General features: G+C 58.4%; 99 protein-coding genes and 10 pseudogenes (1 of these 109 only partly in view). 29 read left to right on the top strand and 80 right to left on the bottom strand.

The genetic code is table 11. The annotated features are described in order from the left end of the window. The 3 genes from FA94_RS16150 to FA94_RS16160 form a co-directional block, all read left to right on the top strand. Positions 1–148, top strand: partial view of a hypothetical protein gene (locus FA94_RS16150; protein WP_051980600.1) — the 3' end only. Its footprint begins 830 nt before the window's first position; only the last 148 of its 978 coding nucleotides appear in the window; its start codon lies off the left edge, out of view; the stop codon is at positions 146–148. A gap of 89 nt (positions 149–237) precedes the next feature. Continuing rightward, the gene (locus tag FA94_RS16155; protein ID WP_051980601.1) at positions 238–552 is read left to right on the top strand and encodes a hypothetical protein; all 315 of its coding nucleotides are present in this window, start codon (positions 238–240) and stop codon (positions 550–552) included. A gap of 116 nt (positions 553–668) precedes the next feature. Beyond that, positions 669–965 carry a hypothetical protein gene (locus tag FA94_RS16160; protein WP_035552945.1) on the top strand — a complete coding sequence of 99 codons (297 nt, stop codon included), beginning with the start codon at positions 669–671 and terminating at the stop codon, positions 963–965. Between the two features lie 294 nt (positions 966–1,259). Here FA94_RS16160 and FA94_RS16165 read toward each other — a convergent pair whose 3' ends face one another. After that, positions 1,260–2,258 carry a DUF4238 domain-containing protein gene (locus tag FA94_RS16165; RefSeq protein ID WP_035552948.1) on the bottom strand — a complete coding sequence of 333 codons (999 nt, stop codon included), beginning with the start codon at positions 2,256–2,258 and terminating at the stop codon, positions 1,260–1,262. A 127-nt stretch (positions 2,259–2,385) separates the two neighbouring features. Here FA94_RS16165 and FA94_RS16170 point away from each other — a divergent pair, with 127 nt between their 5' ends. Further along, positions 2,386–2,766: a hypothetical protein gene (locus FA94_RS16170; RefSeq protein WP_051980602.1), complete on the top strand. Its 381-nt coding sequence runs from the start codon at positions 2,386–2,388 to the stop codon at positions 2,764–2,766. 195 nt (positions 2,767–2,961) lie between these two features. Beyond that, a complete protein-coding gene (locus FA94_RS16175) occupies positions 2,962–3,876 on the top strand; it encodes a hypothetical protein (RefSeq protein WP_156126646.1) in 915 nt (304 codons plus the stop codon). 405 nt (positions 3,877–4,281) lie between these two features. On the opposite strand, the gene FA94_RS16180 is transcribed toward FA94_RS16175, so the two are convergent. The 5 genes from FA94_RS16180 to FA94_RS16195 form a co-directional block, all read right to left on the bottom strand. Beyond that, a complete protein-coding gene (locus FA94_RS16180) occupies positions 4,282–4,545 on the bottom strand; it encodes a hypothetical protein (protein ID WP_035552953.1) in 264 nt (87 codons plus the stop codon). A gap of 34 nt (positions 4,546–4,579) precedes the next feature. Continuing rightward, positions 4,580–4,960 (bottom strand): Rap1a family protein, encoded by a 381-nt coding sequence (locus tag FA94_RS16185; RefSeq protein WP_035552955.1) that lies wholly within the window; start codon positions 4,958–4,960, stop codon positions 4,580–4,582. Positions 4,961–5,026: 66 nt separating this feature from the next. Further along, positions 5,027–6,049 carry a HEPN domain-containing protein gene (locus FA94_RS38645; RefSeq protein WP_156126647.1) on the bottom strand — a complete coding sequence of 341 codons (1,023 nt, stop codon included), beginning with the start codon at positions 6,047–6,049 and terminating at the stop codon, positions 5,027–5,029. 123 nt (positions 6,050–6,172) lie between these two features. Beyond that, entirely contained in the window at positions 6,173–6,931 is a 759-nt protein-coding gene (locus FA94_RS16190; RefSeq protein ID WP_035552958.1) for a hypothetical protein, read from the bottom strand. Positions 6,932–7,479: 548 nt separating this feature from the next. Beyond that, positions 7,480–7,812, bottom strand: coding sequence for a helix-turn-helix domain-containing protein (locus tag FA94_RS16195; protein ID WP_231584968.1), 333 nt, complete (start codon positions 7,810–7,812; stop codon positions 7,480–7,482). A 321-nt stretch (positions 7,813–8,133) separates the two neighbouring features. Here FA94_RS16195 and FA94_RS16200 point away from each other — a divergent pair, with 321 nt between their 5' ends. Next, on the top strand, positions 8,134–9,918 hold the full coding sequence (locus FA94_RS16200) for a hypothetical protein (protein WP_156126648.1): 1,785 nt from the start codon (positions 8,134–8,136) through the stop codon (positions 9,916–9,918). A 196-nt stretch (positions 9,919–10,114) separates the two neighbouring features. Next, on the top strand, positions 10,115–11,137 hold the full coding sequence (locus FA94_RS16205) for a toxin-antitoxin system YwqK family antitoxin (RefSeq protein WP_035552964.1): 1,023 nt from the start codon (positions 10,115–10,117) through the stop codon (positions 11,135–11,137). A gap of 466 nt (positions 11,138–11,603) precedes the next feature. Here the strand turns inward: FA94_RS16205 and FA94_RS16215 are convergent, their stop codons facing one another. Continuing rightward, positions 11,604–12,218 carry a TetR/AcrR family transcriptional regulator gene (locus FA94_RS16215; RefSeq protein WP_035552969.1) on the bottom strand — a complete coding sequence of 205 codons (615 nt, stop codon included), beginning with the start codon at positions 12,216–12,218 and terminating at the stop codon, positions 11,604–11,606. Between the two features lie 127 nt (positions 12,219–12,345). On the opposite strand from FA94_RS16215, the gene FA94_RS16220 reads away from it, so the two are divergent. From FA94_RS16220 to FA94_RS16235, 4 genes are read left to right on the top strand one after another with little or no spacing between them, the layout of a single operon-like run. Beyond that, on the top strand, positions 12,346–13,353 hold the full coding sequence (locus FA94_RS16220; protein WP_051980604.1) for an SDR family NAD(P)-dependent oxidoreductase: 1,008 nt from the start codon (positions 12,346–12,348) through the stop codon (positions 13,351–13,353). Positions 13,354–13,367: 14 nt separating this feature from the next. Next, positions 13,368–14,114 (top strand): SDR family oxidoreductase, encoded by a 747-nt coding sequence (locus FA94_RS16225; protein ID WP_035552971.1) that lies wholly within the window; start codon positions 13,368–13,370, stop codon positions 14,112–14,114. A 57-nt stretch (positions 14,115–14,171) separates the two neighbouring features. After that, complete coding sequence (locus tag FA94_RS16230) at positions 14,172–14,378, top strand: hypothetical protein (RefSeq protein WP_035552973.1); 207 nt, start codon at positions 14,172–14,174, stop codon at positions 14,376–14,378. 12 nt (positions 14,379–14,390) lie between these two features. Then, positions 14,391–15,137: an SDR family NAD(P)-dependent oxidoreductase gene (locus FA94_RS16235; RefSeq protein ID WP_035552975.1), complete on the top strand. Its 747-nt coding sequence runs from the start codon at positions 14,391–14,393 to the stop codon at positions 15,135–15,137. Between the two features lie 345 nt (positions 15,138–15,482). Here the strand turns inward: FA94_RS16235 and FA94_RS16240 are convergent, their stop codons facing one another. Then, positions 15,483–15,866, bottom strand: coding sequence for a hypothetical protein (locus tag FA94_RS16240; protein WP_231584969.1), 384 nt, complete (start codon positions 15,864–15,866; stop codon positions 15,483–15,485). A 305-nt stretch (positions 15,867–16,171) separates the two neighbouring features. On the opposite strand from FA94_RS16240, the pseudogene FA94_RS16245 reads away from it, so the two are divergent. From FA94_RS16245 to FA94_RS38015, 4 genes and pseudogenes are all read left to right on the top strand, one after another. After that, positions 16,172–18,637, top strand: a pseudogene (locus FA94_RS16245) (type VI secretion system Vgr family protein); the annotation flags it as partial. 98 nt (positions 18,638–18,735) lie between these two features. Beyond that, the gene (locus tag FA94_RS16250) at positions 18,736–21,642 is read left to right on the top strand and encodes an SH3 domain-containing protein (RefSeq protein ID WP_035552980.1); all 2,907 of its coding nucleotides are present in this window, start codon (positions 18,736–18,738) and stop codon (positions 21,640–21,642) included. Further along, on the top strand, positions 21,639–22,691 hold the full coding sequence (locus tag FA94_RS38650) for a hypothetical protein (RefSeq protein ID WP_156126649.1): 1,053 nt from the start codon (positions 21,639–21,641) through the stop codon (positions 22,689–22,691). The genes FA94_RS16250 and FA94_RS38650 overlap by 4 nt, the downstream gene beginning before the upstream one ends. A 129-nt stretch (positions 22,692–22,820) precedes the next feature. Further along, positions 22,821–23,108, top strand: a complete 288-nt coding sequence (locus FA94_RS38015) for a PAAR domain-containing protein (protein WP_081935954.1) — start codon at positions 22,821–22,823, stop codon at positions 23,106–23,108. Between the two features lie 1,581 nt (positions 23,109–24,689). Here FA94_RS38015 and FA94_RS16260 read toward each other — a convergent pair. The 5 genes from FA94_RS16260 to FA94_RS16275 all read right to left on the bottom strand — a co-directional run bounded on the left by FA94_RS16260 (position 24,690) and on the right by FA94_RS16275 (position 29,782). Beyond that, entirely contained in the window at positions 24,690–25,016 is a 327-nt protein-coding gene (locus tag FA94_RS16260; protein WP_051980605.1) for a hypothetical protein, read from the bottom strand. Positions 25,017–25,208: 192 nt separating this feature from the next. Next, a complete protein-coding gene (locus FA94_RS16265) occupies positions 25,209–26,465 on the bottom strand; it encodes a hypothetical protein (RefSeq protein WP_035552987.1) in 1,257 nt (418 codons plus the stop codon). Positions 26,466–27,099: 634 nt separating this feature from the next. After that, positions 27,100–27,321 carry a hypothetical protein gene (locus tag FA94_RS37310; protein WP_051980606.1) on the bottom strand — a complete coding sequence of 74 codons (222 nt, stop codon included), beginning with the start codon at positions 27,319–27,321 and terminating at the stop codon, positions 27,100–27,102. A 187-nt stretch (positions 27,322–27,508) separates the two neighbouring features. Then, entirely contained in the window at positions 27,509–28,360 is an 852-nt protein-coding gene (locus tag FA94_RS16270) for a hypothetical protein (RefSeq protein WP_156126650.1), read from the bottom strand. A gap of 63 nt (positions 28,361–28,423) precedes the next feature. Then, positions 28,424–29,782, bottom strand: a complete 1,359-nt coding sequence (locus FA94_RS16275; protein ID WP_035552993.1) for a tyrosine-type recombinase/integrase — start codon at positions 29,780–29,782, stop codon at positions 28,424–28,426. Between the two features lie 608 nt (positions 29,783–30,390). Between FA94_RS16275 and FA94_RS16280 the strand changes: the two genes are divergently transcribed. Both FA94_RS16280 and FA94_RS16285 read left to right on the top strand, forming a co-directional pair. Then, positions 30,391–31,767, top strand: a complete 1,377-nt coding sequence (locus FA94_RS16280; RefSeq protein ID WP_035552995.1) for a site-specific integrase — start codon at positions 30,391–30,393, stop codon at positions 31,765–31,767. Positions 31,768–31,922: 155 nt separating this feature from the next. Then, positions 31,923–32,171 carry a hypothetical protein gene (locus FA94_RS16285; protein WP_156126651.1) on the top strand — a complete coding sequence of 83 codons (249 nt, stop codon included), beginning with the start codon at positions 31,923–31,925 and terminating at the stop codon, positions 32,169–32,171. A 17-nt stretch (positions 32,172–32,188) separates the two neighbouring features. Here the strand turns inward: FA94_RS16285 and FA94_RS16290 are convergent, their stop codons facing one another. The 9 genes and pseudogenes from FA94_RS16290 to FA94_RS16325 all read right to left on the bottom strand — a co-directional run bounded on the left by FA94_RS16290 (position 32,189) and on the right by FA94_RS16325 (position 40,064). Continuing rightward, a complete protein-coding gene (locus tag FA94_RS16290) occupies positions 32,189–32,431 on the bottom strand; it encodes a helix-turn-helix transcriptional regulator (protein WP_231584970.1) in 243 nt (80 codons plus the stop codon). 268 nt (positions 32,432–32,699) lie between these two features. Then, entirely contained in the window at positions 32,700–33,314 is a 615-nt protein-coding gene (locus tag FA94_RS16295; RefSeq protein ID WP_035553000.1) for a hypothetical protein, read from the bottom strand. A 55-nt stretch (positions 33,315–33,369) separates the two neighbouring features. Further along, entirely contained in the window at positions 33,370–34,017 is a 648-nt protein-coding gene (locus tag FA94_RS16300; protein WP_035553002.1) for a hypothetical protein, read from the bottom strand. Positions 34,018–34,283: 266 nt separating this feature from the next. Next, positions 34,284–35,060 (bottom strand): IS21-like element helper ATPase IstB, encoded by a 777-nt coding sequence (gene istB / locus FA94_RS16305; protein WP_035546074.1) that lies wholly within the window; start codon positions 35,058–35,060, stop codon positions 34,284–34,286. Then, positions 35,050–36,567: an IS21 family transposase gene (gene istA, locus FA94_RS16310; RefSeq protein ID WP_156126484.1), complete on the bottom strand. Its 1,518-nt coding sequence runs from the start codon at positions 36,565–36,567 to the stop codon at positions 35,050–35,052. The genes istB and istA overlap by 11 nt, the downstream gene beginning before the upstream one ends. A gap of 107 nt (positions 36,568–36,674) precedes the next feature. Continuing rightward, entirely contained in the window at positions 36,675–36,890 is a 216-nt protein-coding gene (locus tag FA94_RS38655; RefSeq protein ID WP_156126652.1) for a hypothetical protein, read from the bottom strand. 54 nt (positions 36,891–36,944) lie between these two features. Beyond that, a pseudogene (locus FA94_RS16315) lies at positions 36,945–37,350 on the bottom strand (Crp/Fnr family transcriptional regulator); the annotation flags it as partial. A gap of 418 nt (positions 37,351–37,768) precedes the next feature. Beyond that, the gene (locus FA94_RS16320) at positions 37,769–38,563 is read right to left on the bottom strand and encodes an MIP/aquaporin family protein (protein ID WP_035553004.1); all 795 of its coding nucleotides are present in this window, start codon (positions 38,561–38,563) and stop codon (positions 37,769–37,771) included. 302 nt (positions 38,564–38,865) lie between these two features. Further along, positions 38,866–40,064 (bottom strand): IS3 family transposase gene (locus tag FA94_RS16325; RefSeq protein WP_156126805.1). Its coding sequence is split into 2 segments (ribosomal slippage): positions 38,866–39,749 and positions 39,749–40,064, totalling 1,200 coding nucleotides; the frame shifts between segments, so codons are not numbered across the junction. Between the two features lie 758 nt (positions 40,065–40,822). On the opposite strand from FA94_RS16325, the gene FA94_RS16335 reads away from it, so the two are divergent. Beyond that, positions 40,823–42,070 carry a cation:proton antiporter gene (locus FA94_RS16335; protein ID WP_035553010.1) on the top strand — a complete coding sequence of 416 codons (1,248 nt, stop codon included), beginning with the start codon at positions 40,823–40,825 and terminating at the stop codon, positions 42,068–42,070. Positions 42,071–42,272: 202 nt separating this feature from the next. Here FA94_RS16335 and FA94_RS38660 read toward each other — a convergent pair whose 3' ends face one another. The 25 genes from FA94_RS38660 to FA94_RS16455 form a co-directional block, all read right to left on the bottom strand. After that, positions 42,273–42,533, bottom strand: coding sequence for a hypothetical protein (locus FA94_RS38660; RefSeq protein WP_156126653.1), 261 nt, complete (start codon positions 42,531–42,533; stop codon positions 42,273–42,275). A gap of 28 nt (positions 42,534–42,561) precedes the next feature. After that, the gene (gene pgl / locus FA94_RS16340; protein WP_035553012.1) at positions 42,562–43,266 is read right to left on the bottom strand and encodes a 6-phosphogluconolactonase; all 705 of its coding nucleotides are present in this window, start codon (positions 43,264–43,266) and stop codon (positions 42,562–42,564) included. 116 nt (positions 43,267–43,382) lie between these two features. After that, positions 43,383–44,441: a hydrogenase expression/formation protein HypE gene (gene hypE / locus FA94_RS16345; RefSeq protein ID WP_035553015.1), complete on the bottom strand. Its 1,059-nt coding sequence runs from the start codon at positions 44,439–44,441 to the stop codon at positions 43,383–43,385. Positions 44,442–44,486: 45 nt separating this feature from the next. Then, entirely contained in the window at positions 44,487–45,626 is a 1,140-nt protein-coding gene (hypD, locus tag FA94_RS16350) for a hydrogenase formation protein HypD (RefSeq protein ID WP_035553017.1), read from the bottom strand. Further along, positions 45,623–45,838, bottom strand: a complete 216-nt coding sequence (locus FA94_RS16355) for a HypC/HybG/HupF family hydrogenase formation chaperone (protein WP_035553020.1) — start codon at positions 45,836–45,838, stop codon at positions 45,623–45,625. Before FA94_RS16355 ends, hypD begins: the two co-directional genes overlap by 4 nt. Position 45,839: 1 nt before the next feature. After that, a complete protein-coding gene (locus FA94_RS16360) occupies positions 45,840–46,994 on the bottom strand; it encodes a Kae1-like domain-containing protein (RefSeq protein ID WP_231584971.1) in 1,155 nt (384 codons plus the stop codon). Beyond that, positions 46,991–47,935: a hydrogenase nickel incorporation protein HypB gene (gene hypB / locus FA94_RS16365; RefSeq protein WP_081935956.1), complete on the bottom strand. Its 945-nt coding sequence runs from the start codon at positions 47,933–47,935 to the stop codon at positions 46,991–46,993. Before hypB ends, FA94_RS16360 begins: the two co-directional genes overlap by 4 nt. 18 nt (positions 47,936–47,953) lie before the next feature. Beyond that, on the bottom strand, positions 47,954–48,301 hold the full coding sequence (locus FA94_RS16370; RefSeq protein WP_035553026.1) for a hydrogenase maturation nickel metallochaperone HypA/HybF: 348 nt from the start codon (positions 48,299–48,301) through the stop codon (positions 47,954–47,956). Next, positions 48,294–48,788, bottom strand: coding sequence for a hydrogenase maturation protease (locus tag FA94_RS16375; RefSeq protein WP_035553027.1), 495 nt, complete (start codon positions 48,786–48,788; stop codon positions 48,294–48,296). Before FA94_RS16375 ends, FA94_RS16370 begins: the two co-directional genes overlap by 8 nt. After that, the gene (locus FA94_RS16380; protein ID WP_035553029.1) at positions 48,785–50,299 is read right to left on the bottom strand and encodes a Ni/Fe hydrogenase subunit alpha; all 1,515 of its coding nucleotides are present in this window, start codon (positions 50,297–50,299) and stop codon (positions 48,785–48,787) included. Before FA94_RS16380 ends, FA94_RS16375 begins: the two co-directional genes overlap by 4 nt. 20 nt (positions 50,300–50,319) lie before the next feature. Then, entirely contained in the window at positions 50,320–50,895 is a 576-nt protein-coding gene (locus FA94_RS16385; RefSeq protein WP_231584972.1) for an NADH-quinone oxidoreductase subunit B family protein, read from the bottom strand. Next, positions 50,892–51,614 (bottom strand): 2Fe-2S iron-sulfur cluster-binding protein, encoded by a 723-nt coding sequence (locus FA94_RS16390; protein WP_035553032.1) that lies wholly within the window; start codon positions 51,612–51,614, stop codon positions 50,892–50,894. The genes FA94_RS16385 and FA94_RS16390 overlap by 4 nt, the downstream gene beginning before the upstream one ends. After that, the gene (locus FA94_RS16395) at positions 51,611–53,434 is read right to left on the bottom strand and encodes an NAD(P)H-dependent oxidoreductase subunit E (protein ID WP_035553034.1); all 1,824 of its coding nucleotides are present in this window, start codon (positions 53,432–53,434) and stop codon (positions 51,611–51,613) included. The genes FA94_RS16390 and FA94_RS16395 overlap by 4 nt, the downstream gene beginning before the upstream one ends. An 11-nt stretch (positions 53,435–53,445) precedes the next feature. Further along, complete coding sequence (locus tag FA94_RS16400) at positions 53,446–54,480, bottom strand: zinc-dependent alcohol dehydrogenase (RefSeq protein ID WP_035553036.1); 1,035 nt, start codon at positions 54,478–54,480, stop codon at positions 53,446–53,448. 40 nt (positions 54,481–54,520) lie between these two features. After that, on the bottom strand, positions 54,521–55,975 hold the full coding sequence (locus FA94_RS16405) for an NAD(P)(+) transhydrogenase (Re/Si-specific) subunit beta (protein WP_035553039.1): 1,455 nt from the start codon (positions 55,973–55,975) through the stop codon (positions 54,521–54,523). Between the two features lie 10 nt (positions 55,976–55,985). After that, positions 55,986–56,348, bottom strand: a complete 363-nt coding sequence (locus FA94_RS16410) for an NAD(P) transhydrogenase subunit alpha part 2 (protein WP_035553042.1) — start codon at positions 56,346–56,348, stop codon at positions 55,986–55,988. Between the two features lie 25 nt (positions 56,349–56,373). Beyond that, complete coding sequence (locus FA94_RS16415; RefSeq protein ID WP_051980608.1) at positions 56,374–57,567, bottom strand: NAD(P) transhydrogenase subunit alpha; 1,194 nt, start codon at positions 57,565–57,567, stop codon at positions 56,374–56,376. Positions 57,568–57,588: 21 nt separating this feature from the next. Then, positions 57,589–58,971: an NAD-dependent succinate-semialdehyde dehydrogenase gene (locus FA94_RS16420; RefSeq protein WP_035553045.1), complete on the bottom strand. Its 1,383-nt coding sequence runs from the start codon at positions 58,969–58,971 to the stop codon at positions 57,589–57,591. Between the two features lie 359 nt (positions 58,972–59,330). After that, the gene (locus FA94_RS16425) at positions 59,331–60,800 is read right to left on the bottom strand and encodes an NAD(P)H-hydrate dehydratase (protein ID WP_035553047.1); all 1,470 of its coding nucleotides are present in this window, start codon (positions 60,798–60,800) and stop codon (positions 59,331–59,333) included. Then, on the bottom strand, positions 60,775–62,148 hold the full coding sequence (locus tag FA94_RS16430; RefSeq protein WP_035553049.1) for a class I SAM-dependent methyltransferase: 1,374 nt from the start codon (positions 62,146–62,148) through the stop codon (positions 60,775–60,777). Before FA94_RS16430 ends, FA94_RS16425 begins: the two co-directional genes overlap by 26 nt. Before the next feature lie 55 nt (positions 62,149–62,203). Beyond that, on the bottom strand, positions 62,204–63,082 hold the full coding sequence (locus FA94_RS16435) for a PRC-barrel domain-containing protein (protein WP_035553052.1): 879 nt from the start codon (positions 63,080–63,082) through the stop codon (positions 62,204–62,206). Between the two features lie 128 nt (positions 63,083–63,210). Continuing rightward, positions 63,211–63,564 (bottom strand): cation-transporting P-type ATPase, encoded by a 354-nt coding sequence (locus FA94_RS38020; RefSeq protein ID WP_081935958.1) that lies wholly within the window; start codon positions 63,562–63,564, stop codon positions 63,211–63,213. Further along, the gene (locus FA94_RS16445) at positions 63,561–64,538 is read right to left on the bottom strand and encodes a carbamate kinase (RefSeq protein ID WP_051980609.1); all 978 of its coding nucleotides are present in this window, start codon (positions 64,536–64,538) and stop codon (positions 63,561–63,563) included. Before FA94_RS16445 ends, FA94_RS38020 begins: the two co-directional genes overlap by 4 nt. Positions 64,539–64,549: 11 nt before the next feature. After that, positions 64,550–65,554: an ornithine carbamoyltransferase gene (locus FA94_RS16450; RefSeq protein WP_035553056.1), complete on the bottom strand. Its 1,005-nt coding sequence runs from the start codon at positions 65,552–65,554 to the stop codon at positions 64,550–64,552. Positions 65,555–65,585: 31 nt separating this feature from the next. Continuing rightward, positions 65,586–66,812: an arginine deiminase gene (locus tag FA94_RS16455; RefSeq protein WP_035553059.1), complete on the bottom strand. Its 1,227-nt coding sequence runs from the start codon at positions 66,810–66,812 to the stop codon at positions 65,586–65,588. Positions 66,813–66,814: 2 nt separating this feature from the next. Between FA94_RS16455 and FA94_RS16460 the strand changes: the two genes are divergently transcribed. After that, entirely contained in the window at positions 66,815–67,186 is a 372-nt protein-coding gene (locus tag FA94_RS16460; protein WP_035553061.1) for a hypothetical protein, read from the top strand. A 108-nt stretch (positions 67,187–67,294) separates the two neighbouring features. Here FA94_RS16460 and FA94_RS16465 read toward each other — a convergent pair whose 3' ends face one another. Beyond that, the gene (locus FA94_RS16465) at positions 67,295–67,645 is read right to left on the bottom strand and encodes a hypothetical protein (protein WP_231584973.1); all 351 of its coding nucleotides are present in this window, start codon (positions 67,643–67,645) and stop codon (positions 67,295–67,297) included. Between the two features lie 117 nt (positions 67,646–67,762). After that, entirely contained in the window at positions 67,763–68,125 is a 363-nt protein-coding gene (locus tag FA94_RS38665) for a hypothetical protein (protein ID WP_231584974.1), read from the bottom strand. Between the two features lie 680 nt (positions 68,126–68,805). Here FA94_RS38665 and FA94_RS39460 point away from each other — a divergent pair. Then, positions 68,806–69,393: pseudogene (locus FA94_RS39460) on the top strand (ABC transporter ATP-binding protein); the annotation flags it as partial. Beyond that, positions 69,394–69,795 (top strand): annotated as a pseudogene (locus FA94_RS39465) (FtsX-like permease family protein); the annotation flags it as partial. 101 nt (positions 69,796–69,896) lie between these two features. Here FA94_RS39465 and FA94_RS16485 read toward each other — a convergent pair. After that, positions 69,897–72,206: a glycoside hydrolase family 65 protein gene (locus tag FA94_RS16485; protein ID WP_035553063.1), complete on the bottom strand. Its 2,310-nt coding sequence runs from the start codon at positions 72,204–72,206 to the stop codon at positions 69,897–69,899. Further along, on the bottom strand, positions 72,193–72,945 hold the full coding sequence (locus FA94_RS16490) for an HAD family hydrolase (RefSeq protein ID WP_035553066.1): 753 nt from the start codon (positions 72,943–72,945) through the stop codon (positions 72,193–72,195). Before FA94_RS16490 ends, FA94_RS16485 begins: the two co-directional genes overlap by 14 nt. Before the next feature lie 435 nt (positions 72,946–73,380). Between FA94_RS16490 and FA94_RS16495 the strand changes: the two genes are divergently transcribed. Then, positions 73,381–74,037, top strand: coding sequence for a BON domain-containing protein (locus FA94_RS16495; protein ID WP_035553069.1), 657 nt, complete (start codon positions 73,381–73,383; stop codon positions 74,035–74,037). A 22-nt stretch (positions 74,038–74,059) separates the two neighbouring features. On the opposite strand, the gene FA94_RS39470 is transcribed toward FA94_RS16495, so the two are convergent. The 3 genes from FA94_RS39470 to FA94_RS16510 form a co-directional block, all read right to left on the bottom strand. Beyond that, positions 74,060–75,262: a L,D-transpeptidase gene (locus FA94_RS39470; protein ID WP_231584975.1), complete on the bottom strand. Its 1,203-nt coding sequence runs from the start codon at positions 75,260–75,262 to the stop codon at positions 74,060–74,062. Positions 75,263–75,732: 470 nt separating this feature from the next. After that, the gene (locus tag FA94_RS16505) at positions 75,733–76,602 is read right to left on the bottom strand and encodes a slipin family protein (RefSeq protein WP_035553071.1); all 870 of its coding nucleotides are present in this window, start codon (positions 76,600–76,602) and stop codon (positions 75,733–75,735) included. A gap of 73 nt (positions 76,603–76,675) precedes the next feature. Beyond that, entirely contained in the window at positions 76,676–77,503 is an 828-nt protein-coding gene (locus tag FA94_RS16510) for a PRC-barrel domain-containing protein (protein ID WP_035553073.1), read from the bottom strand. A 483-nt stretch (positions 77,504–77,986) separates the two neighbouring features. On the opposite strand from FA94_RS16510, the gene FA94_RS16515 reads away from it, so the two are divergent. After that, positions 77,987–78,274, top strand: a complete 288-nt coding sequence (locus FA94_RS16515; RefSeq protein ID WP_035553076.1) for a hypothetical protein — start codon at positions 77,987–77,989, stop codon at positions 78,272–78,274. 422 nt (positions 78,275–78,696) lie between these two features. Here FA94_RS16515 and gnd read toward each other — a convergent pair whose 3' ends face one another. Further along, positions 78,697–79,734 carry a phosphogluconate dehydrogenase (NAD(+)-dependent, decarboxylating) gene (gene gnd, locus FA94_RS16520; RefSeq protein ID WP_035553079.1) on the bottom strand — a complete coding sequence of 346 codons (1,038 nt, stop codon included), beginning with the start codon at positions 79,732–79,734 and terminating at the stop codon, positions 78,697–78,699. 216 nt (positions 79,735–79,950) lie between these two features. Between gnd and FA94_RS16525 the strand changes: the two are divergent. Next, positions 79,951–80,364, top strand: a pseudogene (locus FA94_RS16525) (ABC transporter permease); the annotation flags it as partial. A gap of 274 nt (positions 80,365–80,638) precedes the next feature. Here the strand turns inward: FA94_RS16525 and FA94_RS39895 are convergent. The 11 genes and pseudogenes from FA94_RS39895 to FA94_RS16575 form a co-directional block, all read right to left on the bottom strand. Beyond that, positions 80,639–80,905, bottom strand: a complete 267-nt coding sequence (locus FA94_RS39895; RefSeq protein ID WP_051980611.1) for a BON domain-containing protein — start codon at positions 80,903–80,905, stop codon at positions 80,639–80,641. Positions 80,906–81,040: 135 nt separating this feature from the next. Next, a pseudogene (locus tag FA94_RS16535) lies at positions 81,041–81,463 on the bottom strand (IS5/IS1182 family transposase); the annotation flags it as partial. Positions 81,464–81,575: 112 nt separating this feature from the next. Continuing rightward, positions 81,576–83,048 (bottom strand): group II intron reverse transcriptase/maturase, encoded by a 1,473-nt coding sequence (gene ltrA / locus FA94_RS16540; RefSeq protein ID WP_035553081.1) that lies wholly within the window; start codon positions 83,046–83,048, stop codon positions 81,576–81,578. A gap of 608 nt (positions 83,049–83,656) precedes the next feature. Further along, positions 83,657–84,191 (bottom strand): annotated as a pseudogene (locus FA94_RS16545) (IS5 family transposase); the annotation flags it as partial. A 43-nt stretch (positions 84,192–84,234) separates the two neighbouring features. Further along, positions 84,235–84,459, bottom strand: a complete 225-nt coding sequence (locus FA94_RS39900) for a BON domain-containing protein (protein WP_353611450.1) — start codon at positions 84,457–84,459, stop codon at positions 84,235–84,237. Positions 84,460–84,471: 12 nt separating this feature from the next. Then, positions 84,472–84,603, bottom strand: a pseudogene (locus FA94_RS39760) (BON domain-containing protein); the annotation flags it as partial. A gap of 242 nt (positions 84,604–84,845) precedes the next feature. Further along, positions 84,846–85,979, bottom strand: a complete 1,134-nt coding sequence (locus tag FA94_RS16555) for an alkene reductase (protein ID WP_051980613.1) — start codon at positions 85,977–85,979, stop codon at positions 84,846–84,848. Between the two features lie 189 nt (positions 85,980–86,168). After that, positions 86,169–86,411, bottom strand: coding sequence for a hypothetical protein (locus tag FA94_RS16560; RefSeq protein ID WP_035553084.1), 243 nt, complete (start codon positions 86,409–86,411; stop codon positions 86,169–86,171). A 124-nt stretch (positions 86,412–86,535) separates the two neighbouring features. Further along, on the bottom strand, positions 86,536–87,255 hold the full coding sequence (locus FA94_RS16565; protein WP_035553086.1) for a Crp/Fnr family transcriptional regulator: 720 nt from the start codon (positions 87,253–87,255) through the stop codon (positions 86,536–86,538). Positions 87,256–87,354: 99 nt separating this feature from the next. After that, positions 87,355–87,636, bottom strand: coding sequence for a hypothetical protein (locus FA94_RS16570; protein ID WP_051980614.1), 282 nt, complete (start codon positions 87,634–87,636; stop codon positions 87,355–87,357). A 57-nt stretch (positions 87,637–87,693) separates the two neighbouring features. Continuing rightward, positions 87,694–88,269, bottom strand: a complete 576-nt coding sequence (locus FA94_RS16575; protein ID WP_035562311.1) for a hemerythrin domain-containing protein — start codon at positions 88,267–88,269, stop codon at positions 87,694–87,696. A gap of 192 nt (positions 88,270–88,461) precedes the next feature. Here FA94_RS16575 and FA94_RS16580 point away from each other — a divergent pair, with 192 nt between their 5' ends. Beyond that, positions 88,462–92,895 (top strand): chemotaxis protein CheB, encoded by a 4,434-nt coding sequence (locus FA94_RS16580; protein ID WP_081935962.1) that lies wholly within the window; start codon positions 88,462–88,464, stop codon positions 92,893–92,895. An 85-nt stretch (positions 92,896–92,980) separates the two neighbouring features. Here the strand turns inward: FA94_RS16580 and FA94_RS16585 are convergent, their stop codons facing one another. The 5 genes from FA94_RS16585 to FA94_RS38030 form a co-directional block, all read right to left on the bottom strand. Next, positions 92,981–95,725: an ATP-dependent Clp protease ATP-binding subunit gene (locus FA94_RS16585; RefSeq protein ID WP_035562314.1), complete on the bottom strand. Its 2,745-nt coding sequence runs from the start codon at positions 95,723–95,725 to the stop codon at positions 92,981–92,983. Positions 95,726–96,139: 414 nt separating this feature from the next. Further along, entirely contained in the window at positions 96,140–96,988 is an 849-nt protein-coding gene (locus FA94_RS16590; protein WP_051980615.1) for a ferritin-like domain-containing protein, read from the bottom strand. A 168-nt stretch (positions 96,989–97,156) separates the two neighbouring features. Beyond that, a complete protein-coding gene (locus FA94_RS16595; protein ID WP_035553091.1) occupies positions 97,157–98,161 on the bottom strand; it encodes a tyrosine-type recombinase/integrase in 1,005 nt (334 codons plus the stop codon). Further along, entirely contained in the window at positions 98,158–99,102 is a 945-nt protein-coding gene (locus FA94_RS37580; RefSeq protein ID WP_035553093.1) for a tyrosine-type recombinase/integrase, read from the bottom strand. Before FA94_RS37580 ends, FA94_RS16595 begins: the two co-directional genes overlap by 4 nt. After that, positions 99,099–100,292 (bottom strand): site-specific integrase, encoded by a 1,194-nt coding sequence (locus FA94_RS38030; RefSeq protein ID WP_197070214.1) that lies wholly within the window; start codon positions 100,290–100,292, stop codon positions 99,099–99,101. The genes FA94_RS37580 and FA94_RS38030 overlap by 4 nt, the downstream gene beginning before the upstream one ends. A gap of 244 nt (positions 100,293–100,536) precedes the next feature. On the opposite strand from FA94_RS38030, the pseudogene FA94_RS16610 reads away from it, so the two are divergent. Continuing rightward, positions 100,537–100,737: pseudogene (locus FA94_RS16610) on the top strand (transposase domain-containing protein); the annotation flags it as partial. A 152-nt stretch (positions 100,738–100,889) separates the two neighbouring features. On the opposite strand, the gene FA94_RS16615 reads toward FA94_RS16610, so the two are convergent. From FA94_RS16615 to FA94_RS38035, 7 genes and pseudogenes are all read right to left on the bottom strand, one after another. Then, positions 100,890–101,165, bottom strand: coding sequence for an SHOCT domain-containing protein (locus tag FA94_RS16615; RefSeq protein WP_051981253.1), 276 nt, complete (start codon positions 101,163–101,165; stop codon positions 100,890–100,892). Positions 101,166–101,563: 398 nt separating this feature from the next. Further along, positions 101,564–102,412 carry a triose-phosphate isomerase gene (gene tpiA / locus FA94_RS16620; RefSeq protein ID WP_231584976.1) on the bottom strand — a complete coding sequence of 283 codons (849 nt, stop codon included), beginning with the start codon at positions 102,410–102,412 and terminating at the stop codon, positions 101,564–101,566. Positions 102,413–102,538: 126 nt separating this feature from the next. After that, positions 102,539–103,165 (bottom strand): histidine phosphatase family protein, encoded by a 627-nt coding sequence (locus FA94_RS16625; RefSeq protein ID WP_035553098.1) that lies wholly within the window; start codon positions 103,163–103,165, stop codon positions 102,539–102,541. Beyond that, positions 103,162–103,767 (bottom strand): class I fructose-bisphosphate aldolase, encoded by a 606-nt coding sequence (locus FA94_RS16630; RefSeq protein ID WP_502690847.1) that lies wholly within the window; start codon positions 103,765–103,767, stop codon positions 103,162–103,164. Before FA94_RS16630 ends, FA94_RS16625 begins: the two co-directional genes overlap by 4 nt. After that, positions 103,721–104,017: a class I fructose-bisphosphate aldolase gene (locus FA94_RS39985; RefSeq protein ID WP_502690838.1), complete on the bottom strand. Its 297-nt coding sequence runs from the start codon at positions 104,015–104,017 to the stop codon at positions 103,721–103,723. The genes FA94_RS16630 and FA94_RS39985 overlap by 47 nt, the downstream gene beginning before the upstream one ends. 215 nt (positions 104,018–104,232) lie before the next feature. Beyond that, a complete protein-coding gene (locus tag FA94_RS16635; protein WP_035553101.1) occupies positions 104,233–104,451 on the bottom strand; it encodes a hypothetical protein in 219 nt (72 codons plus the stop codon). Between the two features lie 195 nt (positions 104,452–104,646). Then, positions 104,647–104,760: pseudogene (locus tag FA94_RS38035) on the bottom strand (ornithine carbamoyltransferase); the annotation flags it as partial. 409 nt (positions 104,761–105,169) lie between these two features. On the opposite strand from FA94_RS38035, the gene speC reads away from it, so the two are divergent. The 3 genes from speC to FA94_RS16650 all read left to right on the top strand — a co-directional run bounded on the left by speC (position 105,170) and on the right by FA94_RS16650 (position 111,476). After that, the gene (gene speC / locus FA94_RS16640) at positions 105,170–107,536 is read left to right on the top strand and encodes an ornithine decarboxylase (protein WP_035553103.1); all 2,367 of its coding nucleotides are present in this window, start codon (positions 105,170–105,172) and stop codon (positions 107,534–107,536) included. A 114-nt stretch (positions 107,537–107,650) separates the two neighbouring features. Continuing rightward, entirely contained in the window at positions 107,651–109,948 is a 2,298-nt protein-coding gene (locus FA94_RS16645; protein ID WP_035553105.1) for an Orn/Lys/Arg family decarboxylase, read from the top strand. A gap of 46 nt (positions 109,949–109,994) precedes the next feature. Further along, complete coding sequence (locus tag FA94_RS16650; protein WP_035553108.1) at positions 109,995–111,476, top strand: amino acid permease; 1,482 nt, start codon at positions 109,995–109,997, stop codon at positions 111,474–111,476. A gap of 682 nt (positions 111,477–112,158) precedes the next feature. On the opposite strand, the gene ftsH is transcribed toward FA94_RS16650, so the two are convergent. Both ftsH and FA94_RS37325 read right to left on the bottom strand, forming a co-directional pair. Beyond that, the gene (ftsH, locus tag FA94_RS16655) at positions 112,159–113,889 is read right to left on the bottom strand and encodes an ATP-dependent zinc metalloprotease FtsH (RefSeq protein WP_286166008.1); all 1,731 of its coding nucleotides are present in this window, start codon (positions 113,887–113,889) and stop codon (positions 112,159–112,161) included. A gap of 494 nt (positions 113,890–114,383) precedes the next feature. Further along, complete coding sequence (locus tag FA94_RS37325) at positions 114,384–115,268, bottom strand: PRC-barrel domain-containing protein (protein WP_051980618.1); 885 nt, start codon at positions 115,266–115,268, stop codon at positions 114,384–114,386. Between the last annotated feature and the right edge of the window lie 75 nt (positions 115,269–115,343).

A 115,343-nucleotide genomic window follows, 5' to 3' on the forward strand; every position in this document is an offset into this window, starting at 1 on the left:
AGACACCGAAGTCATGAGACTGGCCCGCGATGTTGCTACCGGGAGCGTTCGCGCAACCGTATCCGACATCCGGCGCCACCTCGGCTGCTCGCAGGCCAAAGCCACCGCGTTACGTCGGCAGCTCGCGGAACACACCGCTACGTCCTGACCCGGACAACCGTCCAGATTCCCTCAATACCCTTGCATCCGATTTTCTTCGGAGGCAGGCATTCGTCCATTGCCTGGAGAAACACACTCATGCATCAGTTATCTGCAAGCGCCTTGAGACCCGCCCTATTCAGGGCGCGCCTGATATTGGGACGTCTATTAGCCAGCCCGGCCGCGCTGGAGGCCCTACGCGACGCGAACGTGTCGGTCAGCGATCTGCTCACCCGGCACCTGAACGGTGACTGGGGCGATCTCACCGAAGACGACCGCAGGCAGAACGATCTCGCTCTCGAAACCGGGTTGCGTGTCCTGTCGTCCTACGCGCTCCCGGGAAACGTAACGGTCTGGATCATCACCGAATGGGACCGCTCGGTCACGACCGTGCTGCTGCCGGACGATTACTGACCGACAGCTCCCCGCTATCCGCCCGCCTTTATCAGTTGTCGTCTTGTTCTGCACTCATCCAACATTCGCCACCATGCGCTTTCGTGGCGGCAGAGGTCAACCAAACAGGGAGTACCATGCAATCCACCAATATCCATGGCAACGCACGCTTCAACGCGGGCCGGCCAACCGTCACTGCCGCAGCCGTGGCGGCGCTCGAACTGGCGAAGGTTCCTGACATCCTTCTGCTTGCACGCCATATTCACGGCGACTGGGGCGACCTGAACGAACGAGACTGCCTCCAAAACGAGCTTGCCGTGTTACTCGACCTACGCATCCAGTCACGTTACCTGCTGCTGACCGGCTCGGTCATCTGGGTCTTGACCGAAAGTGATCGTTCAGCAACGACCATACTGCTCCAGGACGACTACTAAAAGTCCGTATTCGAAGCCTGGACCATCGATACAGCAAGTGCTGTTCAGCCTGGCGCGCTCGAGGGAGAGCCACATTCTGAATTGATTGTGGCTCTCAGCATTGCAAATGCGGTGAACCTATCCCACGGGGTGCCTGCCGGTGTCGACGACTGTCCCAGTCCGACCATTCCAGCCCATCGACACGGCACGATTGCTACGTCAGCTTTCGAAGTGAAGCAGCCACTCAAGTAGGCGCCTCGGCCGAGGCGGTCGATCGCAGATCGGTGCTTCGAAATTGCTGCTCTGTTTGGGCAGTCACACCACGATCCGGCCATGAAAAGCCTTCTGATAGCGTCGCCCGATCTGTTTTTTGTAGGGGTGAATGGCTTCCTCCGTATCGCCGATGATGTGCATCATCGCTTGGGCCGCCTGTTTCGAATTGAGTTCGACGACGGTAGTCTCGTCAACCCGATTTTTGCCCTGTGTGAACCGGTCGGAATCACAGATGATGTAAGCGATCGTCGGCGAAATCGGATAATAGAAGTCGGCATGCTCAGGTGCGGAGAATTCCGTTTCCGACACACACGAATGAACGTTGACGACGGGATGGTCGGACGTGATGAAAGGCACTGAGGTGTCATTTATCAGCAATGCATGCCTCGCCTTGTTGCGATCCGCGTACAGGCTCCATCCGAGGTTCATCCCGTACATGTAGCTCAAAAACCACCATGAGTGTGCCGTGGCGTCAGCGACTTCAATCTCAAGGGCATTGCGCCGATTTAGAATTTTGAGTACGTTATCGCGGAAAGCCTTGGTACGGCAGAATTGTTGACCGATAAACATCATAAACTGAACCATGTGCTGATTATCATGCAGCAAATCGAGCTTTTCATCAGCGAGTGCGGCCAACATTGGTAGCGCCGTCTTTTCGTGACCGGAGTGGAGATTTTCAATCAGGTTGCACTTCGCAGCGTTAAGATGAAGTTCGACTTCCTGATTCTGAGTCGCGAATTGACAGTAGACTTCTTCAGCTCGTTGGATTTTCAGGAAGTCGTGAAGATACGACATGTGTTGCTGGTGGAGAAGGCCCGGACTTTTTCGAGAATAACCTTCAATTACCTTGACATGATTGCTGGTAAGCGTGGACATCTTGTAGAAATAGTCATCGACGACAATGCCCCGCACGCTGTCATGTGCAATTTTCCCCTTTCTAGTGGTATAGAAGACATCTTCCGTGCCACGCCCCCAACGGGTGAGATAGCTCGCCCAGACGTAGTGATGCCGCTTCTTGATTTCAAGGTATTTGGGCAACATGATCGTCGATTCCGTGGTGTGTTAGGTAGTGTCGTAGCTGGTCACGATGAGAGTCGAACGAGCATTTTTTACCAGTTTACTACCACGTGTCGAATCTCAGGACAGTCCTTTCATATTGGAGCAACACATGGACTTGCGAGAGTTTGTCAAGGCGTCACTTGTTGAGGTGATCGCCGGAATTCGTGATGCTCAAGACACAGAGTTCGGCGCGTATGTCGTTCCACGGTCTGACGGTGGGCACAAATACGCGCCCAACGATCGGTTTTCAGAGAGCGCCCGACTTAAATCGACGATTGTTGATTTTGACATTGCGTTGACCGTAGAGGATTCCAGCAGCGTCGGGGCTGGTGGTGGCATTAAGGTGTGGGGCGCCGGTGCAAACGTCAAAGGCGACAAAGCGTCGAGAGACGCGGCGGTGAGCCGCATTCAGTTCGCGATTCCTTTGCTCTTACCGGAAAGCGAAAAGGAGTGGTACGTGGAACGGAAAAAAGAAACTGGTGCAGGCTAACGCTGTTGCGCTTACTCAAGAGGACAGCATCGCGGGAAGGTCGAGGCCCGTTTTTTAGGAATGTGCCCCCCCCAAATTAGCCTGTTCCAGCAGCAGAATATCGATGGTCGTCAGCTCGGACTGTGCGAATATATGAACATCGACAGTTGGACACGGACAGTCGGTAAAATTTAACTTTAATAAGAGCGAATGGCGATGAGCGAATACTTGGACGATGGTGCGATGTTTTTACGTAGAGCCAGCACCCTTATTTCCTCGGATTTGCAGCGAGAGGATGGTCTTCAGGCAATGTTTAACGTTGCGTTGGGCATTGAGAGGATACTCAAAGAGACTCTCTGGAGAGTCAATCCGCTATACATATTGATGAACCCTGATTTCAAAAATTCGATGCCGGTTTTTTACGAGGGAAAAATAATCAAAAGCTCCACCGGGCAGAGCGATTTCCCCAAGGATCCTGATCACGATGTTTTGACTTATAGAAACTCCCTGGCTCGAGCAGTGACATGCTCACGAGTATCGCTTGATAACAAAGGACTGTTATATCAGATTTCTGAATATCGAGACATCATTGCACACAACACCCTCTCTCTGATTAATACGGAGAAACTGAACCCGCTTTTGCAGCGGGATTTCTATCCATTGGCCCGCGCGTACGCGGCAGAGCTTGGAGTGAGTTCGGGGACCTTTTTAGGCGGTAATGAGGTGAGGCTCGCGGATCTTTCGTCGAAGTTGGAGGTGAATATCGATTCGGCATTGGAGCGCTTATTTCGAGCTCATTCGCTTCGCTGGAATCAATTAAAAGGGACTGCCGGTTTTGTCGAAGATAAGCAGTCGGTAACTCAAGAAATTTTGACTACGCCGTACAAAAAGCAGGTCGTTTGCCCTGCATGCCAAAACACAGCTGTCCTCTATGGCCAACCCGAGAAGGAACTCAATGTTTTTGAGCGGCGTGAGGTAGTCGTTGGAGTAAACGTGATAAAACTGAAATGCCAATTTTGCAAGCTAGAGATCAAGGATTACAAATTTTTGGATCATTTGCGTTTTAGCGCAGCTTTCAACAACGCAGAAGTGACCTCAATGACCACCGATACAGAGATCGGTACCCCATAGGTTACTCTTAGCTGTTCCAGTGGCCACACGCGAAGCTAATCCATCGACAGCCCAGTCTGCGTTCTAGGTGCAACGAAATAGAAAGTTGAGCGGCGACGAGTGCAACCGCAGCTTCGGCGAATGTACGCTTTCGCCGAAGCTGGAATGAGACGTTCGCGGTTGCAGCGTGGCGAACGTTCGGATAGCAGCATTGCGCGAAAGGGCCGACGACCTGATCGAGGCCATCCGCATTCCATTGGCCGTTGTCCGGGCGAAAACGAACCTTTGAACGTCTGTGGAAAGATGTGAACGAATGACCGTAGATGGCCGGGTGCTGCCCGACGCGTCGGACGCAAGTCGACCCTGAACAGACCTTCGACCTTGCCTGAAGCGGTCGCTCCAATAACCTGTTGTTGGGAGGGGTGGCTATGCTGGGACGAAGTAAGGATGCGCGCCGTCGGGGAACTGATCCCACTCGATTTCGTTGGTGTATTCCGCGCACTTCACAAACAACGAATCTGTGTCGTGTGCATTCAAAATCTCCAGCGCAGCTTCGGGCGTATGTTGCCCGGGGAAAGTATGCTCAATTACATGAGCCTCGTAATCTCCTTTCTCGACCACCACTCGGCTGTTGTTGCTCGGACGGAATGCGGCCAACGGTAGTCCTCCACGCACATGAATTCTTGTCATATTGGTTCTCCATTTCCAGTCTCAATTGTGCGCGTCACTTTGCTGCAGGTTGGCCCGGCGGCGTTTGGGCAATTGCGCACGTTTCTTTCAATGCCGTGAGCGCTAGCATGTTCATGGGATCCTGCCAATACTTCGGGTTGTCGCGAAGGTACTTGTCAAAGACTGCGACTACCTGCTTGTTAGTCATCCCGTGTATGCATCCACTCAGCATGTCGAGATTGCGGTCCGAACCGGTGAGCACAGACGACACCAACAACCCGTCGACAAGTCCCTCTGCGTAGCCAATACGCTCCGTAACTGAAAGATCGTTGTAGGAACTACCCGTCTCAAAACCGCCGTGGAACGCCAATCCGCCCGCATTTGCATTTGAGGCGATCAGCCCCGAGATGAAGATCAACGCATGTCTAAATCGCATATTCGACTTTCCTTGTTGTTATCCTCTAGCAGCGCCCCGTACCCGATCAGGTAAACCGGCAGCAAGCTAACAGGCGCGCAGGTCACTATATAGATCTGGCTCTCTCAATGCGTGACGGATGAGGGACTTAACCGTAACCCGCAAAAACTTGTCAGCGTTCTCTTGGCTGACGAGTAACTGTAGTTTCTTGCGAAAATCAGGGACACCGCCATGCGCCACGCTACTCCGATATGAATAAAGTGCGGACCATATTTTTTCGGAAGAAGCGTCACCAAAATACGCTGAGAGAGGAAGTGGGCGATCAAAGCGACGCGACAAGAGTGGAATTTTAGACTTCATTTGGTGAGTGATCGAGTCGCCGCGATCCTCCAAGACAGGATTGTGCGTTATTAGCATTTCTATAATCGCAAACAGCCCCAAACATACAAAGTCGGAATTCGAAGGAAGATCGTTTAGCGAGTCGAGCATCTGCAAGGCTCGAAGAATTTCTGGAAAGCCACCTTTTCCACCGATACCACCTGTTGTTGAGATCAACAGATCGTACGTAATCGCTATTTCCTTAAGCGAGTCGACGTTTATTTCATCAAATCTGCCAGCAAATCCTGGATGGGAGCCGATATTAAAATATTTCTGCAAACGCTCGGATTTCCAGCCATGAGAGATCTCCGAGAAACTGAATGACAGAAGGTCAAGCGGCGCCTCGCAAATACTTGCCGCATAGTGCAAATTGACGTTTACATTTCTCGTCCCGGGATAGCGCACAACATAGTATTTCCATTCCGACTCCGGCAGCGATTCGGTTTGAATTGAATGACCACCTCCAGGTAGCTCGGTAGGTATCTGTTTGCATTCAAAGATGCTCGTCAGAGATAAAGTCCCACTCCTGCCAATTAATGAATCTAGTTTGACCTTTATATTTTCCCGCTCAATTGGCGTGGCTTTGTCAAGAACGCTGCCATCTGGAAACGCAAACGGAAGCGCCCCAGAATTTATCTGCATTGGATTGGCGACAAAGGATGTTGACGTGTACCGAATGGCATTTTGAATGGCGGCTCCCCAGTCGAATTTAATCGTGCCTTTCTCATCCATATTGTCCGCCCCTTAGGAACTGATTGTTGATTTTATACTTGGTCACTACACACAGATTTTCGACGATGTACGCGACGACGTCTAATGACTGTTTGTGGCCGAGTGTCGTCTCATGCGAAGCGCTCATGGTTCAAGCACAACATCCTGGTCGTCGCCCATCCCATGATAGCCACCCTGAAATATGATGGTCGCGTGATGGGGATTATCTGCACGATAGACGTTGGCATAGATTGGGGTGGCCACGATGCCCGCGCCGCAGTCGAATTTCATGTCTCTATCGATTTGCCCGCTTTTGATATTGATGAGACGCAAACGAACCATCGACAACGCACAATACTTCGAAGACTGATACACACCCAGCAACAGGTGGTTCTTCGTGTGATACCACATCGGTATTTCAATAACACCGATAACTGAGGGATTTTTGAGTCCGGTATCGTCGAGCGCGCCGATCTGTTGGAGCGAGATCGGTAAAACGTTTTTGCCATCCCGCCATTCCCCCTCTGCCCCTCTATCGCTGATTTTTAGCGCAATAGGGCAGGGAGTAGGGTGCGTAGGCGAAGCGGAAGGTATCTTGGGCGAATCACCAAATGAAACAGGCTCTGCTGCTTCGCATAACTGCATCTCGCCATTCAATTGGCGTTTTCCTTGCAATGGAATGGGAACGCGATGGGCATCGTAGTAGTAACTGCCATCGACTCGCCAGTGATCAGGCTCATTTGGGTCTGTGTCATCGTAGGTCTGCAACGACAGATGAACCGATATTCGACCGATCGTGCCGACATAGTTTTTGATTTCATACCACCCAGCATCCGCAGACGTAGCGACCGCAAACAAAGGTACGCATAGGGCCATGCAAAATAAATTTTTCTTGATTTTCATAGATTATTTAGATGGCTTCGGATTGTTCAGCATACAGATTGTCGACGATCCAAGTCACCGTGCCGAACGTCTCAAATTGGCCGTCAGAAGCATTTCGCCGCCGGCTGCGTTTCAAAATACTTCGACCGAACACCAGTCCGGCACGAACCCTTCGAAGATAAAAAAATCGTCGATGTATGCAAGACCGAGCTTTTCCAAAGACCTCATGCACGAGTCTGCTGCATCTCCGCCGAAAAACGGACCAAGCGAAATTAGATTGCTAGATTCGTCAAAATAGGTCCGCAAATTGAATTCGACCATAACCGTCGAGAGATCGACATTATTGGCCGTGAGTGCGGCTCGTCGGACAACGATTCCGAAATCTCGCGATACCTTCATCTGTAGATGGCCGGAGCAAATGTGTAGCCACGATTGTTAACGATCTAGGCGCTGATGTCGAACGACCGGTTGTCGCCGCAGTACGACGAACCAGACTCCCTAACCACACCTTCCAGATCGGGGCAAGCGCACGGCCCTCCGACGACGCGGCTGTTAGCGCGACGACGACGTCAGCGACGAGCCAATCTGGCCGTCAGCCGCTCCACTATCTCGACGATCATCTCCCGGTCCTTGCTGCTCACGCCAGACAGTAACCGTGCCACGTGCCTTGCCTGATCGCTCGGGCGGCTGCTGACCTCGGTCAGCAGATCTGCAATATCGCAATCGAAAGCGTCAGCCAGCTCCACGAGCCGCGCCACGTTGGGCATCACCAGTCCCCGCTCGATCCTCGAGACCGCCTCGTTCCCGATCCCCAATTGCTCTGCGACCTGCTCCTGAGTGAGACGTGCTGCGACGCGGTTTCGCGCAATCGCCCTTCCTACAACCGTCGCCAGTTGGTCCATGTCTTTATCCGGCATCCACCCTCCCATATCCACCCGAATGGTTGGCGATCACCCCACTGACATGAAGGGTTTAATAGGTTGATACTCAACTTATTGGGTTGTTTGTCGTTATCCCGTATGTCCGCCGTGCTCCAGTCTGTTACCGCAGCCCGCGAGCAAGACGGCCCGACGCACGTGGCCGGCGCGCCGGCCATTACGTAAAGCGGCCTGGATGTCCCGCTTCAGGATGGCCGTGAGAGAGAGCCGGACGGTCTGGTTGTTCGACCACCGAGAAACCAAAATGAGGGCAATAAATTGAAGACTCTGAAGAATGCTGCATTTGTGAAACTGACTTTGTGCGCATCGGTTGCCGCATCACTTGCCGCCTGTGGCGGGGGCGGAGGCGGGAGCCCTTCCACTCCCTCTTCAACAGGTAGTGCCGGCAATCCGACGCAGAATGCGCAACTCACCGGCAAGGCCATCGACGGCTATCTCGCCGGCGCCACGGTCTGCTTTGACAATGGCGCCGGTGCGTGCGACACGACGCAGCCGACAACCACGACCGATGCGAACGGCAATTACGTCGTGCCATATAGCGGCGACATCACCGGCAAGAAGTTGCTCGTGGTCGTCAACTCATCGACGAAGGATCTCTCGCGCCCAGGCTATACGTTCCCGGCGGCATTCGCACTGACTGGCATCGTGACCGATCCGACAACGCAGACCAACATCACCCCAATCAGCACGATGGTTGAGTCAATGATGGAGTCTGGCCTGTCGCAACAGGCCGCGACGCAGGCCGTATCAAGCTTGCTCGGCGAATCCGTCAACCTGTCGGCCGACTACATCGCCTCGGGTGATTCGACAGCGACGAACTTCGCTACACAGGTTGTCAACACGCTTGGTACGTTTGCCACCAATGGCCAGACGTCGGCGGCCACCGTTCGTGCAGTCATGCAGGCGATGGTGGTGAACAGCACCCTGACGCCGACCCAGACGCAGGTCACCGCGCAGGCGAATACACCGGCTTACATTCCGGCCAATGCGTCGCAGGTGCTGGTGAGCCCGACATATTCGCTCGACGGCTATCTGTACGACTGGGTGAATGGTCCGAAAAACGGCGCGAACCAGCAGGCGCCCGTGGAATCAGTGCTTCAGATCACGAACGGCTTGCTGGCAAGCTCACAGCAGGAATTTGTCAATAACGCCTGGTCGGCGCCATCCATCAGCAAGTACAACCAGATGCTGGGAGCATACGAACTGAAGGGGGACGCGTCGGGCTTCACGCCCTACGTGCCGCTTGCGCAGTGCAAATCGCTGCCGCTCTCCGGCGTCGGCCCGACGCTGACCGGTACCGATCCGAACACCGGGATCGCGTTCACCTACGAATATCGCGCGGTCGACCTGAGCAACCAGCCGATGTCGACGGCTGTCTCGCCGAACGGTGAATCGCTCTTCCCGCTCTGGACGTCGCCGACGATGACATCCACTAAGTTCGCCGCAGGCACGAAAGCCTATGCAGGGTTGCTTTCGTATTCGACGGAGCGCGTGGTGATTCCAGTCTGGCAACCGATTTGCGCGGCACCGACGGTGACGAGCAGTGTGACGTGTGGCGGTGCGCCGGCTGTAACGGACGGAAGTCAGGTCGTCGAAGTCTCCAGCCCGACAGCAACGAACTACACCTCGGTGCAGCAGGCGGTCGGTCTGACGTTGCTCGCGCCGGGCGGCGGTTCGTACTTCCAGTTGCTCGCTAACGGCACGGTACAACAGGTTCAGCCAAACGCGCCGGGCACGCCCGATACCGTGGTCAATACCAATATCGGTTCGTGGACCACGTACAGCCGTAACAGCAACGTGATCGTCGTGACCTTCAACTCCACCGAAATAGCTGCTCTGCAATCGGCGGCTGCGTCACAGCAACAGGCGCAGGTCGATCCGCAGACCGTACCGGTGCTCAATGGCGCGTCAACCGTAGTGGCGCTGGTGAACAACAACCTGATGGTGGGTTGGCTATTCCCGGCGACCTACACGGATAGGTCGGTGCAGTTCAGCTCGGCGCTGCCGCTATCGTTGCTCGACGCGGTGAACAAAGCTGCGGCTGCTTTCTGGAGTTCGACCGGTTCTTAAGTCGCACGCAGATCAAAGGGCGGTCCCTGACCTTCCTATAAACCGCGCCTCCCATTCCGAAGCTTCGCGAGCTGACGTCGGTGCAGACCGGCGTCTGACCCGTGGGGCGACGGGTAGGGCTTGCCTACCCCCAGGCCGCCGGACGACCACATCGTCCGGCCTCAGTTTCATTCGTCCTTCGGCGCCGATACGCGCCATGTCTAACTCATTCAACCTTATGAAAATCTTCAGACATACGCTAGTGCTGAGCGTCGGCTGTATTTCAGTACTAGGACTCGCCGCATGCGGTAACAACGTATTGGACTACCGGAACGCCCAGATATCGAACGGAAAGATTTTTGAGGGAGGCGATAACAAGCCTTTCAGCGGGCACCTGACCAATCTGCCTGAGCAGCAGATCAGAAACTCGCAAGCCGGGTTCATCCCGGTCATGCAGTTCGTGAGGCTGGGCAACCAGAATTTCCACGGCAATTCATCGGCGGTATTCTGCGATGCCGACGTGAAGAATGGTTACCTTGACGGCACGGCCACTTGCAAGGAGCCGGATTCCGGTGTCGTCCGCTATGAGATGTCCTTCAGGGACGGCGCACTTGACGGTGACTTCAAGGTGTACGCTCCGACGGGCGACCATGACGTTATTTCGGAGGTGTCGTTCGACGCCGGTCGCGCGAATGGCGAGCAGAAGGTCTACAACATCGTCACGAAAAACCTCGTGTATGACCTCCACTGGGAACGCGGGATATCGGTCGGTGACCAGACCCGCTTCGATGCGGAAACAGGCAAGCAGACCTTTCAGAGTCACTTCGACGACGGGGGCAAGCTGGACGGGGATTACATCGAGTCTGCGCCGAACGGCATCGTTTTTCACAAGGTGCAGTACATGCACGGAAAGAAAAACGGCGCCGAAGACACCTTTGACAACCTGACGGGGAAACCGACGTCCCACATCGAATGGCAAAACGACCGGATGAACGGGGCTTACAGGAAGTGGGATGCCAATGGCAATCTCGTGAAGGACGACACCTATCAGGATGGCATGCTCATACCAACACCTGCGGAACAGCAGGCAGCATCGGAAGCCGCAGCACAGATGGACTACGCCGATTGCATGAAGAAGTGGCAACGGGTGGGGATGGCATTGCAAGTCCACACCGCGAGCCCGGACGAAGAAGTCCGGCAATGGCAGGCGTCCTGTCAGAAAGGCATATTGCCGGGATAACTTCCGGCAAGCTTCGCCGTGCTGCTCTCCCTTGCCGGACATCCTGCGGCGTCTATAGGCACAATCACATTCTCTCAGGCTCTGGCAGGGCCCTCGGGCTAGCCAGAATCTTTAGCCGACCTTATGGGTCGGTTTTTTTGTGCCAGATCGCGTTGTTGAAGTGATTGCGGTGGCGAGACGCCAAGGCTTCGGTGATGTCGGGTGTCACCATTGATGAAAAATGCGTCGTTGAAGTTAAGGCGATTTTTCAGCAAGAGTGGCGTCGAGCAACCAGCACGTGCTAAGGAAAGTGAAATATCCGTCCCGCACTGCCGCAGTAAGTGAAAAAACTGTTGTGTTCTCATCGGCGCGCTTGGAGTCGATAGACCACGTCGCCACTTTGTTCATCAGACGACAAAACGCCCCGGGTCCGTCGCTCATGTCAGTTGCCATGGTCATTTCTCAGTGAATCGTTTCCGATAACCCGTCAGGCGCGCCGAGGCAGGAGAACTAGGTCGGCCGCTTCCTCAGCATCTTTGAGGAGCGTCTTGCGCGGCGTGCCCATCTGCGCACGCATGGTCAGCCCACGCGCTAAATCCGTGACTTGGGTTGCGCGCGCGGCGACGGGAAAGTCAGATGGGATTTCTCCCGCACTGATCCCGTCCCGGAAACGGCGCTCCACCAGCGCCGCACCGCCCGCGACCGCGCTCTGCAGGAACCGCTGAACCTCAGCGTCGTTCACAAGCGGCGCGACGCACATCATAAGGCAGCCCCGGGCGGACCCTTTCTCGGTCGCACTTTCGACGGCGTACCTCAGAAAGTCCGCGATCGAGTCGCGAAGACTCTGTGGCGAGAGGAGTGCCTTCGCGGCTGATGCGCCCTTCCGTTCTGCGTACGCCTTAAGGACCCGCAAGAATATCGCCCGCTTGTCCCCAAAGACGGCATACAGGCTCGGCCGTCCCACACCCATCCCGGCGACGAGATCGTCAATCGTCACTCCGTCGTAGCCTTTCGACCAGAACACCTGAGTCGCCTTTTCCAGCGCCCCCGTCTCGTCGAAACTGCGCGGTCGCCCCACTGGCCTAGCAGTATTTTGAATCATTTAGTTCAAAACTCCTTGACAATTACCATCGCACCAATTTATAACCGAATAGTTCTAAATTATCAAGCCGATCTTGGCCTCGCAGGGCCTTACGACTCGACCATTACCCTTTAACACGGAGACGCCCATGGAACATTCAATCGCGCTCGTCACCGGCACCACCTCCGGGGTCGGTTATGAGGCAGCCCGCTTGCTCGCCACCAACGGCTACCGCCAAGTCATCGTCACCGGGCGCAGCTTGGCCCGGGTTCAAGAAACGGCCGCTCAGCTCGCGGCTCAGACCAAGACACAGGTATTCACGCCGCTGGAGCTGGAGCTGGACGAGCGGACCAGCGTTCAATCCGCCCTCGTCGAACTCGTCAAGCGAGGTCAGCCGATTGATTTCCTACTGCTCAATGCCGGGATGGTCCCAGGTAAGCAGCGGGTGATCACTGCGGCGGGCGTCGAGGCTTCTCAGGCCCCGCTCATCGGCCATCATCAATTGACTGTCGGATTGCTCCGCGCCAACCTGCTGAGCCCCAACGCGCGGATTGTTATTGCCAGCGCGGAACCTGCCCGAGGGGGCGTACCCATGTTCAAGTACACCGACGTGGACGCACTCGCTGCCAAATACCACGGAGGCGACCTGACCGCTGCTATGGAAGCCCTGCTGCGCAACGGGCCGAACGTGAAGTATGTGCCCAACAATGCGTATGCCGACGCGAAGCTCATCGTTGCTTGGTGGGCTGCGGCGCTGGCGCGCCGGCTACCCTCCGGCATGGCCGTATACGCCGTGTCGCCCGGTGCCGCGACCGCTACCAATGTTTCGCGACAAGCTAGCCTGGCCGTGAAGTATCTGTTTATCCCAATCGCGAACCTCATTCCCGGCATGAATCAGACGCCGGAGACGGCGGCGGGCCGGTATATCCAGGCCTCGAAGTTCGGAACCGACGTCTCAGGGCAATTCTTCGCCTCGGCTCAAGGGAAGTTCTCAGGCCCAATTGAGGCGCAGCGCCACCCACACCTCCTCGATGGCGCTAATCAGGAAGCCGCGTGGCAGGCCGTCGTCAATGTCTCCGGCGTCAACTTGTCGAACCTCGCATCCTTTGCGCCAAGCATCGTACAAAACAGTTCAAAACTAGCAAGACAACCCTAACGGAGGAAAGCACTATGGAACGGTATGGAGAAAAACGAGCAGTGGTCATCGGCGGAACGAGCGGCATGGGGCTCGCGACGGCGAAGATGCTCCTCGATGGGGGGGCGCGCGTTGTGGTGACGGGTCGCTCGAAGGCTGGTCTGGAATCGGCGCAAAAAGAGCTTGGAAAGGACGCCATCGTGGTTTCGAGCGACGCGCGGTCGTTGACGGACATCGATGCCCTCGCCTCTCGGGTGAAGGCCGAGTTCGACACCTTCGACCTGCTTTTCGTCAACGCCGGGTTCAGCATTCCAACGCCTCTCGGGAGCGTCACCGAGGACATCTACGACGAGATGTTCAACCTGAACGCCAAAGGACCGTTTTTTGCGGTCCAAAAGCTCGCGCCGCTGATCAACCGGGGAGGCTCTGTCGTCCTCACGACCTCCGTCGCCAACGTCAAGGGACTGCCCGGACAAGCCACCTACGGCGCCGCCAAGGCGGCGCTGCGATCCTTCGCCCGGGTGCTCGCAGCCGAGCTCCTTCCCCAGGACATCCGCGTCAACGCGGTGTCGCCCGGTCCCATCGAGACGGGCATCCTCGAAAAGGTGTTTCCCACGGAGGAGATGCGGGCCCACGTGAGGGCGCACACACTCGGCATCATCCCGATGAAGCGCTTCGGGACCTCGGAGGAGATCGCGAAGGCCGTCCTCTTCCTCGCGTTCGACGCGACCTTCACGAACGGCGCCGAGATTCCGGTCGATGGGGGTTGGTCGCAGCTCTGAATTCGACACGTCGGCGGCATAGGGCCAACCTCGCCACCACCTTCGGAGGAGCCTCTGATGGCACACACAGCGAACCATTCGGTCCCAGAGCAGGGAAAATTTCGCCGTGCCCTCGCGGCCATCTGGGCCTTCTTGCAAGCGATGGATTCCACCAGCTTCGACTACACGCTCGATCGCATCGAATGCTTGGAACGGGAGGTGGGACGACTGAAGGAGGAATTGCGCCAAAGCCGGGACCCGGCGGCACTCGATACCCACAAGTAAAAAGGGAACAACATGCCTGCACTGAAAAACAAGATTGCCGTCGTCACGGGCGGCAGCAGCGGCATCGGCCTCGCGACCGCCAAGAGGTTCGTTGCAGAGGGCGCCTACGTGTTTATCGCCGGCCGCCGCCAGGCCGAGCTCGACAAGGCCGTCGCGGAGATCGGCTCGAACGTGACCGGCGTAAAGACCGACATCGCCAAGCTCGAAGACCTCGACCGTCTTTACGCGACCGTCGCGAAAAAAGGCAAGATCGATGTAATTTTCGCCGGCGCGGCCTTTGTCGAAAAGGCGCTGACACCCGAAGCCACGCCGGAGCACTTCGACAAGACCTTCGACACCAACGCACGAGGCACTTATTTCACCGTTCAGAAGGCGCTGCCCCACTTGAATGATGGGGCCTCCATCATCCTCGTGGCCTCCGCCGGGAAGAACAAAGGATTTCCCGGCCGCAGCACCTATAGCGCCAGCAAAGCGGCGCTCCGTTCGTTCGCCCGGACTTGGACCAATGAGCTCAAGGGTCGGAAGATCAGGACCAACGTGCTGAGCCCTGGCGCGGTCGACACCCCGATGTTCGACGAGCAGTTCCCGTCCAAGGAAGGCGCCGCCGAAGCCAGGAAGCAGATCACCGCGATTACGCCTCTGGCGCGCTTGGCGCGTTCCGAGGAGATCGCTTCCGCAGCGTTATTCCTCGCCTCTGACCAAAGCAGCTACGTCGCCGGTATCGACCTTCCGGTAGACGGCGGCCTGACGGCTGTCTAGACTGAAAAGGACTTTGCCGTACCCGACTCCGCATCCCGCTACACGCACAGCCAGGAGACAATACAAGCTCTCCTAGGTCATTGAACACTTCCGCCGCGTCCGATACGTTCGATTCCCCGCTCCGCCCCGTCCGCTCTCGGGGCCGGCGCCCGGATTTTCTCACTAACCGTGTCAGCAGTTTTTCACTTACTTGGCAGAGTTTTCACTTTCTGTGTCACCCGCCAGGTGATGACGCCATCGCAGTTCGCGCTCGCGGAGTCCGATCAATCTGCGAGATTGTTGACGCGCGCGCAATGATTTCGAATGGTCGGGTGGCTGGACAAGACGGCATCACTCATTGCCATCTCACCATGGTGATCGTCGGTTGCCCTTCCCAAAATGCAGCACACGCTGCCGAGCTTCGGCGATTACATACACGGGTGCATTTGATAGCTGCTGCTCATGCAGATCAAGAAGACGGGTAATCGCCAGACAATCGGCCGATTCGATGAGCCAGATGTTCTTGCCTGCATTTCTCGCGGCGTCATCCAGAATCCGCTCTGCCTCAAGATACATCTCTTGATTCGCTGCACCGAATCCCGCTTGCTGTAGATACCACGCCAAATAGAGTGCCTTCACCAGTTCTGCGAGCAAATCGCCGTTGCCCTTGCCGGTCCGAAATGCTGCCAAGGCGAGATGCCAGCGCAGCGATTGCTCGCGGACATAAGCAGCCGGGTGAGGTAATAGCATGGCCTTGTCCAGCGGCTTTCTACGTGGCTGACCAGTTACTGACCGTTTCTTGCGATTCTGTGGCATGGATTAGGCAATCGGATTGTTCCTGTCAAAGCCGGGCATCGTAATCCAGTTAGGCAAGGTGAAAGCGATATCCGAAACGTTATTTGACAGAATTTACAGATATGCCGCCTGCATTGGTTAGCCAACAAATCCATGCGCCTCACATTTACTGACAGTGAATAGCTGGCCGATTCATCTGAAGTTTCGTAAAATCGTGCGTGAAGCGATTGCCCAGTCAATCGGAACAGAATAGAGGCGGCATGGGAGCGCAAGACATAATCGGGGCACTCACCGGCGGGTTCGTGCAAAGCGACCGCCTGCTTAAGCTGGATAGTCCTTTGGGCAGTAATGTCCTGCTGCCCCAGCGGGTCGTTGGTCACTCACGGATTGGCCGCCATTATGAATTCACGTCCGATGTCGTGTCGACCTCGGACGCGATCGAACTCAAGAAACTGATCGCCCAGCCGGTGACGCTTTGGGTTCAACAGGTGGACAGGTCCTATCTGCCTCATCACGGCTATGTTCACACAGCCCGCCGTCTTGGGTCGGATAGCGGGCTGACGAGTTATCAGATCGGCTATGCGTCGTGGATGCATTTTCTTCGCTTCCGCAAGGATGCACGAATCTGGCAAGACAAACCTGCTGACGAAATCCTGACTGATGTATTCAACATGCACCCGCAGGCTCAAGGTGCATTTCGCTTTGCGTTGAGCAAGCCGTTGCCCTCACGTTCGTTCTGCATGCAATACGAGAACGACTGGAATTTCGTCCACCGTTTGATGGAAAACGAGGGGCTATTCGGCTACTTCGAGCAGGCGAGCGATGGCAAGTCGCATACGCTCATCGTTACAGATAGCCTCGACACGTTCCCGCCTCTTTCACCGCAGACAGTTCCGTTTTATCGCGCGGGCACGAACAGTGAAGCCGATGCCCTGGTTCAGTGGTCGGGCACGCGAACACTACAAAGCACAACACTTACGACCCGCACCTTCGATTACAAGGCACCCGCTTCCCCCACCTTTGCCAAGGGCACAAACATTCCGACGCTTCCTACGCAGGGGAATCTGCCTGAGCAGGCTGAGGTGTATGAATACACGGGAGCCTACACCTACGGGGCGCAGGATCGGGGGGATGCCCTGTCAAAAATCCGCGTGGAAGAATGGGAATCGCAGGCAAAACGGTTCAGTGGTTCGGGTGGTGTACGAAGCGCAGATGCGGGGCTCTGGTTTGAGCTTGACGATCATCCCGGCCATGCGACAGATAGCCAGCAAAATCGCCAGTTTGCGATTATTGAAACCACCTGGTTCATCGAGAACAATCTGCCAGTGTCCAGTCAGGCGACCGATTTCCCGCACAGCATCAAGAGCGAACTCGCTGCGGCGAAAGCTAACCATACCGGCCTGAAGGTTACGCATGCCGATGGCACCGAAGGTTTCTTCCTCGTTGAGATCGAAGCCCAGCGCAAGATTGTTCCGTTTCGCAGCGCGTTTGAACATCACAAACCGAAGATGCACTTGCAGACCGCGATTGTCGTCGGCCCTGCAAACTCTGAGGTCTATACCGATCCGCTGAATCGCATCAAGGTGCGTTTTCACTGGGATCGACTCAACGATGGCGACGAGAAAGCATCGTGCTGGGTGCGTGTTGCGATGTCCGATACGGGCGGCGGATACGGCGGCGTGCATGTGCCGAGAGTTGGTGAAGAGGTGCTGATCAGTTGGGTAGACGGCGATTGCGATAGACCGCTAGTCACGGGCCGCGTCTACAACGGTCAAACGCAACCTCACTGGCATTCCAACGGCCTGATATCGGGCTACAAGTCCAAGGAATATCAGGGCAGCGGCTACAACCAGATGGTGATGGACGACTCGACGGGCCAGAACCGTGTTCAGCTTTATTCAACGAGCACAAACGCACATTTGCATCTGGGTTACCTGATTGACCAGACCGGGAACAACCGAGGCAGCTATCTGGGCAGTGGCTTTGACCTGAAGTCCGACGCTTACGGTGCGGTGCGTGCGGGCCAGGGCTTGTATGTCACAACCTACCCAGCGGCCAGCCAGCCGCTGGATGCACTGCAGACAACCTCGCAGCTAGTGAATTCGGAAAGCCTGCTGGAAGCGATGTCGAACGCCAGCACGACACATCAGGCAGAAAGCCTCAAGGATGGCTATGACTCGCTGAAGTCATATACGGACGCGACACAGAACAGCGTGTCGGGCTCGTCGTCAGGGGGAAGTACGGCGGGCGGTGGAACCGGGAACGCGAATGGGTTCAGGGAACCCGTCATGCTGTTCGGTAGCCCCTCCGGTATCGCCATGTCCACGCAGCAGTCCGTGCATATCGCCAGCGATGCACAGACCAACCTCGTGAGCGGACAGAGCACCCACATCGCAACTGGCAAATCGTTGATCGCGAGCGTCACGCAGAAGCTGAGCCTGTTCGTCCAGAACGCCGGAATGAAACTCTTCGCAGCGAAAGGCAAGGTAGAGATCCAGGCGCACAACGATAACATCGAGCTCAGCGCACAAAAGAGCGTCAAGCTCGTTTCAGCGACCGAGCAGATTCAGGCTATCGCCAAGGGCGAGATTCTGTTGACCTCTGGGGGCGCCTATATCCGCATCAAGGACGGAAACATCGAGATTCACGCGCCGGGCAAAATCGACGTGAAGGGCGCACAGCATAGCTTCAATGGCCCGACGCGGATCGATGAAAAGTTTCCGTCGTGGAACGACAGCGTGCCGCACCGCGCGGTGGATTTTTCCGGGTAACGGCGACAGCGGCCGAAACAGTCTGCAACAGCAACTTGAACAAAGGATAGCGCGTGGCGCAACAACAGGAACAGCCGTCAAAAGTCGAGCGTTGGGCGTATCCCTTTCCTCTGAAGACCGCGAATATCACGTTCGCGCCCGAGGACTATCTCCAGGCGCTCGCGGTGGCCGAGGACGGTTTTTATCCGCTCGGCGTCAATGGTCTCTGGCATGGCGGTATTCATTTCGGCGCGCAGACCGCAGGCAGGTTCCAGCAGGATGGCGGCGTGAGATGCATCGCGGACGGCGAGGTCGTCGCGTTCCGTCTGGATGAAAAGCTCCACGAAGTCGCTTACCCGGACGCGATCAAGGCGGGCTACTCGAAGGGATTCACGCTGGTGCGCCATCGGCTCGTTCTCCCGCCGCCTCCTCCGCAGCCGACGAATGGCAACGCCCAGCCGCAGAATCCACCGGCAACGACACCACCTGCTGCGCAGAACACCACGCCGGCCGCCCAGGATGTGCTGACGTTCTTCAGCCTCTACATGCACACGCTGCCGCTGGAAGGTTACGGCGCTGGCACGCAACCGAATGGTCCGGCGAAGACGCTGCCTGCGTACTACGGCGCGACGGAAACGTATGTCGTGGGGACGAAAGCGCATGACCCGCAATTGAAGGCAACGGGCCAGCCCGACAGCACGACGGCGGGTTTGCGCGTGCGCGCCTCGCATTCAGGACAAGCCGCTGTGATCGGGTGGCTGCCACGAGACACGAAAATCAAGATCGGGCAAAAGCACGGCGCATGGGGCAAGATTTCCAGCTTCGTTGCCGGCGCGGCGCAGCCCTACAAGCAAGGCGAAACGCTCAATGCGAGCGCCGCCCAAGGTTGGGTTTATGTCGGCGAGATGGACAAGGAAAGCAAGCCATCGGCAGTCGACCAGATTTATATCTTGCCCAAGCCCCACAGAATCGCGGCGGGGGAGACTGTTGCCTGGATCGGCGAATATCAGCGGCTTGTGGAGGCGCGCGCACACCACACGTTGCCTCCCAAACTCGGCGAACGTCCACTGCTCCATGTGGAGGTGTTCACGGGAGACGATCTGAATGCGTTCATCGCGCGTAGCCGAACCCGAGCGCAACAACTCGACGCGAAATCGCGCACGTTACTGCTGATTTCAAAGGGCGCAAAGTTGGTGCAGCCCATTACAGCGGACAGTTCTCTCGGCGCTGGTGTCGCGGTCAAGGCGACAGCTGATTCACCGGACAGCGGGCCATGGTGCAAGGTTCAAAAGGTCGATGCAGCAGGGCACCCTCTCAGTGGTCAGGCTGCGCTTTGGATCGTGCGGACCGACCTGCAAGGCTCGGGTGATCGTCAGGCATGGAGTCACTTTCCGCTCAGTGTAAATTCGGCAAGTGGGCCGGCCGCAGCCTGGACGCGTGTAGTGGCAACGGGATCAGGCCAGCACTGTTCCGAAGCAGAAGGCAAGACGTGGTACACAGTGAGCATCGCAGATGAAAATAACGCGCAAGTCAACGGCTGGGTCTGCGATCACGGGCATCCGCTAGTCGAACTGAAAACTCCGTGGGACTGGCCAGGGTTCGACATGGTAAATCTTGGCACGTCGGTGTCGGACATGTTCCAGCGTGCACTGTTTGTCGCCGATACCGGAACACCGGATGAAATCGCGAGTTTTGAGGATTCGTTCAACACCGCCCGCTCGGACGAAACCATCCGGAAGCTCGAAGACGCGATCGACGGGCAGGGACAGCACGATGGCAAGATCACCTCGCGGGAACTGCAACTGGCGCTTGGTAAGCCGTGGCTCGCAGATCGCATCGATCACCTGATCGTTCGGTACGAGAGTGAATGGGGCGGCGAGATGAGCAAGTGGGATGCGCTGGACTCGCATATGCATGCGGGGTTACCTGTATGGCAGGCGGAGAAGACGCGGATTGATGCGCTTCGATATTGGTCAGGCATCACCGGAGTAACAGGATGGCCATCGAGCGCGAATGTCTACCATGTGCACCCTCTGGGCATCGTGGGCAATTTCTTTGATCCCGACGCTTGTGCTTGCGGCTGCTGCGTGGAAGTCACGGGAACACGCTTCAAGAAGGATGCAAATACGTTCTGGTACGGGCCACAGCATTCGGGTTCGATTCAGTTGGGTACCTGTCCGGCTTTGGCGACGATGCGGGCCAACGGGACATTAAGCGAGATCGAAGAAAAGATTCTGCGCGCCATGTCTCAGAATGAAGGCAAGGTCGATACGGTCCAGGCGATCGACAAGGCAATTATCAGCGCCGGAGCAATGCAGAAGACCATTCGGGGCGCGGAAAGCCGGGGCGAGTTAGCCACTCAGATCGCCTCTTTTCGAGACGCGCATCCAGCCGATTACCAACGGTATTTTTCCAATTGCGGATGGACCGTCACCGGTTCCGGCGGCGATGCGGCTCTGGGGTATGCGGATTCGACATTTACTAATGGCGTTCGGATCACCGGCGACGAGCTTTTCACTGCGCTTCGGCGCGACTGTTCGATCGACACCTTTGGCAAGCCGGTCAAATGTCCACCAGTCGCATCGATGGCTCATGCCGTATCGTCGCCGCTATATCAGGAGTTGCAGGTCAAGGATTTCGTCGATCGTCTCAATCATGCTATTGGCAAGACTCCCAGTGGCTATGATTACGAGATCAAGGACTATTTGCAGTCGCCGCTCGGCCGCGCGACCGTCTTGGATCAGGACGTCAATGCGCCGGGTGCGACGGCCAACAGTATGAAAGCTTCGCTAGATCATTTTTTTCAACATAATCCGCATGTTTCTCGCAATCCCACTGAGTGGGGGGCGAACAGGGCAGCGTACGAAACCAGCATTCTGCAAGACTACGGCCCATCGCGTTATATGGCACAAGTGAATGGCGTGTCGGTCGCGCCGCAGCGTTACGCTCATCTCGCTCAAATCCTGGGAATGCCATCTTGAAAAATGTAACCTCCAAATTTACGACGGCAAGAGTTACGCCGGTTCGAATTGGCTCGCCTCGCACGCAAGCTTCTCGTATCGGCGCGGTGATCGCGACGGCGTTGCTGCTGACCTGCGGTGCTGTTGCGCCCGCACTTTCTGCCGCGCCGTCGTCCACGTTTCGGTTCGCTTTACCGGGCGGGGCGGCAATTCTTTATGGCAAGGCTTCAAACCCTCAAGCGCCATTGTCTCAACGTGCATGGCAACAAGCCATATTCCAATTCCCGAACGGCGCGACGTTCAGCCTACTTCCACGAGCTGGCGAGCAGGGAGCGGGCGGTACACAAATGGAGCCGCCGAGCGACAGCAATATCTCGCCATCCGGTGGATACGTTGTCATCGGGCGAATCGAGTCGGGATCGGTATCGTCGGGGCCAGGACAGGCGGAGGCCGACGCGAGCCGCGAATACTGTTCCGCCATTGAGATTCGCACGGGATGTATCACTGCTGATCAAACGGGTGAGATATGCGGTGCTGGCTGGCAGGCTGGGCAGCGCGCTCAGTGGGGAACGAACGATCAGACGAACTTGATGCTGACGAGCGACCGTCCGTCGGCAAACCGGTTGCTGCACTTTATCAGCGCGGGTCAACCATCACGGGCATTAGTCGACAACGATTCGGGTGCCGACAATCTCTTGCGTTGCGATCCACCGTCGTCGGCCAATCGTGCGGCGTATCTGAAAATTGCGACTGCTCTGCACGCGGCAGGTGCGCACAACGATGCGCAATTGATCAACGCCGCGCTGTCAAAGGCGGACGGCGGGACCGTGGGTACGCCAACGCGGACAGCCGTGGAAACCGAGCATCGCGCGACCGTATCGGCGCAAAAAGCGTCGCTTTATACGGCGCCCGATGATGCCCACCTGAGCGCAGCCTACCTTGTTCAGAACGATGCGGTGACGATATTGAAGCAGTCGCCGCCCAACTGGGCATATGTTGATTACGTCAACGGTTCGGGCAAGCATCTGCTTCGATGGATCAAAGCCGATCAACTGGCGATCAAGCGGTGATGTGATCCGCTCCTCGAACTTGACGGCAACGTGGCTCATCAATTTTTTCGCGAGCTTGTTGTGTTGGTCACTGTCCGTTGCGCCGCTTGCTGTCAAAACCTTCAGGCAACGCCAGCGAAAAAATCATCCATGAAACGGTATCTGATTCTAAACGGCGACAAGACGACAGCTAATGGGACGGTCCAAGCTACGGCAACCACGATTCAACTGGGCGGCCGGGATGTCGCACACGAAGATGATAGCGTGTCCTGTCCGGGCTGCAACACGACAGGTAAAATCCAGTGCGACGGCCCTCGCCAGATGATGACCGCGCCTGATGGAAGACATGCCGCTCTCAGCGATGATCTGTGCATCTGCGGGTGCCATCCGCCGCCGAGGTTGATTGCCTCGCAGAACATGATGTCTACCGACGCATAGTGTGTTACAGAAAGCCGAAAGTCGAGAGGGCCCCGTTTTCAATCTCAAAATTGAAAACCACCATGTTGGCCAGTTGTTCGCGGTGCAAGCTCTCTTGACGTCAAAGGAAAAATGGCATCGCCTACAAAACATCGATGCTCGCGTGGTGGCGTCATACGTCGTTTTGCCGCTCCCGCGCTAGCCGGGCACGATGGCCAACACTGTCGGATCAATACGCAAAGGGCTATCTGAATACTCCGGGCCGAGCCGACTCGCATATACCCATCGCAATTAACCACGAGCGAGGAATACGCAAGCTCGACTGTAGTATGCCAATGCCGCCATGCTAGGTGCGGGTCTTTCGTGACCCACATCGTTCATTCAAACGGCATGCTTGCCGATCCGCTTGTCTACTTCACCCAAAAAGCCATAGTGCGCGCTGTTGTTTTCGGCTTACCTATTTGTCCAGTCGGGGTCTCTAACCCCGACTGGTTACATGGTTTACGGTATTCCTTGGCAAAGAATCCCGGGATGGGCTCCTCGCCCTTCCCGGTTAATAGAGTTCATATCCACCTACGGCTGATCGCCTACGGTTCCTATAAACTCTAGGAATACTGCTGGGGAGGGGGTGTAAAGCCCCTCCCCAGTGAAAGGGGGAGAGTTTATATTCGCCTTACGGCTTCTATAAACTCTTTAATAGATCGCTTCGCTTCGCTCGCTCAGGGGGGTGAACCTCTCAACCACTCCGTAGGTTCTCCTTCTCTCCATGAAAATTTGGGAGAAAGAGAGCGTGATGCGAGAGCATCACTACCTATAGGATATCTGCAAGCACAATAAATTTTGCACTTCGAATACAGATTGCTTCTGCGCAAACTATCGGGTGCGAGCACCCTATCGTCTGAGCAGAAGCAATCTGTTGTTTGCCAGAACAATCTTCCAGAGCAAATGTATGGCATTGCTCACGTAAAGGCGTTCCTAAGCGATTTACCCAATTTTCTTCCAGAGAGATTGGGGTGCCAAGAATGATTGTGCGCGCGCCGCGAATTTGTGTGCCAAATATCCTTACCCAAGAAACTGATGCTGCCTACCCTCGCTACATCCTGCGGCGACCATCTCGCCCGAGACCGTTGTACACGCAATGATTCACTGCGCCGCTACGTCATGAAAAAATATGTGCTGAACACAATCTATGGTGAATGATTGAAACTCCTTCGCCGGCTTGCACTGTGCGGTCCAGCAGGTACATGCCGACTCAATCGCCGCGTTGTCTCCCTGTTCCACAGAGTTCAAATTGTGATCCTCGTTTGCACGAACTGAATCGTCATGAATACGTTTCTCCTTCGCTGCGATTGGCCGTGCTGCGGCCCGATGAGTTGCACTATAACCTCGACGAAGCGTCGAGAAAAGCACTCAAACAGCGTCAATCTTTTCGATGCATGTCGGTCAATATCGATCGATAGCAGCTTGTTGGCGAGATACAACGCTGTGCTCCCAGAAGCCACTCGACCCACACATGCCAAGGTGGGTAACTTGCCCGAACGGGACGAACGACTGGTCGTCTGAGGCGGCCCTTCAGAGGGTTCCATAGCGCACATCCTTGCCCTAGGTGACGGCGGGTAGAACTGCTCCGCAATGAGCACACGTCACATAGTTCCCATTCTTCGCAAGTGCATCGCGCTCTTCAGTTAGAAGCGCCTTGAATCCGCCCAACGACAACTTGAGACCACCGCGATTGAGCGCTTCCAGGATGCGCTTCTGCGGCACCTTGCGGGCCAGAGCGCGCTCTATCGCCGGATGCGCAGCGTGAAATACAGCCTCCTTACGTTGCCGCTCGCCCGGCACGAGCGCGTCAAGGCCTGCGATCAGAGCTGATTCATCGATTGGCGCGCGGCCGAGTAGGCGATCCTGAAAATTGCTATTCAGAGCCATTTGTACAGTGCCTCGATTGCTTGCACGACCTCCCGCTTATCCATGCGAGGGAGGCTGTTCGGTTGAAGAAAAAAGGCGGGCGACCGCAAGCGAATCTTCGGTCTTTGTAGCCCGGCCACCCCCCTCGCCCTGCTTGGGCGGGGAACTATCTCTGTATGTGTGAAAAATCGCGTCAACGAGCTCGCAGAATATTCACATGTCGTCGAACTTCGGGAGGGCAATTGAACGGTGCGGTTCTCCGAAACCTGATTGCGTAGTTGCGCCCGAAGGCGGTTTCGTTCGACGGGTGCCGACCGATGCCGTTGCCGGCCCGAATTGCATTTCACCCGTCCGAAAGATTTTGCACCCAGGAGGGCGTGGTACCGATACGTATAGATCTTTGGTCGCCCAAAAGGCTAGTGCTCTCATGAGGTATCGATAGTCGTCCGCATGGTCGTAACGGGATGGATTGCCACTCCATCGACCCGGCATGACATCCCGGCGACATTGCCAAATGAAGTAGAACCCGCGCCCCTGGGTGATGACTGTTTCCCAATAGACGCCGATCTGTGTTTCAATTTTCCTCAGTTCTTCATCCTGAGACTCATCAAGGAGGAACACGAATCGCAAGTGATAGCCACCGATTCGCGACCACTCGATGCTCCACACGAACCCGACAACCCGCTCGAAGAGCGTCGGCTTTGCTCGCATATTTGCGATGAGATGATCCCGATCCTTCTGAACCTGCTCAAAATCTACCAGCGCGATGGTCGGTCGTGGTGCTTGATCGTCCATGTCACCAAAGTAAGCGACCTGATCCTCCTGTGCCAGCGCTCTTATTCCGCTTTGCATCCTGGACAGTTCGTCGTCACTCGGGCTTGCAACGTGATAGTGGAAATCGATAAACACGGGGCGCAGGTGCTTGTACCTGCTGCGTCGTTCCTCGACATAGCGTGCAACCCGCTTCGCGTTGTCCTTGCTGTTGCGCTCCCAGTTCTTCACTTTCGCTATCACGTCGATCCGCGCACCCTCGTCGCGCATGAAAGCTACAAAGTCGTTGAATACCTCGCCCACAATCTCGTCCGTGAAAGCAGTCGCATTTGCCTGTAGTGATTCACAGCTGCGGATGCGATGTCGTCGATAACAATCGAAGAACAGACGCAATAACGGCGAATAGATGACGTCTCTCGCGTAGCACTCTATCAACGGGTACAAATACCTGAGGAAGAGCGCCAGGCTTGATACGGCAACGGCGCGCTTGCGGCGCGACTCTCGACGTATCTCGAATGGCACGTCCTTGCCGTACACGACAGCGTTCATGAAACTGACAAGCTCAGCCAGGTCATCGCTGCGCTCACCGAGAAACCAAACGCATCCGCCTTGACGCCGAGTCGAATTCAACATTCGATCGATCTCCATAAAGTATTTGCCCAGAGTTAGATCTCTGCTTGGTTCAACTTTTTTTGCCATTTCGCTTCCTTTTTGTATTGTTGGACACCATTGACGCATTCACCTCGCGAGCAGCCCGCAGAGCGGACATGCCTCAGCCTCACTGACACCTTGGTGGCACTCAGCCAGCCTGAAGCTTTTTGCTGACCGTCATATGGCTTGTTGAATCGTGACCGTGACGCTCAAGTTAGTCTTGGACCTCGCGCCAATTCGCTTTCAAGCCGTTCGATCGAAGGTCGTCTCGACCGGCAACAGCGACATATCGCCCGTAGCGCGCATCGCACGCTACGGGTATGCACACTGACGTGCACTACCAGGACGCAGTACAGCTAGAAGCGCGGCGGCTCCCAGGTATTCGCTTGCCAGCTAGTTGGTGGAGGATTCAGATGGATGATGGGAGACTTGCCGACAGTCTCAATCCATAGACGTCCAGCGGCGCGAAGCATTTCCAGCGCACAGGAAAATCGGCGCTGACTGATGCCCATGGCTAACGGCCACGTTTTAAGATCGCTTCTGGCAACAGTTATGTTTCCGGTTTGCGCAGCGTGCAGACGCAAACACGATTCCAGGTGGAACGCGTCTATTTGCTCGATCGGGACGTGCGGTGGCGGGGGGGTGGTTGCCCGTCGCGTGCTGGCTGTTCGGACACTCGCGGTCATTGCGCGCCCCCGTTCAGCAGAGCCCGGATTTCTGCCAGCGGCCATGCGAGGCGCCGGTTCGGGAGACGGCGCGCACGAATTCCGCAATATTGGCCCGTGAGCGAAAATTGCTTTCGCATCGTCTGCGGCTGGACCATCAGCATTGTTGCCGCTTCTTCGGTCGGCACGTGGGATCGGTCCGGAAGAACCGATGTAGGGGATGCGAACTGTTTTGCCATGGTTGCTCCAAGTCAATCGCGAAACGAAACACGGTTCGCGTAGCGTGAGGTCGTCTATCGCAATCCATCCGGATCAACACCAACGACGACTTGGAGCGCACTCTAAAAACCCGGTCGTGGACCGGATTTATAACCGGGATTAAGATCCCTTATATATCAACGACTTCGGCCGGCCCTGACTGCTGAATCAGGGTTTATGAGGCGGGTTTATGTCTCCGTACCAGTGTTCATTTCTCTCATATTCAAGCCATCGCTCACGCCAAGGCTGCAGCAATTTGCTTTCACGGAAACGTCGTCCCCAATCGCGGAGATCAATGTCCCTTAGGGGTGTCGCAAGCTGGGCCAGTCGAACGGGGTCCCAGACAGCGGCACCATTCTTACCGCGCCGCCCCGGTTGAATGCGGGCATCTTTTGCCCAAGCAGCTTGCGGCAGGTTTTTTGCCCATTCCTGATCATCCCACCCGCCTAGGTTCGCGAATGCGGCTGCCATATCGGGCGTCCGCAGACCGAGTTTCTTCAGGGACCCATCCGCAGCAACTACCCCTTCCTCGGCTAGCGTGTGGGAAATTCCGCATCTCTTGAGGAAATCAATGACACTAATCTTGTCGAACCCGACCTTTTGCGCGACATCCAAATTCGACATGTTAAAAAAAACCATATCGGGGAATCGCACACTGACGTCTTCTTCGCGGCCGACCCACTGACGCCCCTGATATCCATCTACCCACGCAGGAAACACGTCCGCCCACTGCCTTAGCTGTTGCAGCCCATGGTTTTCCGCCATCTCGGTATGTCTCGCGGTTCCCATGCCCCATCGCTTGTCTAGCCAGCGGGGACGCTCGCCTGGAAGTGCCAGACTGATATGACTTTCCAGATCCTCTGCTGCCTTTGAGTATCGGTACAGCGCCTCACGGAAAGCGGGAATGAAATTCGGTTCGTCGAGTTCCGCGAATCGGCCGAACACAGGAACGGTGACGCGGCCGGCTAGCGACGACAATACCTCTTTGAGTGAAACGAAATCGGGAACTTGATTATTCACGGTGAGAAGCCGGATAAATTGAAAAGTAGTCGGGGCCAGTGGCCGACCAATGCAGATAGTTAATCAACCGATCGCGCCGTCGACGTTTTGGTCAACCGCTATTCTCGCTTGTTCAAGCATCCAAGCTTCAATTTTATCGTGCCACATACGCAGCAGATCAAGCGGCCGACGGCGGTAATGCTTTTCGGCAATCGCAGACGGTTTATGCCCCTGAATCTGGGCGACGACGCCGACCGGTACCTCGCACCACTCGGACAAGGTACCGAAGGAGCGACGCAAGCCGTGCAACGTCACGTGAGGCAGGCCTTCTCTCGCGAGTGCCTGGTTATGTGCAAGCCTCGGCTCCGCGATTTTTCCGTCAGCGGCCGTTTTGCTAGCGAACACCCAGGGCGACGGCACCCATTTCTCACCTCGCTCGACAAGACGCGCTGCCTGACGAATGTTCGGCGGCGTCTCATTGATCCGCTTCAAATTGAGTAGCAGACTTGCCAAGTAGGGCGTCAGGGGAATTGTGCGCCCTCCGGAACCTTCAACCTTGTCATCCAGCACGAGGCTGCGCCACCGAAAATCAACGTCGTCCCAGCGTACTGCCGCGAGTTCTTCGCGCCGCGCTCCGGTAATCAGCAACCCTTGCAAATACGCACTAATCACTGGATTGGCGATTTCACGCACTCCGGCAAACCAGTTGCGCAGTTGCTCGCGTTGCAGCGAATCTCCGTCCTTGGCCTTTACACGTGGCGTAACATCCCTCACGTCTCGCGATTTATAGGCGTCGGCAGGGATCATGCCGGCATATGCGGGCATCTCGGCCGCCCATCGAATGAAGCTGCGAAGCAGCCGGAACGAAAGCGCCGACATCGTGGGGCGGTCTGTCGATTGAGATGCGAGCCATCCTGCAATGCGCATACCCGTCAGCTCGGGCAGTTTCAGCGGCCGTAGCGCAGCAAGAGGCCCCGGCTGGGTCAGGCCTTTTGCCCGTTTTTTTTGCATGCCGCCTAGGTCCGCATGTTGAAGATGGTCACGGTAATGCCGTTCACTCCAAAACGGCCGGCGCGCTTGCACGTACGCGTCCCAAGCGTCACCAAACACGACATCCTGTCGACGGGCCTCCGCTCGCCGCGCCTCGTGAGCCACCTGCATGTCGACCCGGACTTCGCGCGGGTCCTTGCCGTCATCGATCAGAGTCTTCAATCGACTGGCTTCGGTGCGTGCCCGACCGAGATCCCAGGCCCGTGCATCCCCGATGGTCACCCGGATCGTCTTGCCGAATAAGCGTGATTCGAATATGTAGGCCCGCGCCGCTGATGCGGTGACGCGCAACCCAAACCCGGGCGTCTTCGCGTCCCAATAGATACTTTGCTGCTTGCCGGACTCGCATTGAAAGCCGTCGATCCGCGCAGCCGTGAAGTTCTGCTTCGCCATCAAATCCCCGTGTAGGCACCATGTAGGCAAATCCTAGGGGAATCGATCTATCTTGGTCAACAAGAAATCCGTAGAAGAAGGCCACAATGCCTTATATTACGGGCATCTCCGCGCCTACATGGATCTCAATCTATCCGCAGGAATTTCGATACTCTCGGACTTTTAATCCGTTGGTCACAGGTTCGAATCCCGTACGGCCTACCAAAGATTCCTGTAGTAAGACAAAGGGCCTGCGCAAGCAGGCCCTTTGTTTTTTGTACTTCAGGTGCCCGTGGGAGGCAGATCGGGAGGCAGCAATGACTGCGGTCCACTTCGGTCGACCGCAGCACGCTACCGTTGACTGCGCCCCACTGCTGCCGGATGCGGACACCGTTTGCGGTGATCCGCGCTCCGGTCCGTTGGGTATCCAGCCAACCGACACCCGGCCAATTGCCGCCGCGACGTCACGAGGTACGTGCCGTTCGGTGTGGTGACCGGTCGCGAAGCCGCGAATAAAATCCAGGGCTACACGTTGCTCCACTCACTACCGGAGCAGCTCATGAGCCGTTACCACGCGTATCCCGTCCGTCGTCCTGCCGTCGTCACCGTTCCTCACAAGGAGGCGTGAGATGGCCAGCATCTATCGTCACCGCAACGCCTGGCAGGCCAGCGTCACCGTCGCTGGCGCCAACCACAAGAAAAATTTCCGCACCCGCAAGGAGGCCGAGACCTGGGCCGCGCAACTGCACGGCGAACTCCAGAACGCTCACGCACCACTGCTCGGTGGTCCCGCGAAGGCCACCGTGGGCCGCACGCTCTATGAATACGCGCACCTCTACACCATCCACAAACGCGGCGCGAAACAGGAAATCAACCTCATCAACCGCTACCTCCTGGCAGGCGCCCTGCCCACCCTGCAGTTGCAGGCCACCGAACAGGGCGGTGTCGACCTGACCGATGCGCCGCCTGCGACGGAACTGCCTTTCAGTTTCGCCAACCTTCGGGCAAAGCGCGCCGCCTCGCGTGAAAGCACCAACGCCTTTCGTGCCGGGCTCGCCCTTCTGCCAGTCGCGCAGGTGAGCGCGCAGACGATGCTCAGATTCATGTCCGCGATGCGCAAGGACGGGCTCACTGACAGCACCATCCAGAAGGAACTGGCGCTGCTCAAGCATTGTTTCAACTGCGCGCAGAAACACTGGAACTGGGCGGGTTTCGAAAACCCGATGGCAAGCGTGCCGATTCCCAAGGGCGGCCCGGGCCGCTCCGCAGTCCTCGACGAAGACGCTGAGCAGGTACTCTTCGACGCGCTGGGTCGGTGCGACAACCCGTTTATCCTGCCCATTGTCCAGTTCGCGATTGAAACCACCAGCCGGCGAGGCAGCCTGCTGAAACTGCGCTGGCGCGATGTCGACCTCCCTGGACGCACCGCGACACTGCGGCTCACGAAGGCCGGCGAAAACCAGATTGTCCCGCTCACACAGCGCGCAGTCGAAATCCTGTCCCGCCTGCCGCGCGAAGAAAACGATGGACGCGTCTTCCCGATGACCGCCGACGCGCTCGACTCCGCCTGGGATCGCGCAACCACCGAGGCGGGACTGCCGGACCTGCGCTTTCACGACCTGCGACATGTTGGCACCACGCGTCATGCGCGGCGGCTGCGCAATCCGCAGATGCTCAAACGCATCACCGGTCACAAGACGGACGCGATGCTCGCCCGCTACACGCACCTCTTCGTGGACGACGTCCTTGATGCACTCGATGCCACCGAGCCGTTGTTGACCCCGCCCCTGCCGCCCGACCTGCGCGGGCAGTCAGCGGGAAAAGCGCGCGCAGCGACCCAAGCGCGACGGCTTAATGGGCGTCGTCCTGCGGATGAGGACGCTTCCGTGCCCGGTAAAGCCGCACCCATACCGGACGCACCACCCACCCCACTCATCGGGAATCTGCCGGAGACAAACGGAAGTATCGTGGCGGTCGATTTCCGCAACCGCCGGCGCGCAGCCTGACGCGCGTCACTTCTCTGCACGGCCTCGGAAAATCGGGGCCGTGCGTCCAGGCGTGTCGGATGGCTCGCCTGATTCCGGCGTGTCCGCCGCGCGTCTGGACCAGACCTGACCAGGGCGCTATTGTCACGTCAATAACCTGCATATGCGGAGTCGAAGTGAAACCATCTCACGGCGAGCCACCCGGGATTTCGGCGCAGGACGACGAGCGGCGCGCGCTGGTGGAGCAGCGCGAGGCCTTATTGCAGATTCTGGAGTTGAGACAAAAAGACTTCCATGCCGGCGACCTTCGTGACCTTGACGAATTTCTGGAAGAACTGGATAGCGATAGCGCCGACGTCTCACTGATTGTCAGTTTCAGCGCTGAAACCTTTCTGAAGTCTGGCCAAATCCGGCGTGCAGTCTGACGCCGGGCCCACGCAACTCACCGCGTCTTCCGCTTTGCACTCGCAGGAACGCCGGTCGGCCGGCGGCCGAGGGAAGGGTTAAAGGCGAGCTGTGTTGCAAACTGCGCTGCGTACCAGGTCTGAACCGCCTCGGCTGCCCAGTAACAACGCTTGCCCACCCGTACCGGCGGTGGAAACCGCCCGTCACGAACCCATCCGTCCAGGGTCCGCTCGGAGATGGCGAGCTGCTCGCAGACCGCCAGCTTATCCAGTGTTTGCATGATGTTTTCCATTGCTGATGTGATGGGAAGTAGAGCGACCGGTTTTATCCATGCAGGCCGCTGCAAAGGCAGCAACGACCCACACAGGGTTCGCGCGCTTCGCCGATCGCGGTCGCGTGGCCGTGAGGCGACTTCGTGTACTGATGGGAGGCTGCAGCAGACGCCCGCACGCTGGCCGCCAGCCAGAAGCTGGCGGCCCGTAACCGGAACTACCACAGACGCAGTCCTGATACGCCCCGTCGTAGGCAGCAACGAGGCGATACAGACGCTAGTGCAACACCTCTGACGAGACGTCGTGCGTCATCGCGAACGCCTCCGCGCACAGGGCCACTTTCGGTGTCGCAACAATGAAAGAGCCCTGATGAACCACGTATGGAAAATAAGCCCGAACCGATTTTTCCATTTCCCGGTTACCGCACGCGAGGGAAGCGAGCGCCAGGAACTTAATCGTCCTGTCCTGTCCACCGGTGCGGCGCATATCGGCGAACATGGAGCCCAGATTGACGCCTTCAGGCAGGCGCTGGACCAATGGCACGGTTGCGTCTTCGCCTTCGTGGTGAACCAGAATCTGGAATCCGCCCTGTTCGTCCCAGGCGTCAAGTACGTTCCAGGTCACCACGTCGCTCGCGTCCAGAAACCAGTGAAAGGCAAACGCCTTCCCGATGATGACCGTCACAACAATGACGGAGGTCTTCTGTTCGCCCGTTGACGTCAGGCAGAGATGCAGGTCATCAATCGCATCCGGCGGCAACGGCATGTGCGCCGGCAAACACGCGCTGAGAGCGGGACCCGACGTGAAATCGGTCAGGGGACCATCCTCGAAAGGGTTGAGCAGTTCGGCAAGCTGGGAAGGCTCCAGCGAAAACGGATTTGATATCTGCATGGCGACTAACCTCAAGGCATGGAATTGAAGGGGAGTAAGAGAGAACGCGTTTCCATCAGGAAGCACCCTGGCGACGCTGGCCACGGCGGGCACGCTCGGGCACACACTCAGGCGGCATGGCGCTACCGGAACCGAGGGCTGCAACCATCCGATGGATGTGGGCGATTGCGCTCTTGCCGCCGGATTCCAGGCTACTCAACGGGAAGAATTCGCCTCGTCGCAAGAGTTCGGCATGCAGCCACTGGTAGGTACCGGACACTCCGTCCGGCCGTAAATCACTGGAAGCATCAAGCAGCAGCTCAGCGCACCGTTCGAGGGACTGCAGCATGAACATGCCCTCCTCGATGCGCCAGACAAACTCCGTGTGGCTGCCAATCTCAGACCGCTCCTGCGCAACCCGCAAGTTGGGCGCGTGGCAGTAGATAGCCTCCAGCACGGTATTCGATTCGAGCTCACGCCAGGGTCTTCGGCGCGGTTCGTAGACTGACTCGAGCACCTCGAAAACCGCCTGCAGGTCTAGCTCATCCGGATGCTCTGTGCGTGTACTGAATCCGGTTGTCAGCCGCATGAATGTGGCCTGCTGGGAGCCCTGGACAGGTGGCAGGTCAAATAGCGGTCCCCTGCTTCTGGCCGAAGGGCTGGCGTCCCGGCCAGCGCCGGATTGTGCGACGTCTTTGGGGGGCAAATTTCTCTTCAGGTTCATTTTCCGATCCTCATCAGGTATGGGGTAAAGGGAAGCGTTGTGAACCGGCACGAGCAGAACTGGTGCGCGCGCCGGCGCGTCAATGCCGTGGAATTTCCACGAAGCGATGACGTTTACGTCACAATATTTATAAAGGATTACTAATCATATGCCGGTCATGGTCAGCCAGTCCGGACGCCTTCGAACGACTGCCTGTTGATTTGCACTGAATCCGGACCCAGGATTTGCATCGAATACTGACCCACCCTTTGATCCAGTTTTGGGGTTCAGGTTGGGTGTTTCGGGGTTCGTTTTCTCTCCTTTTCAGGCTGTGTCGTGCTGTTCCTGAAACGATAGCTATCGTTGCCGGTTTCTACAATGTGGCAGTGGTGTGTGAGCCGGTCGAGCAGCGCCGTGGTCATCTTCGCGTCGCCGAAGACGTTGGCCCACTCAGAGAAGCTCAGATTGGTTGTGATGACGACGCTCGTGCGCTCGTAGAGTTTGCTCAGTAGATGGAAGAGCAAGGCGCCCCCGGTCTGGCTGAACGGCAGATAACCCAGTTCGTCGAGGATGACGAGGTCGGCGTACATTAGACGCACAGCCAGTTGCCCAGGCTTTCCAGTCAGCTTCTCCTGCTCAAGCGCATTGACGAGTTCAATGGTGGAGAAGAAACGCACGCGGCTTCGATCATGTTCGATCGCCTGCACGCCAATCGCCGTCGCCAGATGCGTTTTGCCCGTGCCCGGTCCGCCGACCAGCACGACGTTGTGTGCCGATGTCATGAACTCACACCGATGCAACTGACGCACGGTTGCTTCGTTGACATCGCTGCAACCGAAGTCAAAGCCGTTGAGATCCCGATACGCCGGGAAGCGGGCGACCTTCATCTGATAGGCCAGTGAACGTACCTCACGGGCCGCCATCTCCGCCTTGAGCAGACCTGCCAGAACTAGCGATGCCGACTTGTACGCGGGGGAATCCTGCGCGGCCAGCTCGCCAAGCGCCTGGGCCATGCCGTGCAGCTTCAGTGACTTGAGCATTTCCATCATGGCGTCAGGCTGCATGATGATCCTCCCGGCCTCTCAGGTCGTCATAACGGCCGACGTTGGCTTGCGGCTCGACGCGCAGGGCGAAGGCCTGGGGCGTCTGCAGCGGAGGCACGGGAGCCCCGTCAAGCAGCCGGCTCAGGACGTTCATCACCGTTTGCTTTGAGGGCGCACCGGCCTCAAGTGCCAGCTCGACGGCGGTGAGTACGGCCTGTTCGTCGTGCAGCAGCACCAGCGCCAGTATCTCGACCATCTCCCGGTCGCCACCGGCGTGCTTCAGCAGGATTGTCTGCAGCCGCTTGAAGGCGGCAGGAAACTCTGCGAACGGCGCGCCGTTGCGCAATGCTCCAGGCTTGCGCTGCAGGACTGCGAGGTAATGACGCCAGTCGTAGATGGTTTCTCCGCGATCATGGCTGCGGTTGATACGCCGGACGTGCTCCGCGATGACCTGCCCTTCGGCGACGAAGACGAGCTGGGCCGCGTAGACGTGCAGGCTGATGGGCCGGTTCGCAAATGCCGCCGGCACGCTATACCGGTTGCGGTCGAAACTCACCAGACACGTGGGCGAGACGAGTTTGGTGTGCTCGACAAAGCCGTCGAATGCCTGGCCGACCGGCATCAGATGGGGTCGCTCGACCGACCACGCGTCCCAGATCGTTGTGTCCTGCTCAGGGTGCTGCGTCTGCTGCCAGAGCAGGACACACTGGTCGGCCAGCCAGTCGTTTAATGCAGAGAGCGAACCGAACGCCGGCACGCGTTGCCACAGCCGGTGACGGCTGTCCTGAACGTTCTTCTCGATCTGCCCCTTCTCCCAGCCTGAGGCCGGATTGCAGAATTCGGCGTCAAACAGATAGTGACTGACCATGGCGCTGAAGCGCGCGTTGACGTCCCGCAGCTTGCCACGACGAACCTTGTCGACAGCGGTCTTCATGTTGTCATATATGCCACGGCGCGGAATGCCGCCCCACGCCACGAACGCGTGGTAGTGAGCGTCGAACAGCATCTCGTGGGTTTGCAGCAGATAGGCCCTCAGGAAGAACGCCCGGCTGTGACTGAGCTTGAACTGCGCAACCTGCAACTTGGTGCGCTCGCCGTTGATCACGGCCCAGTCCTCGCTCCAGTCGAACTGGAATGCTTCTCCGGGTGCAAAGGTCAGCGGCACAAAGGTGCCACGTGCTGCGCTCCTTGCCTGCTCCTGCTGCTCCTGTCGCCAGCGGCGCGCAAAGGCGGCGACCCGGTCGTAGGACCCTGTGAATCCCAACACGGTGAGGTCAGCGTAAATCTGCTTGAGGGTTCTGCGCTGTTTGCGCGGCCGGTTTGCTTCCGTCTTTAACCAGCCGGCGAGCTTGGCCGCAAATCCGTCGAGCTTGCTCGGGCTCTGCCGTTCCGGATAGGTGGGCACTACGGTGCCGGCACGTATATAGCGCCTGACGGTGTTTCTTGAAACGCCAAGCCGTTTGGCGATCTCGCGTAGCGAGACATGATCGCGATAATGCCAGCGTCGGATGATGCTCAATATTGCCATGTCGATCACTCCGTTCTCCCGCTAGCTGCACAGCGGGCCAGTGTGTTCCACGTGGGTCAATATTCGATGCAAATCACCGTGTCAGGTGGGTCAGAATTCAGTGCAAATCAACAGAGAGGGCTTTGCATCAGCCCGGTGCGGTGTTCGCGGCGTTTTTCTACGTCAACCTCGGGAAACAGTGCGCCCTGCGCTGAAATGAACACCAGTTTCATATAGTTGCTATCGGATAGCCGGCAGCCGTGTGTAAATCGTTCGACACCCCGGCCGTTCAATCCGCACGCGGCGTTTCCCACGCTATTGGCCACCGAAATGCCGATCAGCAAGGCACTTCCGAAGTGTTTAGCGCTTTCCTAGGAAGTCGACAATGGTTAACTGGACTGCTGGTCGATTGAATGGTGGCGGTTGCACACGGCTGTCTGCGGCATCTGCGTGATCAGCGCCTGCGTGTAGCGGAGCAGCAGTCGCTGTACGGTCCCAGCCCGCCGGAACTCTTCTTTCAAAGACCGAACATCGAGTCGATACGCCTGTCCTGCACTTTGCACCACTGCACGGTTCGGCATGGTCTCTCCGCCCATGAAGAGCGCAACGCCGATCAGCCCTTCGTTACCGACAATTGCAATTTCGGCCGACGCGCCATTTTCCATCACGTACAAAAGGGAGATTAACGAAGTCGTTGGAAAATAGACATAGGTAAGGCGATCGCCGATTCATAGACTGACTGCGCCAATGGCATATCTACCAGCGTCAGGGGGGCGCGAGGCGTAACCATTCTGCTTCGGGCAGAACTACGAGTAGGTGGTTTTCGTTGCGATGTTGCCCGTTGGGCGTGTGCCACTCCTTCGTGACGTGGCTGGCATCGTAATGTGTTATCCGGATTATCCATACCAATATCCGAAAGGGGCGACAAATGGTCGACACTATCCGACAGTTTTTGGGCAGGACCGTTAAGTCGCGTCGGGGCTTAGCGTTTTCCGTAGAGGCTAGTGGCGCGCGGCACACCGGATGAGTTCTTCTGCGGTTCAAAAGTAACTTTGTTTCTGGCCCGAGCGTCCCGTTTGAGTTCCACGACAGCCGTTCGAACTAGGGAGCCCGACTCTATGCGGCTGGCCACTGACTGACTCCAACCGGCTGCCGCCGACCCGTCGGAGTCGGCCTTGATTGGCTGCTTTGGCGAACAATAGCGTGGGGGCCAAGTCGGCTCCTAGTCTTCATGGTTGATATCGCCCTGCGCCGCCAAGGTTCCCGCGGCGGTCGCTTTACCTTTCAGAACCCACTCAAAAGCTACAGCGATGAGTGCGCCCGCCACGGGACCCACGACATAGATCCAGGTGGTGCTGAGATCGCCGCGGATCAGGTCGGGGGCAAACGAGCGCACAGGATTCATCGACGCGCCGCTGACCGGCGCCGCCCAAAGGCCGGCCAAAGCAATGTAGCCGCCCACTGCGAGAGCTCCATTGGAACCGATATTGCGGGCACCCGACGCGGTGCCAAGGATCGTGCTGACCAAACCCGTCGTCAACAAAACTTCCATGGCAAGCGCCTTAAAATCGCTCACGCCTTGACCGGGCGTCGTAGCGCCTAGCAGTCCTATCGCGCCGAACATCGCCCGCAGGAAGGACGCCGCTGCGATGCCCCCGACGAACTGCGCCACGATATAGCCCGGCACTCTGCCCCAAGGAAAATTGCGACGTACCGCAAAGGCGACTGTGACCGCCGGGTTTAAATGGGCCCCCCCGACAGCGCCCATGAAATAGATAATCGCCATGACCATCATGCCCGGTGCGACAACCTTCATACTCAGGGTTATCACGCCGCCACTCTGAGCACCAACAACCCCGGCGCCGGCCGCAACGGCGACAAGGAGGAATGTGCCCCAGGCTTCTGCGAACAGGCGCCGCCATTCATGGTCGGATTCCAGAAAATCGGGTGTTGCAGAAGCGTGCAGCATAAGCTGCTCTTGTGTCGATTCAGTTCGGTCAGTGTGAGCGGACTTCATGATTGCTCCAATGGAAACAGCGTCTATCCGATCAGACGATCCTGCAAGGAATCATGGCGTCCACATCGAATGTGTGGACCGCACATAGCCGTTGATAGCCGTCGGCACTAATCAGCTTGGCGCGACTTGTGTCCCGGAAGAGCAAGAGGGGAGAGCACTCGCTAAGGATGACTCGCGCTTGATCTTTTTCTACGTGGCTATTGCTGACACCAAGCAGCGATACGCCGGACGTCCTGAATTTGTCCTTCGCTCGAGTTGCTGTTATTGGAGTTGCCCCTGTAAATCAGGACACGCAGACACCGTTAAGTTGATGATGCAGCGGTTCGCCGGAACTCCCGGGGGGAACGGTACTTCAGTGCCTTATGCGGGTGGCGTTCGTTGTAATGCTCAAAGGCGCCAGCCAGATGTGAGAGCGCTGTTGGCACATCAGGCTTATGCATAAAGGCAATGTAATCGTGCTTGATTGTCTTCACGAACGACTCGGCCATACCGTTACTCTGCGGCGAACGAACAGGCGTCGTCAACGGCTCCAGGCCCAACTCGCGGGCAAAGCTGCGCGTACGGTGGTCGATGTAGGCAGAGCCGTTGTCCGACAGCCATTCGATGGGTGCGCCTGCCTGCGGCGTGCCGAAGCGTTGCTCGACCGCTGCGAGCATCACATCGCGCACGACGTCCCCGCTATGGCCGCCAGTAGTCGCTGCCCAACTAATAGCTTCCCGGTCATGGCAGTCCAGCGCAAACGTCACGCGCAACGGCGAGCCATCGTCACAGCGGAACTCGAAGCCGTCCGAGCACCAGCGGACGTTACTCTGGTCAACGGCAATGCGTCCATCATGTCGGCGGGTATCGCGTCGCTGGCCAAGGCGCCGGAGCAGCAACTGATGGTCACGCATGACGCGATAGACCCGCTTGGCGTTCACGCACGGCGCACCGGTCAATTCGTGACTACGTCGCAGCAATGCCCAGACTCGTCGGTATCCATAAGTCGGCAAGGCCGCCACATGCTCGTGGATTGCAGTGACCAGCTCCGTGTCGTCGGTCTGTCGGGCGCGGCGGCCGTCCTGCCAGTCTGGAGAGCGGGCTTTTCTGACTGCCAAAGCAGAGCGCGCCACGCCGAGAACATCGCAGACCGTTTTCATTGGTCGTCCCCGGGCAGTAAGGGCGAGCGCGCAATCCAGTTTTTTGAGCGGCCATACTCGACTGCTTCCTTCAGGATTTCTGCCTCCTGCGTCTTCTTGCCAAGCAGACGCTGCAGTTCCCTGATTTCCTTCATCGCCGTGGCCAACTGCGAAGCAGGCACCACGGCTTCTCCAGCTTTCACCGCTGCCAGGCTGCCTTCCTCGTATTGCTTGCGCCACGCAAAAACCTGGTTTGGGTTCACTCCGTGTCTACGGGCAACTGCTGAAACCGTTGCTCCCGGCTCCAGGGTTTCCTGCACGATGGCTACTTTTTCCTGGACCGAACGCCGACGACGGCGCTCCGGCTCGGTCAGAACTTCAATGCTTTCCACGATTTGCCTAGGCTTGAAACTAGTCACAAGACTCCCTCTTATTTTAAGGGGTGTCTCGTGTCCTGAGAATCAAGGGGCTACTCCAGTTATCTTGACACTTTCCAAATTTTCGGCAGCGGTCGTTGCAGCCTGTGGCTTAAAAATCAGACGCAGATAGGATTCAGCTACTGGATAAGCATGCTTCTGAGGATTCTTGAGCCATTTAACTACTACCATTTTCGTGGCTGCACTTTCAAGGGTAATTTGCGCTTTTACACCATGTAGCGTCGTTTGTTCTGCCTCGAATCATTTCTTGGGCGCGGGGTACGCCACCCAAAAACGATTCCTGGCAGATCCTCAAAATGTTAGTTCGGAAATCTGCTCAACCTCCTGTCCTTCATTGTTTACGGCCAGCCGCTTCCGAACAAGCATTTGCGACTCGCCGATGACCGTTCTTGGCCAGCGCGGTGTCGGATGACAACCGGCTCAGGTCGACCCGCTACCGTTGTCATTCGACGATTTTGCACGGACGTCTGAAATTCAGCCTACCATTGCCGTTTGCGGAACCGTGACTGAACGTTTTTGTGAACGGTCGCGATGTAGAAGGTAGCTTGCGTCGGCTCTCCCCCACAAATGCCCTTCGGCTTGCGGCAAAAAAGGACCTTCGATAGGTGCACTTTTCGGCTGCCGGCTATCACTCAGCAGAATGGCGGCGTCGCCGATCGCAATCAGGGCGGACCTGCCTGGAAACCAATCCGACCTGGTCCCCCATGAGCTTATTTCAAACCGTGACAGTCCTGATGGCGCTGACCGCGCTGGGTGGGTATGTGAACCACCGCCTTCTGCATCTGCCGCCCACCATCGGCCTCATGGCAATTGCGCTCCTGTCCTCTCTCGTGCTCGTCGTCCTGGGAGCGACTGGCGTCGTCGAAGTCCAAAGGTATACCCGCTTCGTTCCCAGTATCAATTTCAGCGATCTGGTCTTTCACGGCTTCCTCGCATTTCTGCTGTTTGCCGGCGCGCTACACGTGGACTTGGGCGATCTCTATAAGGTTAAGTGGACCGTCATCATCCTTTCGACGCTTGGCACTATCATCTCGACGTTTGTCATAGGCGCCTTGTTCTGGTGCGCAGCTTATCTGCTGGGAAATGAGTTGCGCTTTATATTTGCATTGCTGTTTGGCGCACTGATCTCTCCGACCGACCCCATTGCCGTGCTTGGCATCATCAAGAAGGCCGGGGCGCCGAAGGCTCTGGAAACTCGGATCACCGGCGAGAGCCTGTTCAATGACGGGGTCGGTGCTGTGATCTTTCTCACGATCCTTGACATTGCTACCGGTCAGAGTGAGCCTAGCGTTCTAAGCGTTTCATGGTTTTTTGTCAGGCAAACGCTTGGCGGTATCGCGCTCGGCTGGCTCCTCGGTTGGGTTGCTTTTCGCCTGCTTCGAAAGATCGACGATTACCAGGTCGAGATTCTTCTTTCCATAGCGCTGTGCATGGGCTCGTACGAGCTTGCCGATGTGGTTCATATGTCAGGCCCGATTGCCGCCGTTGTCGCCGGCCTCTTCCTCGGCAACCGCGGATGGAACCTCGCGATGTCCGAGCAGACGCAGGAGTATCTGGGGAAGTTCTGGCAAATGATTGACGAAATCCTGAACAGCCTGCTGTTCCTGCTGATCGGCCTGGAGATTGCCGCAATCAACGAGACGGCAAAGTATGTGGTCCTGGGGATAGTAGGTATTGCCTGCGTACTGATTGGACGTGCCGTCAGCACACTGATCCCGATCAAGATCATGAGTTTCATTGTTCCATTTCCGAAGGGTACCATCACCCTTCTGACGTGGGGCGGCTTGAGAGGCGCTATTTCGATCGCACTGGCGCTTCTCTTACCAGCCGGTCAGGAGCGTCAGTTGATCCTTACGAGCACGTACATGGTCGTGATCTTCTCCATCTTTGTTCAAGGTCTGACATTCGGACCACTGCTCCGAAGAATCGTCCCTCCAGCACAGGACGGCTGATGATCTAACGTTGTTCGACGAAGTATAAAAACCGAAAAGGCTCCATTCGTCCACGCCGCATGCGATCGTCTGAGACAGGCGGACTTCGAAAGCGCTGCGCGCATCGATCCACGGCTTATGGAAACCGCAGTTCGGCGGGCGGCGCCGCGAAATTAAGGAAAAGCACGGGGACAACTGGTACGGCGACGGGCATCGGAAGACTTCAATACAAATCGTCCGACAGTAACTCCGACACTACAGCCGATCGACCGAGGAAGCGATGCGACAGCGAGCAAACAGTCGACAGCGACGCGCGATACTGAACAGAATTCAAAAAAACCCGTTTTTCTTCCTTTTCAGAGGTCAGGCCGGCGAATTCGCAACCTTCCCAATTTTTGACAGTGTCGCGTTTGTCACGAAGCCCAACCGCTTCAGCACAGTCGAACGAGCAAGTTCGATGAGGTGCGCCGGCGGCGAGTGCCAATCCGGTCCCTCCCCAAGTCGACCTCTCGCTAGGTTGCAGACCAGTAGACGTCCAGTTTCACGTCCTCGTTATTGGCCAACTGCGAGATGGCATTTTTTTGAAGTGTGGCGATCGCTGCGTTCAGCACGTCGCGCTTGCTGGTGCCGGCAATCAGCAAAAAAAGATGGTCAACCTCTTTCAGAGCGGATAACGACATGCTCACCCGGGCATGCTGCGCACTGTCCGGGTGCACGGCAATGAAGCGTGCAGTCGTGGTGATCGCGTCGCTCCATTCAGGTGAATCTGCGAAGATAGATGCAGTGTGGCCCTCTTGCCCCATGCCGAGCACGGCGACGTCCGGTAACTTCCGAGCAGGGTCGGCGTTCAGTGCCGCGACATGCGCATCGAGCGATTGGCTGGTATCGACCAGGGGCCAGAAAGTGGCGGATTGGGCGGCATTCTGCAAAAGCGTCTCGTGCGCAAAACGCGCATTACTGTCACTATCTGTTTCCGGAACCCAGCGGTCGTCGACGAGTGTCACGTTAATGTTTGCCCAGTCGAGCGATTGGGTGGACAACGTCTGCAGAAATAGACGCGGACTTGTGCCGCCGGATACCGCGAGCATTGCACGACTCGCTTCATCCAGCGGCGTCCCAGCCTGTGCACCGAGCGACATATTTAAAGCGTCGCCCACGGCCTTCGCCAAGGCGTCGGATTGGAATTGCTCGTTGTCGAACTCATAAAAAGTGATCATTTTTTCTCCTGGTGGTTCTCATCCAGCTCCTGACACTCAGGGTCATCAATGTCGATAACGAACGGTTGCCCTTCGAGTATCAGCAAAGCGCCCTCCACAGTGGCCGATAATCCGGATCAGCAAATACGTGGCATAGGCTCTCCGCTCAACCAGTCAACCACGCGCTGCCCTCCCACGCTCGTGTTCATCTGCACAAATCGATTGGCGTCTTCGTTAACGTAGCCGATGCACGTGGCCGCTTTACCCAGCGGATGCGCCTTCATCGCCCGCAACAACGCAGGTGCCGCGTCTCGCGCGACGATGACCACCAGCTTCCCTTCATTCGCGATATAGAGCGGATCGAGGCCGAGCAACTCACAGGCTGCTTCGACTTGGGGCAGAATCGGAATGGCCGACTCTTGCAGCATCATGCCCACTCCTGACTGTCGTGCAATTTCGTTGAGGGTGGTGGCGAGACCGCCGCGCGTGGGATCCCGCAGGACGTGAATGGCACCCGCGGGCACGGCTGCCAACATCGCCGCAACCAGTGTATGCAAAGCGGCCGTATCGGATTCGATGGTGGTCTCGAACTCCAACGATTCGCGCAAAGACAACACCGCAATGCCGTGGTCACCAATCGTCCCGGACAGCAAGACCGCATCCCCGGTTCGGGCGCATTCGCCGCCAACCGAAGGTCCGTCGCATAAAACACCGACGCCCGTCGTGCAGATAAAAACGCCATCGCCCTTTCCCTGCTCGACAACCTTGGTATCGCCCGTGACGATGGGTACACCGGCATCGATCGCCGCGCGGGCCATCGAATCCACGATACGCTTCAGATCCGATAACAACAGACCTTCCTCAAGAATGAAACTGGCGCTCAGGTAAAGCGGCGTCGCGGCAAGCATCGCCACATCATTGAGTGTGCCGTTGACGGCGAGACAACCTATATCGCCGCCCGGAAAGAACAGAGGCGAGATCACGTGTGCGTCGGTGGCCATCACCAGGCGTCGGCCTGCGATCACCGGCAGCAACGCGCCATCGTTCCCTTGCCGCAAAAATTCGTTGTCGAACGCGCGTACGAAGAGTTCCTCGATGAGTTGCATCGACAGTCGTCCGCCCGCCCCATGATTCATGTCGATCCGGCCGTGTTTCAGATCCAGAGGCCGCGCGTAGTGCCGTTTCGGTGTGTTCATGACTCCGCCATCTGTCGAAGGGGCATGACGTCGTGCCAGGTCATGTCAGGTCGCCACAACGGGAATGCCCCGGAACCTGCCATAGGAATAGTGTGCAGCGCACGAGCCTTCACTCGACACCATGCACGATCCCATCGGATTTTCTGGCGTACAGATCGCGCCGAACAGCTTGCAGTCCGTAGGCTTCTTCACGCCGCGCAAAATTGCACCACATTCGCACTGTTTGTGATCAGGCACGGCCCGATAGGTCAGATCGAATCGGCGCTCGGCGTCAAACCTTTCAAATTCTGGGCGAATGCTCAAGGCGCTCGCGCTCACCTCACCCAGACCGCGCCATTCGAATGACTGGCGTAAATCGAATATCTCCGCGGTCACGGCCTGAGCCACCGTATTCCCCCTACGGCTCACCGCGCGCGTGAATTCGTTTTCAATCTCCGCGCGCCCCTCGTTCACCTGGCGCACGAGCATGAGGATGGCCTGCATCACATCCAGTGGTTCGAACCCCGCGATCACGACCGGCTTCCGATGAATGGCGGCGAAACGCTCATAAGGAAAAGAGCCGATGACCACGCTCACGTGAGCCGGTCCGACAAAGCCATCAATGGCGACGATGCCTTGTTCGTGGCCCTCGGCGGCGTCGAGAATGTGCATGATCGCTGGAGGCGTCAGTACATGACAACACAACACGCTAAAGTTCTTCAACGACTGCTGCGCCGCTTGCCGGATCGCGAGCGCGCTCGGGGGCGTCGTGGTCTCGAACCCGATGGCAAGAAAAACGACTTCGCGTTGTGGGTTATCAATAGCGAGCTTCAACGCGTCGAGTGGCGAATAGACGATGCGGACGTCAGCGCCTAGCGCTTTGGCCCGGATCAGCGACAAGCCGTCCGAGGCTGGCACCCGCATCACGTCTCCGTAAGTGCACAACATCACCTTGCATTCCAGCGCCAGGCGGATGGCCATGTCCACACGCCCTACCGGAAGCACGCAAACCGGGCAGCCCGGCCCATGAATCATCTTCACATTCGCCGGCAGCAAATCGGCTACACCGTAGCGGGCGATGGCATGCGTGTGGCCGCCGCAAAACTCCATGAAGCGGTAGTGCCTCGACGCATCGGCTTCGCCCCTGATGTTGGCGGCGAGGTTACTCGCCAGTTCGCGGTCGCGAAATTCGTCGACATATTTCATGCGGCGATCTCCGCGAATAATTTGAGCGTCGCTTCCGCCTCTTCAGGGTCGAGCATGCCGATGGCGTAGCCCACATGAACGATGACATAGTCGCCCACTCCGACCTCAGGTACCAACGCGATCGAGACTTTCTTGCGGATGCCGCCAAGATCGATGGTCGCCATCTCGGGACCCAATAAAGCGACGACGCGGGCAGGTAGGGCAAGGCACATATCAAACCTCGACGGGGAATTGATTCAAGAGTCTGGCTTCGACGGTACAGGCTGCGACCCATGCCTGGCCGAGCGCCAGACCGGCGTCGCCGCATCCCACGCTTTGCGGCCGTAATACAGCCAGCCCCGCCGCTGACAGTGTCGCGCTCAAGCGCTCACTGAGCACCTTGTTGAAGAAGCATCCGCCAGCCAAAACCACAGTTTGCGTGCCATACTGGCGCGTCGCTGCGATGGCGCTATCAGCCAGGCCATTCACGAGACCCAGATGAAAGAGCGCTGCGCCGCGTGCGATCTGCTTAACATCGCCATCGGCAACGGCGAATAGTTCCGCGACTAAGGGCGCCAGGTCAAGCGATGTCCAGGGCATGTCGAATTCGGGGTGAGCCTCCAGCCATCGACTCGCATGGTGCTCAAGCAACATGGCCGCTTCCGCCTCAACGCGTTGATGCAGGCAGAGTCCCAGCGCGCCCGCCGCCGCGTCGAACCAGCGACCGGCGCTGGTGGTGTCGGGGCTATTGACCTTGCGCTCCATCAGCGTGCGCACAAGACGCGCGGCTTGCGCGCCGACCGCCGGGCCAAACCTTGCTTCAACTTCGTCGCCGCGACCGAGACCATGCAGCACGGCGGCGGCCATACGCCACGGCTCGCGTGCCGCAGCGTCGCCACCCGGCAACAGGATAGGCGCCAGATGATCAACTCGACGCCAGCGCTGCGCTGAATCGTATGAGTCGACCCAGAGCACTTCGCCTCCCCAAGCGCCGCCATCGTCACCCAGCCCAACGCCATCCAGCGCGAGACCGATGACGGGTCCTTCGACTGCCTGTTCGGCCTGCACCACCGCGATGTGCGCATGATGGTGCTGCACGGCGATCGCCGGAATACCCAGGCGGTCCGCGAGCGCAAGCGCCACATGGCTACTGTGCATGTCCGGATGCAAGTCATGCGCGACTGCCTGAATCGGCCCAGACGCCTCGCGCAGCAACTGCTCCACGGAGCGGTCCAGCGCCTCGCGGCTTGCTGCATCGATCAGGTCGCCGTGCAAGTCCGACCACACGACCCGTCGCCCATCGACCAGACAGGCGCTGTTCTTGAGGTAGGCACCGCATGCCAGCACCCGCGCGGGCGCCGCTTTGGGCATATAGGCAACGTGGCTCATGGCGTCGGGTTTGCAATTCGCGCGAGCGGGACCAGTGCGCCCGCGTGCCGCGGCCGCCCCGGCTTTGTTCGGCGATATCCAGCACCACGCGGCGGCAGCAGCCAGTCGAGCCAGTCAACCATCCCGTCACCACGGGTCGCCGATACCAGTATCACCTCGATAAGCGGATTCACTCTCTGGGCATACTGGATGCAACGCGCCACGTCGAAGTCGACGTATGGCATCAGATCGATCTTGTTGATGATCATCAACGAGGCAGCGGCGAACATATCTGGATACTTGAGTGGTTTGTCTTCACCTTCGGTCACCGAAAGCACAACGACCTTAGCGGCTTCACCCAGGTCCCAAAGCGCAGGGCAAACAAGGTTGCCGACGTTTTCGATGAACAGGATCGCGTGCGAAGCATCGCCATGATGCGCGGCGGCATGCAGGTCGAGGCGGGAGAATGCATCTCCGACCATCTGTGCATCCAGATGGCAACCACGGCCGGTGTTGACCTGAATCGCCGGCGCACCGGTAGCGCGAATGCGGTCGGCGTCGACGCTGGTCTGCTGATCGCCTTCGATAACAGCCACGCTAACGGCCCGCGGCCTCGCTTTGAGGGCCTTGATGCTTGCACAAAGCAGCGTGGTCTTGCCCGAACCTGGGCTGGATACGAGGTTGAACGCAGTGACGCCATGTGCCGCAAAATGGGCCCTGTTCTGGCTCGCGAGACGCTTGTTCTCACCCAGCACGTCGGCTTCCATATGGATAACCCGTGCCTGGCTAAGACCCGGTACGGACGACCCCGCAGCGCCTGTACCATAGTGCAGATCACCGTTCGAGGCTCTCACCCCTGCCCCAGCGACACCAGCACCGGCAGCCGCAGCCGCGGCGACTTCATCGTGGACAGAATGATGTCCGGAGTCCGACTCGGCGTCGCAGCCGCATACAATACACATGATTCTCTCCAAAAGCGTTCAATCGTTGACAACAAGGAGGTCGACTATGCGCAGCTCGGTGCCTCCGGTTGCTTGCAGGGCATAGCTGCCGCATCGCGAGCACGAGTCGATGTAGCTGGCAATTTCCACACTGGCGTCGCAGTTCAGGCACAGCGCCAAGCCAGGTGTCTCGTCGATCGTTATCTCGCAGCCCGCGAGGCAAGTGCCGGGCATCATGGCCGTAAGCGCGAAGTGCAGCGCCTGCGGCTCGACGCCTGCCAGCGCGCCGATCTCCAGCCGCAGTTGCGCGACCCGCAGGAAATGCTCCCGGGAAGCAGCGGCTTCGATCATCCGCAAAATGCCGCCCGCGAGGGTAAGTTCATGCATGAGAAGCCTGCAGCGCAATCGGCTCAAGCCCGGCGTTGCCATCAAGCCAGCGTTGCCCCCAAACCAGGGCCTGCGAAAGATAGATGAGCGCCTGCCTTCCTGGCGGTTCACCGAGTTCAAACCCCGCCCCACGAATCGCAAGCAGCACGCACGGAGGAGGCTCGATGCCGGAAAGGTCGCGATAGACCTGCATCACAGACTGAGCCGAAAGCGAGTGGGTGGTGAAACTCTCATCGCGCGCGGCATGGAGCTTAGTCACTTCGAACGGTGCAGCGCAATTCAAGCTGGCATCGACAAACAGCACCCGTTCGCGGCCCGTCAAGTCAAGTGCGTGCTCGATCTGCAACTGGTAGTCCTCCAGAAAGTCCACGTGGATTCCGACAGACGATCCGGCGAGCACGCCGAGTTGTTGCACGAACAAAGGCCCGAGCGCGTCGTCGCCGCGGCTCACATTGCCCCAACCGAACACCAGCAGCGGAGCCGTCATCCCTGTACCCCGATCGGAGCGGCCAGATTGCGGGCAAGTTCGCCATCGGCCGACCGCGTGACATGGTCCACCAACTCGCCGTCGGCCTTTTGCAGCACCACGTCCAGCGGCATCTTGCCAAATGCATGCGTGGCGCACGAGAGGCACGGATCGAAGGCACGGATGGCCACCTCGATGCGGTTGAGCAACCCTTCGGTCAACTCCTTGCCGTCCAGATACTCGCGCGCAACCGAGCGCACGGCCTCGTTCATCGCCTGGTTGTTGTGCGTCGTGGAGACGATCAGATTGCACATGGTGACGAGATCGTCCGGACCCACACGGTAATCATGAATCAGCGTGCCGCGCGGTGCTTCGATAATGCCTATGCCCCCGCCCTGACGCTCGCCACTGGCCATCAGGTCGCCTTGCAGGATGTCCGGATTATCCAGCAGGTCCCTGATTATCTCCACCGTGTGGAGCACTTCGATCATGCGTGCCCAGTGGTAGGCAAGCGTCGCATGAACCAGCGATCCCCTGCCCCAGTCGACGAACTCCCTGCGCTGCGCCTCCGCCAAAGGACTCGGAATGAAATCGCAGTTCTGCACGCGTGCGAGCGGTCCGACGCGATACCAACCGGTTTCGCGTCCGATGCTGCGCAGATGTGGAAACTTCATGTAGGTCCACGGTCGCGTCTCTTCCTCAATCAGGTCCATGTAGCGCTGGTCGTTCACGCCGTCGAGGATGATCTGACCGTCGGCATCGCGAGCGCGCAGCACGCCGTCGTAGAGGTCCATGGCGCCGTCCGCGCGCACAAGTGACAGCATCTTTGAGGGGAAGCTGGCGAAACTATCGTAAAGTGCGCGGTTTTGCGCGTGCAACTGCTTGACGACGTCCACGGCTTCGGCCGCCCACGCGATCATTTGATCCACGTCCTTGCGGAGCACGTCGCGGTCAGACTGGCTGACGTGCTTGTTCATGCCGCCCGGTATCGAACCAGTGCCGTGGATACGTTTGCCCGAAGTCACACGAATCAGCTCCTGACCGAACTTGCGTAACAGAATGCCTTTTCTGGCGATGTCGGGGTGCGCCTTTGCCACCCCAACAATGTTGCGCAGGTTCACATCCGAATCGAACCCGAACAGCAGGTCGGGCGATGCCAGGTAGAAGAAATGCAGCGCATGCGATTGCATCACCTGGCCGTAGTGCATCAGCCTGCGGATCTTCTCGGCACTGCGGGTGATGGGCTGCGCGCCCACGACGAGGTCCATCGCCTTGCATGCGGCCAGTTGATGCGATACCGGGCAGATCCCGCAAAGGCGCTGCACCATCACCGGGACTTCCCAGTAGGGCCGGCCTTCGATGAACTTCTCGAAGCCGCGGAATTCGACGATGTGCAGACGCACCTGCTGCACGCGCTGCTGCTCGTCGAGCAGGATCGTCACCTTGCCGTGGCCTTCCACACGCGATACCGGGTCGATCGCTATCCGGCGCAGGCCCTGTGGGTTGGCAGCGGTCTCGAGGTCGAAGCTCATGGCGGTTCAGTCTCCGGCGCTCAGTCGTAATGCATCAGTGCATGGGTCAGGAGCGGCGTGCGCCCGGCCATCAGGTCGTTCAGAAAACTCCAGAAAGCATCCGCCGAAGGCGGGCAACCGGGCAGAAAATAGTCCACATGCACGACCGCGTGGATCGGCCGTACCTGCCGAAGCAGCGGCGGCAGTTCGGGGTCGTTCGGAATCGCACTCCCTTCGCTCAGGCCGGGACGATCGTGATAGACCTCATTGAGCACATCGGCCAGATCGAAACGATTGCGCTCGGCCGGCAGACCGCCGTTGATTGCACACGCACCCATCGCCACCAGCGTCTTGCAGTTGGCGCGAAACGCGCGCAGCACCGCCACGTTCTCCGCGTTGCACACGCCGCCTTCGATCAGACCGATATCGCATTTGCCGACTTCCTTGATGTCGGTGAGCGGCGAGCGGTCGAACTCGACGTGCTCGATCAGCGTCAGCAGGCGTTCGTCGATATCGAGGAAGGACGTGTGGCAGCCGAAGCAGCCCGCCAGCGACACCGTTGCCACTTTCCACTTATGCGGTTGATGGGCGGTGTCGACATTCATGAGCGTGCTCACGAGGCCTCCTGCGTGTCGACGTCGGCGGCCGTATGCGGGTCGTAGCGGCGCACCCCGATCGGGATCACGAAGCCGCGCCGTTTCGGCAGGATCGCGCCCACCGGACAGATGCTCGCGGCGCGGTCCGATAGCGCCATGTCGCTATCGACCAGCAAGCCGCTCATACTGTTGACCACCAGATGCGTGCCGATACCGTGCCCGGCGATCGCAAACACCTCCTTGCCGTCGATGTCATGACTCGCCCGCACGCACAGTTCGCACAGAATGCAGCGGTTAAAATCGATCATCACGTCGGCATGGCTGGCGTCGATCGGGCGGCGCGGATAGAACTCCTGGAATAGCACGTCTTCCATGTTCATCTCGTAGGCCGTCGCCTGCAGCAGACAGTTGCCGCTTTTTTCGCACGACGGGCAAAAGTGATTGCCTTCGACGAACAGCATCTGCAGCAACATCTTGCGCTCGGCGTTGAGTTCATCTGTATTGCTTTCGACCACCTCGCCCGCAGCGGCCTGAAGGGTGCACGCCGAGCCAGCGCGACCCTTGACCTTCACCGTGCACACGCGGCACGACCCCTGCGGATGAAAGTCTGGATGCCAGCACAGGTGCGGGATATAACGCCCCGCGCGCCGCGCCGCCTGCAGAATCGTTTCACCCGGCTCGAAGGGTACGTCTTCGCCATCGAGCGAAAAGGTAGCGGCGGTTTGAACGGGCGTGCTCATGATGGAACCTCCAGAGGCGCGGTCGCGCCTTCTTGCCCGGTAATGCGGCGGGTGTCCGCCAGTTCGGCGTCGAGATCGAAAGCCGGCTCGAACCTTAGCGAGGTCAAACGCCGCTCGTAAGCGGGCCGGAACTTGACAATGGTGTCGTGCAACGCGTTGCACGCCGCGCCGCCCAGACCGCAATGCGTTGTGCCGTGCATCAGACTGTCGATATCGGACAGCACGTCGACGTCGCGGCGCGAGCCTCGACCGGCGGCGAGTTTGTCCATCGTCCTGAGCACCAGCGCAGTGCCCACCCGACACGGCGTGCAGAATCCGCAGCTCTCTTGCGCGAAGAAGCCGGCGTAGTTGCGCGCGACCTCGAACATGTCGCGTGAGCGGTCGAACACCATGAACGCACCTGCCGTCGGCACATCTTCGAACGCAATACGACGCCCGAACTCCAGCGCCGACAGGCACTTGCCGGACGGACCGCCCACTTGCACCGCCTGGGTGTCGCGCGCGCCGCAATCGTCCAGAATACGATCGATGCTGGTGCCCATCGGATACTCATAGATACCCGGTCGATCACAGTCTCCCGACACCGAATGAACGCTCGTGCCGGTGGATTTCGCCGTACCGATCGCCGCCCACCAGGCGCCGCCCTGCAGCGCGATATGCGTCGCGGCGCAGAGCGTCTCTACGTTATCGACCGCGGTCGGCTGCCCGAGGTAGCCGCGCTCGGCGGGAAACGGCGGCCGGATGCGCGGCGTGCCGCGCTTGCCCTCCAGCGACTCGATCAGCGACGACTCTTCCCCACACACATACGCCCCGGCACCCACATGAATCTCGATGTCGAAATCGAACCCCGCCTTCCCCAGAATCGAGGCACCCAGCAAATGCGCGGCGCGGCGGCGCTGCAGCACGTCAAGCAACGACTCGAGCAGGTAGCGATACTCACCGCGTAAATAGAGCATGCCGCGCCGCGCGCCGATGGCGAGCGCGCCGATCGTCATGCCTTCAAACACCATGTCGGGGTGCCGCGACAGCAGCACCCGATCCTTGAACGTGCCGGGCTCGCCTTCATCGGCATTGCACACCATGTAGTGTTCGCTGCCTTTTGCGTCCCGGCACAATTGCCATTTCATGCCGGTGACGAAGCCTGCGCCGCCGCGTCCACGGAGGTTAGAACGCTTCATCTCGTCGAACAACGCCGGTATGCCGCGTGCCAGCGCAGCTGAAATAGCTTTACCCGGATGGAGCGACGTGCCGAGCAGAACATCCGCGCGCCGCACGTGGTCGTTGACGCGGGACCATTGCGCCGGCCAGTCGGTCACCGGCACCCTCGCCTCGATCAACCCTGCGAGCGTTTCAACGCGCGCGGCGTCAAGTCGCGTCACCACCTGATGGTGATTGATCAATAATGACGGCCCCTGATCGCACAAACCCGTGCAGGAACAGAAATCCACGCTGACGCGACCGTCGGCACGCGTCTCGCCGCGCTCGACGCCCAGCCGCTGACACAGGTCGTCGAGCAACGACACGTTGTCAAGCATGCGGTCGGTGATGTTGTCGCTGAACAGCACGCGGTATTCGCCCACCGGATTGGTATGAAAGAAGCGATAAAACGTCGCCACACCCTCAACGTGAGCGAGGGTCAGGCCGAGTCCGTCGGCCAGATCACCCAGCATAGGACGTGGCAGCCAGCCGTGTTGCACCTGGGCTTCACGCAGAATCTGCACGAGCGCATGCGGACTACCGCCGTAGTGCGCCAGCAGCGCAGCGACCTGATCGCCCGGGACGTCGGCGAGCTGGGCAAGACCCGATGCGGAAGCCACCATGGCGTGCGCCCTCAAGCCTTCGCGAATTCGAGTACCACGCGCGACGGCACATCGCCATGCGCGAGGCGTTGGAACACGTTGTTGATCGCCGAGAGCGGCTGCAGTTCGATATCGGCCTTCACCCTCCCATCCGCGGCAAAGGCAAGTGCTTCGGCCATGTCGCCGCGATTACCGACGAACGAGCCACGAATGGTGATGCAGTTCGCCACGACATCGAACAACGGTGTCGGAAACTCGCCTGGGGGCAACCCTACCAGCACGCAGGTGCCGCATTTACGTGTCATGCCGACGCCCTGCTTGAATGCCCCGAGCGACGGCGCCGTGATCAGCACGCCGTGGGCGCCGCCCCCCGTGGCTTTGATGACAGCAGCGATCGGATCGCCATCTTTCGCGTTGACCGTAGCATCCGCGCCGAGGCGTTTGGCATGCGCGAGTTTGCCGTCGTCGATATCGACCGCACACACGTGCAGGCCCATCGCCTTCGCATACTGAACACCCAGATGCCCGAGACCGCCGATGCCCGAGATCACGACCCATTCACCAGGCCGTGCCTGCGTCTCCTTGATGCCCTTGTAGGAAGTGATCCCCGCACAGATCAGTGGCGCCGCGTCACGAGCCGCCAGATGCGCTGGTATGTGAGCGACGTAGTTCGGATCAGCGACGATGTATTCGGCGAAACCGCCGTTCTTCGTATAGCCGCCAAACTGCGCTTCGGCGCACACGGGCTCGCGGGCAGCAAGGCAAAACTCACAATGTCCGCAGGCAGAGTAGAGCCATGGCACACCTACACGGTCACCTTCCTTCACAGCCGTAACGCCCGCCCCAAGCGCGGTGACAATGCCGATACCCTCATGACCCGGCGTGAACGGCAATGAAGGCTTTAACGGCCAGTCCCCATTCGCAGCATGCAAATCGGTGTGGCATACACCACACGCTTCGGTTTTCACAAGAATCTGGCCTGGGCCAGGCTCAGGAATATCGAGTTCCTTGAGCACCAGCGGTTTGCCGAACTGTTCGACAACAGCAGCTTGCATTGTGGATGTCATGGCTTGTTCCTCGGTTGCGATAAACGGAGCGCTCTACCTGCTACGCCACAGCGGGCAAACCGAGCCCGCGGACCGCTTCGATCATCTTGATGAGCACGGCCTGGGCGTCGCCATAGACCATGTTGCAGTTGTCTGCGTAGAAAAGTGCATTGACGATGCCGGCGTAACCCTTGCCTTCGCCGCGCTTGATCACGAACACCTGCTTGGCGTGATCGGCGTTGAGGATCGGCATGCCGTAGATGGCTGATGATTTGTCGGTGCGCGCGGCCGGGTTCACTACGTCGTTGGCGCCGATTATCAGCGCCACGTCAGTCGTGGCGAACTGGTCGTTGATATCCTCGAGCTGAAAGATCATGTCGTAGGGAACACCGGCCTCTGCCAGCAACACGTCCATCTGGCCCGGCATGCGACCTGCCACCGGGTGAACCGCAAACTTCACCGAGACGCCGCCCGCCTGCAGCAGTTTGACGAATTCGTAGAGCTTGCCCTGCCCCTGCGAGACAGCAAGACCGTAGCCCGGCACGATGATCACCGAGGCGGCATAGCGCATCGCGATGCCGGCGTCGCCCGGCTGGGTAGGCTTGAGCTCGCCCTTGATCTTGCCCTGCTTGTGCTTTGACGCCACGTCACCGAAGTTGGTGAAGATCACATTGCTCACGGAACGGTTCATCGCCGTGGCCATTAGCAGCGTCAGCAACATGCCGGCCGCGCCCACCACCATGCCCGCGATCATCAATGCTGGGTTCTGTAGCACATAGCCTTCAATGCCGACTGCGAGACCCGTGAAGGCGTTGAAGATGGAAATCACCACCGGCATGTCGGCGCCGCCAATCGGCAGCGTCATCAGGATGCCCAGCGCCAGCGCGCAAGCGAAGAACACGTAGATCCACGTCGGCATCGCCAGGATCAACGCTGCCTTGTCCGCACTAGCGACGACGATGTAGGCACCCACGGCGACAGTCAACAGCAGGACCAACCCGTTGAACGCCTGCTGCCCTTTCACGCGGACCGGCTTGTTGATGACCCCATCAAGCTTGGCCCAGGCAATCAGCGAGCCCGACAGCGACACCGCGCCGATCAATGCGCCGAGCAAGGTCATGACGAGTGCGCCTGCACCCGGGGCCTTGTTGCCGAACAGTTCGACCGCAGCAATCGCGCCGGCCGCGCCGCCGCCCATGCCGTTGTAGATCGCCACCATTTGCGGCATGGCGGTCATGGCCACCTTGCGGCCGCCCCACCAGGCCACCCCGCCGCCCAGCGCCAATGCGACGACGGCGAGGCCGAGGTTGACAGGCAGATTGGGCCGTGCCGCCGCCCCCACGTCGAACGCGTACAGAAAGCTCGCCAATACGGCGACCGCCATGCCGATGCCGGCCACGAAGATGCCCGAAGGCGCCGTTACCGGCGACGACATGCGGTGCAGGCCATACAGGAAGAGAAAGGCAGCGGCGAGATCGACCGCGCCGATGCCGATGTGAGAGATCAGGATCAACATGGCGACGCCCTCAATGTTTCTTCACGTGGATGGACTTGACGGTACCGGTCTTGCCGTGCCCGCCGTGCCCCGCTGTGTGGTCGCTGGTCTTGAACATGGCGAGCATGCGGTCGGTGACCGCGTAGCCGCCCGCGGCATTGCCCGCGCCGAGCAGCACGGCAAAGAAACCGATGACCTGCTCCTGCACCGTGCTCGCGTTCAGCAGCGCATAGATCCCGCCCACCACTACGATGCCGTGCACGAAGTTCGAGCCCGACATCAGCGGCGTGTGGAGGATGGCCGGCACGCGGCCGATAATCACCCAGCCGGCAAACGCCGCCAGCATGAAGATATAAAGCGCGACGAAGCCGGAAATGCTGATCTGGAAGTCCATTGCAATGTCCTCAGTCGGGGCACGTTCATGCCGGAGTCACGGGAGTGGCTGGCTTCGCGTGCGGGCCTTTCGTATGCGGCCCGTGTGCCTCAGAAACGGCTTTCGCGGCCTTGTCGCTCTCATCGGCCTTGTTCTCGCCGGCATGCGTAAGCACCGTTTTAGCGAGCACCTCGTCGCTCCAGTCGATGTCGACGACGTTGTCTTTCATGAACAGCGCCAGCAGGTTGTACTGATTCTTCGCGTACAACTCGCTTGCGTCTTCACCAAGCAGCGAGGGCACGTTCAGCGGCGCTACAATCGTTACGTTGCCGATGCGTGCGGTCTCGCCTGGCCGCGTGTCTTCGCAGTTGCCACCCCCTTCGGCCGACAGATCGACGATGACGGAGCCCGCTTTCATGCCGGCGACCTGTGCGTGACTAATGAGCTTGGGCGAGGCTTTGCCGGGAATCGCGGCGGTTGTGATGATCAGGTCGGCGCTCTGGATGTGCTTCGTCAGCACCTCCGCCACCCTGGATTTTTCGTCGGTGCTCAATTCGCGGGCATAGCCGCCTTTGCCGCGCGCGTCGATCCCGGTATCGACGAAGGTCGCGCCCAATGAGAGCGCCTGCTCCTGGGTCTCGGGCCGCACGTCGTAACCCTCTACGACCGCGCCAAGCCGGTGCGCAGTAGCGATCGCTTCCAGCCCCGCCACGCCGAGTCCCATCACCAGCACGTGAGCCGGTCCGATCGAACCGGCTGCGCTGGTGATCTTCGGCACCACGCGAGCGAGGTGCGTGGAGCCGAGTTGCACCGCGTAGTAACCGGCGAGCGCGGACTGGCTCGACAGCGCGTCCATGGACTGCGCCCGCGTGATGCGCGGCACACGCTCCATCGCGAAACAGGTAATCTTCTTTTCGAGCAAGCGCTTCACGAGCGCCGGCTCGTTGTGGGCATAGATGAATGAAACGAGAATTGCACCCTCCTTCATCGCGCTGACCACTTCCAGCGCGGGAGGCTGCACGGCGAGCACGACATCGGCGTCTTTGACGAGCGCCGTGCGCTCGGCAATGAAGGCGACATCCGGGAAGGCCGCGTCGTCCAGATGAATGGCTGCGCCCGCCCCCGGCTGCATGTGCAGCCGGGCACCCAGTTTGACCAGTTTCGGGATCACGGAGGGCACGAGCGCCACACGGCGCTCATGTGCCAGGGTTTCCGTCAGAACGGCAACGTTGACATACATGGCGGGCTTTCCCTGTGGCGATCAGGCCGGTGCGTCGAGACGGGCAGTACGAACCAGCTTCGTGTTGACGAACTCCTGGATACCCATGTTGCCGAGCTCACGCCCGTAACCGGAGTCCTTGATGCCGCCGAACGGAAGTTCCGCATCGGACCAGTCGATGTTGTTAATAAACATCATCCCGGTTTCGACGCCGCTCGCCACCCGCTTACCGCGCGATTCGTCTGCCGTGAAGACCGAACCACCGAGGCCGAAGTCGGAATCGTTGGCCAGCGCAATGGCTGCAGCTTCATCCTTGACGCGATAGAACGACACCACCGGGCCGAAGAATTCGTCACGGAAAGCGGGATTGTCCGGCTTGATGTCCGTCAGGATCGTGGTTTCCATGAATGCACCCGGCCGGTCGATGCGCTTGCCGCCCATCACCAGCGTGGCGCCATGGGCCACCGCGCTGTCAACCTGTTTGAGCAGTTGCACGAGAGCGGCTTCCGTCGATAACGGGCCGTGCGTGGTTTTCTCGTCCATCGGGTCGCCGGCCTTCAACTCGGACAGCGCAGCCTGGAACTTCGCGAGAAACTTGTCTGCAATCGAGTCGACCGCGATGAACCGCTTGGCCGCGCAACAGGTTTGGCCGCCGTTATACATGCGCCCCCATACGGCCCACGGGATCGTCTTTTCGAGGTCGGCGTCGTCGAGCACGATGAACGCATCGCTGCCGCCTAGCTCCATCGACGTCTTCTTCAGGTTCTGTCCGGCTCGCGCGGCAATGCTTCGGCCGGCTTCGACGCTGCCAGTCAAGGCCACGCCCTTGATACGCGGATCGTCAATTACGCGGTCGGACTGTTCGTGCGAGATCAGCAGATTGGTGTAAGCGCCCTTTGGTGCACCTGCGTCGATCAGAAGCTTCTCGAAGGCAATCGCGCATTGCGGTACGCACCCGGCATGCTTGACCACCAGCACGTTGCCTGCCATCAGGTGTGGCCCCGCGACGCGGGCCAACTGGTAATACGGGAAATTCCACGGCTCCACACAGAAAAGCACGCCGAATGGGCTGTTTTCCATATGCGCCTCGCCGACTTTCGGATGCAGCTTGGTCGGCGCGAGGAAGGTTTGTGCGTGCTCTGCGTAGTAGGCGAGGATATCTGCGCTGAACTTCACTTCTCCGCGCGCTTCATCGATGCGTTTGCCCATTTCAAGGGTCGCCAGTTTGGCGAATTCATCGACGTTCGCGCGCATCAGGGCTGCGGCCCTGGAAATGATCTCTGCCCGCTGTGCGTAGGTTGTGTGCTTCCACTTATTGAAGCACGATTCAGCGGTGGCGATCGCCTCTTCAAGCTGGTTGTCGTTGAGCTCGTCGAAGCTCTTCAGGACCTTGCCGGTGTTGGGGTTGACGCTTTGGTAAGCCATGTTGGTACTCTCTTTAAATGAAAGTGTGCTTGAACCCTATCAATAGGCAGAAAGCACACGTCACACCAAAACCAGTCACTCAATTCGCCATCCTAACAATCAGTAAGAAATGGCGTTATATTCTGGTGCTGGACAATTCATCTGTCATTTCCGCATCTTGTCTCGACAAAGTTAATGAGTCGCTTCATCTACGGGGATGTTCCATCCTAGGCCGCACTGCACAGGAACAACAGCCTCGGAAAATACTCACTGCAGTTCGGCTTTGAACCCGCCGCGTCAAATTACCCGGGCGTATTCGTGAGTCGGCGCGCACAATACCTCGGCAATTGTCGACACGAGGATGGCGGGGCTGTCATTTTTTATGCCGCTACCAGCCCTCCAAGACCTCGTAACACGCCGGGAAGGAGGTCCGGCAGGTCTTCAGCCAGCAGCCCGGGGCCAAATGCCGCCGCCGCGGCGCCGTGCAGCCAGACAGCGGCAGCGGATGCAAGGAATGGCTCCATCCCTTGAGCCAAAAGGCCGAGCAGGATGCCGCTTAGTACATCCCCGGCGCCTGCAGTGGCAAGACTCGCCGGTGCATTCGCATTAACGATGGCGCACCCGTCGGGGGCAGCGATAACCGTATCGCTGCCCTTTATCACGATCACGGCATCGCTCAGACGCGCAGCAAAGCGCGCGCGGCAGAGCTTGTCACCCGTGACGTCGAACAGACGAACGAATTCGCCCTCGTGCGGAGTCATGACACACGGCCCGGCGATGGCGCCGAACAACAGATGCGGATCATCATGGAAACTCGACAACGCGTCGGCATCGAGCACCGTTGCCCGGCGAGTATTGAGCATCTCCAGCGTATGCGTTCGGGTCGCATCGCCTACACCCGCTCCTGGGCCGATCAGCAGGCCTGAGTAGCGGCGATCAGCAAGCAGTCGTTCTAAATCACCCGGTGCGGCAAGCGCACTCACCATAATGCTGGTGAGCGCCGCTGCGTAGACCGGAAGCGCAACCTCCGGCACTGCAATAGTGGTCAGCCCCGCACCCGAACGTGCCGCAGCGCGGGCGGCCATGCGGGCCGCCCCCATAGTCGGGTAGCCACCCCAGACGAGCGCGTGACCTCGCGTATATTTGTTTCCGTCGACCTGAAGCGCTGGCAGAGCGTGAGTCCACAACGCCGGATCGTTCTCGAACGTGTTCGGGCTGACCTGTTCGAACACCGATTCGGGTGTTCCGATGTCTGCCACTACCAGTTCACCACACAGCCTGCGTCCCGGCTGAAGCAGATGTCCGGGCTTCTTGCGAAAGCAGGTGATGGTGAGCGCTGCAGGCACTGCACCCATGTCGGCGCCGGTGTCGCCCATTAACCCGCTCGGGACATCGACAGCAACGATCGTCAGCTTGCGCGCCGCTGCAGCTGCCAGTGTCTGAGCTGCAGACCCCTCAAGCGCGCGGCTCAGGCCCGCACCGAAGATCGCATCGACAACCAGCGCGGCACCGTCCAGCGCGGCTGGCGTCATTGGTTCAACCGGGCCTCGCCAAAGTGCAGCGTGATAGGCCGCGTCACCGCGCAAGCTGTTCCTCGGCACAAGCAGCGCAATGCGCACTGGCCAATCGGCCTCAGCCAGCCGCCTGGCTGCGACGAAGCCGTCACCACCGTTGCTCCCCGGTCCGCACAATACGACAACGGGGCAGCGCGCCCAGCGTTTCTGGATTTCTTGCGCCACCGGCCGGCCCGCGTTCTCCATTAGCGCGACTCCGGCAATACCGGAGGCAACCGTGAGGCGATCCGCCTCCTTCATTTGCTGCGCATCAAGTAGTGCTGTCAGCGGGTTCATGTTGCGCCTCTTCCATGTCCGCCAATTCGTGGGGCCGAGCATGAGCCGCTAACCGTTGGCTATCGTCGCGGCACATATAAGTGCGATTGAAGGGATACTCGCTTTGCATAGCAAACAGTCCAGGCGCCCGCTGGTCGGGTGCCTCAACGATGCCATCGGGGCGGGAGGCAAGAACCTGAAACAGCGACGTCCAACCCCTCTCGAATCCCATCGCGGAACCGGCAAGGTACAGGCGGTAAGCACGGAGGATCCGTTCGGCATCTGGACCTAGCACGCGCCTCGCTTCACCGAGACTCGACTCCAATGCGTCGGCCCAGTGCCATAGTGTCAAGGCATAGTGCGGGCGCAAACATTCGGCGTCCACCGGCTCGAGATTTGCACGTGTCATCGCATCCAGCATGGCGCCGACATGCACTAGCTGACCGCCAGGGAAAATGTATTTTTCGACGAAATCCCCCATGCCGCCGTCGAGCGGGGCGTGCTCTGCGCCACCTGCTGTGATGCAGTGATTCATCAGAAGACCACCCGGCTTGAGCACCCGGTATATCTTGGCGAAGTATGGAATCAGGTTGGGCCGGCCTACGTGTTCGCACATGCCTACGGATGCCACCTTGTCGAATGGCCTCGATTCGTCGATATCGCGATAGTCCATTAAAAGCATGCGCACCCTGCCTTGCAAGCCCCTGGTTTCAATCAGCTGGTTGACATACTCGTATTGATTTCTCGACAGGGTGATCCCGGTAGCGTCAACGCCATAGTGCTCCGCCGCCCATAGCAGGAGCCCACCCCAGCCTGCACCGATGTCGATGAAACGCTCGCCATAACGAAGTCTGAGTTTTTTGCAAATCTGGTCGAGTTTCGCCTCCTGCGCGTCGGCAAGCGTCATGGACGGATGGGCGAAGTAAGCACACGAGTAAACCCGCTTCGGGTCGAGCCACAGGGCGTAGAAATCGTCGGACACGTCGTAGTGCCGCTGGATCTGCGCACTATCGCTCGCGCGACTGTGATGGCGGCGTTCCCATATGTTACGTTGGGCTCGATTGATTAAACGAGGGAGCCAGCCTTCCGCCTCCCGGGTGGGATCGTCGCCGAACAAGGCCGGTGCTGTCGCCATCAGGTCGCGCATATTGCCTTCGATTTCAAGGCGCCCTTCCACGTAATCTTCGGCTAACCGTCCGATCGCACCCTGCGCCAGATGCAGGAGCGTACGCATATCGCGGACAATGAATGCGAGACGAGGGTGGCTCGCGCCGAAGCGCTGTCCACCGGGAAGCCGGATGGAACACGCCAGCGGTAAATCGGCAAGGCGTTGTTCCGCCGTTCGGAGCAAGTGACGGGAAAGCGACATGAACTCCGCCTCGGTGGTTCAGTGGACAGAAATGGGGTACCTCAGCGCGACGAACTCACTCGGAGTCCGCTTTCGAAAGCGAGGTCTTCCAGTACGCGTCTACCTTTTGACTGACCTCGTCAAAGTTAGCGCCATTATTGAGCTGGGTGCCGCTAACCTCTGGCGCCGCCTTCATTGCACTGGGTGTTGCAGTCAGAACCAGGAGGCTGACGTTCGGCGTCACCTTGAAGTCTGCCCATGGAACCGGGACATATTTCTCATCGATTCCGAATACACCGCCCCGACCGATCACTAGATACGCAATCTTGCCGGTCTGCGGACTTGTCACGATGTCATGGACACTACCCAATGCTTCATCTTGTGGGTTGCGAACCTCGGTGCCGACAAGCTGGTCTGAATTGAACGAAATATTCTGACCGGTGACAGGCTGCGCGGAAGCAATCTGGCGCTGCTCCCAACCATTCATTCTCGCTAGCGGCGCGCTGTTGCCGTGCAAGCTGCTCACGTAGCTCTGGTAGATTCCGCGACTCGTGGTGAGTAGCGCTTCACATTGCTGCTGCTGACCGTGTCGAGCGAGAATATTTGCCGAGACTAGCAGAGCCCGAATTTCATAACCGGGACGGGCATCTCTGACGCCATCTGATGCGACAGCCGGGTATTCATCACCGGGGTAGCCGTACCAACCATACCCTGAGGTTGCGACGGGAGAGCCGTATCCGTAGCGGGACCCACCTAGCCAGTAACCGTCTTTAGCGATCGACAGGTTGAAGGCATGAAGGTCCGAGAGGCATTTCTGCGCTCCGCCTCCCACCTTGGAGGGTGCAGTGGTGTGAACGGCGGCAGTGCCAGCCGGGCTCCCCGCAGCTGAAACCGAACAGGCGAGTCCCAAACAGGTCGTCGCAGCCAGATACCCTGCCAATATAGATAATTGCATTTCGCTTTCCTCATTGTCACCGTTTAAGATAATTCGCAAATGCGAGCCCAGTTTGCGGCAGGCACCTTGATATTAATGAGCAGAGAGCAGTATGGGCAGACTCGGAAACTACTCACGACATCGACTGACTAGGCGATATTCAGTTGTCGGCAGATGGGAATCTTGAGCGCGTTCAGCGCGACCAGGATCGAGGCGAGCCAGGCAGTAAGCACCTGCAGCCCGGCGACGATACCCTCCTCGACGTACTTGCCAGGCACCAACTGAAGAACGATCGCAGCTTCGAGCGTCCATGGCACGAGAGACCGAAATTTCGCGATTGCCGTGCGCAAGGGATGCACCGACGTGTCAGATATGGCGTTCGGGCCGGACTTGGCGAGTCGCTGGCGAGCTTCACTGGAGCTTAGACCGCCTGGTGCGGGTGCGTTGGAGACGGCCGCCTTATCAGCTGCCGGCGCGGGTGTTGCCAGGGCCGTGTCGCTCATGAGATCGGCTCCGGAGTCTCATTGCTGCGTACATCGATATCTCCTGGCCCTTCTTCGAGCTGCGCCTGACCCAATCGTATCGAGGTGCCGGCGGTGCCGGCGACCATCTTTCCGATGTCATCGAGTGAACCAATGACCGCGCGATTGCGCGTACGTATGGCGAACTCACAGGCCGCTTCCACCTTGGGTCCCATCGAACCAGCCGCAAAAGCCAGCTTGCCTAGCGCGTCAGGACTCGCGCGGCGAACCGGCCGCTGTGACACTGTGCCCCAATCAAGGTAGAGACCTCGCACATCCGTTGCGATGACAAACAGATCCGCTTCGATCTCTCTCGCGAGCAGCGCCGCGCTACGATCTTTGTCGATGACCGCTTCCACGCCCCGATAGCTCCCGCTCGCCCCGGCGACGACCGGAATGCCTCCGCCCCCCGCGCAGATCACGATCGACCCATGCGCGAGCAACCATCGCACAGGCTGGATCTGAAGGATGCGCACGGGCTTGGGACTCGCAACCACGCGCCGGTATGCCGGACCATCCAGCGCCATCGTCCAGCCTTTCTCACGCGTGGCCGTATTCGCATCAGCCTGACTGTACATCGCGCCGATCGGCTTGTCGGGCAGCGCGAAAGCGGGATCATTGGGATTCACTTCGACCATGGTCAGCATGCTGGTACAAACGCGCTGGCCCAGCAAACTGTTGCGCAACTCGAGTTCTAACAGATAGCCGACCAGACCTTCTGTCTCAGCATCCAGTACGTCGAGCGGGAAGCGTTCGTCTTCCGGCATGCTCATGCCTTGCGACGCCAACAGCCCCACCTGAGGGCCATTGCCATGGACGATCACGAGGCTGTTGCCGCTTGCGATTTCCGCCAGTTGTGCGGCCGCGCGCCGCACGTTTTCGCGCTGAGCCTCGACGCTCGGATGTTCCCCGCGTCTGAGCAAAGCATTTCCACCAAGTGCGACTACAATGCGCATCTCAACCTCCGTTATCCGTCAAGCGTTGCGACCAGAATCGCCTTGATCGTATGCAGCCGGTTTTCCGCCTGCTCGAACACGATCGAAGCCTCGGACTCAAACACCTGATCGGTCACCTCCACACCGCTCGCAAGCTCATACTCATCAGCTATCTTCTTGCCCAACTCTGTTTGCGTGTCGTGAAACGCGGGCAGACAATGCATGAACTTGACGCGCGGATTGCCGGTAGCGGCAAGCAGCGCAGCATTGACCTGATACGGCAGCAATTCCTTGATGCGTTCACCCCATTTCTCGAACGGCTCGCCCATTGAGACCCAGACGTCGGTGTAAATGAAATCGACACCCTTGACCGCGTCATAAGGCCGATCGGTCAACATCAGGCGCGCGCCGGTTGTGGCCGCGATGGCGCGGCATTGCGTAACCAGTTCATCCTGAGGCCATAGGTGACGCGGCGCACAGAGCCGCACGTCCATACCAAGCTTCGTGCCGACGATCATCAGCGAGTTGCCGGTGTTGTTGTGCGCGTCGCCGACGTAAGCGTAGGCCACCTCATGCAAAGGTTTATCGCTGAACTCATGCATCGTGAGCATGTCGGCGAGCATCTGGGTTGGATGAAACTCGTCCGTCAAACCGTTGTAGACCGGCACGCCGGCGAACTTCGCGAGTTCTTCGACGACATCCTGACCGAAGCCGCGGTATTCGATTGCGTCGAACATTCGGCCGAGCACGCGCGCGGTGTCCTTGATCGACTCCTTATGACCGATCTGGGAGCCGCTTGAATCCAGGTACGTCACGTGCGCGCCCTGATCGTGCGCGGCCACCTCAAACGCACAGCGGGTACGCGTCGACGTCTTCTCGAAGATCAGCGCGATGTTCTTGCCGCTCAGACGCTGGCTTTCATTTCCCGCATACTTCGCCCGTTTCAGATCGCGCGACAGATCCAGCAGAAAGTGGATCTGTCGCGGCGTATATTCCATCAGCGTCAGGTAGCTTCGATTGTGTACGTTGAACATGATTGAGTCCGTAGTTGGGCAGGCGGCCCAAGGCTTAAAGTTCGACGGGATCGCGTGCGACCGGGCAACTCAGACAATGCGTACCGCCGCGGCCTCGCCCAAGTTCGCCGCCCGGGACTTCGATCACGTTGACGCCAGCATCCCGCATTTTCTGATTGGTGTAGGTATTGCGGTCGTAGGCAAGGACGACCCGGCGGTCGAGCGCGAGTACGTTGTTGCCGTCGTCCCATTGCTCACGCTCGGCTGCGTAAGTGTCCCCGCCGGTCGTCAGGACTCGCAGCGTGTGCACGCCGAGCGCGCCGGCCACCACTTGCAGGAAGGTCTGTTCATGACGTTCATAGCGAACTTCGCCCGGCACATCGCCCGGATAGAGACTGGTGCAACGAATGCGGTCTGCTATCTCCGGATAGATGCTGACAAGATCGATATCCAGAAACGAAAATATCGTGTCCAGATGCATCGACGTCCGCATCTTTGCCAGTTGACATGCAATCAGCCGCCGCGCGCCGTTAGCAGCGAACAGCCGGCGCGCTAATTGGGTCACGGCTTGAGGACTGGAGCGCTCGCCCATTCCCATGAGCACGACGCCCTGTCCGATCGACATGACATCGCCACCTTCGAGCGTTTCAGCGCCGTAATGATGTTGCGGGTCGTCACCCCACCACATGTTGGCCACACCTGAAAAACGCGGGTGAAAATGGTAAATGGCATCGAGCAGCAATCCCTCTTTTCTACGTGCGGGCCAGAACATCGGGGAAAGCACGAGCCCATCGTAGATCCACGCGCTGGGATCTCGCTGAAAGATCAGGTTGACGAGCGGTTGAATGACGAAATCGGAAGCTTCGAGATATCCGCCGAAGAGACCGCGCGCATCAAACGGCAATTCGGCCTTCGCCACGCCGCCAACAAGCAACTCGGCCAGCCGTTCCGGACGCATCTCCGCGAGCCACTTACGCAGCTCCCGCAACATGCCGGTCCCGACTTCTGCCTCGACGATGCGACGGTCCAGAATCCAGTCGCGCGCGACGCGATTGGCGCACACATCGGTCAGCAAATCCCCGAATTCCAGAACCTCGATGGCTCGCTCACGCATCGCCGCTGTGAAGTACGCGTGATCTTCGATCGCCCGATCGACCCAGATCACGTCGTCGAACAGCAATGACCCGCAATTCGCAGGCGTAAGCCGTCGGTGCGCCAGTCCGGGGCGGCACACCATCACGGTGCGAAGCTTGCCGACTTCAGAATGAACGCCTAAGGCCATGGGTGCTACTCCTTACGATCGATACGCCTGGCGCCGTCACGGCGGACCCGCGCCGCGAATATTTCGCAGGGCTTCTCTATAAGCACGATGCGACCTTAAGCAAAACGAGTCGGTACGGTGCCGTACCGGGACAGGTGCCCGAGCCCGCCCTGCCGAGAGCAGCGACAGCCAAATCGTTCGAGCACGACCGGATGCCGGCCGGTGGGGTCGGTCTCACCAGGTTTGTCGCCCAGAACATGGATGATCGACTGGGTGTCATCACATCGCGCGCCGGGCGCTTGGTCTTGTCGACGCGTGACGAACGAGGCAGACATCGCATCAAGGGCGAATTCGTCCTTGAAAGCGACGAAGGCATTGTTGTGGCGTGTGATTGACGCCTTGCAGACGGCCCTCAATATCCTTTGCTATCGGCGGTGGCGAGCGGACCGCCGCGATGAATCCAGGCATTCTCGGAAACATCCTCCGGGTATGCCATGACCCTGCTACGAATCCAGCATTGCGCCCAACTGTGCGTAATGCTTTCTTTCCTTCGATGCGCCAGCGTCGTCGTCCGCACGCAAGGCCGCGTTGGCTGCAACGAGCAGGGCCGCATCCTGTTGGCGCAACGCTTTATCGACCGCATCAAATGTTTTCAGCAAGCTTTTGCGCCCTGCCTTCGTCCCACCTCTGCTTTTCGTTACAGCATCACTCTCCTTCCTGAGGCGCCTGACGAGTTTCGCGGCGCAGCGGCTGTCCAGCAGATGGTCGATCACCAGTGTCTTGATGTGACTGGACATCTCGGACAGCGCCGACTCGCTAGTTTGAGTCGTACCGTTCGATGCGTCTGACTTCATCCTGGCCATCATCATTCTCCAAAGTCGATCCAGTCGTTGGATCATAGGCCGCAGGCACATTTCGGAAAAGGCTCGGAAACTACCTGAGCTGCGAGGACGGCCAAAGCGTCCAATCGTTTACGACGCGACAGCAACTGCTTGCGCGTTGCTGCACTGTTTCGCATAACCTTTCGCTGCTTCATTGCTGTGAAAAGCAGCACGTACCGCAAGATCGAGCGCCAGCTTCGCCTCGCGGGCGGCCTCACCGATCTTGCTCTTCTGGAAATTTCCCGCGACCTGGCTCAAATGCCGGCAAGCCTCTTCATGCAGGTCCGCCGCTGCGGTGTGATGTTCCGCGCAGCTCAAGCCGATGTTCGTGTTTCCCTCCGACTCGGTAGCGGCATGGCGCAAGTTTGATGAGGGTGTATCCGGTACATCCTTGCGCGCAGCATGACCCGCGTAGTAGACGTTGACGGCGAGCTCGATTTCGAGAGCCTGCAACGCATGTCCGTGTGCGATCAACGCCTGGTGCGCCGCGTGAGCAAAGTCTTTTCCTGCTTCGAAGTGTCTCGACGCCTCGCGGTGAAATCGTGCCGCCTGTTCGTGGTGCGGTTGCGCGGACAGATGATGAGAGCCGTCTTGTGAATTCGCGGTCACGATGCTTACCCCCGGGATTGTTTGCGTTCCGTATGAGGATGATTCATCTCGCGGCGTCGCGCTAGCGTCGGAAACTACTCACGGGCGTGGCGTCAATAGCCGCTTCAGTTGGCCCCCCGACGCCCGTTCCGATGCCGCAGACGCAATCATGCAACTCGCGTGGTACGGGACCGTACCGACATCCACAGCTAACACCTTCACTATGGCTGTCGGGAAAGTCGGTCATACCATGCTGCACAAGGGCAGCGTCGCCATACCGGGAATTGCTGACACGATCCTCACTGTATTCGGGACCCGCGTCCGTCGATCAGTACAAGGATAAAAACGATGAATCCGCTCACCTTGTTTCTCCTTAGCGCGTTGCTTCTCGCACTTCACGACGGTTGGCAATGTGTCCGTCGCGGAGCCGTCACATTAGTCCAGGTGAATGTGATTCATCAAGTGTTGTGAACGTAAGGTAAAGACGGCATTGATCACGCGTACACCAGATCCGTCTCACGCGGGATCCCCTCAGACCACGAAACATGAGGCCATTTGCCGCGAAAGGACTCGCGGAATGGTTCGGGGAAGGCGCTACGCGGATAACTGCGATGAACGGTGTGGACTTTGTGGCCCACTTCGGCGAAGTGCTTTTCATCGTCGGACCCTCCGGCATCTTGCGGCCCAACGCGGGAGCGGCGGGCGTAAATGGAGACGACATCTGGACGCTGACCAATAGCCAACTGGCGGATTTCCGTCTGAACAGAAGCGGCTTCTTTTTCCAAGAACACCACCTCTTTCCCAGACTGACGAGCGCCGAGAATGTCGCGATTCCTTTGATCCTGAAGCATCTCGAATGGAACGAGCCGACTGTCGCGGCGAATAAATATCTCCAGTTTATCGGTCTGAAAGACCGCAGCGAAATCTTGCAGGTCAAGCTCTCGGGCGGCGAGCAGCAGCGCGTAGCCATGCGCGCGCCGTCGTGAGTGGGCCGCAGATCCTGATACTCGACGAGCCGACCGGATCGCCGGACGGCGATACCGGAAGAATGATCATCGCCTTCGTCAAGGAGAATGTGCTCAAAGGGTCGCTGCATCGTCATCGCCCCCCATGACGCACGCATCGCCGAGCACTACACCTACCAGACGGGCATCGGCACTAGCATCCTGTTGATGACAGTGATCAGCTTCATCGTCGGACTATCGATTTCCGGGCAGACCTTTTACACCTTTATCCTCGAGAATCTGGATAAATTCGGTGCGCTGAAGGCTATCGGCGCAAAGGGCCGAGAGTTGGTCTACATGATCCTTTTCATGGCGACCTTTACGGCATTGACCGGCTACGGGCTCGGCATCGGACTGGTCACACTGGTGCTCTCGATCGCCAAGGCTTTGCTCCCTAACTACGCGGCGATTACGACATTCTGGAACCTGGCGTTGTCGTTCGGCATGGTCATGCTGATCGCGGGCGTGTCGAGTTACATTGGCGTACGCAAGGTCCTGAAGATCGAGCGATTCGATATTTTCAGAGGCTAGTACCCGAACGGGGCCAGCCGCCGTCGCGCAAAGAATCCTGGTCAGTGATGCGGGTACTGTTCGGTATCTCTTTCCAACGTGCAATCCAATATCATCGCTAGTTAAGAGACCGCGTCGGCGAGCGTTTTGATCTTTACCTGAAGAGGCGCCACGCGACTAAGTGTGAACATCTCTCCATTGACCAGAATCTTCATTGGGTCACCCGCTTCCATGGCGATGTGAACAATCGCAGTCGGTTCCGATATCCTGATCTTCAGACAACGACTGCGCCACTGCACCGTAAAGGAAAGGCTCTTCCACGCCGCAGGCAACATCGGGGCCAGCGCCAGATGGTCGCTACCAAACGATAGGCCAGCGAAACCAAGGACCGCCATCATCCAGATGCCACCGAGACTTGCAATGTGCACGCCACCTTCCATGGCCGCGTGCCTGTCGTCGAGATCGATGGCCGAGGTCTTGCGAAAGAAATCGAGCGCGGTCTCAGCGTCACCGAGTCTGGCCGCGACTATGCCGTGCGTGGCGCGGCTCAGAGAGCTGCCATGGCCGCACCGCGACGCGTAATATTCGAAGTTCCTTGCGGCGGCGCCGCCAGGAAACTCCGCCGGCAGCAGCGCCAACAGGGCTACCACATCTGCCTGCTTGACAACCTGGGATCGCTGGGTACGCTCGCGGCCAAGTACGACGTCGATTGGGACTGAACGGCCCGCATAGGCAGCAACATCAATGTCTTCGAGGGTGAAAAATCCCGCAAACTGCTCGAACAGACCGGTGTTCGAATCGAAGCCCGTGGCGATCGCCTCTGCAACCTCACCCCAACGCTGTAGTTCAGCCTCATCGAGTTTCAGTTGACCTGACAGGCGTCGCCAACTCTCCGGCCAGCGCTCACGCAGTAATGCAGCAGTTTCAATGGCGCGCCGAATATTCCAACGTGCCATCACGTTAGTAAAGGCGTTGTCGTCGATCGACTCGTGATATTCATCAGGTCCGATCACGCCACGAATATGACAATGGCCATCCGATTCCATCGTCGCGCGGCTTGCCCAGAAGCGGGCGGTCTCCAGAAGAATCTCGGCGCCGGCCTCGCGCAGGAACGCATCATCTCCGGTGATATGCCAGTATTGCCAGACGGCGTACGCAATGTCCGCGCTGATATGTTGTTCCTGCTTGCCGCAGTTGACATCCACAAGCTTTCGATCAGGGCCGACGACTTGAGAGGGGCACGTCTCCACACCGGTATCGGCCGATTCCCAGGCATACAACGCACCCTGCCAGCCCATTGCCGCTGCTTTCGCGCGTGCTCCGCCGAGCGTATGAAAGCGATACATCAACAATGCTCGTGCTGCCTGAGGCCACGTCAACGTGTAGAACGGCAGCAGATATATTTCCGTGTCCCAGAAGACGTGCCCGTGGTAGTCGTCGCCCGTCAGCGCCCTCGCAGCGATCGAAACATGTTCGTCGGCGGGATTGGCAGCGCTGTTCAGGTGGTACAACGCGAATCGCAAAGCCCGTTGTGCGACCGGATCGCCCTCAACCTCGACGTCGCTGCATGCCCAGCGGGTCTCCCAGGCCCGCTCATGCGCCGCTACGACGGCTGGCCAACCCAGAATCTGCGCAGACTCCAGGGCTTCCTGTGCCCCACGAGCAGGATCGATATCATTCTTGCCAGCGCGCGTCATGGCCACCGTCCGCGCGAGACATATAACCTGCCCCGGGCTCGACGTCCACTTCCACGACCATTGCGACAGGCCGCATACGGTAGAAGGAACAAGCCGCCGGTCAATTTGCAGGGATACTGCAGTGGCGATCGCGAGGCGTGTACCGGAGGATTCCGCGCGCCATACGCTGAGACCGTGTTCCGCCCGGTCCGACAATAGACCGATATCCACCGCATCGATCGACGCTTCCAGTGTGACCTCAATCCCGCCTTGTTCGATCTCCAGCACGATGATCTGCATTCCAATCGCTCGCTGGCCTAAAGAAGCAATATGGAAACTCCGCAATTTAACGCCTGAAGCAGAAGCATTCGACAGGCACCCCTTGCCTATAACCGCGCCCCGTCGCATGTCGAGGATCCTCTCCTGCCCCGTTGCGTCGTCGATGTGGTGTATCAGAGGTTCCCCTTGCAGCAGAATCCGGACCTTCATCCAGTCGGGCGCTAAGGCGAGTCTCGGGATGTCTGGGTCTTCACCGGCTATATCGAACAGTCCGGCTACGAGTGTGCGCGAGTTGGCTACCCACCGACCGCCACGGTGTATCGCCCGCGCGCCGCGCACGCCCAGGAAGCCGTTACTGATTGCGAAGCGCGCGGCGTGGCTACGCTCAAGCAAAGAGTCATAGCCTTCTTCCAGCGCGATCCAGCTCGAATCGGCGGTTGGGCGCATCACCTGATCTAACTGTTCAGGACTTTTCATAGATCCGCCGGTAAAGCCTTCCACGAGACAGTTGATCGAGATCGATCTCGTCCAGACTGCTCACGACCAGATTGGCGCCCGCCGCCCAGAGCGACTTCGCGTCATCCAGCCGGGCGACCCCAAGTGCTGCCATTCCGCCCGCGCGGGCGGCCTCGATACCAGCCGGCGCATCCTCGACCACGACGCAGTTCTCGGGCGCTGCCGGCAACTCCGCGGCAGCGAGCAGGAATATCGCCGGATCCGGCTTGCCGGCAGGCAAATCCCGGCCGCAGACATTGGCGCCAAATACGTCGAAGAGGTTGTGGTGGTCATCAAGCCGGATGCGTCGCATCATGTCGTTAGCGTTCTTCGACGATGACGCGACGGCAATCGGAAAGCCGAGTGCCCTCACAGCATTCACGAAACGAAGCGCGTCTGCAAAAGCCGACACGGCGCCGGTGCCGATGAGCACCTCCAACCGCCTTTGCTTGCTCTCTGCATAGGCTTCAGCACGTTGCGCGGCGTTCGGCACCCCTAGCGCTTGCAGCGCTGCGAGCGCGCCACTCAGTCGCGGCTTTCCGGCCACCTGGGACTGGTACATCGCCGTGGTGAATTTCGCCTCATCGGCGAAGCCCTTGAGTGCTTCGCGCCAGGCACGTTCGTGAGGGGACGCGAGCAGCACGCCGTCGACATCAAAAATGCCGGCGGACAACGTGTCGTGGGGGGGCGGCGTGGGGGCGCGGGCTTGGCGACCTGTCATAGCATGGCATCTGTCCAAAATGATGGCGGGCGGGCGCAATCAACCGGGTGTAACTAACCTTGACTCCGAAAATCGAGTTACGTCTGGATGCACAGTAGCCGACAGACGCCCGACACAACAGGCTCGGAAAACACTCAAGCCGTCCAGTTCGCGGTTTGCTCAATAACTGAACGATTGGCGGGAGTCCGTTCCGCGTGGATGGGAAGCATCCGATCCACGCCGGCGGGCCAGATGCCTAAGCGCGGAGACCTGAGTAGTTTCCGACTCTGTCGCGCTAACGTGAGCCGTCCTACCATCATAAAAATAGAAACAGTTGCTTCTTCAGCGTCAGCGCAGGCTTGCGCAGAGGATGCGCCGGAGGTGCCTTTTTTCACGCCCTGAATGCGCTCAACGTTCTCGGTTCATCATCCCTTCATCAATTTTCGAGGAGACATCATGGCAGTCATCTATGACGACACCAAGCTGCAACAGGCCGTCCTTGCAGAGCTTGCATGGGAGCCGAGTGTAACGGCTGCTCATATCGGTGTGACCGCAGTCTCTGGCGTTGTTACGCTAACCGGTCACGTCGAGAGCTTCGCGGAGAAACATGCGGCGGAAACGGCCGCCGCCCGCGTGAAGGGAGTCGAGGCAGTAGCCGAAGAAATTGAGGTCCGACTGGGTTTCGACTCACAGCGCAGCGATAACGATATCGCGGCAGCAGTGGTCAATCGACTTGACTGGGACGTCGCCGTACCAAGGGATGCAATCAAGGTGAAGGTCGAAAACGGCTGGATCACCCTGAGCGGAGAGGTAGACTGGAATTTCCAGAGACAGGCAGCCGTCCAGGACGTACGCAGACTGCTGGGGGTCGTCGGTGTGTCAAATCAGATCGCGATCAAAGCCGGGGTCGATGTTTTGCAGGTGCGCGGAAACCTCATGCACGCCCTTTATCGCTCCTGGTCCGACCCACAGAACATCACGGTAACCGCGGACGGTGGAACAGTGCGGCTGACCGGCACTGCCCGAACGCCGCATGATCGCAACCTTGCCGCGATGACCGCGTGGTCGACACCCGGGGCAACCGCGGTGGTGAATGACATTACGATCGCATAGCAACTGACCCGCTTGCGTAACTTCAGTCCGCGGTATTCCCGTGGGCGGGAAATTGCGAGCGGGCCTTTCCGCCTGGCAGCGGTGACCACCCCGGCCGCGCACTCTGAGCTGAATCGATGATCACCAGATAATGTCCGGCCCATGGCGTCGGAGTGCGTCTGGGCTTCAATATCCACAGCGATTGGCCCGCTGCCACCCGCGCTTCATAGTCCGCGTCAAGAATTCCGTGGTTGTCAAAGAAGACATTCAGCGCGGCTGGAATGCGAACACACCCCTTTGAATGACGAACGCCGAGGACGGGCTCCAGCTTGTCCGGATCCGTCGCGTGCATCTGGAACCGCATCTGGGACTTCCCGCCCTTTCCCCACCCTCGTTCGCCCTGGGCCCAGCCGAAATCGTAGATGCGCATATCACGAGCACCATAGCCCCGAATCTTGAATTCGTTGAGCGTCCCCTCCGAGCGAAAGTCCATATTCCGCGGCGTATGTTCGAACACGCCCAGAGGCGTGATGAAGTGATCGTAACTTCCAGGAAGACCAGTTGACACCGGCGTTGCTCCGAGCATCCGCCAGATGCCATCCGGCTTTGCCCGAAAGTAGATGAATAGCGCCTGCACGTTCTTGCTGCGATCGACAAGCACAACATACTCGTTTGCGATCGATCCAACGGAGTTTTGCTGCAGGGCCTGCTGCAACTTTGCGCCATAGAACAATTGTGCGGCTGCTGGGACGTTTAGCCGTCTTTCAACTTCCTTCGCGAAAGTCTTGCCCATTTCACTGGCGCCGGCGGGGTCGAGCGCTTGTGCCTGTGCCTCATTAGGCGCGACCAGGTCAGGCGTAGCGTCGACATTCGGATCGCCATCTGATTTAATCTGCCCTGGCTGCGCCGCGTCACCGGTTGAAGGGATAGATGATGCTGTACCTGCGCCGATACCGTCGTTCGACGAGTAGATATCGTCGGACGATATGGGTACGCGAGAATCGCGTAAAACCCAGCGCGTTCGCATTGCGTCGACTTTAAGAATCCATTTGGCCTTGTCACGCCTACTTCCGAACCCCTGTATGACGTGTTGCTGCTCACCGGTCGCCGCCACCGGACGCGCATTGGAAGCTTGCGCTGGATCAACACTGCTACTTGCGCGGTTCAATTGCACTGTTGCGGCTAGAACTGCAACCAGTGCTAAAGCTGCCGCGCCAATCCGATACGTCACTATGCCGTTTTTCACGTTGAATTTTCGCTATGTCGCCTGCCAGCACTCAAGTGACGTCATGAAGGGCACGGCCGTTTTATTTCAAACGATGCAATATTGGCCATCGTGGTTTTGGTGATTGCTACCAGTGCATCGCTCGCAAAGAAACCGTGACGGCAGTGGCTAAGACGTTCGGAAAGTCAGGAAGCGCTCGAAAACATTGTCGTCGATCACTTCGTATGAGATGACGGATCTCGCACTTCCGAAGAACACTCGCATACCTGAAGTCACGCGTTGTTGCTGCGCGACTTCACGCGCACCGGCGCGAGTACCGGCATGATCTGCCCGAGCGTGCCTGAGGATTGGTTCCGCAGTGTGATAGTACGGCGCCTGCGAGACATCATCCATTCAAGCAGGCACGTGCACACTCGCGTCGATGTCGAAAAATATTTGCGTTTCATCACGACTCCCTTCGAATCATCTAGATCTTGCTGTGAGGACTGACTTTAAGCGGCGGTCTTAAGCGGCGTGACGGGCGCACCTGCGAGATCATTTCCCGCGATCGCCAGTGCAAGCGCCGGATTCAGGCTATCAACCATCGACGTCGGCATCAGAATCGTCGCTCCGCGTTCTTTAGTCGTTTCGTAGATGATGTTCATGGCACGCAACTGGAGCGCACCGGGTTGCTTTTCATAAACTCTCGCAGCCTCAACGAAGTTCGCTGCGATTGCGGCTTCCGCAGAACCCAAAATGACGCGAGCCTGCTTTTCCCGCTCGGCCTGTGCCTGACGCGACATCGCGTCTTGCAAGGCAACCGGAATCGCCACGTCGCGGATTTCAACTGAGCCGACTGCGATACCCCACGCCGCTGTCTTGCCGCCGATCTCGTCTCGCAGATGAGCATCCGCAACGGTGCGATCCGACAGAAGCGTTGCCAACATCGAAGAGCCGATCAGTTCGCGTAGCGTCGTCTGGGCGACACGGTCGATTGCCTGACGGTAATCCGTGATGGATAGCGCGGCTTTCTGTGCATCGCAAACGTGCCAGAAAATGATCGCGTCGACGTTGACAGGCACCGTGTCCTTCGTCAGTGCCTGCTCCGCATTGAACGCGGTCGTCTGGATCCGTTCGTCGATGATGGCGACCACACTGTCCAGAACGGGAATGATCATGAAGAAGCCCGCGCCTCTTACGCTCTGCAATTTTCCGACGCGCAAGATCACGAACTTTTCCCAAACATTCGCTACCTTGACGGACATGACGACGAGAAAAGCAATGATAAAGAGCGGGATCCCAGCGTAGACATTCACCAATGCGCCAGTTGCAAGCCCGGCGAGTACGAAGACTGTGGAAATTAGCAGCGTGATTGGATTCATTACACTCTTCTTCGAAACAGACAGCGTGTTCAGGTGAACATTCTGCCGGATGCAACCCACACATCCGAGGGGGTTATCTCTCGCTTGCCGGCTCGAGTGGCGCGCTATCCTGGCTTTCTTCCGGCAGCCAATACTCATGTTGCCCGTAGTGTTTGTGTAGCCGCTCCTCGAAGGATCTATCGATCGGAAACTTGCCGCTGAATGCCGGACTGCTTTTTATTTCATCGCGCGTCAACTGCGTCGACACGGTCGATCCGATCCAATCTATATGGTTCAGCCAGCGGGTGGAAATCAACACTTCCTTGCCCCCTGGCCACCAGTTTCTCGTATCGACGATCAGGTATCGGATGACCCACGCAGCGTCGTCGAACACGAAGCCGTGAACATGGCCAATTCCGCCGTCCGCCGCCTCGATGCCATAGCCCTTGATTGCGCGGGTGCTGCGCAAATGGGTGTCTTCGGTGCGTGCGTCCTCTTCATGCTCAAGTCGCCGCATTCGCGCATCGATTTCGACGTCTGGTGCTGCACTCACGGACCCGAAGGACGGATAGGCGCCCATGCCCCACACGTAGGCACCACCCCAATACGGCGGATAGCCGTAATAGCCAAGGTAGTCGATCTCATGCTGGCGCGACACGGGCTTATGCGTATCGATGTCCGGACAGTCCTTGACCTGCTGACGAGTCACATTTACCTTGATCGTCCCGACATCCTGACTGTTCGACTCGAACGAGTAGGGTGAGATCAGGACACGATCTCTATCGAACCAGTGCCCTGTTTCGACGATCAGGTAACGGACGCCCCACGCCTCGTCGTCAAAATAGACCTCGTCGACGCTGCCGATTTCGCCATCACGCGCCATCACCGGGTTTCCGTAAAGGCTCTCAATGCTTCGCAACATAGTCGATGCTCCCTGCTCCGATTCAGCTAAAGCCCTTCCAATTGAAGATAGGCTCGAATGTCCGGCGATCCGCTTTGACGACGCAGACTGGTCAAAGTGAATACGCGACGGCTTCCTGTAACTCGATAGTAGAGATTTGGAGATCATGTCGATAGCGTCGGAAACTACTTAGCGACCCGCTACCAAAGCGTTGCGCTCTCGTCGCAAAGCGCTATCAGAGCGGGTCGGTCACGGCGCACACCGTTTCCTGATCTGATAAGGCCGGAAACTACGCAGCGGGAGCGGTTCGATGCCCGACCCTGGGTGCCCTACAACAGCGACAAACGGTCAATGGAGACTCACGACACTTGAACATGACAAAAATTCAAATTAGCCCGTTTTTCTGATCGATAGCGTACAGACTCGAAATCAAAAGCAGTACAAAATGTGTCGGATGAATGTCACTCGATACCGATTACGGCCGACGTTCCTGAGGGCACTGTCATGACTATTCCCACCACCCAATACAAAGGCTATGAGCTGCGCGCCTACACTCATCAAGCCTTCCCTCCTTTCGACGACCCTTATGCACAAGGTCCAAGGCGATTTTCCTCAGTCGTGCGCATTGACGCCAACCCACCAACCGATATCGAAGCGCGCCGCTTTTCGACCGTGTTCGACGGGGTACCCCCTTCCAACCCGGACGCAGCGATCGCTCTTGCGATGCAGTTCGGCAAAGATATCGTTGACGGCAAGGTGCAGGCAAAAGAACTGCCTGTGACAGTGTCGTGAACTCTGCCGCACGAGCCTTCTCAGGCTATTCACCGAGTTCAAGGGCCTGCCACGTGCTCGCGTCTAGCACGCCCTTGCAATTCAAGCCCGCGTGCTGCATGTCTCTTTACAGACCGTAACGCTCTCGCAGGCTGTCCCGGGTGCGCTGTCTCGCCGAGTTGGAACAAACGGCCAGCGGTGCCGGCTGGTGTCGGAACCGGTACAGCGAGACTCCGAACATCAATCCCATTCCTAACACGATTCCAATAATTGCGGAGGTCATATCTATTTCTCCGAGTTGATGTACAGCCGAGAAAGTGCTTGCGCTCGAGCATCTGGCACCCGGCGCCCGGCGCCCGGCACGTCGATTTTGTGGAGGGCAAGATAGTACACGCGCTATTCTGCGAAGAAGACGAGCACGTCCGACCGAGGCGCGAACATCTTCAGGCTCCGGCTTTCGGCGCTGATCTCTCGAGATGGCCTCCAAATTCATTGCGCATGGCTGACAATATTTTCGAAGCAAAGTCGGCGTCTCCTCGCGAGCTAAAGCGCTCAAAGAGTGCGGCGCTCAACACGGGAGCCGGTACGGCTTCATCAATAGCGGCCATGATCGTCCAGCGACCTTCGCCGGAGTCCGACACCCTGCCCTCATATTTCGCCAGCGCGGGATCGTCCTGAAGAGCGGCTGCGGTAAGGTCCAGCAACCAGGAACCGATGACGCTGCCTCGACGCCACACTTCGGCAATTTCGGGCAAATCAAGCGTGTATTGGTAATACTCCGGGTTTCGCAGCGGTGTCGTTTCAGCGTCGGCATCGCCTGTCCGCGTACCTGCGTTCGCGTTATGCAAGATATTCAGTCCCTCGGCATAGGCGGCCATGATCCCGTATTCAATGCCGTTATGAACCATCTTGACGAAATGGCCGGCGCCGTGCACGCCACAATGCAGGTAACCTTGGTCGGCGGTACGCTCGAGGCTGCCGTCCTTGCTTCTCCCTTGTGTGACGGGGACGTCACCCGCGCCCGGCGCGAGTGCCGCAAAGATTGGTGCAAGACGCTGCACGACGTTTTTTTCTCCGCCAATCATAAGGCAGTAGCCACGGTTGAGGCCAAATACGCCACCGCTCGTTCCTACATCGACGTGATGAATCTCTCGGGATCTCAGCTCAGCGCTACGGCGAATATCATCGCGGTAGTACGAATTCCCTCCATCGATCACGATGTCGCCTGAATCGAGCAGCGGCGTAAGTTTCGCCAGTTCCTGATCGACGACGGCAGCGGGTACCATCAGCCAGATTGCGCGCGGTTTGGTCAAACGGGAAACGAAGTTTTCCAGAGAGTCAGCGCCTACAGCACCGAGTGCCTGAAGTTCTTTCACTACGTCCTCGTGAGAGCCGTACACGACACATTCCTGATCTTTCTGCAGAAGGCGGCGCACCATATTGCTGCCCATGCGCCCAAGTCCAATCATTCCTACTTGCACAGTGAGTCTCCTTGGAGGTCTGTTGAGGCAACCGGGAGCGTTTCACCCGGATCCGTCTGACACTGTTTGTTCGGCGGACGTCCAATTGGAACGCTATCGTCCTTGATGATAGGCGTCGCCCGTTTGACTGGGCAGGTTCGGAAACTACTCATCTTCACGCTGTCGATGCATTACGTTCATGCAATTCGAAGGAAAACGAACCAGTCGCCTTTTGCAATGAAGGCCGGCGAACAGCTATCGGCCATGGAGATGATGGCGGTCGACCCGATCAAGGTCGTCATTGCGCCGCGGATGCCGGCAGGCGTAATCGCAATGCCGCTCCTCGCCGCCATTTTCAATGCCGTAGGCGTGATCGGTGGCTATATCGTCGGTGTTGTAATGATTGGCGTCGATTCCGGCGCTTTCTGGTCACAGATGCAAGGCGGCGTCGGTGTTTGGCGAGATGTCAGAAACGGTGTGGTAAAGAGTATCGTCTTTGGCTTTGCGGCGACCTTCATCTCCCTCTACCAGGGGTACGAAGCGCAACCGACCCCGGGAGGCGTGTCGAGTGCAACAATCAGAACGGTAGTCTATTCGTCACTTGCCCTGCTTGGCCTTGACTTTATGATGACTGCGCTGATGTTCAACTAACTCGGGCAAGCACTTCCGATCTACACAAACCATGCGATTCAGTCAGCGGAGTTGCCGTAAACGAGAAATTGCTATCTCGAAGTCGCGGAGATTCTCCTCTACCGTCTTGAGACAAGACAGTAACGATATCGGCGTACGGAGAGAACTTCGTCGATGTGAATGCTGCCCGGCAGGATGCGCGATGTTGATATGACATTGCGCAATCCAGCATACCTGCCGTTCTGGTCAAATGACCCGCCAACTGTGCCCATCAAGTTGGCGGCTACAGGCTTCTTCAGGCGACAGTAATCTTGTTATTGACAGAAGTGGTGCCAGGCGCGGCCCAGGCGGCGGCGCTCGCCTCCTCCCGTTCGTACCAGGACTCAACGCTACCGGTCAGATTCACTTTGCCACCCTGCGCGGTCACGGTGATTGAGGCGGGGTCAAACCTCGCCCGGTCCAATGCAACCAGGATGTTGTCCCGGATCTCCGATGTGTTAGGTCTCGGCTTGATGGTGATGTCGTTTGACAGGCCGACAACACCTAGGGAAGGTCTGCACAAGCCGCTTTCAGGGTACTAACCTTCTGCCACTCGGGCCGTATCAGCCATAAGAGTCTGCTGGCAGGTTGGTCGTCCGGTTCCTGAAGCGTGACAACCTTTGTCTACCGAGACTCGCGAGCTCAATCTCAAAGCAGTTCAAGCTATCCGCAAAGCCTTGCGTGCCATCCACAGGTTGCCCAGGGCAAACAATGTCGTGATCTGGGCCGTGTTCTTCATCAACCCTCGGTACCGGGTCTTCGTATAACCAAACTGCTGCTTGAGGATACGGAACGGATGTTCAACCTTGGCGCGGATGCCGGCCTTCAGGCGTTCAATCTGATCGAATACCGCGTCCAGACGATCGCTCAGGTCCAGTTTCCGACGCTTGCCCGGTCGCATCGCGACATGCCAGCGAACCGGGTTCCCCTGGCAGCGCTTCTCGATACCCTGATAGCCGGCGTCAGCGTACACATCCGTTTCCTTTCCGTGCAACAACGCTTCGGCCGCATTGATGTCGTGAACGTTGGCAGCTGTACCGATGACGGTGTGGACCAGCCCCGACTCAGCGTCTACGCCGATGTCGGGTAGCGGTGGCGCATTGCTGCGCCACCGCCCCCTAAGAACCGGACGTGCGAGTCGCCCTGCATCCGGCTCAAGCCATTCGGCAGCCCCATCGGATTGGACCGGGCAATCAACCATCGGTCGCAGTTCGACGACGGGCAAAGTAAGGCGACCACGCAGGGTCAAACGGATTTGCCTGACCACGTATCTTCACGTGCCGAACAATTGGAATCATCGTAGCTCGAAACAGTCGGATGACCCCGCGATCTTTGGTTCGCGCGGTAAACGCCCAAGTACGATGTCCCTCTACGTGGAAGTATTTGTGCTTCACCCAACCCGTGCCTTTCGTGGGATGCCGACGCATAGCCCATTTCCATAAGAGCTGCCAGATGTGAGCGTCTATCGACGTAAAATGAGACTTGGAAACCACATGACGGTGATACATGGCCCAACCCCGAATCACGGGGTTGAGTTGCAGAATCAGATTCGTCTGCGTGGCGCTCCTGTGCTGCCTCACGATCTCCCTAACCTTCTCCAGAAGTGCCTTCACACTTTTGCTTGCTGGTTTGATAAGCAGCTTATCCGCGTACTTGCGGACATTCTGCCCGAGGAAGTCGAACCCATCGGCAATGTGAGTGACTCTGGTTTTCTCTTCCGAGAGTTCCAGCCCCCGAACGGCCAGAAATTGCCTGACCGCAGGGAGTACGTTCTGCTCCAGAATATCTTTCGAGACTCCGGTCACAACGAAGTCGTCCGCATACCTGTTGACGTTGACTTTGAACTTTCGGCGCGCGCGTGGCGTCGGCCCTACGCTGGCATCTACTGCCGCTTCAAGTCCGTCCAACGTCATGTTCGCGATGACGGGTGAGATGATGCCCCCTTGCGGAGTTCCCGCCTCGGTCGCGAACAGGGTACCTTTATCGATAAATCCGGCCCTAAGCCATCGCCGCAGGACCACCTTATCCATTGGTATATGTTTGAGGATCCAGTCGTGGCTAAAATTATCGAAACAGCCACGGATGTCGCCCTCTAAAACCCACTCTGGTGACTTGCGCTTAGCCAACGTGGTAAAACAATATTCAATGGCGTCGGCAGTCGAACGTTTGGGGCGAAACCCGTACGAGTTTGGATCCGCCAAGCTTTCCGCAATGGGCTCCAAGGCGAGCTTCCATAGCGCCTGCATTGATCTGCATAGCATGCGGGGAATTCCTAGCGGACGCTTCTTGCCGTTGCTCTTGGGGATGTAGATACGTCGAAGCGGCACCGCTCGGTAACTGCGGTGTTGCATCGCCTCCACCCCTTTCCATTTGGCCGCCGGAGTTGGCCAAGTCTTGCCGTCAACGCCCGGCGTTCTCTTGCCGCGATTCTCTGTCACTCGTTTCACGGCTAGCATTTTGCCGCTATGCGAGCGGGTCAGCAGACGCTGCAGGGCACTTACTTTGCCCCATCTGCCTTCCTTGGTTGCCTGGGCGATACGCGCCTGGAGTCGTTTCACCTCATCTGTGATGCGAGGCCAATCAGCCTGAAGCCACATCTCAGCGGGGCGCGAGGACGCACCAGCATCGATCGCCTCTGCTTGTGCAGCGCCACCGATTGCCGTCATCTGCCTTCCCTCGTATAACGATTAATCAAGTTCTCTCGCCATGAATGACCACGCGGAAGTCTGCCCGCTTTCGCGTCCGACCATGCAGCAGCCGGTATCCTCCCCATTACAGGAAGGCGTTCGCTTTTTCCGCAATCCCTTACCCGCAGTGCCAACAGCGTTCCTTGCGGTTCGCCTGCCGTTGCCGGCGGCACTACGGGCTTATCCTGTTCCGCATGAATTTCAGAGCGGGACGGACCCCTCCTATCCGCCGGCGGCGCAATGTCCATGCTGACCCAGCACACAGAGGCCAGACCTTGCCGCGCGCCATTTTGGCTCAAGCCTGTCAGCACATTTGGCTTGTCAATGATGACGACGTTTAATAGAGGTTCACGTATGTTGGTCGTTACCGCTCGTTCCTAGTCCCTCACCGCACTTGTGCTGGCAGATTCCGCTTTCCCTCACGGGTCCGCGTACCGATACAGATCGGCGGTTACATTGTCCCCGGAGCTTCACACCGAGCCGTTACCGGCTCCGCATGTCTGGGTAGGAAACGGCTGATGGAACAGCCGGTTCGATCACAACGGATCACGTTGAGTCGAACAGAAATTCAAGCGACTTGCAGGTCGCACGTGCGCCTTCATCCCGAAGTACCATTGATTTCCTTTCCTCGTCTGGTGCATTTCCGGGTCCCGCGTACCCGAGCCGTTCTTCGTTCAACTGGGTGCCGAAATCAACGTGGCATCAACCGCCGACCCCACCCGGAGCATCAAGCCTTTCTCGCTCAGGATTTCATTGACTAGCGTGAGCATCTGCACGGCTAGGGCCGTGCGTTTCGAGAAGGTGACGGAACCGGAGAATCGTGCTTTCATCGGGCAAACGCGTCATACCCTCGTCCAGTCCCGCAAACTCACGATACAGCGGCACGTCATACAGGGCCTCTTCCATCGCCGGGTCTGACAGACCAAACCATTGCTGCATGAAGTGGATCTGCAGCATCGTCGCAATCGGAAACGGTGGCCTTCCAGTCCTACTCTTCGGATAGTGCGGTTCGATCAACGCTATCAACCTCGACCATGGCACCACGCGCCTCATCTCATCAAGAAATTCCCGCTTACGCGTGCGCTTCGTTGACAGATCAAGACCAAGACCGAGTTGCGTCATCGAATTTCTCCCTGATAACTATGCTCCTTCCAGGATAGTCCACTTACACCTCAACACCAGGAGTTTTGCAGACCTTCCCTAGAATGCTGCGAACATCATCCACCGCAGCTTGTTGCTGGTAATGCCAATCGACTTCGCCGGTGAGGGTGACGCGGCCTTTTTCGACTTTCACTTTAACGGTGTCGACTGGAACGGACGAATCCGATTTCAGACGATTGACCGCCGCGGACGCGATTTCTTCGTCGCCGTACCGTACGCAAGACGGCAACTGAACCTCGATCTCCTCGGCAACCGCCTTGACGTCCTTGACCCGGCGCGTAGCCTTCTCCGCCGCAAATTTTTCCGGGAAGGTCCCGACATGACCCATGAGCGTCACGACGCCGGATTTTGCGGTTACGCCGATATGAGCGGCATTGACACTCGGCTCTCACTGCAGTTCGTCAAGGACGGCCTGTTTCAACTGTTTATCGTCAGACATGGCAATTTCCCTACGTTATTGTGCAACTCGTGGCGCTCTCACTTAGAGCGGCTTTCGCCCGTGAGAGAACATGACTCGGAGGCGACTTCAACCGGTCAGCCCTTTCCGAGATTGGCATGGCGCCGCGACCGGTAGCGGTTGTTGTTATCCTTGCGCCGGCGCCAGGCCGGGGGTTCTCATGCCAGGTCTATCGCGGCACGGGTTTGTTCAAGGGTGGGGTAATCGGTATACCCATGGGCACCGCCACCATAGAACGTTTCCTGACCCATGAGGCTGTTCAACGGGGCGTTCAACTTCAGGCGCTCGACCAGGTCCGGGTTGGCCATGAACAGTCGTCCAAATGACACCAGGTCGGCGCGGCCGCTTTCCACCGCGACCATCGCCATCTTCCGGTCATAGCCGTTGTTGACCATCCACACGCCGTCGAAACGATCATGCAAGGCCGCGTAATCGAACGCGAAACTGTCCCTTGCCCCACCGGTCTCGCCTTCCACGATGTGCATATACGCCAAACCAAAGTAGTTGAGCGCTTCGACGACATGATTGAAGAGCGCCTGCGGATCGCTGTCCCGTGAATCACCGGCGGTTGAGACCGGGGATAGTCGAACGCCCAGCCGATCGGCGCCAATAGCGTCCGCGCAGGCCTTGGTGACCTCGAGGAGCAGCCTCGAGCGGTTCCCGATCGAGCCGCCATAGGCGTCAGTACGATGATTGGTTCCGTCGCGTAGAAAGGCGTCGAGCAGGTAGCCGTGGGCACCATGTAGTTCGACGCCATCGAAGCCGGCCTCGATGGCGCGGGTAGAGGCGTAGCGGAAGTCCTTGATAATGCCGGGGATCTCGTCTACCGTGAGCGCCCGCGGCATCGATACATCGACGAAGCCCCGCCCGGCCAGGAACGTGTTCGTATTGGCGCGGATTGCGGAAGGGGCCACAGGGGCCTGACCGTTTTTCTGGAAGCTTGTGTGTGAGACACGGCCGGTGTGCCACAACTGAACCACCATGACGCCGCCTGCGGCGTGCACAGCGTCAGTGACCTTTCGCCAACCTCGTACCTGATCGTCAGTAAAGCAACCCGGCGTACCTGCGTAGCCCTGCGCCTGCTCGGAGATCTGCGTGGCTTCCGCGATAATCAGACCGGCCGTGGCGCGTTGGACGTAATAGTCGAGAGCAAACGGTCCTGGCATCAAGCCCAGCCCCGCGCGATTTCGGGTGAGCGGGGCCATGACGATACGATTAGCGAGTTCGAAGGCACCCGCACGCGCGGGTTCGAATAGAGCTCCAATCGAGCGGGTCTGATAAGACTTTTCCATACTGAAACTCCCGGATGGTCGACTGCGAATCACGCCGATACAAGGCGCTATATCGGCCGCACTAAGGTATCGGATGCCAACATGTCCACTATCGTCGCGCGAAGACGGAGATGCTGGATCGGCGCGAGATCGAAAGACGCGTGGCGTAAACCGGCGAAGCCGCGCAGGCTTCGCTCAAACTGTCGAAAGCTACACTCTTATGGTCCGCGACATCTTGAGATCTATCCAGACCATACCTTCGCGCAGCCCATAAAGAACAGCGTCCTGTTCAGTGTCGAACGTTCTCTCGGCCTTGTACTCGTGGGCAAATTCGCCTGCGTCACCGTGAATCGTCATATGAATCTCGCAACTGAAGCCGCCGTATGACTCGCGTGTATCAGCTCTCACCGCCCAATTTCCCCTTTCGTCAGTGATTTTTCCTGAAAGGTTCATGAAATTCACCTCAAAAGTTTGTGGTCGCGCCGGCTAGCCGGGGCAGGTCACCCGGAGCGCACGGAAGTGGCGAACAGCATGCCTATCCCGCTGCACTGCTCTTACCAATATCGAATCGAGCAACTCAAAGCGCCATCAGATCCGGCAACAGTCGATCGGATTCGCGTTTGACGACGCCATAACATTCGCACACCCGTTGCTCCAACGCCGGTCTGTCAAGCACCTCGATATGGCCGTGGCTGTAGCGAATCAGCCCTGCATCCTGAAGTTTCATCGCCGCCTCGGTGACGCCTGCCCGCCTCACTCCGAGCATATTGGCAATCAGTTCCTGAGTCATTTTCAACTCGTTCGACGGAAGACGGTCCATGCTAAGCAATAACCAACGGCATAGTTGCTGGTCGATCGAATGGTGGCGATTGCAAACCGCTGTCTGAGCCATCTGTGTGATCAATGCCTGGGTATAGCGAAGGAACAGGCGCTGCACGGGTCCTGCCCGACCGAACTCGTCTTTCAGGACCCGCGCATCCAGCCGATACGCCCAACCCGCGCTTTGCACAACCGCACGGCTAGGCGTAGTCTCCCCGCCCATGAACAGGGCAATGCCGACGAGGCCCTCGTTGCCGACAATCGAAATCTCGGCAGACGCGCCGTCCTCCATGACGTAAAGCAGGGACACGATCGAGGTCGTGGGGAAGTAGGCGCGGCTCAATTGCTGCCCTGACTCATAAACAACCCGTCCCAACGGCATGTCGACCAGCACGAGATGCGCGCTAACGCGCGCCCACTCCGCTTCGGGAAGCGCCGCAAGCAGGTGATTACCGCGAGGATCATGCCCGTCTATCATTTGCTATTTCCGAAATCGATAATGATCCATGCCGCTTCCGCGGAATCTATGGCGACGCAGTCGACATCCAACGACCCGGCTGGATGAACTGCGTGGGTATCAACTATGCGCAAACGAATCTCCGAGTATCTCGTCACGCTCAGCGGCATCGGATAGAAAAAACTCCTTTCTAGCCTCGTCAACGACCTTCCGGACGTATCCGCCGTACCCCGTGCCGCCAAATTCTTCCATATCCCAGTTGCGCGCATGCACATCGAGCGAATGAGGTTTCGGCATTGGAATGGCAATCTCAGGCAGTCCCGTTAGCCTTGTCGGGCTTGGCTGCAGCCGCTGCTGGACTTGCTGCCGGATCTGCTCGCGGCTAAGGAATTTCTTCGACATGATGGGGCTCCGGACGGGCGAACGTCCGCTAATTGCGAACGTAAAATAGAAATCGGCTCAATAAAGAGATTCCGCGGACACTGCAGTCGCCTCCGCATTAATGACTCGAAATAGCTCGGCGAACCGCTCGTCTGGCTCGTTGTCGAAAAGCGGATCAGGCCGCGCTTGCGAACCTGCGCCCTCGACAGTGCGCCAATCTGCCTCGCTAAGACTCTTCTGCGCTGCGGGGAACAGTGTCAACTCCTCAACGACCATGTTGTGCCGTAGCCGCTCTGCGTAGAGTCGTATTCGAATATCCACTAACTCCTGCGACATGTTTTCTCCCCGGACTGCAGATTCCAGGTCGCGCAACAGGTCCCGACCGTCCCGGATCAACGTCGCATGCTGTGATTCGATTTCCTCTCCGACGTCGACGGGTAACGCCTTTTTTTCCAGAAGCACTTCGACCATCCGGTCTTCAATGACATGGTGATCCACGTCCGGAAAGCGCGTCAGGTAACACAACGCATCGACCAGTAACGCGACATTCGGCGCGCTGGCGTCGGTACGCAGGCATGACGGACGGTTCAACAGGCGCACAAGCTGCGCAAGCCTGACATGCTCCGTGTGCAGCTTCGCGATAACGGTGCTCATGACATTCCTCCCGAAATCATCTGTTCTCATCTTAGTGCCGGACGCAATGCTGAGGCAGCGTCGGAAACTACTCAGATCGCCATACTCAGCAGAGTGGTGGGAGCATTGGGCGGGACCCGGTCATGAAGGGAAACTCGTGTACTATCAAGATGATGTCTTCCCCGTGAAGGCAACCCTTCAAGGCAATCCTCCATGCCTGATAGTCTTTCCCATCGCCCTGACAGGCTCCCCGCTCGCACGAATGCCCGGCGCCATCCCAGCAGCGCTTCAACGCCAAAAAACGAGGACTTTCCCGTCGTCGGAATAGGCGCATCTGCAGGGGGTCTGGAAGCCTGCAGGAAGCTGCTTGGCGCACTCCCCGCCAATGCTGGCATGGCGTTTGTTCTGGTTCAGCATCTCGACCCGACTCATAAAAGCATGATGGTCGACCTGCTAGGCGAACATGCGTCTGTCAACGTGAGGGAGGCGGAAGACGGAATGCTGATCGAGCGCGAATATTTGTATGTTATTCCGCCCGGCGCATCGCTTTCAGTCCGCAACGGCACGCTTCAGCTGTCGAAGCCGCTGGCTCGCCATGGCGCCCGCCTGCCATTCGATTTTCTGTTGCGCTCGATGGCTGAAGAATATGGCGCGCGCGCCATCTGCGTCATCCTCTCCGGCATGGGTGCCGACGGCAGCCTCGGGTTGAAAGCCATCAGGGAAGCAGGTGGTCTGGTGATTGCCCAAGACCCGAATGAAGCGGCCTACGATTCCATGCCGCAAAGTGCGATCGCCACAGGTGGAGTGGACCTTGTCCTTCTCGCAAATGCGATACCTGCTGCACTAGCTGAGTTCCAGCGCCGCATGGCGTTACCGCTTAAAGACAGTGCGGCTGGCGCAGAAGAGGCAACGTCGGCGCAACTGTCGAAGATCGTTGAATTGCTGCGCGTCAAGACGACCCACGACTTCACGTTCTACAAGCCTGGCACCCTGCTGCGCCGGATCAGGCGACGCATGGCGCTGGTCGCGCTGGACACCGGCGACATCAGCCAATATCTCGAGGTTCTGCAGCGCGACAGCGAGGAACTGGACCGGCTCGCGGCGGACCTGCTTATCAACGTCACCCGTTTCTTTCGCGATACCTCGGTATTCGAGTTTCTCGAGAAAACCACCGTCCCTGAACTGGTTCAAACCTGCGCAGCCGGGCAGGCCCTGCGCGTCTGGGTAGCCGGTTGCAGTAGCGGCGAAGAAGTCTACTCGTTGGCCATGGTGTTTCGCGAGCAGATCGTTCTGTCCGGCATCGATATCAAGCTGCAGGTATTTGCATCCGACATCGACCCCCACGCTGTCGCCCGCGCGCGTGAAGGCCTTTACGCGAAGAGCATTGAGGCCGACGTGTCTCCCGGGCGACTGGCGCGGTTTTTTTCCAGGGAAGAACATCAATACCGGGTCCTGCCTGAACTGCGATCAGTTGTGGTGTTCACGGTCCAGGATGTGCTGGCCGATCCGCCTTTTTCGCGCCTCGATCTTGTTTCATGCCGCAATCTGCTGATCTACCTCATGCCCGAGGCGCAGGCGAAAGTCATATCGTTGTTCCATTTCGCATTGCGTGAGGGAGGCATCCTGCTTTTGGGCAGCGCCGAGACGGCGGGCAACACTAGCGGTCGTTTCGAGCTTGTTTCGAAAGCGGAGCGTGTGTACAGGCATATCGGCCACTCCCGTCCGGGAGACCTCGGCTTTCTGGCCGGTACCGGCGAACTTTCGCGCCTTCCGCTTCGCAACGGACAAGCCGCCGCTGTTCGCCCGCGCCACGCCGCGATGGCTGATCTATGCCGGCAACTCGTGATGGATGCCTTTGCACCCGCGGCAGTGCTGACCGACCGTAATCGCGAATGTCTGTTCTTCCTTGGGGCGACAGACCGTTATCTGCATGTGCCACGCGGCGCGCCCACGCGCGACCTGCTCTCCATGGCGCCCAATGATATGCGCACCCGACTGAGACTGGCCACCGAACAGGCCAGCCGGGACGGCACGCGGGTGGTCGTCAAGGGTGGTAGCAGCGTATTGCGCGACGGCAAACAGGTTTCGTTCAATATCGACGTTCTGCCGGTAACGAATGAAGGCGAGGCGCTGCTGCTGGTCTGCTTTGTTGATCTGCCTGAACACGCGCCATCGCATACCAATCCAGTGGCTGCCGCAGACACTTCCCGAGTCGAGGAACTGGGACGCGAGCTTGAGACAACCCGCGACGAACTGCGTCGCGCCATTCATAGTCTTGAACTGGCCGGTGAAGAGCAGAAGACCATCAATGAGGAAGCGCTGTCGGTCAATGAGGAATACCAGTCGACGAACGAGGAACTGGTCACGTCGAAGGAAGAGTTGCAGTCGCTCAACGAAGAGCTCACCGCATTGAACGGACAGTTGCAGGAAACGCTGGAGCGTCAACGAATCACCTACAACGACCTACAGAATGTCCTCTTCAGCACGGATGTCGCGACGCTCTTTCTCGATAGAGACCTGAACATCCGGTTCTTTACGCCCGCCACGAAACTGGTTTTCAGCGTGATTCCGGGCGACGTCGGCCGACCTCTTGCGGACCTGCGCTCGCTTGCGGCCGACGCCGATCTGCTGACGAACGCACAGACCGTCTTACATACCGGCATTCCAATCGAACGGGAAATCGAAGCACGCAGCGGCGTGTGGTTGGTCCGCCGAATCCTGCCTTACCACACCAACGACAACGGTATCGAGGGCGTGGTGATCACGTTCACCGACATCACGGACAGAAAGCACACGACGAAAGCGCTCGAAGCGGCACGTCAGCAAGCCGACGAGGCGAACGTCGCCAAATCCCGGTTTCTGGCGGCTGCAAGCCACGATCTACGCCAACCGCTGCAGACACTGACGTTACTTCATTCGTTGCTCGCGAAGCACGTGGAGGGCGATATGGCCGGGAGAATCGTGGCTCGCTTTGAGCAGACACTGGACGCGATGTCAGGCATGCTCAACACCTTACTCGACATCAACCAGATCGAGGCGGGGACCATCCACGCGGAGATATCCAGCTTTCCGCTCAACACCCTGTTTGACCGCCTACGAGACGAGTTCGCGTTCCACGCGCAGGCACAGGGCCTCTCCTTGCATGTGGTGCCCTGCCACCTATCGATACAAAGCGACTCGCGCCTGCTTGATCAGATCATCCGCAACCTGCTCTCGAATGCGCTGAAATATACGCAGCGCGGTAAGGTGTTGCTAGGCTGCCGGAGAAGAAACGGCGTGGTTAGCATAGAGGTATGGGACACTGGAATCGGTATTCCTGCTGCAGAGCTCAAATCGATCTTCGACGAATACCATCAGCTCAACAATGCTGCGCGCGAGCGTCGACTTGGCCTCGGGCTGGGATTGTCCATTTCCCAGCGCCTCGCGCGCTTGCTGAAGCATCGGATCCGGGTACGCTCCGAGCCAGGCAAGGGTTCGGTATTTACCATCGACGTCGGCGGCGCCGTCGAGGAACGTACCAGCATCGCTATTCCGCAACGGACGAAAGTCGACGATGAGATCGTCGATACGGCCCACAGAACCGGCGCAATTCTGGTCATTGAGGATGATTCTGAAGTGCGCAGCTTGCTGGAACTCATTCTGACCGACGAAGGCCACCGTGCGGCCGCCGCGCGCGATGGAACCGCTGCGCTTGAATGGGTGACGCGCGATACGTTCCGGCCGGACCTGATCCTTGCGGATTACAACCTGCCGAACGGAATGAACGGACTGCAGGTCGCAACGAAGTTAAGGGAGACGCTGCACCGCCAGATTCCGACCATTATCCTGACGGGCGACATATCGACAGAGACGCTCAAGGCGATCGCGCTCAATCAGTGCGCGCAACTCAACAAGCCGGTCCAGGTCAATACGCTCTCGCAGCTGATTCAGCATCTGCTACCGGAATTGCCGCCGGCGCCGCTGCCGCATCAAGACAACATGCAGGGTAAAGGCGGAACGGATCCGGTCATTTACGTGGTAGACGACGATTCGACTGTACGTGATGCGATAAGAGCGGTACTCGAGGAAGACGGCCAGAGCGTCGAAACCTATCCGACCTGCGAAGCCTTTCTCTCCGCCTATCATTCGGGGCGAGAGGCTTGCCTATTGGTAGACGGCTACCTGCCGGGCATGAGTGGACTTGAATTGCTCGAACATATCCGTGAAACGAAGCGACCGCTGCCGGCGATCATGATCACGGGTCACAGTGACGTTTCAATGGTAGTGCGCGCCATGAAGGCCGGCGCTGCCGATTTCATCGAAAAACCCATCGGGCGCACCGACCTGCTCGACGGCATTAGGCGAGCGGTTGAACAATCCCGCGACTCCAACAAACTGTTCGCGTGGCGCGAGACGGCCGCGCAACATGTCGCCACGCTCACGCCGCGTCAGCATGAAATCATGGAACGGGTGCTAGCTGGCCAACCCAGCAAGATCATCGCGTCGGATCTTTCAATCAGCCAACGCACGGTCGAAAACCACCGTGCCGCGATCATGACGAAAACTGGCGCCGGCTCCCTTCCTGCGTTGGCCCGCATGGCACTGGCCGCGGCCTCGTACGAGGCCGAGCCGTCTGCCGCTTCCGACGAATCCGCCGCAACGGCCTGATCGCCCAAAGTAAATCGTCTCGGCGATCCGGCTCAGCCGCTTCTCTCAAGGCGGCAGCGAGACCCAATGACGGCTACCCGACAGGTCAGACGGCGTCCTCCGCATGCTCATCCTTTTTAACTTTTCTGATTTTCTGCTTCGTCGGCGGCGGTAAATCGACGGGAGTAATGCTCACCTGACTGATTGTCGCGTCAAAAGCCAGACGCACGGTGTTGCCGCTTTTTAACGCCTCGCCAAGGAGCTCCCGCGCGAGGAGCGTCTCCACTTCGAGTCTGATCTGGCGCTTGAGTTCACGTGCCCCGTATTGCGGTTGATAGCCGGCTTCCACCAGGTGCTCGACCAGAGAATCGTCAATTTGCACGGTGATGCGCTGTGCCGCTGCAGTACGGACGACGCGGTCAAGTTGTATCCGGACGATTGCCCGAATATCTTCCCGCGTCAGCGAGTGGAACACGATGACTTCGTCGATCCGGTTGAGGAATTCCGGTCTGAAGTAGCCTTTGAGCACCTGCAGCAATGCATCACGAAGCGCTTTCTCGCTCATCCGCTCCGCTGGCGCCTGTTCCAGGTCGTCCATAATCAGCGACGCACCCAGGTTGCTGGTTGCGATGATAACCGTGTTCGAGAAGTCGACCACGCGCCCCTTTCCGTCAGTTAGCCGTCCGTCGTCGAACACCTGGAGTAAAACGTTGTTCACATCGGCATGCGCTTTTTCGATCTCATCGAGCAAAATGACGCTGTATGGCCGGCGCCTGACCCGCTCCGTCAGCTGACCACCCTCGTCATAGCCGACATAGCCTGGCGGCGCCCCGATCAGACGAGCGACCGCATGGCGCTCCATATACTCGGACATGTCGATGCGGATTATCGCCTGCTCGTCGCCGAATACTGTTTCCGCGAGCGCTTTCGCCAGTTCAGTTTTACCGACGCCCGTCGGTCCAAGAAAGAGCAACGTCGCAATCGGCCGGTTGGCCTGACCGAGCCCTGCTCGCGATACCCGCACCGCATCGCTTACCGCCTTCACAGCCTGGTCCTGACCAATCACGCGCACGCGCAACCGCTCTTCAAGCTTCAGCAACTTCTCCCGCTCTTCCTGGGTCAGTTCGCTTACCGGAACGCCCGTCAGTTTCGAAACGACGGCGGCTACGGCGAGCACTGTCACCTCCAGTGTTTCCGAACCGGTTTTGCGCTGCCAGGCTTCCGTCTGCTCATCGAACTCTGCCTTCTTTATCTTGATGCTTTGCTCAAGCACCTTGGCCGCATCGTAGCGCTTGCGCGACGACGCATAGTCCTGCTCGCGTTTCAGCTGCCCCATCTCCGCTTCGAGTTCCTGCATCGCAAGAGGTCTCGAGCTGGCACCAATCCGGACGCGAGCGGCGGCCTGGTCGATCACGTCGATCGCCTTGTCCGGTAAAAAGCGGTTCGTGATGTACCGATCGGCCAGCTCGGTTGCCGCGACAAAGGCCTCGTCGGAGAATGTCAACTGGTGGTGCTCTTCAAGCTTGTCGCGCAGGCCCCGAAGGATCACGATGGTTTGCTCTACGGTCGGCTCGCAAATGAGGACCGGTTGGAACCGACGCTCGAGCGCAGCATCCTTCTCGATGTACTTCTGAAATTCGTTCAAGGTCGTGGCGCCAATCAGGCTAAGCTCACCGCGCGCCAGTGCAGGCTTCAATACGTTGGCGATGTCGAGCCCACCCTCGCCTCCGCCTTGCCCAGCGCCGACAATGGTGTGCAACTCGTCGATAAAGAGAATGAGTTCGTCCTTCTTGGCGGTCACTTCGTCGATCAGCGCCTTGGCACGCTCCTCGAATTCGCCCCTGTATTTGGCGCCAGCCACCATGGAATTGAGGTTTACTTCCACCAGACGCCGACCGCGAAGCACTTCTGGTACTTCACCGCTGACAATTCGCTGCGCGAGGCCTTCCACGATCGCGGTCTTGCCGACCCCCGGCTCGCCGATCAGCACCGGATTGTTCTTCCGGCGCCTGGCGAGCACCTCGATTGTGCTTTCGATTTCCTGCGCACGTCCCACCACCGGGTCGAGCTTGCCCTGCCTGGCAAGCGCCGTCAGGTCCCGACCGAATTTGTCGAGATTCGGTGTACCGGTCGACGCTTCGACGCGGCCATCCTGCGATCCCTTGCCGATCACTTTCACGGTTTTCTGACGAATCATCTCTGGCGACACACCGTACTTCTTCAGCAACGTTCCGGCGAGACTGTCGGGAACCGACGCAAGACCGATCAGCAGATGCTCAGGTCCAACATAGGAGTGCCCCAATTCATGTGACGCCTCGAACGCATGAACGAAAACCTTCTTGAGCCGTGGCGAAATCGTCATCCTGTCCGTCGTGGCCTCGACGGGAGAAACGCCATGCGGCGCATGTTGATCCAGATAGCTCTTGATGTCGTCCGGCGAAAGTTTCAGTTCCTTGAACAAAGCCAGACCAACATCGGTATCGGCCAGCACATACAGCAGATGTTCTGTGTCGAGTTCGGTTCGATGCAACTCATGTGCTTTTTCTCCGGCGCGCTGGAGAAGCTCGATGGTTTGCGCACTGAACGCATCGGTTGGTTCGACAGATTCTTTCTCCAGGTTTGCGTTCCACGATGACTCGTCGCCTTGAGCGGCGTGCGTGTCGCCTAGAAAGTTTGACAATCCGCCCTGGCCGAGAATCGAATCGAACGGAGACACCATGCTTTGATGGCGCGTCAGTTCACGGTAGTGGTAGTCGCAGATCGACATCGACCTGCGCTTGCCGTTTTGCGCCACGACGACTCGAACGACGGCGGGACGCGCGTTGCAGATCTCACAGAGTTGGTTCGGCATTTTTTCCATCCTGCATGGCGAAGCCTCGGGATGAATAGCGCGATGGGCATTGATGAGCCTGAACTCAACGCTCCGAGGATAGATAAACTGAAAATATGGATCGGAGTGTTGGCTTGAATGCTGGCTCGCAGGTCGCTGTCGGGTCCGGAGCCCAACCGCCGATGATCACAATGATAATTGCGCACGTGGCATCAGCGATAGGCTCGGAAACTACTCAGCCCCGAGCGGGAACGTGGCAAAAGGGCGAAAACCAGCATGCTTCTGAATGCCATGCGAGCAACTGTGATAGGCGTCGGCTGCCGTACCGGATCCGAACCCCATGCCTGCGCAACACTTTTCGAGATAGAGGCTAATCCGGATCAAGATCAATCCATCAGCTTACCGAAGATACGGTAAAACGGCTCCCTCCCCACGTCACCTCAACATGACCCGGCTAACGATCACGGCCAAAGCCAAAGGTCGCTCCACCCAACGTTGGAATCTCGGATTCAATGCTAGCGGCTTGAGTGTCATTCTCAGGGCTAACTTGACCGGATACCGTACGCTAACCAATCCAAAAACCTCCCTTCGGATTGTGGCGAACGTAGAAGGCACCGTTCGCTCACCGAAGCGCCAGTAGGTAGCGCAACGTAAGGCGATCTCGGTATCACTGTGACGCAGTTCGGCAAGGCGACGCCAAAGGGCAGCGATGACCAACAACCTACCCACAGGCTCCTGCATCTGATACTTGAGAAAGTATCTATAGAAATGCCCGTGGTGCTGCAACTCATCGTTACGGATGCGCCAGGTGAGGCCGCGAAGAACCGGCTCATCACACACTGAGTTTAATGCCTGGTAGTAAGTGGTGGCTCCCATCTCGACGACGCAACGCGCGACCATTTCCTGGCCTCGTGTTGGCTCGAGGTTATCGGCGGTGCAAAGCTTCGAATATTGCTCGAGAAAATCCACATACGCCCCATTCCAGTCGAATTCTGGCCACCCATGCTGAATATAGGCCTTCAGTGCCTGTCCGTGCTGGAGTTCCTCTGGCTCCCAGTGATCTCGCAGCCAATCGCAGATCTCCAGATCTTTGGCAAAATAGTGCACCAGATTGCGCGTATAGAGACCCGAGCCGCTTTCGATAAGTGAGGCACTACACACAAGAACGAAGAGATCGTCTCGCTCATGTATACGTGTGAGATCGATGCCGGCGAAATTCAGATCCTGGAGACGCCAGTGTGACCTCACTGCTTTACGATCGTCATCCCCTTGTGAAAACGCCATCAGGCCATTCTGTTTAGGCCGCCGCTATCGAAGCATTGTAGTTATCGAAGGTTCATCCCCCGGGTAATCGGCGGCGCCGACATGCTCGCCAAGGCCCTGCTGTAACAGGACCATGGCGCTGTCCCGGCCCGATAACTCGACCGTGTTCCAGAGGTGAAGCTTCCATAACTACAGGGTTTCCAGGAAGCGAAGAACGTCGTCCTTCGGACGATATCGCGTCGGCTTTCGCGAAGGTGCCTGGAGAGCCTGTAACGCACGATCCTTCATTTGCAGGTCAGCCTCGACATAACGATGTGTTGTCACCGGACTTTCGTGACCAAGCCATAGCGCGATGACGGTAATATCGACACCAGATTGCAGCATATGCGTTGCTACCGAGTGCCTCACCACGTGCGGAGATATTCGGCACTTCAGAAGTTCGGGAAACTGTCGCGATGCTACCTCGACCGCGAGGTTAAGACGTTCGGTAAAGCCAACGCGCGTGAGCGTTCCACCAGAGCGACCTGGAAATATCGGTTCATGAGGACTCCGTGGATATTGCCTCAACCACCGCTTCAGCTCCCTAGCTGTGTCTGGCCACAATGGTACAGAACGATCTTTTCGACCTTTGCCATGGATCTGTACCCATGAGGTCGAGCCGAGCACGAGATCAGCAACACGCATCTCGAGGAGCTCGGAAACACGCGCACCGGTGTTGTACAGGGTTGCCAGCATGACACGATCACGTTGGCCAGTCCACGTTTCCATATCGGGAGCAGCGAGAATCGCTTCAATATGCTCGCGAGACAGAGATCCGACGAGAGGCTGCTCGAAGCGCTTCATGGGTATCGCCAATACAGACCGCACGGTCGCCAGCGCCGAGGGCTCCTCGGAGGAAACATATTCCATGAACGACCGTATGGCGGCGAGCCTCGCGTTGCGGCTGCGGATGCAATTATGGCGATCCCGTTCGAGGTGGTGGAGAAACGCGAGAATGAACGACGCGTTCAGATCTTCGATAGCAATATTGGAAGGCCGCTTGTGCAATCGTTGATATGCAAAGGCTAGCAACAGGCGAAAACTGTCGCGGTAAGCGGTCACGGTGCAGTGGCTTACGTGTTGCTGTAGCAGAAGGCGTTGGGTAAAAAACTTCTGCAATAAAACGGGAAATGGTTGTGTGAGAGACTTGCTCATGATGTACCTCTCCGACAACTCACGAAGCGCTGAGCTGCGATAGCTAACAGCTCGGGAGTGGCTGTCTCATACCAGTATGTGTCGGTGACCTTAGCGTGGCCGAGATAGGTCGACAAGGCAAGAATGCTGCGATCTACGTCCAGTCCACGGGCGTACCATTCCTGGAGCCTGTGGCACACGAATGAATGGCGAAGGTCGCGCAGGCGAAGTCGAGAATGGTCTCCACGCGGTCGCAACTTCAGCGCGTCACAGAGAATATGGAAGGCATAGTTGATGCTGTGCGTGGAGGCTGGTCGACCATAGTCAAAAACGAAGAACGCTTCGCTGTTTAGGGTCAGGGGATCGCGATCGCGTTTCCTGGCGTAGCGCCTCAGGACGTCGGCGGTGGTGGGGTGTATCGGGACCCAGCGGGATTTACCGAGCTTCCCGCACCGAATGAGCAGCAATCGGCGGTCGAGATCGACGTCCGAGCGCGTCAACGCCGCCACTTCAGCGGTCCTCAGACCTGAGGATGCCATCAATCCAAAGATTGCCGCGCAGCTCGCGCCACGCAAGCCGTGTGGTGGATAAAGCCCCTCGCAGCTGGCCATCAACTCGATGATCTCATTGTCACTAAAGACATGTGGGACCAGCCGGCGATGTGCCGGCCCAAAAAGCCCTCGAGGTGGAATGTCCGTTGCGGGATCGAACTGCCGGCAGTATTTGGCAAAGGGCCGTAGTAGCTCGATCCTGCGTGCGGCCGTAAGCCGGCGGCCTCCTACGGAACTGCTTGCCCATCGCACGGCAAGCTGTGTGGTCAACGAGCCCTTGTGGCCGATCTGTTGAGCGAATCGCGCGAAGTGTCGAAGCTGTTCGCCTTCCGCCTTGAGCGCAAATCCCGCTTGGCGGCGAACCGCGAGGTAGTCGTCGATCCACTGCATAAGTGATTTGCGGTGTCTCATGAGTGCCTCCCCGGCCAGGGAAGCGCTACCAGTCGAAGCGCTGGAACATTCACCTTGGCATAAATGGTCGTCGTGTCAAGGCTGCGATGGCGTAACAGGTCGGCAATCTCCTTGAATGGGGCGCTGCCTTGTGCCATCCGACATGCCACTGTGTGTCGGAAAATGTGTGTGCCACGCACGCGTTGTTGAAGCCCGCAACGTTCGGCGGCGTAACGCACTGCGTTTCTTACGATGTCCAGACCAGCTCCTGCATTGATCGGCGGTCGATGGCGTACAAAGACCTCTCGCCGCGTTGTTTGAGGACGTCCGTACTGCAGATACCCAGCGATCGCTTCGCCGGTTCGCCGCGGCAGCGGTACCACATCGATTCGATTACCTTTGCCGTGAAGCGTCAAGGTTCCCACGCGCCAGTCGATATCGTCGAGGCACAATTGTGCGACTTCAGCGCGTCTCAAGCCAAGGTCCAGCAGGCACCGGGTAATGGCGTAGTCGCGCATGCCGGTGGCGCTGTTGCGGTCAAAGGCGCTGAGCAGCTGTCTGATCTCCTCAGGCGACAAGATATCCGGCAGGCCAGAGAGTCGCCATAAGGCCACCCGCGGCAGTGCGGCGATAAGTGTTGTGGTTGGGATACCGCAACTGGATTTGAAAAGGAAGTAGCTGCGAAGGGCGATACCAACGCCCTTGATCGTGCTTGGTGCCAGTCCGCGCGTACGACGCAGGACGAAGTTCTCGATATCAGACGGACAAAGATTCGCAATACGAATCAGACCGGATCCGAAACGATCGACGAGAAACTCCGTCACATCTCGTCTTCGCACGTAGCGGGAACTCTCGGAGAGTCCACGAACTTCAGACATGTGCCGATCGAAATCCGCGACCTCTCTGCTTATCGCAGTCGATACAGACGATATCGGCTCTGCACGCGCGATGCCCCGCATCTCGATAAATAGCTTCAGTGCAGCGTGAATACTGGTTCTTGATCGCTCGCATTTGGGGGCACAATGGCAATGGAGCAGATGAACGAAGAGAAACCTGTCAATCAATGCATCGTCGACTTCTCGAAGGCCGATTCCCTGTTCCGAAATCCAGTGCGCGAAATGCGCGAGACCGCGGTAATAACGCTCGATTGTGTTATGCGAATATCCACGTTTGGTTAGATATCGGCGGTATGAGGCCGCGTGAGCTTCCATGCCATACTGGACAAGCCATCGTTGAGCTAGGATATGTCCGGGTCTGGGGCGTGAGTGTGTGAGCATGGTGACCCTCCTCGATACACTAAGACAACGTGAGGAAAGTACTCCATATTATGGAAGGTTGCAGTGCGCGCTTCAGGTATCCTAGCCCTGAAAACAAGAGCTATTGTCCACACTCGGGTGATCACCTTCGATAACCGAAAAGTGTCGATAGCGGCGTTTATAGAATCATTTCTATAACCGCCGTGGCTGGTTGTTCTCCGACACTGTCGGAGGCGCGAACGGGAGTGCGAACCTGTATTCGCTCGTCGAAACGTGCCGCGCTAACCGCATCGACCCCTACCGTTACCTCCACTGGCTCTTCCAGAAACTTCCGCTTGCCACGACCGTCGAGGACTGCGACGCGTTGTTGCCCTGGAAGATGCCCGCCGACTTCCGCTGAGCCTCCTCTGCCACACCTCAGAGTTTGACGCTACCACTCTGAGAGGCGTGAATTAAAGATCGCATACATTTGAGATGCGCGTGTACGTTCCAAAAGCAAAGCGCGCAGCGTTCCCGGTCATCGGCACCGCGTCGATCGCCATAACGCGTGGTTCAGCGGCCGCTATGGGTGCCCGCATCGCCGCCGTTGCTATAGGCCTTCGCTATTTCGGATTTCATCTCTTTGTACTCGTCCAGCGCCACCTCTCCTCGGGCATACCGCTCGTTCAGAATATCGAGAGCCTCTTTCCGTATCTGCAGCCCAAAGTTTCGATGAGCACGATAGGTATAACCCCAGTTTCCGAAGCTTGAAAAAATCAGAACGATCACGGCGAACCATAGAAACCAGCCCCAACCGGAATACCAGTCGTTCCAGTAATAATGTGCCATTTGAACCTCCCAATTTTTCAAGTATTGAATCTGTCGCCAGAGTGAGGAAGTCCTCTTCGTCACCGACGCCTGAACCGCTGATCACTTCGCATGGACTCATTTGCGGTTCGGTTTTCCGGTCGCATGGCAATACTTCGTCAGACCGCGACCTCGCGAATGTCAACACATCCTGGTAGCGCATGTGTGCGAGCTAGCCAGGAGCACAAATAGTGTGCCGTCTTCACTCCAAAGATCGGTTCTTCGCTACACCATCGGACGGTAGCGCCGTAACCCGACCCGCTGCTAGCGGACTACAGCCGTGCATGGTCGAGGCCGGCATCGCACCCTTGACACGATGCTATGCGCTCTCGGCGGTGTGTTCTGTCCAGTACCGGACACTTCGTCGCGGCAGGATGCGTTCAAGGGCAGTGTGGAACACCGTCAATAATCTCGAGGAAATCTGCGGCCCTCAGGCTTGCACCACCAATCAGCGCGCCGTTGACCTCTGGAAGTGCGAGAATCGCCCGTGCGTTGGCGGGTTTGACGGAGCCGCCGTAAAGGATGCGTACCTCCTTCCCTTGCTCGCCCAGGTGCTCGACCAGACACCATCGGATGTGCGCGTGCATCTCCGTGATCTGCGACGCTGTCGGCACCTGGCCGCTTCCAATCGCCCAGAGCGGCTCATACGCGACTGCATTGTGGAGCGAGACCATATGCTGAGGCACGCTACCCGAAATCTGAGTCCCGCATACAGATAGTGCGCTCCCCCCCTCGCGTTGCGATTTAGTCTCGCCGACACAAACAATTGTTAGGAGCCCGGCGCGCCATGCAGCTTTAGCTTTCTCTGCCACCATCGCATCGGTCTCCCCATGATCCCGCCGCCGCTCCGAATGTCCCACGATGACGGTACTCGCGCCCGCGTCTTTGAGCATCTCGGCGCTAATATCCCCTGTGAACGCCCCCGAAATCTTGCTATGGCAATTCTGTCCTCCAATTGCGATGCGCCCAGCCACCTGCTCTGCCGCGCGTGCGATTAGCGTGGCCGGCGGGCAAATCAGAATGTCCGCGTGTGGAGGCGTCGCGCTCACCGATGCTGCAACAGTATCGATCTCGACCAGTTGTGACAGAAGACCATTCATCTTCCAGTTTCCGGCAATCAAAGCGCGCATGTCTTCCTCACATTGGCTGGTTGACCACCCATCACGCTGCGGCTGGCTCACTGACTCGAACACCGCCATCGGCTTGTTTACAATCAGCCGGACTTTCAATCAATCAGTCATCCTGGTGTCGCAAGCTCGAATCACAGACTTCGTGATCGCCTGAAACCAAAGGGCACTCGCTGCAGTTGCCGTAGCTTCGAAAACGTACGCGGCGCGAGTGATCCTGGTCGCAAATCACACGATCGAGGTATGCTCCTGAGGGTCGAACCAGAATCGCGACGACGTGGCATTCCACAGTTCGATGACGCGAATATCGGGATGGCTGGGCTCATGACCGAGAATGCTTACCGACGCCGGATGCAACGGGAAATGCTGCCCATCCATCAATGGGAGCCCGATCCATCGGGCTGCGATGACTGCGCCAAACTGGCCATGCGTAAAGAGCGCGATGTTGCCGTGCATCGAGCACAGACGTGTGATCAGCCTGTCGGCGCGCGCAGAGACTTCTGTGGGCGCTTCACCGCCTGGAACTCCGTCCCGCCAAACATTCCAGTCTGGGCGCATCTTCCTGATGTCGGAGGACCGCCGGCCTTCGTAGTCGCCATAGTCCCACTCCGCCAGATCAGCTTCAATCTCGCTCACCTGCCCGAGGCCGGCCAGCTCGCAAGTCTGCCGGGCACGCAGTCGCGGACTGACGAAAACACGTCCGAACCGGATCTTCCTCAGAAGCGGCGCGAGTTCACGCGCCCCGTTCTCGCCGTCTGCAGTCAAGGGGAGATCAGTGCGTCCGGTGTGCTGCCCGCTGATAGACCAGGCGGTCTCGCCATGCCGAACTAGATACGCCTGCAGTAATTGGCTCATGGCGCCTCCGTCACTGCGCTATATTCGCCGCGGAGCGCGGCGTGATTGCACCGCGCACAATGCAACAATGCTTCCTGGGCCGCGCCCCAATTCGCCACCGCGGCTGGCACAGTTCGCTGCAGGCATAGAACTGAGGCATCTGCCACTTCGTCCAATGTCTCCTGTATCGCACAGGCTAACCCGGGAAGAACCATATTTGGCTTCAGTCTCATCCCCTCCAGCATCACGCCTTGCGAGTTGAGTTCGTTGAACACGTTGCGCAGCTCTGTGACCTCGCCGCATCGATACAGGGAATGAGAGCCGTCCATCAGCACCTTGGGTTCCACGACGGGTACCAGGCCAGCTTCCTGGCAAAGAGCAGAATAGCGAGCCAGCGCGTGGGCGTTGGCATCCATGTACCCCCGGCTCGGAACGCCTTCGGCTACGGTTATAACTGCCCGCCACTTGGCAAACCGGGCGCCCATCTCGGCATATTCACGTAGGCACTCGCGCAATCCATCGAGGCCTTCTGTGATTCTTTCCCCGGGATGCCCCGCCATGTCCTTCGCACCTAGGTCAACCTTGATACCGGGAATGATGCCCGCATCGATTGCGACGTCCAGGAGGGGGGGTGCCGTGAGTCTTGCGCTGACGTACGGTCTCGTCGTACAGAATCACGCTGCTCACGCACGTTGCAAGACCCGGTGTGGTCAGAAGCAACTCACGATATGCGCGCCGCACCCCTTCGGTCTGCGGGATCCCCAATCCGAAAAATCGCCTGTTGCAGGTTGACGTGCTTTCATCCATCGCAAGCAGGCCCTTGTGGCCGGCGACCAAAGCATTTGCGGTGTCCACGACTTCTTGTGCCTTCATCTGATCCTGCTCCACATCGATTACCGGACGTCCGGGACCTCGCGGCAAACCGTACGCCGGCAGATGCACATCCCAAAGCCCAGCACACAAGCATGACGGTCATGCGCGATCTGGTGCCGGCTCGATCCAATAGCGACTAACTGAGAAAAGTCCTAGTCGACCGGCCTGATAACGGACTCGGGTTGTTCCAGGCCAGCGGAGCCCTCACACGCATATTAATGAGGAATCTCGAGGCAACGGTCGATGTCGGAATGATAGCTGCGTGCGACGTGTGAGCGACAGGCTCGGAAACTACTCGGCACCTCCTCCATCGTCATCAAATTAGCGGAGGCGCGGTGGCCCGCAAACCGGTTGCCCAGCTCCAGTCCGATCATGCCCTCAGTTTCCGCATCCAGCAGGTCGAGAGGAAAGCGCTCAGCTTCAGGCGCGGCCATGCCTTACGACGCGAGCAGCCCAACTTGTGGCCGATTACCGTGGACAATCACGAGATTGCCTCCGGTCGCTGCCTTCGACAGTTGTGTGGTGGCAGGCAGAATGTGTTGTTGTATCGCGCGTAGGCGCTCACTCGGTCACCACGTCTGAGCAAGACATTCCCCCAGGGGCCACAACGATGAGCATCGTCATCTCCTCTATCCGGCAAGCGTCGCGACAAGAATCGCCTTGATCGTATGCAGCCGGTTTTCGGCCTGCTCGAATACGATCGACGCGCCGGACTCGAACACTTCGTTCGTTACCTCGACCCCACCCGCGAAGTCCTACTGATCCGCGATCGAGAAGGTGCGACCGAAGCGTAGGCCGGATCGACAGGTGTCTAACCGACGGCCATTCGTGTTACTCCAAATCATAGGATCGCGCACGCGGAAGCAACAGGTTCGGAAATTACTCAGATGTGTCGAAATCCATCTCTTCCGGCGACGCCGGAATGGACCTGATGAGAAAAGCGATGCGCGCGTTCGAGGATCTATCAAGCCGACACGCCGGACAGAGTCGAGCCGGGCTCTCCATTCGTCCGCTACCGGACAGACGAGAAACGACTGACCGGATTAAAGGTGCAACAGATCGGCCAATTAAGTCGTCGCGAACGCTTCGCCATTCCATCCTGTCTACAGCCGCGCTTTGGCAGACCAATCCAATTTCCCGGAGATCTCCGATATGGCAGTCCCCTACAACCAGCTATTCCATGTTCTGCTGTACAGCCCGGTCTTCGCGACAGCGCCCCAAAGCAACGAGGCCCGTCTGATGCAGGGGCTCCTCGACGCCTTGTCCGGCTATGACTTCCGCACTGACGTCTGCCCCACCGTCAGCGGCGCGAAGGTAGCCGCTGAAAGCGATATGGCAATCGGCTGCTTCCTGCTCGCCATCGACGGTCCCAACGAGCTTGAGGTACAGGATCTGGTCAACACTATCCGGCAGGATCGCGGACTGGACACGCCGATTTACCTTGTCAGTGAATTGAACGGCGTCGAATCGCTGTCGCTCGCGCCGCTCGGCGAGGTGACGGGCTACATCTATCTCGACAATGAAACGCCCGGCTTCACGGCGAAGCAGGTGATTTTCGCGCTTGAGCGCTATGCGGCGAGCCTTAAACCGCCATTCTTCGGCACCCTGATGGACTACGACTACGAAGGCAACCAGATGTGGACTTGCCCCGGCCACCAGGGCGGCACGTTCTACCGCCGCAGCCCTGCCGGGCGACTGTTTGTCGAGCATCTGGGCGATGCAGTCTTCCGTAACGATATTGATAACTCCGTGCCCGAGCTCGGCGATCTGCTCACCCACGTGGGGGCGGCACTGGCCGCCGAGAAAGAGGCCGCAAAGGTCTTCGGCGCCGAGCGCACCTATTTCATCCTCAACGGCACCTCGACATCAAACAAGGTCGTCACGGCCGCCTTACTCAAGCGCGGTGATCTCGTCCTGTTCGACCGCAACAATCACAAGTCCAACCACCATGGCGCACTCCTCCTTGCCGGTGCGATTCCCATCTATGTAGAGACCGACCGGAATCCGCAGGGGTTGATTGGCCCGATCGACTACGAGGCCCTGGACGAAACCAGGTTGCGCGAGCAGATTCGCACGCACCCGCTCATCACGGACAAGGAAGCGTGGCTGCGCGAGCGGCCATTCCGGCTCGCAATCATCGAGCAGTGCAGCTATGACGGGACGATCTACAACGCCACGAGCCTCATCGAACGTATAGGCCACCTGTGCGACTACGTCCATTTCGACGAGGCGTGGGCGGGTTTCATGAAGTTCCACCCGCTGTTCGCGGGGCACTTTGCCATGGGCATCGAACATCTCGACGCAAGGAGCCCTGGAATCGTTGCGTGCCAGTCAACCCACAAACAGCTCGCCGGATTTTCGCAGGCCTCGCAGATTCACATCAAGGATCAACACATCAAGGGGCAGTCACGACGCACGGAGCACCGGCGCTTTAACGAGATGTTCATGCTGCATTGTTCGACCTCACCGTTCTATCCGTTGTTTGCGAGTCTCGATGTCGACGCCCACATGCACAAGGGACGAAATGGACTGGTGCTTTGGGGCGACGCGATACGGATCGGCATCGAGACCCGCAAGAAGCTGCGTGTACTCAAGTCAAGGTTCATAGACGCGTCAACGGATGAACGTACTGCATGGTTCTTCGATCCGTTCGTGCCCGATGTCGTGACCCTTGTGGGTTCGAATGTGAGCCCCGATCTCGAGAGCGTACCGTGGGAGGAGATCCCAACCGATGTGCTGGCGCGCGAGCAGGCCTGCTGGGCACTCGCGCCCGGGGCTCGCTGGCACGGTTTCCGCCATGCCGCGCCCAACTGGGCGATCACCGATCCCAACAAGCTGACACTGATCACCCCCGGATTCGATCGGCAGACCGGCAAGTACAGCAAGTTCGGCATACCCGCCACGCTGCTCGCCGCGTACCTTCGGGAGCACAACATCGTGGCGGAGAAGTGCGATCTCACCAGCATCCTGTTCCTGCTGACACCGGCGGTCGAACCTGGCAAGAGCGCTTCCCTGATCTCTCATCTGGTCGGGTTCAAGGCGCTATACGACAGGGACGCTCCGCTTGAGGAGGTTTTGCCGACGACGCTTGCGCGTTATCCGGAACGCTATGGCGGCTACTCCCTCCAGCGGCTATGCGATGAGATGCACCAGTTCTATCGCGAACACAACGTCACTGAACTGCAGCGCCTGTGTTTTCGCAGCGAGCACTTCCCGGAACAGGCGATGTCGGTACAGCAGGCCACCGAGGCGTTCGTGGGAAATCGGGTCGACTATCTGCCGCTCGCTCAGTGTAAAGGCCGGATCGCGGCTGTGCTGGCGCTGATCTACCCGCCAGGCATCGGCATTGTCGTGCCCGGCGAGCGCTTTGACGAGCGCTCGCAGCCAATGCTCGACTACTTCCTCGTCTTCGAGGAGGCGTTCAACCGCTTTCCCGGATTTGAGTTTGAAGTGCAGGGTGTCTACGCCGACGATGTCGACGGGAAGATCGTGCTCCACACCTACGTCGTCAAGGAATAAGCATGCGCCCCCAACGCACACACGACCCGCGATCTTCCGACGTCTCGTCCACAGCTCAGGAAACACCTGGAGGCTGACATTCGCGGCACGTCGGTCAACGCAAAAGGAGCGTTCATGCATGATGTCCCTGGAATCCTGTTCGACCGCCGCGTGCTGGTGGTTCATAACGGAATGGATGAGGTAAGCGCCGCCGGCCGCGCGACCGCCGCGTTGGTGCAGGATCTGCGAGAGCGCGGCATCGGTGTCATCGACGCCGTGTCGCAGCGCGAAGCCGAGGCGCAGATTGCCACCCATGCGCTGCTGCAGGCGGTGCTTGTCGACTGGGAACTGGTGGGCGCGCCCGAGCATGAGAGTGCGCGCAGTGTTATCGCCGCCGTGCGCGGGCGCGCCGCGCTACTACCGGTGTTCCTGCTTGCTTCCAGCGGCTCGCTTGCGCAGGTGCCTGCCGGTATCCTCGAGCAGGTCAACGACTATATCTGGCTGTTCGAGGATACCCCCGACTTCGTCGGCGGGCGCGTGGCTGCCGCGATCGATCGCTATCGGGCAACGTTGTTGCCACCAATGTTCAAGGCACTGGCTGCCTTTGCCGGCACCTACGAGTACTCATGGCACACGCCTGGGCACAGCGGCGGCACGGCTTTCCTGAAACATCCGGCCGGTCGCGCGTTCTTTGAGTTTTTCGGCGAAGAACTGTTCCGTTCCGACCTGTCGATTTCGGTCGCCGAACTGGGTTCGCTCCTCGACCACTCAGGTCCAATCGGCGAAGCCGAGCGTAATGCTGCACGCATATTCGGTGCGGATCGCACCTATTTCGTCACCAACGGCTCGTCCACTTCGAACCGGGTGATCCTGATGGCCAGCGTAACACGCGATCAGATCGCACTGTGCGACCGCAATTGCCACAAGTCGGTCGAGCACGCGATGACACTGTCCGGCGCAATTCCGACCTACCTGATGCCGTCGCGCAACTACCTTGGCCTGATCGGACCGATTCCCTCACAGCGACTCAGCCCGGCGGCCGTCCACGAAGGCATTGCAGCCAATGCCCTCGTCACGAAGAACATCGATGGCAAGCCAATCCACGCGGTGGTCACGAACTCCACCTACGATGGCCTTTGCTACGACGTGGAGCGTGTCGTAGCGCTGCTCGGAGAATCCGTGGACCGGCTGCATTTCGACGAAGCCTGGTATGGCTATGCGCGCTTCAATCCCCTCTACGCCAGGCGCTTCGCGATGCATGGCAGTCCTGATGCGTCGTCTGGTTCCCGTCCAACGCTTTTTGCGACCCAGTCGACCCACAAGCTGCTGGCGGCGCTGTCGCAGGCATCCTACATTCACGTGCGCAACGGACGTCGTCCGATCGACCACGAGCGCTTCAATCTCGCGTTCATGATGCATGCGTCGACCTCGCCGCAATACGCGATCATCGCCTCGAATGACATTGCCGCAGCGATGATGGATGGCCCCTCGGGTGAAGCGCTGACCGGCGAGTCAATCCGCGAGGCCGTGGCGTTCCGGCAGACCCTGGCCCGGCTTCACGCCGAATTCCAGGCCCGGGGCAGCTGGTTCTTCAATGCCTGGCAACCGGACACGGTTACTGACGCCGAGTCCGGGAAGACGACACCGTTCCACGACGCCGATCCGGAAAGGCTCGCACGAAACCCTGACGCATGGGTTTTGCATCCAGGTGAATCGTGGCATGGGTTTGCCGATCTCGAGGACGGGTACTGCATGCTGGACCCGATCAAGGTTTCGGTCGTTACGCCCGGCATGGAACGTGATGGCACGTTGGCGGCGGAAGGAATTCCGGCCTCGTTGCTCGCCGCCTACCTTGATGCGCAGGGCATCGTCGTGGAGAAGACCACAGACTTTACCAGCCTGTTCCTGTTCTCGATGGGTATCACACGAGGGAAGTGGGGCACGCTCATCAACGCCCTGCTTGGATTTCATCGAGACATGCTCGCGAACACCCCGCTTATCCGGGCCATCCCGTCTCTCGTGACGTCCCACCCCAATCACTACAGCACCCTCGGACTCGCGGACCTCGCAACCACACTGTTCGCAGCGGTGAAAAACTGCCGGACCACCGAGCTTCTGTACGCGAGCTTCGGCACGTTGCCCGCACCGGTCCTGTCCCCGGTGCAGGCTTACGAGCGTGTCGTTAATGGCGATGTCGAATCGCTGACGCTCGACCAGATGGCGGGCCGCACCGTCGCGACCGGTGTGGTCCCGTATCCGCCGGGAATCCCACTGATGATGCCCGGCGAAAACGCCGGCGACGCACAGGGTCCGTTGCTCGGCTATCTCAAGGCGCTCGAGGCGTTCGACGCCGAAATGCCAGGCTTTACCCACGACACACATGGCGTCGAGGTCGAAGCCGGGCGATACCGGATTTTATGCGTGAAGCAGTGAGGGCCGCTACGGTCTTCCACTCCCGCTCGGCTCGAAAGGAACAATCATGACTGACTCGCAAGCGACTTCGAAGGACAACAAGAAGCTAGGACTGATCGCAATGACGATGCTGGTCGTCAGTGCCATGGTCGGCGGCGGCGTATTCAACCTGCCGCAAAACATGGCGCAGTTCGCCTCGCTGGGGGCCGTTCTCATCGCGTGGCTCGTGTCGGGACTCGGCATCTTCTTTCTGGCCCGAACCCTCCAGGTGCTGGCAGACATCAAGCCGGAACTGACTTCGGGGATCTACATGTACTCGCGTACCGGCTTCGGCAAGTACGCGGGGTTCCAGATCGCCTGGGGGTACTGGCTGTCGTCGGCCTTCGGCAACGTTGGCTTCGGCGTGCTGCTGATGGACACGCTTAATGCATTCTTCCCGCCATATTTCAAGGGTGGCAATACATGGCAGGCGGTCATCGTGGCCTCGGTCCTCTTCTGGATCATGAACTGGCTGGTGCTGCGCGGCATCAAGGGCGCAGCGGCACTCAACATCATCGGCACGGTTGCCAAGTTCATCCCAATCGCATTTTTCATTCTGATCGTCGCGTTCTCGATGAAGGCCGGACTGTTTGGCAGCGACTTCTGGGGCCATGTGAGCGCAGCGCCGCCCGCAGGCAAGCCTCTTGGCAGCCTCCTCGCCCAGGTGAAAAGCACAATGCTGGTCACGCTGTGGGTCTTCATCGGGATCGAAGGTGCGGTGGTGATGTCTGACCGGTCCGACGCGAAGACCGTCAGCCGTGCAACGCTGCTGGGCTTCCTTTCCGTCACCGCAATCTACGTTCTCGTCTCGGTCCTGCCGTTCGGCGTTATGTCGCAGGCAAAACTCGCCGCAATTTCACCGCCTGCGATGGCAGCAATCCTTGGCTCGCTGCTCGGCAAGTGGGCCGAATACTTCGTCAACGCAGGCGTCATCATTTCGGTTCTATCCTGCTGGCTCGTGTGGACCATCCTCGTCGCGGAGTTGCCGTGGGCCGGAGCCAGGGATGGATCCTATCCAAAGGTGTTCGCCACGACCAACAAAAACGATGCGGCGTCGGTCTCCCTATGGGTATCCAGTGCGGTGATGCAGGCGATGATGCTCCTCGTCTACTTCTCGAACAACGCCTGGAACGTCATGCTCTCGATCACCGGCGTCATGATTCTGCCCGCGTACATCGGATCAACTGGATATCTGTGGAAGTTGATGGCAACGGGACAGTACCCTCCGACGGCGAAGATCGGTAAGCCGATGGCGCTGGTCTCCAGTGTCCTGGGCACAATCTACGGCCTGTGGCTAGTGTATGCCGCCGGCTTGCAGTACATGCTTGTCGGTGCGGTGTTCTTCGCGCTGGGCAACCTGGTGTTCATCTGGGCCCGCAAGGAACACGCGCCGCACGAGTTTCCGTTTAACAGGATCGAGCTGATCGTGGCCGTAGGAATCGTGGCATTGGGGGTCCTCGCGCTGTGGATGCTTTTCACTGATCATCTAACGCAGGTCTATAAACCCTGACGTGCCTCCTAACAAGGCCCCATGCCCAGGCCAAAACGCAGAGTTAATCTCTAGCGTGAGTATTTTGCCCGGAAAGGTCGTCACAAACGCTATCGCATCGGTCTAAACAGATTTCATTGGGGTGATTTGATGAAGCCACTTAAAGGACACAAAAAGCTCGGCTGGGCGCATTGCTGGACCAGCAGGAAGCAGCGGCGCGTTCTACGCTGGATCGCGCAGGAGGCCAACGCAACGGCGAGCCGCGTGACGAACCCGCAATTCCGGACAGCGGTGATGCTGACCGAGCCTACGCCGAGCAGATAATTGATAGAGACCTCGCTCTGGCGGAACATTCAGCCCATGAACTGGAGAGCGTCGCGAAAGCACGGGGCCGCCTCGGCGCGAACACCTACGGTGTCTGTGTCGGATGTTGCGCGGATATTGCCTTCGAGCGACTGATTGTATGTCCGACCGCAACACGGTGCGAGCGCTGGCAGACCCTGTACGAGCACACACATCAAGGGCTCTCACATCCGTCCATGTAAGGCAGCAATCCGCACTCCATATGGCACTGTACGACCGGATTTAACGGTCGGACCATGACCCCCTTCGCGCGTGGTGAGAATCTGGGATGACTGCGATGGCTAGAAGGTATTGCCTTTTGGGCAACAATTACGCCCCGGCGTATCCGTCGCATGCTGTGTCAGCATTGTTCCACCGAGCTCGAGAATATTTCAACGCCAATCTCTCGATGCTCCGGCAACCTGGCCGTCAGCAGCACCCCGATCTCCTCACCAGAGAGCGACTCCCGCTCAAGCAACGCGTGGGCGAACAGTCTGAGCTGATCGATATGGTCGTTCAGGATCAGGCGCGCCCTTGCCCGCCCTCCTTCGGTGACACGCCGAACCTCCATGTCGATAGCCAGGGCGGTAGCTGGAGACACGTCGGCGGCAGCACCTGAAAACGTCTCCTGCCGACTTTCACAATACACTGGCCCAAGTGTTTCGCTGAACCCGAACTCGGTCACCATGCGCCGCGCCAGCAGCGTCGCCTGGCGGATGTCATCACTGGCGCCAGTGGTGACCTCGTCTGCGCCGTAAATCAGTTCTTCGGCGACGCGCCCACCGAACATCATTGCGATCTTCGACTCGAGCTCCCTCCTGGAGAAGGAGTGCCGATCCCGCTCCGGCAACGACATGGTGACGCCTAGAGCACGCCCCCGTGGCACGATGCTGACCTTATGGAGCGGATCATGTCCCGGCGAGTGGAACGCGACCAGTGCATGCCCCGCTTCGTGATAGGCCGTCATTTCCCGCTCTTCTTTGGTGAGTGTCAGCGAGCGCCGCTCCGCGCCCATCAGAACCCTATCTCTGGCGTGCTCGAAGTCGGTTCCCGTTACGTGTGGGCGATCGCAGCGAGCGGCCAGCAGCGCAGCTTCGTTGACAAGATGGGCGAGATCAGCACCCGAGAATCCAGGCGTGCCGCGCGCGAGGGTCAAGGCAGTGACATCAGGCCCGAGGGGTACCTTGCGCATATGTACCTTGAGAATTTTCTCGCGCCCCAGCACGTCCGGGTATGAAACCGTCACCTGACGATCGAACCGACCGGGCCGGAGCAGCGCCGGGTCCAGCACATCCGGCCGATTGGTCGCAGCGATCACGATGACGTCTTCGTTGGCTTCGAACCCGTCCATCTCGACCAGAAGTTGGTTCACTGTCTGCTCGCGCTCGTCGTTACCCGTGCCCACGCCCCGGTGGCGGCCAACGGCATCAATCTCGTCGATGAAAATGATGCAGGGTGCGTTCTTCTTGCCCTCGCTGAACATATCGCGTACCCGCGCCGCGCCTACGCCGACGTACATCTCGACGAAATCCGATCCGGAGATGGTAAAGAACGGCACACCCGCTTCACCAGCGACAGCGCGCGCCAACAGCGTCTTGCCGGTGCCCGGTGGCCCGACCAGCAGCACGCCCTTGGGCACCCTTCCGCCAAGTCGCTGGTATTTCGCCGGGTTCTTGAGGTATTGAACGATCTCTGACAGTTCCTCCTCTGCTTCTTCGATTCCGGCAACATCGGCGAACGTGATACGGTGCGAAGTCTGAGTCAACAAACGCGCCCGGGAATGACCAAAGGAAGTATTAACACCGCCACCGCGCGTCGCCCCTCGCCGCATCAACAGAATCGTGCCCGCGATAACCAGGCCCAAAGATAGCAAAGTCATTAGAAGACCGTTCGATATCCAGCCGTCGTCATCTGATGCGATAGTTACGCGTACGTGGTGACTGACGAGACTCGCAATCACGCCGGCGTCACCAGGAACGATTACACGAAATCTGGTGCCATCCTTGAGTGCTCCGTAGGCGACGTGACCCGCGACGGTCACGTCGGCCACCTCGGCCCGGTCTATGTGAGACAGGAAATCCGAATAGACCATTACGATCGCCGACCCCCCTTGTACCCTTGGCGCAGGGACTCCAGCATCTTGTGCCGTGCCCATGGCCGTCGTTGCCTCTGATGCGACGTCTTTCGAATCCGATTGCGCGTAGGCGGAGCCGTCTAGTATCGATACCGCAGCGATCATCCCAATTGCGAGTGCGCTGCCCAGGCTGCATTTTCGCATCAGTCTCACTCCCTCTACATGCGCTCGGAAACCATCAAGAATGGCGAAAAGCCGCGATGACAGCAAAGCAGTTTAATAAGTTGGTTCACCCACCTCGTGGGTGTCGTACGACTTGTTATGAGGCAGAGGCATCACATTTTCCGATGAAGGCTTCGCTCACTGCAGGAAAAAATACGCTGTGAATCGCCCAACTGGCGACGCCAACGCCGTGATATCCGAATCAGCGGCTCCGTTGCATTACGCGGCTTAAAGGAAATAAGGCGCCTGTATGGTGAATCGGCGCACGATCGGAGCGACGGTATGATCGGCTATTGCCCCGTTTTCGACAGGGTTGCGTTCCAGTAAGCGTCCACCTTTTGACTCTCCTGATCGAAATGTCCAGCAATCTTGAACTGGTCATTTTTTACCTGAGGTGCGGCATCCATGGCGCTCCTGGTGGTGTCCAGTACGAGCAGACTCACGTTCGGCGTCGCCTTGAAGTCCTCCCACGGAACCGGAACATATTTTTCGTCGATTCCAAACACACCACCACGGCCGATTACCAGATACGCGATCTTGCCCGTCTGAGGGCTCATCACAAGATCATCAATGCTGCCAAGAGGTTCGTTCCGCGGATTGCGCACCTCCGTTCCGAGCAACTCATCTGAGCGGAATGCGATATTCTGGCCTGCGACCGGCTTTGCGGCGGCGAGCTGCCGCTGTTGCCATTCCGGTGGGTCTGCCAGTGCCGCTCTCCCACTGTGCTGATCAATCACATAGCTTTTGTATAACTCGCGGGTGGTGCCAAGCAGCTTTTCACATGACTGCTCCTGACCATGTCGGGCAAGTATGGTGGCAGAGGCCATGAGAACGCGGACGTTGTATCCCGGCCGGGCGTTCCGGTAGGCGTTAGCAGCCGACTGCGGCTTGTCGCCCCCTGTGTGCCCGTACCACCCGTACCCCAAACCGCCGGCCGGATAGCCATAGGCGTATTGAGACCCGCCCACCCAGTAGCCGTCTTTCGCCATCTGATTGCTGAAGGCGCTTAGATCCCGCAGGCATTGACCCGCAGGCTTTGCGAATGCAACATCCATCCCATCGGGGGGCGCGGCGCTTGTCGGGTCGAGCGTCAGAGGCTGAGCGGCAAGCACCTGGCCTGCCAGCCCGAGGCAGACGGACGCAGACACGGAACTTAACAGAATCAAGCGTTTCATTTGTTCCGTCTCCTTGTTGCCGCATTGATCGCCTGACGGGCTAGAGTGCCGGCGCACAGCCGATGATTCGATCAT

It is taken from the genome of Burkholderia sp. 9120 (assembly GCF_000745015.1).
In the GTDB taxonomy this organism is placed as follows: domain Bacteria; phylum Pseudomonadota; class Gammaproteobacteria; order Burkholderiales; family Burkholderiaceae; genus Paraburkholderia.

Coding starts and splice junctions, on each gene's coding strand:
- ltrA (WP_035553081.1), bottom strand. CDS start 83,048: ATGACGGCAATCGGTGGCGCTGCACAAGCAGAGGCGATCGATGCTGGT.
- FA94_RS16455 (WP_035553059.1), bottom strand. CDS start 66,812: ATGGCCTTAGGCGTTCATTCTGAAGTCGGCAAGCTTCGCACCGTGATG.
- FA94_RS38030 (WP_197070214.1), bottom strand. CDS start 100,292: ATGGAAGCTCACGCGGCCTCATACCGCCGATATCTAACCAAACGTGGA.
- FA94_RS16395 (WP_035553034.1), bottom strand. CDS start 53,434: ATGGTGGCTTCCGCATCGGGTCTTGCCCAGCTCGCCGACGTCCCGGGC.
- FA94_RS16400 (WP_035553036.1), bottom strand. CDS start 54,480: ATGACATCCACAATGCAAGCTGCTGTTGTCGAACAGTTCGGCAAACCG.
- FA94_RS16185 (WP_035552955.1), bottom strand. CDS start 4,960: ATGCGATTTAGACATGCGTTGATCTTCATCTCGGGGCTGATCGCCTCA.
- speC (WP_035553103.1), top strand. CDS start 105,170: ATGGCAGTCCCCTACAACCAGCTATTCCATGTTCTGCTGTACAGCCCG.
- FA94_RS37310 (WP_051980606.1), bottom strand. CDS start 27,321: ATGGCAAAACAGTTCGCATCCCCTACATCGGTTCTTCCGGACCGATCC.
- FA94_RS16420 (WP_035553045.1), bottom strand. CDS start 58,971: ATGGCTTACCAAAGCGTCAACCCCAACACCGGCAAGGTCCTGAAGAGC.
- FA94_RS16280 (WP_035552995.1), top strand. CDS start 30,391: ATGGCCAGCATCTATCGTCACCGCAACGCCTGGCAGGCCAGCGTCACC.
- FA94_RS16220 (WP_051980604.1), top strand. CDS start 12,346: ATGGAACATTCAATCGCGCTCGTCACCGGCACCACCTCCGGGGTCGGT.
- FA94_RS16230 (WP_035552973.1), top strand. CDS start 14,172: ATGGCACACACAGCGAACCATTCGGTCCCAGAGCAGGGAAAATTTCGC.
- FA94_RS16565 (WP_035553086.1), bottom strand. CDS start 87,255: ATGATAGACGGGCATGATCCTCGCGGTAATCACCTGCTTGCGGCGCTT.
- FA94_RS16590 (WP_051980615.1), bottom strand. CDS start 96,988: ATGGCGTTTTCACAAGGGGATGACGATCGTAAAGCAGTGAGGTCACAC.
- FA94_RS16650 (WP_035553108.1), top strand. CDS start 109,995: ATGACTGACTCGCAAGCGACTTCGAAGGACAACAAGAAGCTAGGACTG.
- FA94_RS16435 (WP_035553052.1), bottom strand. CDS start 63,082: ATGCAATTATCTATATTGGCAGGGTATCTGGCTGCGACGACCTGTTTG.
- FA94_RS16235 (WP_035552975.1), top strand. CDS start 14,391: ATGCCTGCACTGAAAAACAAGATTGCCGTCGTCACGGGCGGCAGCAGC.
- FA94_RS16390 (WP_035553032.1), bottom strand. CDS start 51,614: ATGAGCACGCCCGTTCAAACCGCCGCTACCTTTTCGCTCGATGGCGAA.
- FA94_RS16405 (WP_035553039.1), bottom strand. CDS start 55,975: ATGTTGATCCTGATCTCTCACATCGGCATCGGCGCGGTCGATCTCGCC.
- FA94_RS16570 (WP_051980614.1), bottom strand. CDS start 87,636: ATGTCGAAGAAATTCCTTAGCCGCGAGCAGATCCGGCAGCAAGTCCAG.
- FA94_RS16275 (WP_035552993.1), bottom strand. CDS start 29,782: ATGGCGAAGCAGAACTTCACGGCTGCGCGGATCGACGGCTTTCAATGC.
- FA94_RS16360 (WP_231584971.1), bottom strand. CDS start 46,994: ATGAGCCACGTTGCCTATATGCCCAAAGCGGCGCCCGCGCGGGTGCTG.
- FA94_RS16635 (WP_035553101.1), bottom strand. CDS start 104,451: ATGGCCGCGCCTGAAGCTGAGCGCTTTCCTCTCGACCTGCTGGATGCG.
- FA94_RS16505 (WP_035553071.1), bottom strand. CDS start 76,602: ATGAATCCAATCACGCTGCTAATTTCCACAGTCTTCGTACTCGCCGGG.
- FA94_RS16485 (WP_035553063.1), bottom strand. CDS start 72,206: ATGAAAAGTCCTGAACAGTTAGATCAGGTGATGCGCCCAACCGCCGAT.
- FA94_RS16170 (WP_051980602.1), top strand. CDS start 2,386: ATGGACTTGCGAGAGTTTGTCAAGGCGTCACTTGTTGAGGTGATCGCC.
- FA94_RS16265 (WP_035552987.1), bottom strand. CDS start 26,465: ATGGCAAAAAAAGTTGAACCAAGCAGAGATCTAACTCTGGGCAAATAC.
- FA94_RS16295 (WP_035553000.1), bottom strand. CDS start 33,314: ATGCAGATATCAAATCCGTTTTCGCTGGAGCCTTCCCAGCTTGCCGAA.
- pgl (WP_035553012.1), bottom strand. CDS start 43,266: ATGATCACTTTTTATGAGTTCGACAACGAGCAATTCCAATCCGACGCC.
- istB (WP_035546074.1), bottom strand. CDS start 35,060: ATGCAGCCTGACGCCATGATGGAAATGCTCAAGTCACTGAAGCTGCAC.
- FA94_RS16195 (WP_231584968.1), bottom strand. CDS start 7,812: ATGGACCAACTGGCGACGGTTGTAGGAAGGGCGATTGCGCGAAACCGC.
- FA94_RS16260 (WP_051980605.1), bottom strand. CDS start 25,016: ATGGCTCTGAATAGCAATTTTCAGGATCGCCTACTCGGCCGCGCGCCA.
- FA94_RS16595 (WP_035553091.1), bottom strand. CDS start 98,161: ATGAGCAAGTCTCTCACACAACCATTTCCCGTTTTATTGCAGAAGTTT.
- FA94_RS16190 (WP_035552958.1), bottom strand. CDS start 6,931: ATGAAAATCAAGAAAAATTTATTTTGCATGGCCCTATGCGTACCTTTG.
- hypD (WP_035553017.1), bottom strand. CDS start 45,626: ATGAAATATGTCGACGAATTTCGCGACCGCGAACTGGCGAGTAACCTC.
- FA94_RS16615 (WP_051981253.1), bottom strand. CDS start 101,165: ATGGCACATTATTACTGGAACGACTGGTATTCCGGTTGGGGCTGGTTT.
- FA94_RS16555 (WP_051980613.1), bottom strand. CDS start 85,979: ATGGAAAAGTCTTATCAGACCCGCTCGATTGGAGCTCTATTCGAACCC.
- FA94_RS16625 (WP_035553098.1), bottom strand. CDS start 103,165: ATGAGCCAATTACTGCAGGCGTATCTAGTTCGGCATGGCGAGACCGCC.
- FA94_RS38020 (WP_081935958.1), bottom strand. CDS start 63,564: ATGAGCGACACGGCCCTGGCAACACCCGCGCCGGCAGCTGATAAGGCG.
- FA94_RS16410 (WP_035553042.1), bottom strand. CDS start 56,348: ATGGACTTCCAGATCAGCATTTCCGGCTTCGTCGCGCTTTATATCTTC.
- FA94_RS16300 (WP_035553002.1), bottom strand. CDS start 34,017: ATGAACCTGAAGAGAAATTTGCCCCCCAAAGACGTCGCACAATCCGGC.
- FA94_RS16215 (WP_035552969.1), bottom strand. CDS start 12,218: ATGATTCAAAATACTGCTAGGCCAGTGGGGCGACCGCGCAGTTTCGAC.
- FA94_RS16645 (WP_035553105.1), top strand. CDS start 107,651: ATGCATGATGTCCCTGGAATCCTGTTCGACCGCCGCGTGCTGGTGGTT.
- FA94_RS16580 (WP_081935962.1), top strand. CDS start 88,462: ATGCCTGATAGTCTTTCCCATCGCCCTGACAGGCTCCCCGCTCGCACG.
- FA94_RS16445 (WP_051980609.1), bottom strand. CDS start 64,538: ATGCGCATTGTAGTCGCACTTGGTGGAAATGCTTTGCTCAGACGCGGG.
- FA94_RS16335 (WP_035553010.1), top strand. CDS start 40,823: ATGAGCTTATTTCAAACCGTGACAGTCCTGATGGCGCTGACCGCGCTG.
- FA94_RS16290 (WP_231584970.1), bottom strand. CDS start 32,431: ATGCAAACACTGGATAAGCTGGCGGTCTGCGAGCAGCTCGCCATCTCC.
- FA94_RS16380 (WP_035553029.1), bottom strand. CDS start 50,299: ATGAGCTTCGACCTCGAGACCGCTGCCAACCCACAGGGCCTGCGCCGG.
- FA94_RS16155 (WP_051980601.1), top strand. CDS start 238: ATGCATCAGTTATCTGCAAGCGCCTTGAGACCCGCCCTATTCAGGGCG.
- FA94_RS16320 (WP_035553004.1), bottom strand. CDS start 38,563: ATGAAGTCCGCTCACACTGACCGAACTGAATCGACACAAGAGCAGCTT.
- hypB (WP_081935956.1), bottom strand. CDS start 47,935: ATGTGTATTGTATGCGGCTGCGACGCCGAGTCGGACTCCGGACATCAT.
- FA94_RS16560 (WP_035553084.1), bottom strand. CDS start 86,411: ATGAACCTTTCAGGAAAAATCACTGACGAAAGGGGAAATTGGGCGGTG.
- FA94_RS16495 (WP_035553069.1), top strand. CDS start 73,381: ATGGCAGTCATCTATGACGACACCAAGCTGCAACAGGCCGTCCTTGCA.
- FA94_RS16515 (WP_035553076.1), top strand. CDS start 77,987: ATGACTATTCCCACCACCCAATACAAAGGCTATGAGCTGCGCGCCTAC.
- FA94_RS16175 (WP_156126646.1), top strand. CDS start 2,962: ATGAGCGAATACTTGGACGATGGTGCGATGTTTTTACGTAGAGCCAGC.
- FA94_RS39985 (WP_502690838.1), bottom strand. CDS start 104,017: ATGAAGGCACAAGAAGTCGTGGACACCGCAAATGCTTTGGTCGCCGGC.
- istA (WP_156126484.1), bottom strand. CDS start 36,567: ATGGCAATATTGAGCATCATCCGACGCTGGCATTATCGCGATCATGTC.
- ftsH (WP_286166008.1), bottom strand. CDS start 113,889: ATGGTCTATTCGGATTTCCTGTCTCACATAGACCGGGCCGAGGTGGCC.
- FA94_RS16205 (WP_035552964.1), top strand. CDS start 10,115: ATGTCTAACTCATTCAACCTTATGAAAATCTTCAGACATACGCTAGTG.
- FA94_RS16425 (WP_035553047.1), bottom strand. CDS start 60,800: ATGAACCCGCTGACAGCACTACTTGATGCGCAGCAAATGAAGGAGGCG.
- FA94_RS16430 (WP_035553049.1), bottom strand. CDS start 62,148: ATGTCGCTTTCCCGTCACTTGCTCCGAACGGCGGAACAACGCCTTGCC.
- FA94_RS16575 (WP_035562311.1), bottom strand. CDS start 88,269: ATGAGCACCGTTATCGCGAAGCTGCACACGGAGCATGTCAGGCTTGCG.
- hypE (WP_035553015.1), bottom strand. CDS start 44,441: ATGAACACACCGAAACGGCACTACGCGCGGCCTCTGGATCTGAAACAC.
- FA94_RS16165 (WP_035552948.1), bottom strand. CDS start 2,258: ATGTTGCCCAAATACCTTGAAATCAAGAAGCGGCATCACTACGTCTGG.
- FA94_RS16415 (WP_051980608.1), bottom strand. CDS start 57,567: ATGTATGTCAACGTTGCCGTTCTGACGGAAACCCTGGCACATGAGCGC.
- FA94_RS16490 (WP_035553066.1), bottom strand. CDS start 72,945: ATGACAGGTCGCCAAGCCCGCGCCCCCACGCCGCCCCCCCACGACACG.
- FA94_RS16375 (WP_035553027.1), bottom strand. CDS start 48,788: ATGACGGCTCCGCTGCTGGTGTTCGGTTGGGGCAATGTGAGCCGCGGC.
- FA94_RS16225 (WP_035552971.1), top strand. CDS start 13,368: ATGGAACGGTATGGAGAAAAACGAGCAGTGGTCATCGGCGGAACGAGC.
- FA94_RS16510 (WP_035553073.1), bottom strand. CDS start 77,503: ATGTTGCGAAGCATTGAGAGCCTTTACGGAAACCCGGTGATGGCGCGT.
- FA94_RS16355 (WP_035553020.1), bottom strand. CDS start 45,838: ATGTGCCTTGCCCTACCTGCCCGCGTCGTCGCTTTATTGGGTCCCGAG.
- FA94_RS16370 (WP_035553026.1), bottom strand. CDS start 48,301: ATGCATGAACTTACCCTCGCGGGCGGCATTTTGCGGATGATCGAAGCC.
- FA94_RS38015 (WP_081935954.1), top strand. CDS start 22,821: ATGAAACGGTATCTGATTCTAAACGGCGACAAGACGACAGCTAATGGG.
- FA94_RS16160 (WP_035552945.1), top strand. CDS start 669: ATGCAATCCACCAATATCCATGGCAACGCACGCTTCAACGCGGGCCGG.
- FA94_RS37325 (WP_051980618.1), bottom strand. CDS start 115,268: ATGAAACGCTTGATTCTGTTAAGTTCCGTGTCTGCGTCCGTCTGCCTC.
- FA94_RS16240 (WP_231584969.1), bottom strand. CDS start 15,866: ATGCTATTACCTCACCCGGCTGCTTATGTCCGCGAGCAATCGCTGCGC.
- FA94_RS37580 (WP_035553093.1), bottom strand. CDS start 99,102: ATGAGACACCGCAAATCACTTATGCAGTGGATCGACGACTACCTCGCG.
- FA94_RS16465 (WP_231584973.1), bottom strand. CDS start 67,645: ATGAAGTCAGACGCATCGAACGGTACGACTCAAACTAGCGAGTCGGCG.
- FA94_RS16585 (WP_035562314.1), bottom strand. CDS start 95,725: ATGCCGAACCAACTCTGTGAGATCTGCAACGCGCGTCCCGCCGTCGTT.
- FA94_RS38645 (WP_156126647.1), bottom strand. CDS start 6,049: ATGGATGAGAAAGGCACGATTAAATTCGACTGGGGAGCCGCCATTCAA.
- FA94_RS16180 (WP_035552953.1), bottom strand. CDS start 4,545: ATGACAAGAATTCATGTGCGTGGAGGACTACCGTTGGCCGCATTCCGT.